Annotated in this window: 79 protein-coding genes and 29 pseudogenes; 52 read left to right on the forward strand and 56 right to left on the reverse strand. The window is 31.6% G+C overall.

Annotation, left to right across the window (positions count from 1 at the left end; all coding sequences use genetic code 11):
- The 7 genes from bhDAH_RS05165 (at position 1) to bhDAH_RS07455 (ending at position 4,000) form a co-directional block, all read left to right on the forward strand.
- On the forward strand, positions 1-1,104 hold the full coding sequence (locus bhDAH_RS05165; protein ID WP_062706076.1) for a plasmid maintenance protein: 1,104 nt from the start codon (positions 1-3) through the stop codon (positions 1,102-1,104).
- A 9-nt stretch (positions 1,105-1,113) separates the two neighbouring features.
- Positions 1,114-1,674, forward strand: coding sequence for a DUF226 domain-containing protein (locus bhDAH_RS05170; RefSeq protein WP_062706079.1), 561 nt, complete (start codon positions 1,114-1,116; stop codon positions 1,672-1,674).
- On the forward strand, positions 1,650-2,408 hold the full coding sequence (locus bhDAH_RS05175; protein WP_062706082.1) for a ParA family protein: 759 nt from the start codon (positions 1,650-1,652) through the stop codon (positions 2,406-2,408). The genes bhDAH_RS05170 and bhDAH_RS05175 overlap by 25 nt, the downstream gene beginning before the upstream one ends.
- Before the next feature lie 74 nt (positions 2,409-2,482).
- Positions 2,483-3,016: a chromosome replication/partitioning protein gene (locus tag bhDAH_RS05180; RefSeq protein WP_062706085.1), complete on the forward strand. Its 534-nt coding sequence runs from the start codon at positions 2,483-2,485 to the stop codon at positions 3,014-3,016.
- A 9-nt stretch (positions 3,017-3,025) separates the two neighbouring features.
- Positions 3,026-3,205, forward strand: coding sequence for a Bdr family repetitive protein (bdr, locus tag bhDAH_RS05185; protein WP_062706088.1), 180 nt, complete (start codon positions 3,026-3,028; stop codon positions 3,203-3,205).
- Positions 3,206-3,408: 203 nt separating this feature from the next.
- Positions 3,409-3,576 (forward strand): hypothetical protein, encoded by a 168-nt coding sequence (locus tag bhDAH_RS05190; RefSeq protein ID WP_155719681.1) that lies wholly within the window; start codon positions 3,409-3,411, stop codon positions 3,574-3,576.
- 292 nt (positions 3,577-3,868) lie between these two features.
- Positions 3,869-4,000: a hypothetical protein gene (locus bhDAH_RS07455; RefSeq protein ID WP_276519535.1), complete on the forward strand. Its 132-nt coding sequence runs from the start codon at positions 3,869-3,871 to the stop codon at positions 3,998-4,000.
- A 584-nt stretch (positions 4,001-4,584) separates the two neighbouring features.
- Here the strand turns inward: bhDAH_RS07455 and bhDAH_RS07460 are convergent.
- The 11 genes and pseudogenes from bhDAH_RS07460 to bhDAH_RS07645 all read right to left on the reverse strand — a co-directional run bounded on the left by bhDAH_RS07460 (position 4,585) and on the right by bhDAH_RS07645 (position 10,034).
- On the reverse strand, positions 4,585-4,830 hold the full coding sequence (locus tag bhDAH_RS07460; RefSeq protein WP_062706091.1) for a variable large family protein: 246 nt from the start codon (positions 4,828-4,830) through the stop codon (positions 4,585-4,587).
- 71 nt (positions 4,831-4,901) lie between these two features.
- Positions 4,902-5,207, reverse strand: a complete 306-nt coding sequence (locus tag bhDAH_RS07465) for a variable large family protein (RefSeq protein ID WP_062706094.1) — start codon at positions 5,205-5,207, stop codon at positions 4,902-4,904.
- 283 nt (positions 5,208-5,490) lie between these two features.
- The gene (locus tag bhDAH_RS05200; protein ID WP_015633354.1) at positions 5,491-6,135 is read right to left on the reverse strand and encodes a Vsp/OspC family lipoprotein; all 645 of its coding nucleotides are present in this window, start codon (positions 6,133-6,135) and stop codon (positions 5,491-5,493) included.
- A 470-nt stretch (positions 6,136-6,605) separates the two neighbouring features.
- Complete coding sequence (locus tag bhDAH_RS07470; RefSeq protein WP_257722537.1) at positions 6,606-6,731, reverse strand: hypothetical protein; 126 nt, start codon at positions 6,729-6,731, stop codon at positions 6,606-6,608.
- A gap of 190 nt (positions 6,732-6,921) precedes the next feature.
- Positions 6,922-7,089 carry a Vsp/OspC family lipoprotein gene (locus tag bhDAH_RS05205; protein WP_155719682.1) on the reverse strand — a complete coding sequence of 56 codons (168 nt, stop codon included), beginning with the start codon at positions 7,087-7,089 and terminating at the stop codon, positions 6,922-6,924.
- A 356-nt stretch (positions 7,090-7,445) separates the two neighbouring features.
- Positions 7,446-7,589: a hypothetical protein gene (locus tag bhDAH_RS05210; RefSeq protein ID WP_154645714.1), complete on the reverse strand. Its 144-nt coding sequence runs from the start codon at positions 7,587-7,589 to the stop codon at positions 7,446-7,448.
- Between the two features lie 90 nt (positions 7,590-7,679).
- A pseudogene (locus bhDAH_RS07720) lies at positions 7,680-7,870 on the reverse strand (hypothetical protein).
- A gap of 46 nt (positions 7,871-7,916) precedes the next feature.
- Complete coding sequence (locus bhDAH_RS07725; protein WP_470281045.1) at positions 7,917-8,045, reverse strand: plasmid partition family protein; 129 nt, start codon at positions 8,043-8,045, stop codon at positions 7,917-7,919.
- Positions 8,046-8,188: 143 nt separating this feature from the next.
- Positions 8,189-8,972, reverse strand: a pseudogene (locus bhDAH_RS07640) (ParA family protein).
- 105 nt (positions 8,973-9,077) lie between these two features.
- Positions 9,078-9,242 (reverse strand): annotated as a pseudogene (locus bhDAH_RS05225) (DUF226 domain-containing protein); the annotation flags it as partial.
- Positions 9,243-9,461: 219 nt separating this feature from the next.
- Positions 9,462-10,034: pseudogene (locus tag bhDAH_RS07645) on the reverse strand (plasmid maintenance protein).
- On the opposite strand from bhDAH_RS07645, the gene bhDAH_RS05235 reads away from it, so the two are divergent.
- Together bhDAH_RS05235 and bhDAH_RS05240 are read left to right on the forward strand one after the other, a co-directional pair.
- Positions 10,022-11,023 carry a variable large family protein gene (locus bhDAH_RS05235; RefSeq protein WP_043924583.1) on the forward strand — a complete coding sequence of 334 codons (1,002 nt, stop codon included), beginning with the start codon at positions 10,022-10,024 and terminating at the stop codon, positions 11,021-11,023. The pseudogene bhDAH_RS07645 and the gene bhDAH_RS05235 sit on opposite strands and share 13 nt — an antisense overlap.
- A 127-nt stretch (positions 11,024-11,150) precedes the next feature.
- Positions 11,151-12,188, forward strand: coding sequence for a variable large family protein (locus bhDAH_RS05240; protein WP_015633353.1), 1,038 nt, complete (start codon positions 11,151-11,153; stop codon positions 12,186-12,188).
- A gap of 110 nt (positions 12,189-12,298) precedes the next feature.
- On the opposite strand, the gene bhDAH_RS05245 is transcribed toward bhDAH_RS05240, so the two are convergent.
- The 8 genes and pseudogenes from bhDAH_RS05245 to bhDAH_RS07475 all read right to left on the reverse strand — a co-directional run bounded on the left by bhDAH_RS05245 (position 12,299) and on the right by bhDAH_RS07475 (position 19,688).
- Entirely contained in the window at positions 12,299-13,330 is a 1,032-nt protein-coding gene (locus tag bhDAH_RS05245; RefSeq protein WP_015633352.1) for a variable large family protein, read from the reverse strand.
- A 126-nt stretch (positions 13,331-13,456) separates the two neighbouring features.
- A pseudogene (locus bhDAH_RS05250) lies at positions 13,457-14,513 on the reverse strand (variable large family protein).
- Between the two features lie 170 nt (positions 14,514-14,683).
- Positions 14,684-15,627 (reverse strand): annotated as a pseudogene (locus tag bhDAH_RS05255) (variable large family protein); the annotation flags it as partial.
- 145 nt (positions 15,628-15,772) lie between these two features.
- The gene (locus tag bhDAH_RS05260) at positions 15,773-16,213 is read right to left on the reverse strand and encodes a Vsp/OspC family lipoprotein (protein ID WP_236842435.1); all 441 of its coding nucleotides are present in this window, start codon (positions 16,211-16,213) and stop codon (positions 15,773-15,775) included.
- A pseudogene (locus bhDAH_RS05265) lies at positions 16,205-17,244 on the reverse strand (variable large family protein); the annotation flags it as partial. The gene bhDAH_RS05260 and the pseudogene bhDAH_RS05265, both read right to left, overlap by 9 nt.
- Before the next feature lie 136 nt (positions 17,245-17,380).
- Positions 17,381-18,226 (reverse strand): annotated as a pseudogene (locus tag bhDAH_RS05270) (variable large family protein); the annotation flags it as partial.
- A gap of 68 nt (positions 18,227-18,294) precedes the next feature.
- Entirely contained in the window at positions 18,295-19,419 is a 1,125-nt protein-coding gene (locus bhDAH_RS05275; protein ID WP_144033226.1) for a variable large family protein, read from the reverse strand.
- 134 nt (positions 19,420-19,553) lie between these two features.
- Positions 19,554-19,688, reverse strand: coding sequence for a hypothetical protein (locus tag bhDAH_RS07475; protein WP_257722538.1), 135 nt, complete (start codon positions 19,686-19,688; stop codon positions 19,554-19,556).
- Positions 19,689-20,198: 510 nt separating this feature from the next.
- Between bhDAH_RS07475 and bhDAH_RS05280 the strand changes: the two genes are divergently transcribed.
- Together bhDAH_RS05280 and bhDAH_RS05285 are read left to right on the forward strand one after the other, a co-directional pair.
- Positions 20,199-21,203 (forward strand): variable large family protein, encoded by a 1,005-nt coding sequence (locus bhDAH_RS05280; protein ID WP_043924580.1) that lies wholly within the window; start codon positions 20,199-20,201, stop codon positions 21,201-21,203.
- Positions 21,204-21,637: 434 nt separating this feature from the next.
- Positions 21,638-22,698, forward strand: a pseudogene (locus bhDAH_RS05285) (variable large family protein).
- 136 nt (positions 22,699-22,834) lie between these two features.
- On the opposite strand, the gene bhDAH_RS05290 reads toward bhDAH_RS05285, so the two are convergent.
- The 4 genes and pseudogenes from bhDAH_RS05290 to bhDAH_RS07730 all read right to left on the reverse strand — a co-directional run.
- Positions 22,835-23,467 carry a Vsp/OspC family lipoprotein gene (locus tag bhDAH_RS05290; RefSeq protein ID WP_043924585.1) on the reverse strand — a complete coding sequence of 211 codons (633 nt, stop codon included), beginning with the start codon at positions 23,465-23,467 and terminating at the stop codon, positions 22,835-22,837.
- Positions 23,468-23,542: 75 nt separating this feature from the next.
- Positions 23,543-24,594, reverse strand: a pseudogene (locus bhDAH_RS05295) (variable large family protein).
- Between the two features lie 433 nt (positions 24,595-25,027).
- Complete coding sequence (locus tag bhDAH_RS05300) at positions 25,028-26,110, reverse strand: variable large family protein (RefSeq protein ID WP_015633351.1); 1,083 nt, start codon at positions 26,108-26,110, stop codon at positions 25,028-25,030.
- Between the two features lie 120 nt (positions 26,111-26,230).
- Positions 26,231-26,358: pseudogene (locus bhDAH_RS07730) on the reverse strand (variable large family protein); the annotation flags it as partial.
- A 19-nt stretch (positions 26,359-26,377) separates the two neighbouring features.
- Here bhDAH_RS07730 and bhDAH_RS05305 point away from each other — a divergent pair.
- Positions 26,378-26,892 (forward strand): annotated as a pseudogene (locus tag bhDAH_RS05305) (ParA family protein); the annotation flags it as partial.
- An 80-nt stretch (positions 26,893-26,972) separates the two neighbouring features.
- Positions 26,973-27,531: pseudogene (locus bhDAH_RS05310) on the forward strand (chromosome replication/partitioning protein).
- A gap of 359 nt (positions 27,532-27,890) precedes the next feature.
- Here bhDAH_RS05310 and bhDAH_RS07480 read toward each other — a convergent pair.
- The 4 genes from bhDAH_RS07480 to bhDAH_RS05325 all read right to left on the reverse strand — a co-directional run bounded on the left by bhDAH_RS07480 (position 27,891) and on the right by bhDAH_RS05325 (position 30,003).
- Positions 27,891-28,013 (reverse strand): hypothetical protein, encoded by a 123-nt coding sequence (locus tag bhDAH_RS07480; RefSeq protein ID WP_276326102.1) that lies wholly within the window; start codon positions 28,011-28,013, stop codon positions 27,891-27,893.
- A 221-nt stretch (positions 28,014-28,234) separates the two neighbouring features.
- Entirely contained in the window at positions 28,235-28,435 is a 201-nt protein-coding gene (locus bhDAH_RS05315; protein WP_052306540.1) for a hypothetical protein, read from the reverse strand.
- Between the two features lie 488 nt (positions 28,436-28,923).
- On the reverse strand, positions 28,924-29,349 hold the full coding sequence (locus tag bhDAH_RS05320; RefSeq protein WP_015633326.1) for an Mlp family lipoprotein: 426 nt from the start codon (positions 29,347-29,349) through the stop codon (positions 28,924-28,926).
- 30 nt (positions 29,350-29,379) lie between these two features.
- Positions 29,380-30,003, reverse strand: a complete 624-nt coding sequence (locus bhDAH_RS05325) for an Mlp family lipoprotein (protein ID WP_015633327.1) — start codon at positions 30,001-30,003, stop codon at positions 29,380-29,382.
- Positions 30,004-30,293: 290 nt separating this feature from the next.
- Here bhDAH_RS05325 and bhDAH_RS05330 point away from each other — a divergent pair, with 290 nt between their 5' ends.
- The 7 genes and pseudogenes from bhDAH_RS05330 (at position 30,294) to bhDAH_RS05355 (ending at position 35,236) form a co-directional block, all read left to right on the forward strand.
- Positions 30,294-30,461, forward strand: a complete 168-nt coding sequence (locus bhDAH_RS05330) for a DUF603 domain-containing protein (RefSeq protein WP_247098899.1) — start codon at positions 30,294-30,296, stop codon at positions 30,459-30,461.
- A 2-nt stretch (positions 30,462-30,463) separates the two neighbouring features.
- Entirely contained in the window at positions 30,464-30,619 is a 156-nt protein-coding gene (locus tag bhDAH_RS05335; RefSeq protein ID WP_154645712.1) for a hypothetical protein, read from the forward strand.
- Positions 30,606-30,737, forward strand: coding sequence for a hypothetical protein (locus bhDAH_RS07485; protein ID WP_257722539.1), 132 nt, complete (start codon positions 30,606-30,608; stop codon positions 30,735-30,737). Before bhDAH_RS05335 ends, bhDAH_RS07485 begins: the two co-directional genes overlap by 14 nt.
- A 516-nt stretch (positions 30,738-31,253) precedes the next feature.
- Positions 31,254-31,430 carry a hypothetical protein gene (locus bhDAH_RS05340; RefSeq protein ID WP_155719684.1) on the forward strand — a complete coding sequence of 59 codons (177 nt, stop codon included), beginning with the start codon at positions 31,254-31,256 and terminating at the stop codon, positions 31,428-31,430.
- Positions 31,431-31,590: 160 nt separating this feature from the next.
- On the forward strand, positions 31,591-32,679 hold the full coding sequence (locus tag bhDAH_RS05345) for a variable large family protein (protein ID WP_015633328.1): 1,089 nt from the start codon (positions 31,591-31,593) through the stop codon (positions 32,677-32,679).
- A gap of 291 nt (positions 32,680-32,970) precedes the next feature.
- Positions 32,971-33,197, forward strand: a pseudogene (locus tag bhDAH_RS05350) (variable large family protein); the annotation flags it as partial.
- Positions 33,198-34,321: 1,124 nt separating this feature from the next.
- On the forward strand, positions 34,322-35,236 hold the full coding sequence (locus bhDAH_RS05355; RefSeq protein ID WP_015633329.1) for a P12 family lipoprotein: 915 nt from the start codon (positions 34,322-34,324) through the stop codon (positions 35,234-35,236).
- A 394-nt stretch (positions 35,237-35,630) separates the two neighbouring features.
- On the opposite strand, the gene bhDAH_RS05360 is transcribed toward bhDAH_RS05355, so the two are convergent.
- Positions 35,631-36,719, reverse strand: coding sequence for a hypothetical protein (locus tag bhDAH_RS05360; protein ID WP_064536681.1), 1,089 nt, complete (start codon positions 36,717-36,719; stop codon positions 35,631-35,633).
- A gap of 357 nt (positions 36,720-37,076) precedes the next feature.
- On the opposite strand from bhDAH_RS05360, the gene bhDAH_RS05365 reads away from it, so the two are divergent.
- The 6 genes from bhDAH_RS05365 to bhDAH_RS05390 all read left to right on the forward strand — a co-directional run bounded on the left by bhDAH_RS05365 (position 37,077) and on the right by bhDAH_RS05390 (position 44,208).
- A complete protein-coding gene (locus tag bhDAH_RS05365) occupies positions 37,077-37,502 on the forward strand; it encodes a hypothetical protein (RefSeq protein WP_064536688.1) in 426 nt (141 codons plus the stop codon).
- Positions 37,495-38,334, forward strand: a complete 840-nt coding sequence (locus tag bhDAH_RS05370; protein WP_247098901.1) for a hypothetical protein — start codon at positions 37,495-37,497, stop codon at positions 38,332-38,334. The genes bhDAH_RS05365 and bhDAH_RS05370 overlap by 8 nt, the downstream gene beginning before the upstream one ends.
- A 53-nt stretch (positions 38,335-38,387) precedes the next feature.
- The gene (locus tag bhDAH_RS05375) at positions 38,388-38,537 is read left to right on the forward strand and encodes a hypothetical protein (protein WP_247098900.1); all 150 of its coding nucleotides are present in this window, start codon (positions 38,388-38,390) and stop codon (positions 38,535-38,537) included.
- Positions 38,538-38,704: 167 nt separating this feature from the next.
- Positions 38,705-38,965, forward strand: coding sequence for a hypothetical protein (locus tag bhDAH_RS05380; protein WP_043924565.1), 261 nt, complete (start codon positions 38,705-38,707; stop codon positions 38,963-38,965).
- A 267-nt stretch (positions 38,966-39,232) separates the two neighbouring features.
- Positions 39,233-42,379 (forward strand): type ISP restriction/modification enzyme, encoded by a 3,147-nt coding sequence (locus bhDAH_RS05385; protein ID WP_062706358.1) that lies wholly within the window; start codon positions 39,233-39,235, stop codon positions 42,377-42,379.
- 713 nt (positions 42,380-43,092) lie between these two features.
- On the forward strand, positions 43,093-44,208 hold the full coding sequence (locus tag bhDAH_RS05390) for a PTS sugar transporter subunit IIC (protein ID WP_064536684.1): 1,116 nt from the start codon (positions 43,093-43,095) through the stop codon (positions 44,206-44,208).
- A gap of 11 nt (positions 44,209-44,219) precedes the next feature.
- Here the strand turns inward: bhDAH_RS05390 and bhDAH_RS07650 are convergent.
- A pseudogene (locus bhDAH_RS07650) lies at positions 44,220-44,800 on the reverse strand (plasmid maintenance protein); the annotation flags it as partial.
- 57 nt (positions 44,801-44,857) lie between these two features.
- Between bhDAH_RS07650 and bhDAH_RS05400 the strand changes: the two are divergent.
- From bhDAH_RS05400 to bhDAH_RS07615, 4 genes and pseudogenes are all read left to right on the forward strand, one after another.
- A complete protein-coding gene (locus bhDAH_RS05400) occupies positions 44,858-44,995 on the forward strand; it encodes a hypothetical protein (protein ID WP_247098895.1) in 138 nt (45 codons plus the stop codon).
- The gene (locus tag bhDAH_RS05405; RefSeq protein ID WP_062706069.1) at positions 44,995-45,207 is read left to right on the forward strand and encodes a hypothetical protein; all 213 of its coding nucleotides are present in this window, start codon (positions 44,995-44,997) and stop codon (positions 45,205-45,207) included. Before bhDAH_RS05400 ends, bhDAH_RS05405 begins: the two co-directional genes overlap by 1 nt.
- A 69-nt stretch (positions 45,208-45,276) precedes the next feature.
- The gene (locus tag bhDAH_RS07490) at positions 45,277-45,408 is read left to right on the forward strand and encodes a hypothetical protein (protein WP_257722536.1); all 132 of its coding nucleotides are present in this window, start codon (positions 45,277-45,279) and stop codon (positions 45,406-45,408) included.
- A 98-nt stretch (positions 45,409-45,506) separates the two neighbouring features.
- Positions 45,507-45,914: pseudogene (locus bhDAH_RS07615) on the forward strand (DUF261 family protein).
- Positions 45,915-46,864: 950 nt separating this feature from the next.
- Here the strand turns inward: bhDAH_RS07615 and bhDAH_RS05415 are convergent.
- Both bhDAH_RS05415 and bhDAH_RS05420 read right to left on the reverse strand, forming a co-directional pair.
- Positions 46,865-47,056: an Mlp family lipoprotein gene (locus tag bhDAH_RS05415; RefSeq protein WP_161484603.1), complete on the reverse strand. Its 192-nt coding sequence runs from the start codon at positions 47,054-47,056 to the stop codon at positions 46,865-46,867.
- A complete protein-coding gene (locus bhDAH_RS05420; protein WP_025400417.1) occupies positions 47,053-47,328 on the reverse strand; it encodes a hypothetical protein in 276 nt (91 codons plus the stop codon). Before bhDAH_RS05420 ends, bhDAH_RS05415 begins: the two co-directional genes overlap by 4 nt.
- A gap of 749 nt (positions 47,329-48,077) precedes the next feature.
- Between bhDAH_RS05420 and bhDAH_RS05425 the strand changes: the two genes are divergently transcribed.
- Together bhDAH_RS05425 and bhDAH_RS05430 are read left to right on the forward strand one after the other, a co-directional pair.
- Positions 48,078-48,326, forward strand: a complete 249-nt coding sequence (locus bhDAH_RS05425) for a hypothetical protein (protein ID WP_062706066.1) — start codon at positions 48,078-48,080, stop codon at positions 48,324-48,326.
- Positions 48,323-49,504: an MFS transporter gene (locus bhDAH_RS05430; protein ID WP_062706063.1), complete on the forward strand. Its 1,182-nt coding sequence runs from the start codon at positions 48,323-48,325 to the stop codon at positions 49,502-49,504. The genes bhDAH_RS05425 and bhDAH_RS05430 overlap by 4 nt, the downstream gene beginning before the upstream one ends.
- A gap of 343 nt (positions 49,505-49,847) precedes the next feature.
- Here the strand turns inward: bhDAH_RS05430 and bhDAH_RS05435 are convergent, their stop codons facing one another.
- Genes bhDAH_RS05435 through bhDAH_RS05445 form a run of 4 tightly spaced genes read right to left on the reverse strand, consistent with a single transcriptional unit; the run spans position 49,848 to position 50,869 of the window.
- Positions 49,848-50,201, reverse strand: coding sequence for an Mlp family lipoprotein (locus tag bhDAH_RS05435; RefSeq protein ID WP_335340393.1), 354 nt, complete (start codon positions 50,199-50,201; stop codon positions 49,848-49,850).
- Positions 50,171-50,416, reverse strand: coding sequence for a hypothetical protein (locus tag bhDAH_RS07620; protein WP_335340392.1), 246 nt, complete (start codon positions 50,414-50,416; stop codon positions 50,171-50,173). Before bhDAH_RS07620 ends, bhDAH_RS05435 begins: the two co-directional genes overlap by 31 nt.
- Positions 50,370-50,522 (reverse strand): Mlp family lipoprotein, encoded by a 153-nt coding sequence (locus tag bhDAH_RS05440; protein ID WP_338069939.1) that lies wholly within the window; start codon positions 50,520-50,522, stop codon positions 50,370-50,372. The genes bhDAH_RS07620 and bhDAH_RS05440 overlap by 47 nt, the downstream gene beginning before the upstream one ends.
- Positions 50,519-50,869 carry an Mlp family lipoprotein gene (locus bhDAH_RS05445; RefSeq protein ID WP_338069940.1) on the reverse strand — a complete coding sequence of 117 codons (351 nt, stop codon included), beginning with the start codon at positions 50,867-50,869 and terminating at the stop codon, positions 50,519-50,521. The genes bhDAH_RS05440 and bhDAH_RS05445 overlap by 4 nt, the downstream gene beginning before the upstream one ends.
- A gap of 289 nt (positions 50,870-51,158) precedes the next feature.
- On the opposite strand from bhDAH_RS05445, the pseudogene bhDAH_RS05450 reads away from it, so the two are divergent.
- The 18 genes and pseudogenes from bhDAH_RS05450 (at position 51,159) to bhDAH_RS05530 (ending at position 65,880) form a co-directional block, all read left to right on the forward strand.
- A pseudogene (locus tag bhDAH_RS05450) lies at positions 51,159-51,704 on the forward strand (Vsp/OspC family lipoprotein).
- A 425-nt stretch (positions 51,705-52,129) separates the two neighbouring features.
- Positions 52,130-52,471 carry a hypothetical protein gene (locus tag bhDAH_RS05455; protein WP_043924573.1) on the forward strand — a complete coding sequence of 114 codons (342 nt, stop codon included), beginning with the start codon at positions 52,130-52,132 and terminating at the stop codon, positions 52,469-52,471.
- Positions 52,472-52,510: 39 nt separating this feature from the next.
- Positions 52,511-53,032, forward strand: coding sequence for a Bdr family repetitive protein (gene bdr / locus bhDAH_RS05460; protein ID WP_015633312.1), 522 nt, complete (start codon positions 52,511-52,513; stop codon positions 53,030-53,032).
- Positions 53,033-53,264: 232 nt separating this feature from the next.
- Positions 53,265-54,347 (forward strand): variable large family protein, encoded by a 1,083-nt coding sequence (locus bhDAH_RS05465; RefSeq protein WP_015633313.1) that lies wholly within the window; start codon positions 53,265-53,267, stop codon positions 54,345-54,347.
- A 505-nt stretch (positions 54,348-54,852) separates the two neighbouring features.
- Positions 54,853-55,359: a Vsp/OspC family lipoprotein gene (locus bhDAH_RS05470; RefSeq protein ID WP_236842432.1), complete on the forward strand. Its 507-nt coding sequence runs from the start codon at positions 54,853-54,855 to the stop codon at positions 55,357-55,359.
- Positions 55,360-55,547: 188 nt separating this feature from the next.
- Positions 55,548-56,657, forward strand: a complete 1,110-nt coding sequence (locus bhDAH_RS05475; RefSeq protein ID WP_043924574.1) for a variable large family protein — start codon at positions 55,548-55,550, stop codon at positions 56,655-56,657.
- A gap of 113 nt (positions 56,658-56,770) precedes the next feature.
- Positions 56,771-57,827, forward strand: a pseudogene (locus bhDAH_RS05480) (variable large family protein).
- Between the two features lie 131 nt (positions 57,828-57,958).
- Positions 57,959-59,047, forward strand: coding sequence for a variable large family protein (locus bhDAH_RS05485; protein ID WP_417852131.1), 1,089 nt, complete (start codon positions 57,959-57,961; stop codon positions 59,045-59,047).
- Between the two features lie 104 nt (positions 59,048-59,151).
- Positions 59,152-60,159: pseudogene (locus tag bhDAH_RS05490) on the forward strand (variable large family protein); the annotation flags it as partial.
- 118 nt (positions 60,160-60,277) lie between these two features.
- Positions 60,278-61,168, forward strand: coding sequence for a variable large family protein (locus tag bhDAH_RS05495; RefSeq protein ID WP_015633315.1), 891 nt, complete (start codon positions 60,278-60,280; stop codon positions 61,166-61,168).
- A gap of 273 nt (positions 61,169-61,441) precedes the next feature.
- A pseudogene (locus bhDAH_RS05500) lies at positions 61,442-62,401 on the forward strand (variable large family protein); the annotation flags it as partial.
- 165 nt (positions 62,402-62,566) lie between these two features.
- Positions 62,567-62,663, forward strand: a pseudogene (locus bhDAH_RS07735) (Vsp/OspC family lipoprotein); the annotation flags it as partial.
- The gene (locus tag bhDAH_RS05505; protein ID WP_144033223.1) at positions 62,652-63,176 is read left to right on the forward strand and encodes a Vsp/OspC family lipoprotein; all 525 of its coding nucleotides are present in this window, start codon (positions 62,652-62,654) and stop codon (positions 63,174-63,176) included. The pseudogene bhDAH_RS07735 and the gene bhDAH_RS05505, both read left to right, overlap by 12 nt.
- 265 nt (positions 63,177-63,441) lie before the next feature.
- Positions 63,442-64,248, forward strand: a pseudogene (locus tag bhDAH_RS05510) (variable large family protein); the annotation flags it as partial.
- A gap of 106 nt (positions 64,249-64,354) precedes the next feature.
- A complete protein-coding gene (locus tag bhDAH_RS05515; protein WP_154645713.1) occupies positions 64,355-64,501 on the forward strand; it encodes a hypothetical protein in 147 nt (48 codons plus the stop codon).
- 74 nt (positions 64,502-64,575) lie between these two features.
- Positions 64,576-64,761, forward strand: a complete 186-nt coding sequence (locus tag bhDAH_RS05520; RefSeq protein WP_043924578.1) for a hypothetical protein — start codon at positions 64,576-64,578, stop codon at positions 64,759-64,761.
- A 38-nt stretch (positions 64,762-64,799) separates the two neighbouring features.
- Entirely contained in the window at positions 64,800-65,480 is a 681-nt protein-coding gene (locus bhDAH_RS05525) for a hypothetical protein (protein ID WP_236842431.1), read from the forward strand.
- Between the two features lies 1 nt (position 65,481).
- Positions 65,482-65,880 (forward strand): hypothetical protein, encoded by a 399-nt coding sequence (locus bhDAH_RS05530; protein ID WP_015633317.1) that lies wholly within the window; start codon positions 65,482-65,484, stop codon positions 65,878-65,880.
- A gap of 159 nt (positions 65,881-66,039) precedes the next feature.
- Here bhDAH_RS05530 and bdr (bhDAH_RS05535) read toward each other — a convergent pair whose 3' ends face one another.
- From bdr (bhDAH_RS05535) to bhDAH_RS07495, 11 genes are all read right to left on the reverse strand, one after another.
- Entirely contained in the window at positions 66,040-66,756 is a 717-nt protein-coding gene (bdr, locus tag bhDAH_RS05535) for a Bdr family repetitive protein (RefSeq protein WP_064536687.1), read from the reverse strand.
- Positions 66,757-66,786: 30 nt separating this feature from the next.
- On the reverse strand, positions 66,787-67,545 hold the full coding sequence (locus tag bhDAH_RS05540; RefSeq protein ID WP_062706056.1) for a hypothetical protein: 759 nt from the start codon (positions 67,543-67,545) through the stop codon (positions 66,787-66,789).
- 389 nt (positions 67,546-67,934) lie between these two features.
- Entirely contained in the window at positions 67,935-69,074 is a 1,140-nt protein-coding gene (locus tag bhDAH_RS05545) for a hypothetical protein (protein WP_062706048.1), read from the reverse strand.
- Positions 69,075-69,671: 597 nt separating this feature from the next.
- Positions 69,672-69,821 carry a hypothetical protein gene (locus bhDAH_RS05550; RefSeq protein ID WP_155719677.1) on the reverse strand — a complete coding sequence of 50 codons (150 nt, stop codon included), beginning with the start codon at positions 69,819-69,821 and terminating at the stop codon, positions 69,672-69,674.
- A 53-nt stretch (positions 69,822-69,874) separates the two neighbouring features.
- Positions 69,875-70,714 carry a hypothetical protein gene (locus tag bhDAH_RS05555; RefSeq protein WP_015633336.1) on the reverse strand — a complete coding sequence of 280 codons (840 nt, stop codon included), beginning with the start codon at positions 70,712-70,714 and terminating at the stop codon, positions 69,875-69,877.
- Positions 70,707-71,132: a hypothetical protein gene (locus tag bhDAH_RS05560; protein ID WP_015633335.1), complete on the reverse strand. Its 426-nt coding sequence runs from the start codon at positions 71,130-71,132 to the stop codon at positions 70,707-70,709. The genes bhDAH_RS05555 and bhDAH_RS05560 overlap by 8 nt, the downstream gene beginning before the upstream one ends.
- Positions 71,133-71,243: 111 nt before the next feature.
- Entirely contained in the window at positions 71,244-71,753 is a 510-nt protein-coding gene (locus bhDAH_RS05565) for a coiled-coil domain-containing protein (protein WP_064536689.1), read from the reverse strand.
- 115 nt (positions 71,754-71,868) lie between these two features.
- A complete protein-coding gene (locus tag bhDAH_RS05570; protein ID WP_241762549.1) occupies positions 71,869-73,584 on the reverse strand; it encodes a hypothetical protein in 1,716 nt (571 codons plus the stop codon).
- A 120-nt stretch (positions 73,585-73,704) separates the two neighbouring features.
- Complete coding sequence (locus tag bhDAH_RS05575; RefSeq protein ID WP_015633333.1) at positions 73,705-74,472, reverse strand: hypothetical protein; 768 nt, start codon at positions 74,470-74,472, stop codon at positions 73,705-73,707.
- Positions 74,473-74,915: 443 nt separating this feature from the next.
- Positions 74,916-75,110 carry a hypothetical protein gene (locus bhDAH_RS05580; RefSeq protein ID WP_043924564.1) on the reverse strand — a complete coding sequence of 65 codons (195 nt, stop codon included), beginning with the start codon at positions 75,108-75,110 and terminating at the stop codon, positions 74,916-74,918.
- A gap of 6 nt (positions 75,111-75,116) precedes the next feature.
- Positions 75,117-75,242 (reverse strand): hypothetical protein, encoded by a 126-nt coding sequence (locus tag bhDAH_RS07495; RefSeq protein WP_257722535.1) that lies wholly within the window; start codon positions 75,240-75,242, stop codon positions 75,117-75,119.
- Positions 75,243-76,661: 1,419 nt separating this feature from the next.
- Between bhDAH_RS07495 and bhDAH_RS05585 the strand changes: the two genes are divergently transcribed.
- Positions 76,662-77,096 carry a hypothetical protein gene (locus bhDAH_RS05585; RefSeq protein WP_043924561.1) on the forward strand — a complete coding sequence of 145 codons (435 nt, stop codon included), beginning with the start codon at positions 76,662-76,664 and terminating at the stop codon, positions 77,094-77,096.
- Here the strand turns inward: bhDAH_RS05585 and bhDAH_RS05590 are convergent.
- The 6 genes and pseudogenes from bhDAH_RS05590 to bhDAH_RS05620 all read right to left on the reverse strand — a co-directional run.
- Positions 77,092-77,651, reverse strand: a pseudogene (locus bhDAH_RS05590) (variable large family protein); the annotation flags it as partial. The gene bhDAH_RS05585 and the pseudogene bhDAH_RS05590 sit on opposite strands and share 5 nt — an antisense overlap.
- 163 nt (positions 77,652-77,814) lie before the next feature.
- Positions 77,815-78,795 (reverse strand): annotated as a pseudogene (locus bhDAH_RS05595) (variable large family protein); the annotation flags it as partial.
- Between the two features lie 260 nt (positions 78,796-79,055).
- A pseudogene (locus tag bhDAH_RS05605) lies at positions 79,056-79,696 on the reverse strand (Vsp/OspC family lipoprotein).
- A 279-nt stretch (positions 79,697-79,975) separates the two neighbouring features.
- A pseudogene (locus tag bhDAH_RS05610) lies at positions 79,976-81,001 on the reverse strand (variable large family protein); the annotation flags it as partial.
- A gap of 104 nt (positions 81,002-81,105) precedes the next feature.
- Complete coding sequence (locus bhDAH_RS05615; RefSeq protein WP_015633331.1) at positions 81,106-82,188, reverse strand: variable large family protein; 1,083 nt, start codon at positions 82,186-82,188, stop codon at positions 81,106-81,108.
- Positions 82,189-82,356: 168 nt separating this feature from the next.
- Positions 82,357-83,416 (reverse strand): annotated as a pseudogene (locus bhDAH_RS05620) (variable large family protein).
- A 232-nt stretch (positions 83,417-83,648) separates the two neighbouring features.
- Between bhDAH_RS05620 and bhDAH_RS05625 the strand changes: the two are divergent.
- Positions 83,649-84,737, forward strand: a complete 1,089-nt coding sequence (locus tag bhDAH_RS05625) for a hypothetical protein (protein ID WP_015633330.1) — start codon at positions 83,649-83,651, stop codon at positions 84,735-84,737.
- Positions 84,738-85,131: 394 nt separating this feature from the next.
- Here the strand turns inward: bhDAH_RS05625 and bhDAH_RS05630 are convergent, their stop codons facing one another.
- The 4 genes and pseudogenes from bhDAH_RS05630 to bhDAH_RS05645 all read right to left on the reverse strand — a co-directional run.
- Positions 85,132-86,046, reverse strand: coding sequence for a P12 family lipoprotein (locus bhDAH_RS05630; RefSeq protein ID WP_015633329.1), 915 nt, complete (start codon positions 86,044-86,046; stop codon positions 85,132-85,134).
- Positions 86,047-87,170: 1,124 nt separating this feature from the next.
- Positions 87,171-87,397 (reverse strand): annotated as a pseudogene (locus bhDAH_RS05635) (variable large family protein); the annotation flags it as partial.
- Positions 87,398-87,727: 330 nt separating this feature from the next.
- Positions 87,728-88,789, reverse strand: coding sequence for a variable large family protein (locus tag bhDAH_RS05640; RefSeq protein WP_015633355.1), 1,062 nt, complete (start codon positions 88,787-88,789; stop codon positions 87,728-87,730).
- Between the two features lie 136 nt (positions 88,790-88,925).
- Positions 88,926-89,345 (reverse strand): annotated as a pseudogene (locus bhDAH_RS05645) (variable large family protein); the annotation flags it as partial.
- Positions 89,346-89,551 lie beyond the last annotated feature (206 nt).

Raw genomic sequence — 89,551 nt, forward strand, 5'->3', positions numbered from 1 at the left:
ATGAAGGGTACAAAAAAACCTACCAACAAGCACCAACACAAGTTAATCGTTTTAATATCTACACTAAACTACATGAACTTAAAGTTTAAAAAATACACTCAAAGCAACATACTTTACTATTTTAATAACAATATGAAAAAAAATGGACAAAAGCCTGCTAAACTTAAAACACTACAAAGCTATCTTTATAAATTAGATAAAGAACTTAAAGTAACAATTAATTATCACAGACATTTGGGTGTTAACATGGGAACTGAAATTCATTACGAACTTAAATACTCCAAGAAAGAATGTTACCGCATAATCAATAAACTCTTTAGAGAGAAAAAAGAGGAAAGACACAAAAAGCGTTTTAATGCATATCTCGAAAAGACTTGCATTAAAAATAGGAATGTAGAAAAATGGGAGTGTTATAATAATAGATCTAATAAGAAAGAAGATAGAAATAAAAAATCAATAGAAAGACTACAAGCAAAAAAGTATGCTAAAAAATGTAACTTTAAATCAAATGCATTTTACTCTATTTTGAATCTACAAATAGAAAAAGATACTATGATTGAAGTATTTAAAGTTCTTAAAAGAACTGAAAACTTTCTTGAAAAGAGCATATACAGGAGACTCAATGGTATCAAGTTAATAAGAAGCAAACTTAAAAGTAAGCAACAAAAATTAAGCAAGATATTGGATGAAACAAAGATTAGCTTAAGAAATGAAGGATATGACAGTAAACAGTTAGAGGCCCAAATAAAAAATGTATACGAACAATATAAACACAAGCCGCACTTTATCATAGAGAACAATAAGTATGTTGACTTAAAGAAAATAATAGAAAAGCTTAAAAAATCAGTTGAACATATTAAAGCAACGACAAAAAAATATGACAAAGATATTAAAAACAACATATTTAGCATACTTCTTGATCAGTTAAAGCATAAAGTGGACACATCGGTTTTAGTACCAACACTGAAAGGTTACTTGGGCAGACAGGACAAATTAGAATATAATAAGGTATTTGATAACCATTATTACTACGATTTTTTGGAATTAGTGAAAGACAATAAAGATTATTTAAAATCAAGGGAATTTGAGAAAATTACCAGTTAAGGATTAATTATGGAAAGTGTATTAGAACGTCTTAAAGAAAAGGGATTAGAAATTAGAGGAAAAAGGAATAAGCCTATTTTCATAAAAATAGAAAGTAAAAATGACAGAACTTTATATCATACAAAGATAATGAGTGATTTGTATATATTTGGGATCAATAAAAATCAAAAGAATAAATTTTTTATTTCATTTAGAGGATTATTTAATCAAGAGAAAATAGAATCTTTTCATTTATTTTCTTTAAAAGGAAATGATAAATTTTTAGGTGTTTTTTATGGGTATAGGAAACCAATCAAGAATGTCGTAACAAGATATGAGGAAAATGGTATCATAAAAGCGTCTACATTTTCAAAAGCCTATTACATAGAATTTAGGTTTAAGAAGGGTAGCGTGTTTTGCTATCTTGTAGGAATTGCCTATTTGCTTAGAGAAGAAAAGTCTCATAAAAAGTATTACGATTCTTTAACGAAAACATTTTTAAGCTTAGAAGCACAAGTATATGAATTTTATGGTAAAAAGTTGCCAGATGGGGGTCTTATAAACAAATGGATAGAAAAAAACCTAAAATAATAACAATTGCATCAATTAAAGGAGGTGTTGGAAAAAGTACAAGTTCAATCATATTTGCAACACTATTATCCCAAAAACATAAAGTGCTTTTAATTGATATGGATACGCAGGCTTCTACTACTAGTTATTTCTATGGAATTTTTGAACAAAATAATTTTAACATAGTTTCCAAAAATATATATAGAGTTCTTAAAGGAACCGTAAGTATTAATAAAGCCATTGCAACAATAGACAAAAATTTAGATTTAATACCTAGTTATCTAAGTCTGCACTTATTTAATAAAGAAGCTATTAGTTTCAAGGAATTGAAATTGAATGAAGCTCTAACTTTTTTGAAAGTGAGGTATGATTTCATAGTATTGGATACTAATCCGAGCTTAGATTTTACTTTAGTCAATGCTTTAGTTGTTAGTGATTATATACTAATTCCAATGACAGCTGAGAAATGGGCTGTTGAAAGTCTACAGATATTAGAATTTTATATAAGAGAATTAAAATTAAAAGTTCCAACTTTTATTTTTATTACGAAATTTAAAAAAAATAATTCACATAAGTTTTTATTAGAAAATTTACAGTCAAAGAACAATTTTTTAGGCATTGTATCTGAAAGAGAAGATTTAAACAAAAAAATAGCAGAAAATAATATTTTTGATTTAAAGAAAGATTATATAAAAGAATATCAAGGTGTGTTGGAGCTTCTTTTAGAAAGGACTGGATTTAAAAATGAAATTTAATAGAGTCTAATTCTATATGCATAAAGGAGTAAGTGCATATTGTTCAGAATCCGAACGGTGTGTGAGTATTATATATGAATATAAAGATAAATAATAGAGTTTTAGCAAATGAAGAAGAACAGGAGAATGTAGTAAGTTATTATAATTCTTTGAAAGATAGGTTGAAAGAGAGTTTTAAAAGAGAAATTCATTATAAAGTAGAGGCTATTAAAATTTTAAAAGAAATAAAAGATAATGAATATTATAAATTGGATAATTACAATAGCTTTGAAAGTTTTGTTAAGGAATATAAAGTAGCTAAAACGCAGGCATATGCATACTTGAAGTTAGCTAGTGCATTACAAGATGGTATCCTTCAAGAGGATTATATCATAGAGCATGGCATTCATAATTCATTGGTTTTGATAGGAAATGAAAGAAATAAAACAATAAGGAAATTAAGACAAAATCCAATAAAACCTTTGCGTTTTCAACTTAAAAGTCACGATAGTTATGATTTTTATAAGAAAAATGCAAAGTTCACAAGTTTCTTAATGGATGAATTATTTAGAGATAAAAAAGATTTACTCGAAGAATTTATGAAAAAATTTAAAAGTTTAAAAGGCTAAGCGTAAGAAATGCTTATAAATAACTTAGCATATAAAACATATAGAGCAGAAGATTTAAAATGGAGTTCTAAAACTAAGGGGTTTACTGAGGAATCAGTGGGTTTCATTTTACTTCATAATGACAATTCTAATTTTGAAGTCTTAAGAGAAAAGATGAATTCATTAGAACAACAAGTGATTAATGTGTAACAAAACCTAATCAAAGATAGTGCATTTATTAAAGTAGAATTGAAACGAGATATATCTAATTTAGATATTAAAATAGAAACTGTAAAAATGAACTTAATATCAAGATATAAAATGTAAGCAATGAACTTAATGTTAAGATAAATCATGTAGAGCAAAATTTACTTAAGGAAATGCAAAATAACAATGCGATCTTTTGATAAGAAATGAAAAGAGATAGTGCAGTTTTAAGAGAAGAGTTAAAGAATAATCATGCAATATTATTAGAAAATCTTAAGATAGGGAATAGGGGGTTAAACCTTATTTTATTAATAGGAATACCAATAATCGTATATATTATTATGTCTATAATAAGTAAATTTTTTACAAACTAAAAGAGTTATAATGAATAAGGATTGATTTTATTTTAGATTTGGTGTATATTATGCATTAGTAGTGCTCTCATTTTAGTACTACCTTGTTTATGATCACATTCATAAGCCTTTAGAGCTTAATTAAGTATTCTTTTAAGAGTTTTTAATTAAGCTCTAAATTTTTTATCTTTAAGTTTAATAAGTCAATATTTAATAAAATTCTTTTTGATTGAAAACATTTTGTTAAAAATTTAACCAAAACTAATTTTTGATACTATTTGTTTTGAGTAATACATTATAGAAGTGTTAAAAAATGCATAATGCAAGTCATATAACAAGAAATGAAATGCAAAATACGAGCAGTATAACAAAAAGTGAGGTAACAAATACAAGTAATATAATAATAAGTAAAACGAATTTAAATAATATTGCAGAAGTATGGTAAGCATATAAGAATATAAATGGACTTTAAAGAAAAGATTTCTGATTTTAAGCAATTTTATGATGCTAAAGAGCGTTTGTTAATGGGGCTCTTATTTCTGAAGGGTATGTAATATTGCTTTCATTTGATCCTTTTCCCTAAAATTTTTGCTATTAATGCTTCATTCTGTAAAAAGTTAGCCATTTCTGTTAAGTTAAGCCTCACCAACTTCAATTCTGTGAACTTTTATGTTAAATGGTGTGGCTATTTTGCGATGTTTAGTGAAGTTTCATCATTAACTACGACAGCCAAATGTGTGTGTATGATGGAGATAGCTAAGTTTTAATACTGCTGGGAGTGCAATAGAGCCTTGTGCCTCCTTTTAATTTATGCATTAGCCTCAGCATCAAAACTATTGTTAGCAAATAGCTCTGATGCCTTACAAAGAACAAGAAAAGCGTTCCCCTTAAATGACTTTACATTTTTTGTATTTATTTCTTATTAATTATCAGTTACTAACAGTAAATTTAGGGGTGATCTGATCATGACTTATAGGAGTATCATTAGCATTAATTTTTATATCTTCTTTAACCGTTTTAAGTCCTCCATTAATTGTTTTCCTTATTGCAATAGTGTGTATCTGATGATTTAGTAGCTGCACTTACTGTTATTCCTTTAATTTCAGTAGCAATAATCTCTTGATCATCGGTACTATCATTAACATTGCTGCCTTTAGCCATAGCCTTTAATGCTATACCTCCTGTTATAGTTGCATCTTTAGGTCTACCAGTAGCGTTAAAAGCCCCATTATTATTCTTGGCAAATTTAACAGCATCGCCATTATCCTTAATCATAGCTTGCAGAATATCAGCAACCAGTTACTTCTCCAACAGCCTTTGCTGTGCCATTATTATTATCTCTTGCGCTACCCACCTCCCATCTTCAGCCTTTTATCGGTACCATTATCAGCGCTTTCTACATCTTTAAGTACTACATTTACAATATTTCCAATTCCTTCGCTAAGGAACTTAACCGAAGCTTCTTCAGCAGCAGTGCCAGTTGTTGATTGATCGGGAATATTACCAATTGGAGCATTAACATTACCAATAGCTTCATTTACTGTCTTTGCTACGTCAATTATCTTATCAAGTGTTTCAGCAACTAGTTTGTTAATATCGGTCTCTGTTTCAGCTGCATTAGGATTACCTCCACTCTTTATGTCTGATGCCATTTTTGAAGGGATTCCTTAGTAGATGTTACAGTGTCCTGAATCTTTTTAAAGTAACTTAACTTACAATAAAAACATACTTTTAATATCATACTTACAATTATTTATATTCAATCTTTACTCATATAAACAATTTTATATACAAAGAAACATTCCCTAAATAATATTAAAAGCTAAAAGCATTACGCTCCTAGCTTCCTATTTCTTTTTAACTTTATTTTTCCCTGCTCTTACCTTTTACTTAATAACTTATCTATAATAACTATTTAAATTATTTATTTCCTAGTTAGTTATTTTGAGAAGGTTTTTCTCCCTTAACAGGAGTTGTAAGCTCTGCTATTGCAGCTTCTACCGTCTCATTAGCAGCTTTTAACAATCCATCTATTGCTGTGTTTAAAGCAATAAGATCTTTTGCGCCTTTATCTCCATTAGCATCACTTTTAAGTAGGGCTTTTTTTGCATTCTCATCAGAAGCATCTTTTTTGCCAAGATCACCACTTGCTCCTTTCACTGTATCTGTAAACTTTTTACTTGCAGTTTTAGCAGCAGTAACCCTTGCTTTCAATTCAGTAGAAACCCCATCTTGTTTCTCTAATTTTTCCAATTTAGTGCTTACAGCAGATACTATACTATATGCTCCTGAAATTAAAGAACCATTTTGACCGCCATCATCACCAAGACTACCCGAACCCTCAACTTTCTTTCCAATAGCTTTAACAAGCCCATCTATTGACTTAACTAGAGTCTCTACTTCTTTAGCACTTGTTGCAAAAGCACTAGCCTCTTTTATCTTTTTACTTATTTTTGCCAAATCAAGTACTGTTCCGTCAGACTTAGCTACTTCGTCATTTTTAAGCTCTGGGCCTCCATTATTACATGACATAAACACCATAAATAAAGTCATTATTATTGCACTTATTCTTTTTCTCATTTTCATTATTTCATGCCTTCCTATATCATAAAAAAATAAAACCCCACAATAACTTTTCGATGTTGACATAAAATAAGACTTATTATTATCCGGTTTTTTCTATTTTTGTTTTACTTAAACAAATTAGACTTACTTTTAAAATATTTGATTACAATAAAAATATACTCTTAATCTAACACTTGAAATCAATTTTATTCAATCTAAACGCTATAAACAATTTTAAATAAAGTAAAGATTGCCTAAATAATATCAGAATCTAAGAGCATAGCGATCCTAGATTTATATTTGTTGACTTTATTTTTCCTGTTGCTTACCTTTTACTTAACTTTTAATCTTATAATAATCATTTAAATTTATTTATACCTATTAAGAACTTAGCAGGAATTTTTGGCTTAGCAGGGTTGTAAATTCCTTAATCGCAGTTTCTACCATCTTATTATCAGCCTTTAACAATGTAACAATTGCTGTGTTTAGGGGCAAACAATCTCTTTTTCTCCTTTATCGCCAGAAACATAACTTTTGTCGATAGCTTTCTTGACATTAGTATGAGTAGTGGTGATGTTAGCAAGTCCCAAATCATCCTTCGAATTTTTCAACTAGCCTGTATATGCTTTAGACTCACGCACAACACCCTGAACTTTATCACTTAAATCTTTAGAATTAATAGATTCTTCAATTTTCAACTTTGCTGATTTTATTTTATAGTTTCAGCTAAATTATATGCCTCTGCTAACAACGGAGTATATTGAGCCGTAGCACCAGCATTGGCGTCCAACCCAGCTGAACCTATTTTTTCTCAATATCTTTAGCAAGATTGTCTACTGATTTAACTAAAGTATGAACTTCTTTAACACTTACTGCAAAAGTACTAGCCTCTTTTATCTTTGCACTTATTTTTGCCAAATCAAGTACTGTTCCGTCAGACTTTGCCACTTTGAAGCCCTGGGCCTGCATTATTACAAGGAATAACATAAGAACATAAAATTTGAGAGCTTAATAAAAATTCTTAAAAAAATAATTAACCAAGCCTTAAAGGCTATTAAAAACCGATCATCTAAAGGTAATCCTAAAATGGCTAGCACTACTGATAAGTAATATACGTTGAATTTAAAATAAAATTAATCCTTATTTACAACAATTTTTCGGTTTATAAAGAATTTACTTATTATCGACATGATTATAGATATAATAATTGGTATTCCTATAAGGGATATAAGGTTCAACATTCTATTCCCCACCTTAAGCTTTTCTAATAATATTGCATGGCCATTTTTCATTTATTCTCTTAAGATTAAATTGTTATTTTGTATTTATTTAAGTAAATTGTTATCTAAATTAGATATGTATTTTTGTAAAGTCTTCTCTACATTAATGATTTGTTGTTCTAATGAATTCATCTTTTCTCTTAAGACTTCAAAATTAGAATTATCATTATGAGGTAAAATGGAATCCAATATTTCTTCAGCAAACCCTCTTATTTAAGAACTCCATTTTAAATTTTCTGTTTTATATGTTCTATATGTTGAATTTTTCATAAACACTCCTTACCCTTCACCCTTTAAACTTCTAAATTCATTTACAAACTTCTCCAATATTTTCTTTTCACTTGAAAAAAGCTTATCTAATATAAATCCTGTAAGTTTTGCATTTTTTTATAAAAATCATAACTAGATTGATTTTTAAGCTGAAATTTTAATGGTTTTATTGGATTTTGTCTTGAAGATTTGCTTCTCATTGATAAATTAACCACATTTCTATAAATACTCTTAGATTTCTTTTGCCTAATGTTTTCTATATTTATACTTTCTATTTACCACTTTTTTATAAATCTTTAAGTATAGGAAAGCTTGACTTCTAGATATTATAAATTTTGATAAAAAATCTTCAAATTTTTTGTAACCATCAATAATATAAAGTTTTTTTCTCTTATCTGATGAAGAATTTGCATTGTTTTGATTTCATTATCAATATCATTTATCACAATTCTATGAGTTGATCCTTATAACTCCTATATTCAGGTTCTTCATTCCCAAATTCTTGAATATTGCTATTTCTAGTATTTAAAATAATTTCTTTTTTCCTTGAACCTGCCATTCAAAACTCCTAAATTCTTATTATCCTTAAAAAGTTTGCCGGCAGACTTTTTAAGGATGCGCTCTAATGTGCTTTTTGTCCCTTTATAGTACATTTCTTGACTATTAGGCCTTAATTCGTTAATAAAGATTTTTAATACTATTAGAAAAATGCATCCTTCCTTTAATAAAATTGTTGTATTTTATATGCAAAATCTCTTCAATATCTCTAAAAGTATTTCTATTTTTGATAAACTGATTTTCTACTATTGACACATCAATCTTTTTTTCCTTATCATTTCAACTTTTCTTATTTTCTCCATCAATATAGGAAAAGCTTCAACGGCCGGCCCATCTCTCAGTTTGAATAGGAATTATAACTTTATTTGTAATATTTAAAGCATTATATATAAAGAGCTTAGACTAGGCAGTGTATCAATTATTACATAATCAAAATTATAATTGGGCAAAGTTTTATTAAAATAAAACTTTAGTATGAGCTCCTTATAAGAGGATATATTCCTTCTCAAATTTGCATAAAATTGGATGAGATGGAATTATCTGCATATTATCATTAATCCGGTTTAAAAACTTTTCAAATATAACTTTTTATTCTTTCTTTAAGAGATAATAAATATTATTATCATTAATGTCTTTTATATATCTTAAAAAATAACTTGCTAGACTATTTTGTGGATCTAGAGCAAATAATAATATTTTCTTATTCATATCTCTTAAGATATAGCTAAATACAATGGCTACCATACTTTTGCCAACACCACCCTTAATTGATGTGATTGTTATTATTTCTGTTTTTTCAATCCATCTGGTTATAATTCCCCCATCTGGCAATATTTTATTGTAAAATTCATATACTTTCTTTTCTAGCTTTAAAAGCTTCTCAGCTAAAGATTTGTAATATTTTATATTAATCTTTTCTCTTTTGAGTAAACTAGAAATCCCTTTAATGTAACAACAAACACTTTCCTTTTTAAATCTAAATTCTATGTTATCTCTTTTGACCTTAATTTCCAATTCTTTTTTTGAGGCGTTCTAATATGCTCCCATAACTAGTTCTTAACTGGTAATTTTTTCAAATTCCCCTGATCTTAAATAATCCCTATTATCTTTTACTATCCCCAAAATCTCGTAGTAATAATGTTTACTAAACATCTTGCCATACTTCAATTTGTTCTGTTTATTTAAATGATCTTTTAATATTGGAACTAATACCGATGTATCCTACTTTATGTTTTAACTGATCAAGAAGTATACTAAATACGTTGTTTTTAATGTCCTTCTCATCTTCTTTTGTGTTATTTTTAATGTGTTCGATTGATTTTTAAGTTTTCCTATTATTTTTTCTAAGGCACTGTACTTATTGTTCTTTATGATAAAGCGTGGTTTTTCTTTATATTGTTTGTATACGTTTTGTATTTCTAACTGTTTACCGTCATATCCTTCATTTTCTAATTGAATTCTTGTTTCATTTAGTATCTTACTTAATTATTTTTACTTACTTTTAAGTTTACTTTTTCTTGACTTGATACCATTAATTCTCTTATATATACTTTTTTCAAGAAAATTTTCTGTTCTTTTAAGTACTTTAAGTACTTCAATTGTAGCATCTTTTTCTAGTTTTAAATTCAAAATAGAGAAGAATGTATTTGATTTGAAGTTGCACTTTTTAGCATGCTTTTCTACTTGCAGTTTCTCTATTTCTTTTATGTCTTTCTTCTCTCCTTTATTATAAGCATTATAATAAAGCTCCTCTTTTTCTACACTGCTATTTTTAATGCAGATCTTTCCAATATATGGTATTAGCAAGTTGTAGTAGTGGTGGGGTTGCGGAAGATCCTCAGAGTAAATTTTTAAAGTCAGTAATAGACTTAGGTAATGATTTTTTAAATGTGTTTACATCATTTGGAGATATAGTTTCCAAGGTATTAGGTTTTAGTACAGAGACAAAAAAGTCTGATGTTGGGGCTTATTTTAAGACAATACAAGATACTATACAAGGCACTAAGGACAAGCTTAATAAAATTGTTACTGACATGAAGAGAGAAGGAAATCCTAATGCTTCTGCAACTGAGACTGCGGTAAAAACACTAATTGATAATACTCTTGATAAGATAATAGAAGGAGCAAAGACTGCTAGTGATGCTATTGGTACCGCTAGTGACCCAATTGGTAATGTTGCTAGTCAGGGTTCTGGTGGTGTTGCAGGCATTGAAGTTGATAAGCTAGTAAAGGGAATTAAAGATATAGTAGATATAGTACTTAAGAGCGAAGGGAAACATGATGCTGGTACTGATAAAAAAGCTAGTGATGGTTCTACTTCAAGAACTGCCAATGGCGGTACTGATGAAGCAGGGAAGTTATTTGGCGCTACTTCTAATAGTGGAGTTGGTGCTGCTGCTGGTGACGCAAAGAAGGTAGCGGCTGATTCAGCTAAAGCAGTTGGAGCTGTAACTGGTGCTGATATTTTAAAAGCTGTAGTTAAGAATGGTGATGCCGCTGCAGCCAATGCTAAAGATGCAACTATAGCAGGAGCTATAGCATTAAGAGCTATTGCTAAAGATGGTAAATTCCCTGGCGTTACTGTTACTGCGGCTGCTGATAATCCTGATTATGCTACTGCAGTTAAAGGGGCAGCAGTAAGTGCAGTTACTAAAGCACTAGACACACTAACTATTGCAATAAGGAAAACAATTGACGCAGGACTTAAGGCTGTTAAAGAAGCGATGAAAATTAATGCTAATGATATTCCTATAAGCCCTGAACAGAACACCCCTAAAGCTACTACTAATAACTAGTTAAGGATAAATATAAAGGATAAAGTCATTGTAAGGGAAACGCTTCTCTTGTCTTTTGTGAAGCAGGGAAATTATTTGCTATAAGGATAAAAGGCAATGAATAAGATAAAAGGGGCACGGAAAAAAAATGAGGAAAAGAATAAGTGCAATAATAATGACTTTATTTATGGTATTAGCAAGTTGTAGTAGCGGTGGGGTTGTGGAAGATCCTAAACATGTGTATTTAACATCTATAGCTAATTTAGGGAAAGGATTTTTAGATGTTTTTGTGACTTTTGGAGATATGGTTACTGGAGCTTTTGGTATTAAAGCAGATATTAAGAAAAGTGATATTGGTAAGTATTTCACTGATATTGAAAAAACTATGACATCTGTTAAAGAGAAGTTGCAAGCAGAAGTTGCAAAGAATGGTAATTACATAAAAATTAAGGAAGTAGTTGATAAGTTTATTGCTGACACATTAGATAATATTGCTGTTGGTGCAAAAGAAGCAGCAAAAGGTGCAACAGGTAGTGATGCTATTGGTGGCGCTACTAATGCAGGACAAGATGCTATACCTGCAGATGCTGCAAGTGTTAACTTGCTTGTTAAAGGAATTAAAGAAATAGTTGGAGTGGTTTTAAAGCAAGGTGAAGGAAATGCAAAAGCTACTAAGACAGCAGAGAATGAGCAAAAATCAATTGGCAAATTGTTTGGTAGTGCCAAAGATAATAGTACTGATGCCATAGCAGGAGCAGCAAGTGCATCAATTGGATCTGTAAGTGGTGCTGATATCTTGAAAGCTATTGCTAAGTCTGATGATGCTAAAGATGTTGCGATTGATACAGCCAAAGATGCTGCAAGTATTGCTATTGCCAAGAAAGAGGATAAGAATGATCTTGATGCTGTGGCAAAGAAAGATGCAGTTATTGCAGCTGGCATTGCACTCAGAGCAATGGCTAAAGGTGGTAAGTTTGCTGTTAAGAATGAAGAGAAATCTGCTCATGCAGTAAACGGAGTAGCAGCAAGTGCAGTAGGCAAGACGCTAAGTACTCTAATAATAGCAATAAGAAATACACTTGATAGTGGTTTAAGAACAATAAATGAGGCTCTTGCTACAGTTAAACAAGAAGATAAATCTGTAGAAGCTACTAATCCTACAGAAGCAACAACTAGTGGGCAGTAAATAAAGAACTAGTTAAGGGTAAATATTAAAGGATAAAGTCATTGTAAGGGAAACTTTTCTTTTGTTTTTGATGAGAAGGGTAGTTTACCTTACAATAATTTTATTATTTATCAGTTATTAGCAATAGCTTTAGGGGTGCTATGTTCAGGGCTTATAGGAGTATCATTAGCATTAATTTTCATCGCTTCTTTGACAGTCTTAAGTCCTGCGTCAATTGTTTTCCTTATTGCAATAGTTAGTGTGTCTAGTGCTTTAGTTACCGCACTTACTGCTGCTCCTTTAACTGCAGGAACAGCATCATTAGCATTATTTCCATTAGCAAACTTACCATTCTTAGCCATGGCTCTTAATGCTATAGCTCCTGCTATAGTCCCATCTTTTGCATTAGCAACACCAGCATTAGCAATAGCAACAGTATTCTTAGCTAATTTAGCAGAATCCCCCTCATTTTTAACCATAGCTTGTAATATGTCAGCACCAGTTACAGCTCCAACAGCTTTTGCTGCATCAGCTGCCGCTTTTTTATCATCCCCAGCAGCACCAGTAGTACCATCAAACAATTTTCCTGCTCCATCATTATTTCTTACATTAAGCTCCTCAGCCTTTTTATTATCCCCCGCCTCAGGATTTCCTTCTTTCAGTACCACATTTACAATTGACTTAATTCCTTTTACTAGGTTTGTAACTTCACCTGCAGTTCCAGCAGCATTCTGAGTAGCAACATTACCAATTGGGTCACTAGCGGTACCAATAGCATCACTAGCAGTCTTTGCTCCTTCTATTATCTTATCAAGAGTATTATCAATTAGTGTTTTTACCGCAGTCTCAGTTGCAGAAGCATTAGGATTTCCTTCTCTCTTCATGTCAGTAACAATTTTATTAAGCTTGTCCTTAGTGCCTTGTATAGTATCTTGTATTGTCTTAAAATAAGCCCCAACATCAGACTTTTTTGTCTCTGTACTAAAACCTAATACCTTGGAAACTATATCTCCAAATGATGTAAACACATTTAAAAAATCATTACCTAAGTCTATTACTGACTTTAAAAATTTACTCTGAGGGTCTTCCGCAACCCCACCGCTATTACAGCTTACTAATACCATAAATAAAGTCATTATTATTGCACTTATTCTTTTTCTCATTTTTTTTCCGTGCCCCTTTTATCTTATTCATTGCCTTTTATCCTTATAGCAAATAATTTCCCTGCTTCACAAAAGACAAGAGAAGCGTTTCCCTTACAATGACTTTATCCTTTATATTTTGACGATTTATTTAGTAGTAGGTTGAGCATCCCCAGATTCAGTAGCATCAGTTTCAGTAATCTCAGAATATTTTATTCCCTTTACTGCTTCTTTAATTTTACCAAGTTCTAGATTTACTGCTTTTCTAATTATTACGTCCAGTATCCCTAATACCTTATTTACTGCACTTGCTGCTGCTGCTTTAACTGCACCATCTTCATTAGCAGCAGGTTGAGTAAATTTACCACCTTTAGTCATTGCCTTTAACGCTACTGCTGCTGCTAGGTCAGCATTAGTAGCTGCTGTACCATTATTATTTGCAGCGTTAGTAGCAGTAGCTAGTTGTCCAGCGTCATCATTAGCCGCAGCAATTCCGTTTTTAGTTTTAGCATTTTTAATTTTATCAATCATTGCCCATGGATCGGCTTTAGCCACTTCATCAGCTAGTTTAGTAGCATCACCCGCAGCAGCTTGAGCATTATGAATTATTGCTTTAGGTCCATTAGCATTAGCAACAGCAGTCCCAGCATTTCCTTTTTCAATTTTTACACCGGAGTTAGTAGCGACATCAATTATTTCTTTAACCCCTTCAATAACAGTTTTAACGCTAGCTTCTTCAGCGGGCGCTGCCCCATTAGCAATAGATACACCATCAGCAATATCAGTATTGCCAACCGCCCCAGCTAGCTTAGTTATAGAATCAATTAGTTTTGTAAGTACTGCACTAGCACTATTAATAACAGATTTAACCCCTGTAGTATCAGCATGTGGCGCTGCGGTTACTTCTTTTAACAACTCATCTAACTTAATCTTAGTGTCTTTAAGTCCCTTTCCTACACCTTCAAAGTGTTCTCCCACTTTACTTATCTTTATCATCGGATTTAACAGCATTAAATCCTAATGCATCACCTATTGCATTTCCAAAAATTCCAAATATATCTTGAAATCCTTGCCCTATCTTTACTAATGAATCAAAAAATGTATTCTTACTTTCTGCTGCTAGTTTCTCAGCCTCAAGTTGATTACTACAGCTTGCTAATACCATAAATAAAGTCATTATTATTGCACTTATTCTTTTCCTCATTTTTTTTCCGTGCCCCTTTTATCTTATTCATTAGCTTCATCATTAGAATTATCGTTAGCGAATAGTTTTTCTACCTTACAAAAGGCAAGAGAAAAGTTTTCTTTAAATAACTTTATATTTTTAGTAGTATAACTTCTTAGTTATCAGCAGTAGCTTTAGGGGCATTCTGTTTAGGGCTTGTAGGAAGTATAATTAGCATTAATTTTTATAGCTTCTTTAACAGTTTTAAGTCCTGCGTCAATTGTTTTTCTTATTGCAATAGTTAGTGTGTCTAGTGCTTTAGTTACTGCACTTACTGCTGCCCCCTTAACTGCAGTAGCATAATCAATATCGGCAGCAGAAGCATTAGCAAACTTACCATTTTTAGCCATGGCTCTTAATGCTATACCTCCTGCTACAGTTCCATCCTTAGGAGAATTGACATCAGTATTAGCGGTAGGATTATTAGTAGCTAATTTAGCGGCATCACCATCTTTAATAATAGCTTGCAAGATAGCAGTACCTGTTACTGCTCCTACTGCTTTAGATGCATCAGCACCTGCCTTCTTTGCAGAGCCAGCAGTAACAGCACCATTGTCAGCAGCATTACCAAATAACTTTCCTACATCGCCAGCATTAGCTCCACGTTCAGTAAGCCCATCGGCTTTTTTATCAGTACCAACATCAGCATTTCTTATATCTTTAAGCACTACATTTATAATCTTTCCAATCCCTTCACTAAGAGACTTAACCGAAGTCTCCTCAGCCTTAGCACCGACACCATTAACAGCAATATTAGCAATTGGGTCACCAGCATCACCAATAGCCTCACTTGCGGTCTTTGCTCCTTCTATTATCTTATCAAGTGTTTCACTAATTAGCTTGTTAACAGCGGTCTCTGTTCCAGCTGCATTAGGATTTCCTTTTCTCTTCATGTCAGTAACAATTTATTAAGCTTGTCCTTAGTGCCTTGTATAGTATCTTGTACTGTCTTAAAATAAGTCCCAACATCAGATTTGGTCTCAGCATTAAAACTTAATACACTAACAACCATATCCCCAAAAGATGTAAACACATTTAAAAAATTATTACTTAAGTCTATTGCTGACTTTAAAAATTTACTCTGACTGTCCTTTCCTCAGCAACTGCTCCTAAATAACAGCATAAGCTAAGAGCATAGCCATTCCTAGCTCTCTTTTGATCGACTTTATTTTTCTAGTTACTTATCTTTTAATTGAATACTAACTTTATAATAATACTTAAAATTATTTATACCTTAGTTAAGATTGACCAGGGATTGCTGGCTTAGCAGGGGTTGTAAGCTCTGTAATTGCGGCTTCTACTGCATAGTTAGCATCCTTTAACAATCCATCAATTACTGTGCTGAGATCACCAGTTTCCTTAGTCCCTTTACTGTTATCAGCATTACCTTTCTTTATAGCCTTTATAGCTTTAGCATTTTGCTCAAGGTTAGCATTCTGTCCTTTTACTTTAGTTAAGAAATCATCACTTTCCTTTTTAGCAGCAGTAACCTTCCCCTTCAATTCATCAGAAACATTATCTGCTTGGGTTTCTAACTCTGCCAATTTAGTCTTTACATTAGTTATTGCCTGAAATACCCCCGCAACTAAAGACTCATTTTTATCTGCTTCAGCAGTAAGCCCATTTGAATCAATTTTCTTTCCAATAGCTTTAGCAAGCTTATTTATTGTACTAGTAATCTTTGCAGATTTATCTTCTTGTTTAACTGTAGCTAATGCTTCATTTATTGTTCTTAAGCCACTATCAACCGTATTTCTTATTGCTATTATTAGAGCACTTAAAGTCTTACCTACTGCACTTGCTGCTACACCTTTAGCGGCTTTAGCTTCAGTCTTATTGTCACCAATATCCTTAACAATAAATTTACCATCTTTAGCTATTGCTATCAGAACTATTTCTGCTGCTATTGCTGCATCTTTTTTTGCTGCATCCCCAAGTTTTTCATAATTAGCAGTATTAGTACCTTTAGCTAAAGCCAGACCTGCTGTATCTTTCGCATCCTTAACCGCACCATCTTTCGTAGCATTAGAATCCGCAGCAGCAATAGCTTGCAATATGTCAGCGCCAGTTACTGCTCCTATTGATGCACTTGCTGCTGCTACATGTTTATCTTCAGCACCATTATTAGCCGCAGTCTGGGCCCCAAATAGCCTACCAATATCCTTTTTATCATCATTAACAGGTTTAGTCTTATCCGCTTGTCCATTTCCTTTTTTTATTACCAAATCAACTATTTCTTTTATTCCCACAATCAGATTCTTTACACTTCCTGCATTAGGACTATTCCCAGCCGCATCAGATTTTACAACCTCACTAATTGATGCTCCACCAGTAGCACCACTAGCTGCTTTCTTTGCTCCTGCTGCGATCTTGTCTAATACTTCTGCGATAAACTTATCAACGACTTCCTTCACTTTTACGTAATTATCATTCTTTGCAACTTCATCTTGCAATTTCTTTTAACTGATGTCATAGTGTTTTCAATATCAGTGAAATACTTACCAATATCACTTTTCTTAGTATCTGCTTTAATACCAAAAGCCCCAGTAACCATCTCTCCAAAAGCCACAAAAACATCTAAAAATCCCTTTCCTAAATTAGCTATAGATGTTAAATACACAGTTTTAGGATCTTCCGCAACCCCACCGCTATTACAGCTTACTAATACTATAAATAAAGTCATTATTATTGCACTTATTCTTTTTCTCATTTTTTTACGTGCCTCCTTTTTGACTTTATTTTTCCCTGCTCTTGCAGCTTACTTAATCAGAGAAACTACACTCCTGCATTAAACGCAAGAAAAGTGTTTCCCTTACAATGACTTTATCCTTTATATTTATCCTTAACTAGTTATTAGTAGTAGCTTTAGGGGTGTTCTGTTCAGGACTTATAGGAATATCATTAGCATTAATTTTCATTGCTTCTTTAACAGTTTTAAGTCCTGCGTCAATTGTTTTCCTTATTGCAATAGTTAGTGTATCTAGTGCCTTAGTGACTGCACTTACTGCTGCGCCTTTAACCGCAGCAGTAACATCATTATTAGCAGCAGTGCTATCATTAGCAAATTTGCCGCCTTTAGCCATCGCTCTTAACGCTATACCCCCTGATATAGTTCCATCCTTAGGGACAGCAATAGCAGTGCCGGTTGTTTCTTTAGCTAATTTAGCAGCATCACCATTATCTTTAATCATAGCTTGTAATATGTCAGCACCAGTTACAGCTCCAACAGCTTTTGATGCATCAGATGCAACTTTTTTGGAATTGGCTTGATCACCAGCCGCATTGGCGAATAATTTCCCTGCTTCACCATCAGCAGCAACAGCAGTTCTTATGGTAAGGCCATCGGCTTTTTTATCGGTACCAGCATCATGTTTACCTTCATCTTCAAGCACTACATCTACAATTGACTTAATTCCTTTTACTAGACTATCAATATCAGTCCCAGCAGCTCCAGCAGCATTACCAGCACCACCAGCAGCAACATTACCAATTGGGTCACTAGCGGTACCAATAGCATCACTAGCAGTCTTTGCTCCTTTTATTATCTTACTAAGAGTATTGTCAATTAGTGTTTTTACCGCAGTCTCAGTTGCAGAAGCATTAGGATTTCCTTCTCTCTTCATGTCAGTAACAATTTTATTAAGCTTGTCCTTAGTAGATATTGCAGCATCTTGTATTTTCTTAAAGTGGTTTTCCTGCTTTACAGAAAGCAAGAAAAGATTTTTCATTAAATGACTTTATCCTTTATACTTACCCTTAACTAGTTTTTCGCTTGCTGACCACCAGTTGTTGCTTCTGTTGTATTAGTAGCTTCTGCTGACTTATCTGCTTGTTTAACCGTAGCAAGAGCCTCATTTATTGTTCTTAAACCACTATCAACTGTATTTCTTATTGCTATTATAAGTGTACTTAAGGTCTTACCTACCGCACTTGCTGCTGCTCCATTTACTGCATTAGCAGATTTCTCTTCATTTTGCTTAGCAGTAAATTTACCATCCTTTGCCATTGCTCGCAGTGCAATGCCAGCTGCTATAACTGCATCTTTTTGATCTGCTTTAAACTCTTTAGCCTCTTTCTTAGCCGCAGCAATCCTCGCTGCATTCTCTGCTTGATCAATCCCAATCTCATTATTAGCAGCTTCAACGGACTCAGCAATAGCTTGAAGTATGTCAGCACCACTTACTGCTCTTATTGATGCGCTTGTTGCTGCTGCTTGTGCCTCTGTGCCATCAGCAGCGTTAGTACCAAGCAACTTACCAGTAGCTTCTGCATTTCCTTCATTTTCTTTTAAAACTATTCCAACAATAATCTTAATTCCTTTAACAAGAGCGTTGACACTTGCTGCTTCTGCAGGTGCCGCATCCTGACCGGCAGTAGCACCACCAATAGCAATAGCGCCAGTAGCCCCTTTAGCTGCTTCCTTTGCTCCTGCTGCAATTTTATCTAATGTCCCTGTAATAAACTTGTCAACAACTGTTTTAACTTTTGCGCAATTACCATCAGTAGCGCCTTCTTTACCAAGCGTATCACTCTTTGACTTCGGTTTTTCCAAGAATGTCTTACTTTCAGTCTTAGTTGCAGTAACCTTTGCCTTGAGATCACCAGAAATTTTAGCTACTTCCCTTTCTAACGCTTCCAATTTAGTACTTACAGTCAATATTACTTGAAATACCCCCGTAATTAACAATCCATTATGATTTTTGGCATTATCAGTACTAAGTTGATCGGACTCTTGTTGAGTTTTCTTTCCAATAGCTTTAGCAAGAGCATCTATTGACTTAACTAGGGTTGCTATTTCTTTAACACCCGTTGCAAAACTATTATAACGATAACCATCATCTGATTTAAATAGGGCCGTATGCTGTAAATTTTCTCTTTCTATTATATTGCTCCCAAAGTCAAACTGACGTGTTTAACCAGCTATTCCTTAAACTCAAGAGTATGTTTACTATACCCAAGCCTTATATGCCCTTTGATATGATGCTACAACTTTATAACGTTCATTGGAATTACATATGCTTATTTTTTAAATGGATTTAGATTATTTATCTGAAGTAATGTTAAGATTTTCCTTTCTGAGATAGCATCTATTCTCTTAAATCTATGCATACTCTTATATGCTTTCCATACTTCTGAGATATTATTTGAATTCATTTTACTTATTATATCATTTGTATTTGTTACTTCACTTTTTGTTATACTATTTGAATTTAAGACATAAGAATACAAAATTTTAGAGCTTAATTAAGAACTCTTAAATTGAATATTAATCAAGTTCTAAAAGATAGTTAAATGATATCAATTAAGGTAGTATCAACGAAAATGTTACTAACACGTAATGTACCAAATCTAAAATAAAATCAACTCTTATTCACAATAATTTTTTCGGTTTATAAAGAATTTACTTATTATAGACATGATTATAGATATAATGATTGGCATCCCTATAAGTGAGATAAAGTGCAACATCCTATTCCCTACCTTAAGTTTTTTTAATATTATTATAAGATTAAATTTTAATTAATCAGTAAATAACCGAACAATAAAGTCAATAAAATAAAAGCTAACATCACCATGTTCTTATCTTTTGTTTTTATTTATATTTATCTTGTCCCTTCACTTAATAAGGGCACATAACAAATAAAAAGAATAAGTGCAATAATAATGACTTTATTTATGGTATTAGTAAGCTGTAATAGCGGTGGGGTTGCGGAAGACCCTCAGAGTAAATTTTTAAAGTCAGCAATAGACTTAGGTAATGATTTTTTAAATGTGTTTACATCATTTGGAGATATAGTTTCCAAGGTATTAGGTTTTAGTACAGAGACAAAAAAGTCTGATGTTGGGGCTTATTTTAAGACAATACAAGATACTATACAAGGCACTAAGGACAAGCTTAATAAAATTGTTACTGACATGAAGAGAGAAGGAAATCCTAATGCTTCTGCAACTGAGACTGCGGTAAAAACACTAATTGATAATACTCTTGATAAGATAATAGAAGGAGCAAAGACTGCTAGTGATGCTATTGGTACCGCTAGTGACCCAATTGGTAATGTTGCTACTCAGAATGCTGCTGGAACTGCAGGTGAAGTTACAAACCTAGTAAAAGGAATTAAGTCAATTGTAAATGTGGTACTGAAAGAAGGAAATCCTGAGGCGGGGGATAATAAAAAGGCTGAGGAGCTTAATGTAAGAAATAATGATGGAGCAGGAAAATTGTTTGATGGTACTACTGGTGCTGCTGGGGATGATAAAAAAGCGGCAGCTGATGCAGCAAAAGCTGTTGGAGCAGTAACAGGTGCTGACATATTACAAGCTATGGTTAAAAATGAGGGGGATTCTGCTAAATTAGCTAAGAATACTGTTGCTATTGCTAATGCTGGTGTTGCTAATGCAAAAGATGGGACTATAGCAGGAGCTATAGCATTAAGAGCCATGGCTAAGAATGGTAAGTTTGCTAATGGAAATAATGCTAATGATGCTGTTCCTGCAGTTAAAGGAGCAGCAGTAAGTGCGGTAACTAAAGCACTAGACACACTAACTATTGCAATAAGGAAAACTATTGACGCAGGACTTAAGACTGTCAAAGAAGCGATGAAAATTAATGCGAATGATACTCCTATAAGTCCTGAACAGGACACCCCTAAAGCTACTACTAATAACTAGTTAAGGATAAATATAAAGGATAAAGTCATTGTAAGGGAAAAGCTTTTCTTGTTTTTAATGCAGGAGTGTAGTTTCTCTGATTAAGTAAGCTGTAAGAGCAGGGAAAAATAAAGTCAAAAAGGAATAGGAAGCTAGGAGCGTAATGCTCTTAGCTTCTAATGTTATTTAGGGAGTGTTTCTTTGTATATAAAATTGTTTATATGAGTAAAGATTGAATATAAATAATTGCAAGTATGATATTAAGAGTATGTTTTTATTGTAATCAAATAATTAATACTTTAAAAGTAAGCTAAATGTGTATAAGTAAACCAAAAGCATAAAAACCAGTATAATAATAAGTTTTATTTTATTTCAAAGCCAAAAAGTCATTGTGGTTTTTATTTTTTATAATATAGGAAGGCACAAAATAATGAAGAAGAATAAGTGCAATAATAATGACTTTATTTATGGTATTAGTGAGTTGTAATGCTGGTGGAACGCAGAAGCAGAGAAAGAAGAGAGTAAATTTTTAAAGTCAATAATAGGCTTAGGTAGTAATTTTTTAAATGTGTTTACATCATTTGGAGATATAGTTTCCAAGGTATTAGGTTTTAGTACAGAGACAAAAAAGTCTGATGTTGGAGCTTATTTTAAGACAGTACAAAATACTATACAAGGCACTAAGGACAAGCTTAATAAAATTGTTGCTAACATGAAGAGAGAAGGAAATCCTAATGCTTCTGCAACTGAGACTGCGGTAAAAACACTAATTGATAATACTCTTGATAAGATAATAGAAGGTGCTAAGACCGCAAGTGAGGCTATTGGTATTGCAGGTGATGAACTAATTGGTAATGTTGCTGCTGTTGGCGCAGGTGCCGCAGGTGCTAAAGGTGAAACTGAGAACTTAATAAAAGGAATTAAAGATATAGTAGATATAGTGCTTAAAAATGAGGGTAATGCTGAAGCTGGGGATGATAAAAAGGCTGAAGATGGTAATAGTTCAAGGGGTGCTAACGCTGGTGAAGCAGGAAAGTTATTTGGCAATACTGGTAATAATGGTGCTATTACTGATGCTGATGCAAAGAAAGCAGCAGTTGATGCAACTAAAGCAGTTGGAGCAGTAACAGGTGCTGATATTCTGCAAGCTATTTTTAAAGGCAACGAAGGTAAAGCTGCCAAGTTGGCTAATACTAATCCTACTGCGGCTGCTGGTGGAGCTGATGCCAATAATGCAAAGGATGCAACCATAGCAGGAGGTATAGCGTTAAGAGCAATGGCTAAAGGTGGTAAGTTTGCTAATGGAAATAGCAATACTAATGTTACTGCTGCAATTAAAGGAGCAGCTGTAAGTGCAGTTACTAAGGCATTAGATACATTAACTATTGCAATAAGGAAAACAATTGACGCAGGACTTAAGACTGTTAAAGAAGCGATGAAAATTGCTCCTGATGATACTCCTGTGACTTCTGATAAGATGACCTCTAAAGCTACTACTAATAAAAGATTTTTTTAATTAAAAGGTAAGAAATTGAAAAACAAAGCTATTTTAGGAAAACTTCTTTCTTGTTCTCTGTGAAGCATGAAAGTTGTTTTCCTTTTATTGAAAAGACTTGGCTAGCATTTAGTAGCTAGATATAGCAGGGTCTGCCTTAAGTAGTAACTGTAAGCTCCTTCATTGCAGCTTCTACTGCATCCTCAGCTGCCTTTAACAACTCGCCAACTAATTGGTTGAGAGCCTTAAGTTCATTCCCTCCTTTACTGCCATCGCCCTTAATTATATCTATAGCTTTTGCTGCATCAGCCTGATCTTTTGACTCCTCTAACTTATTTAAAAATTCATTACTTTTAGCCTTAGCTTCACCAACCTTTTTCTTAAGTGTATCAAAGATTCCAACTTCTGTTTCTAATGCTATTAATGCAACTTGTACGGTTGATATTACTTGAAATGCTCCCGCAATTAAAGATCCATTATGATTTTTTTCACCAGCACCATCCGCAAGTTGATGAGTTGAGTTATCAACTTTTTGGTCAATAGCTTTAGCAAGCTCACTTACTGATTTAACTAAAGTCTCTATTTTTTTAACCTTTATCATAGTAGCAATAGCTTCTTTTATCTTTACACTTACCTTTGCTAAATCAATAACTGTGCCATCAGGCTTAGCTACTTCGTCACTTTTAAGCTCTGATTTTCCATTATTACATGATATAAATACCATAAATAAAGTCATTATTATTGTACTTATTGTTTTCTCATTTTTCCGTCCCCCTTTTATCTTATTCATTACCTTCAGCATCAAAACTATCGTTAGTAAATAATTTTCCTTAAATAACTTTATATTTTTAGTATTTGCCCTTAACTAGTTATTAGTAGTAGCTTTAGAGGTCATCTTATCAGAAGTCACAGGAGTATCATCAGGAGCAATTTTCATAGAGTCTTCAACTGTTTTAAGCCCTGCGTCAATTGTTTTCCTTATTGCAATAGTTAATGTATCTAATGCCTTAGCAACTGCACTTACAGCTGCTCCTTTAATTGCAGCAGTAACATTAGTATTGCTATTTCCATTAGCAAACTTACCACCTTTAGCCATTGCTCTTAACGCTATACCTCCTGCTATGGTTGCATCCTTTGCATTATTGGCATCAGCTCCACCAGCAGCCGCAGTAGGATTAGTATTAGCCAACTTGGCAGCTTTACCTTCGTTGCCTTTAAAAATAGCTTGCAGAATATCAGCACTTGTTACTGCTCCAACTGCTTTAGTTGCATCAACTGCTGCTTTCTTTGCATCAGCATCAGTAATAGCACCATTATTACCAGTATTACCAAATAACTTTCCTGCTTCACCAGCGTTAGCACCCCTTGAACTATTACCATCTTCAGCCTTTTTATCATCCCCAGCTTCAGCATTACCCTCATTTTTAAGCACTATATCTACTATATCTTTAATTCCTTTTATTAAGTTCTCAGTTTCACCTTTAGCACCTGCGGCACCTGCGCCAACAGCAGCAACATTACCAATTAGTTCATCACCTGCAATACCAATAGCCTCACTTGCGGTCTTAGCACCTTCTATTATCTTATCAAGAGTATTATCAATTAGTGTTTTTACCGCAGTCTCAGTTGCAGAAGCATTAGGATTTCCTTCTCTCTTCATGTTAGCAACAATTTTATTAAGCTTGTCCTTAGTGCCTTGTATAGTATTTTGTACTGTCTTAAAATAAGCTCCAACATCAGACTTTTTTGTCTCTGTACTAAAACCTAATACCTTGGAAACTATATCTCCAAATGATGTAAACACATTTAAAAAATTACTACCTAAGCCTATTATTGACTTTAAAAATTTACTCTCTTCTTTCTCTGCTTCTGCGTTCCACCAGCATTACAACTCACTAATACCATAAATAAAGTCATTATTATTGCACTTATTCTTCTTCATTATTTTGTGCCTTCCTATATTATAAAAAATAAAAACCACAATGACTTTTTGGCTTTGAAATAAAATAAAACTTATTATTATACTGGTTTTTATGCTTTTGGTTTACTTATACACATTTAGCTTACTTTTAAAGTATTAATTATTTGATTACAATAAAAACATACTCTTAATATCATACTTGCAATTATTTATATTCAATCTTTACTCATATAAACAATTTTATATACAAAGAAACACTCCCTAAATAACATTAGAAGCTAAGAGCATTACGCTCCTAGCTTCCTATTCCTTTTTGACTTTATTTTTCCCTGCTCTTACAGCTTACTTAATCAGAGAAACTACATTCCTGCATTAAAAACAAGAAAAGCTTTTCCCTTACAATGACTTTATCCTTTATATTTTGACGATTTATTTAGTAGTTGGTTGAGCATCCCCAGATTCAGTAGCATCAGTTTCAGTAATCTCAGAATATTTTATTCCCTTTACTGCTTCTCTTATCTTATCTAGATTGCTACTTACTGTTTTCCTAATTATAAAATCAAGTACTCCTAATACCTTATTTACAGCACTTACAGCTGCTGCTTTAACTGCTCCATCTTCATTAGCAGCATGACTAAATTTACCACCTTTAGCCATTGCCTTAAGAGCAACAGCTGCTGCCAAGTCAGCATTAGTAGCCGCTTTAGAACCATTAGCTTGATTAGGAGTACCAGTTGCCAATTCTCCAGCACCATAATTGGTATTAGCATCAAGTTGAACACCAACAGCGGCCTTGGCACTATTAATCTTATCAATCATTGCCCATGGATCGGCTTTAGTTACTTCAGCTGCTAGTTTTGCAGTAGAATTAGCACCAGCAGCAGCATTGGCAGCAAGTGCAGCAGGAGCATCAGTATTAGCAGCAGCATTTACTGGTCCACCTGCATTTCCTTTTTCAATATTTACTCCGGACTTATCTGCTACATCAATAATAGCTTTAATCCCTGCAATAATAGCTTCAACCCCATCTTTATCAGCAGCAACTGCTGCCGCACTAGCAGTATCACCAATATCAGTACTACCAGCTTCTTTAGCAACACCAGCAAGTTTAGTTAGGGCAGTAATTAGTTGTTCAAAGACATCACTAGCACTGTTAATTGCACTCTTAACAGCTTCAATGCTACTTCCATTAGCATTCTTTGCTTCAGATATTTCACCTGATAGCTCATTTAACTTATCCTTAGTAGTTGTAAGTCCATCTCCTATTTTCTTAAAGTGTTCACCTATTTTACTTTTCTTGTCACCAGATTTAACTGCATTAAATCCTAATGCATCACCTATTGCATTTCCAAAAATTCCAAATATATCTTGAAATCCTTGCCCTATCTTTACTAATGAATCAAAAAATGTATTCTTACTTTCTGCTGCTAGTTTCTCAGCCTCAAGTTGATTACTACAGCTTGCTAATACCATAAATAAAGTCATTATTATTGCACTTATTCTTTTTCTCATTTTTTTACGTGCCTCCTTTTAACTTATGCATTACCTTCATAATAAAAACATAGTTTCCTTGCTTTATAGAGAACAAGAGAAGAGTTTCCCTTAAATGACTTTATATTTTAGTATTTATTTCTAGTTATTAGTAATAGCTTTAGGGGTGCTATGTTCAGGACTTATAGGAGTATCATTAGCGTTAATTTTCATTGTTTCTTTAACTGTTTAAAGCCCACATCAATAGTTAATGTATCTAAAGCCTTATATAAATTATTTAAAGCAAAAATATATAGGGCCTTAAAAGAAAGATTAGATATTAATGACTCCGTTGTAGATCTTAATAACGATTTAGATTAATACCTAGTTACTTAAATTTACATAAATTTACTAGTGAATCTATATCCCTTAAAGAGTTGATATTAAGAGATAATTTACTTTTTTTTAAAACAGAATATGATTACATAATAATTGATGCGAATCCTAGTTTGGAATTTACATTGGCGAATACATTACTGTCCAGTGATTATGTAATGTTTCCTATGACAGCTGAAAAATGGTCAATTGAAAGTTTGGATTTGTTGGAATTTTATATGAAAAAGTTAAGGATAAAGCTTCCGATTTTCATTCTTATAACAATATTTAAGAAAAATAATACTCATAAACAGTTATTAAAATATGCCCAGTCAAAAAAGGGCTTTCTAGGGTTTATCCACTAAAGAGAAGACTTAAATAAGAAAATCGCAAAAAATGAAAACTTTGATTTTAGCAAGGATTATATTAAGGAATACGAAGATGTGTGATTAAGACTTTTAAAATAAATAAGAATACATTAAGTATGATTATCGGGAATCCGGACGATTGTGTTAACGGAGGAGTTTATGTGAAAATTGAACTAAAGAAAAGGGTTCTAGTAAATGAAGAAGATCCTGATGAGCAAAAATTATTGTCTACTAATGAAGAGAAGCTCTTGCATTATAATACCTTGAAAGCAAGATTAAAAGCCAATTTTAGAAAAGAAATTTTTCATAAAATAGATAGCATTAGAATTTTAAAGGAAATAAAAGATAATGAATATTATAAGTTAAAGGGATATAAAAGTTTTGATAGTTTTATAAAAAGTTATAGACTCGCAAAAAGTCAAGTCTATGTTTATTTAAAAATAGCAAATGCTATGGAAGAAGGATTAGTCTAAGAACAATATATAATTGAGAATGGCATCCATGATTCTTTTCGCTATATACAAACTAAGGAAAATATAAAAATAAAAAACTTGGGCAAAATTTAATAAAGCCATTAAGGTTTCGACTTAAAAGTCAAGAAAGTTATGCTTTTTATAAGAAAAATGCAAAACTTACTGGTTTTATATTAGGCAAACTGTTTTTGCATAAAAAAATTTACTAAAGGAATTTATGAATGAATTTAGAAATTTCGAAAAGTAGAAAAGCTTAAGATAGGAAATAGGATGTTAAATCTTTTTTTATTAATAGGAATACCAATGATTATAGCCATTATTATATGTCTATAATAAGCAAATTCTTTATAAACAGAAAGAGCTATTGATAAGTGTTAAAAATCATTTAATTTAAAATAATGTAAATTATAAAAACAATAGTTAATATTATTTTAAATTTGATGTAATTTATTATTAATGGCATGTGTTCATTTTAGACACATCCTTTATGGATCTTCTATGAAGATTTTAGCTCTTTATTAGTAACTTTTTTTAAGAGTTATTAATAAGGATTTAAATGCTTATATTAAATCCCATTACTTTAATGCTTTATTAGCCTAATTTCAATTATTTTGAAATCTCACTTATATTAATTTTGTCATCTTTAAATCTAATCTTACTCTTTTGAAAAAGATAAGTACGCCTTTTGTCTTTTCCTTTGCTTGCAAAATATTCTTGATGTGCTTGCATAATAGCATCAAATTCAGACTTACTAATAACTACTTCTTTTATGCATATATTGCTTCTCTTTTTTGCTTAACACGCAAGGAGTAGAATACTTCAACTATTACTGCTTGTTTCTTTTGACACGTCAGCAATTTTTATATTTTATATCTCAACACCTCTGCAACCAGTAATACTTAAGATATATACAAACCATCCTGAGATTGGATTGATTTGTATAAGCTCTTTTATACATTTTTTACTAGTCTGGTTGTTTTGTCATTTAGATAGAATCTAACAGTAGTGTTTTTTGATTGTTTTGAAGCTTTATTTTTACTCTTAAGCGTACTTTTAAGTTGTGACAATTCTTCATTGAGGCGTTCATTTTGATTTATTGGTTCATTTATAAAGTTAAGATTACTGTTAGTTAAGAGTTCCTTTTCATGCATTTTATTGATAACTAAAGATTTTAAAAATCCTTAAAATTAGTTATAAAAATGTTAGCAAATACTTGTATTGTAAGTCAATTTTAACGTAGCTTCATTGCATATAAAATACCCCTCTAAGGTGCTTTATGTAGGAGTAAAAGGTGTTTTTAGAGACTGTAGCACAAGATATCTAGTGTACTTTAACCAATTCTTTACAAATACTTGAAAATATCCCCTACATATATTCTCTTCCTTATTTTAATAGCTTTGCACTTTAAAATGAAACGCATTGCCCTTTAAAATTTAACCTCTTTTTCTTTGTTAACCAATTGTTTACTTTTATAGTTGCTCTTACCATTTTTGTAACCAGTTTAATTTGTTTATCTTTACTACTTTTTCTAACAATTTCTATTCGTTTATTTTACTTCTTTGTTTGCTTTATATTTGTTTGCAGCTTTACTCTCTTAAATCTTCCTTTCTTAAATATTATTTCTTAACTTATTATTTGCTTACCCCCCTGCTCCACAAGTACTTGATGCTTGGTTTTTAAATGTTTCTAAATTGTCACTATTACCTTTAAATGAACCTTGTAATACTGTTTTAAAAGTGTTTTTTTGCTCATTAGCATTATCACCTGTGCACTTTTCAAGTTCACTCTTTATATGTTCAAGTACAGATTTAATTTTATATTCATCATGGCTTAAAAGCTTGTTGAAATCACTTTCATTACCCAAAGCCTCTTTTAAGAAGTCTAAATTTGTTTTTTCAGTATCATTTAACTTTTCTTTTAACATTTCTTCAGGTGTTTTTTGCACTTCTTGAGTTGCTTCTAAATCCCTTTTATTTTTACTTTTAATTTCTTTATCCTTATTGTTATTTTGATTGCAACTACTAATTAGTAGTAATAAAATCAAAATAAAATTAATTTTATTCATAACAAATCTCCTTATCTTTGTGATTTATTTTCATTGCCAATTTGCTGTAAGTCCAGCTACATGATTAGTTGAATCAAGTAATTCTTTTTTAAGACATTCAAACATTTCTTCATTATGATTTTTAGTAGATATATCGTTTAAAACCCCCCTAAAAAATTGCTCTATGTCATTATTGCCAGTGCCATACTTATTATCTGCATTATTACATTGATTATTGACTTTACAATCAATAGCATCACTTATATAAGAATCAAAAGTCTTATTATTTTCATGCTTTTTTCTTTTGTCTTCTAAGAATTCATAGACTTTAGTAAAAGCATTAGCTAATTCTTTTTGTTTTTGTATGTGACCATCAAGCCAAGTCCAAAAATTATTGCATTTACTCTTGTTACCGTTTTGACATCCTTGAATTTGGTCTTGTAATTTTTCAATTACTTTTTCAAACGCATGCTTTAAAGAGTCAAACTTCTTTTGCTCATCAGCAGTTAGAGTAATCTTTTCTTGTGTTTTATCATTTTCCTTTTGTAAATTATCCAAAGCTTTCTTAGCTCTACTGTGTGTCTGAGCTTCAGTAGGCACTATACTTACTTGATATCCTTTGCAACAGCATAAGAGTAATGTGCCACAAAGTATTAACCTTATAGGCTTACTCATGTAAATCTCCTTATCTTTGATATTTGTGATTTAAACAATATATAGCAGTTTTTATCATGATGTATGAGCCTCTTGTAAGTATTAATTGTTTTTGTAAAGTTGATTATTTTGTTATAGAGTTTATGTTAGTTTTTGTTAAGTTTTGTTAACTTAGACTAGGGCTAAAGAGATATGAGAAGAGTAAAGAAGTCATTTTATGATTTATATTGTGTATTTTAGAGAAGGGAGGCTTAATGACCTATCAATAGCAAAAGAGATGGGAGTCTAAGCGGGGTGTTGATGCAGGAAAGATGCGACACAAGTGGGAAGAGGTTAAGGGTGATCCTGAGTACGTTAAAGAAACTGCTAAGTTTACTATTCGTGAGGATGTTTTCAATAATATGCTTGCATATAGTTTAAAGGCCGAAGATGAGGCTAATAGACTTAAGAATCAAGTAGAGATTGAGAAGAAAAAATAGCATTGAGTTTTCTTAGCTCATTTGATAAGTATTGTCAGTTAGAATTACAAAAAGATGTTAAGAAAACTTTAAAACCCCATGATGAGATATTGAAATATAAGGAAGATATTACAAATGCAGATTTTGTTAAGTTTTGCAAGCCTAATGAACAAACTTGAGTTGAAGATGAGTGAACTTGATGAGTTTGAGAAGAATATTGCAAGTAAAAGATGTCTTTATGTTATTAAGAGCTGCTTTAAGCTTAAGTCTGTTCTAGATCTTGGTAGATATAAATAGTAAGTGAATGGATATATAAAAGAAGTTTTTTCCTTAAATGGCAAAAAAAATATAAAAATAAGTATGGCATTGATATAGCAGAGTATATTAGGCCCCAAACACTAGAGATTTATTTTAAAGGATTTGAGAAGACGCATTTAACTATGAAGCAATGTGAGGTGTTTAACTGTATTGAGAGAAATGGGCAAACTAAAATCATTCTTTGTAGTGGTATTGTATCTGGCAAGACATTTTTAGCATGTTATCTATTCTTAAAACCCTTACTTATAAATAGGAATTTGTACTGTGGGGGGGACAAATAACTTTATTTTGGATAATTCATAAGAAGTTTTAGAGATTAATGTTTAGGGCAGTTTGGAGAGATTACTAGTATATTAAAAGCGAAAATACAAGCAGTATAACAAAAAGTTAAGTAGCAAATACAGGTCATATAATAATAGGTAAAATGAATTCAAGTAATATTGCAGAAGTATGGGCAGCATATAAGAGTATGCATGGACTTAAGAGAAAAGATTTTTGATTTTAAGTAATTTTATGATGCTAGAGAGTGCTGTTAGTAGGGCTCTTATTTTTGAGGGGTATGTAATATTGCCTCCATTTGATCTTTCTCTTAAAATTTTTGCTATTAATGCTTCATTCCGTAAAAATTCAGCCATTTTTGTTAAGTTGGCACCACCAACTTCAATTTTGTGAACTTTTGTATTAAATGGTGTAGTTATTTTGCAATGTTTAGTGAGGTTGCATCATTAACGGCAACATCCAAATTGTTTTTAATGCTCGTATGATAGGAATAACTAAGCTTGAAGAGCATTGGGAAGTGTATTAGAGACTTGTAAAAGGGGCACGTAAAAAAATGAGAAAAAGAATAAGTGCAATAATAATGACTTTATTTATGGTATTAGTAAGCTGTAATAGCGGTGGGGTTGCGGAAGATCCTAAACATGTGTATTTAACATCTATAGCTAATTTAGGGAAAGGATTTTTAGATGTTTTTGTGACTTTTGGGGATATGGTTGCTGGTGCGTTTGGTATTAAGGCAGATACTAAGAAAAGTGATATAGGGAAGTATTTTACTGATATTGAGAGCACTATGACAACAGTTAAAAAGAAGTTGCAAGATGAAGTTGCAAAGAATGGTAATTACGAAAAAGTTAAAACAGTCGTTGACAAGTTTATTAAAGAAGTCTTAGATAAGATTGCATCAGGAGCAAAGAAAGCAGCTAGTGGTGTTACTGATGGAGCATCAATTGGTGAGGTTGTAAAATCTGATGGTGCTGCCGGGGCTACTCCTGATTCAGATAGTATAAAGAACCTTGTTGAAGGGATCAAAGAAATTGTTGATTTGGTAATAAAAGAAGGAAATGCAGTTGCAGATAAAACAGATCCTGTTGCTAATGATAAAAGGGATATTGGCAAGTTATTTGGGGGTAAGAATAGTGATGCTAATGGTGGTGCTGAAGATAAACATACAGCGGCAGCTAATGCGTCAATAGGAGCAGTAAGTGGTGCTGACATCCTGAAAGCTATTGCTGCTGCTGATCCTAGTGCTAAGAGAGATGGTAAAGTTAATGAGGCTAGGGATGCAGCTTCTCTGGCTTTAGCTAAGGGGACTAATACTGATAATGATGATCAACTTGATGCTTCAGCACAAAAGGACGCAGTTATTGCTGCAGGCATTGCACTGCGAGCAATGGCAAAGGATGGTAAATTTATTGTAAAGGATACTGCTGCGAAGAAGACTGAAGCTGAAGCCGCTAAAGGTGCAGCAGCAAGTGCAGTAGGTAAGACATTAAGCACTCTAATAATAGCAATAAGGAATACAGTTGATAGTGGATTAAGAACAATAAATGAAGCACTAGCTACAGTTAAACAAGAAGATAAGTCAGCAGAAGCTACTAATCCTGCAGAAGCAACAACTAGTGGTCATCAAGCGAATAACTAGTTAAGGGTAAGTATAAAGGAAGTTATTGTAAGATAAGTTAATTAAGTAAGCTGTAAGAGCAGGTAAAAATAAAGTCAAAAAGGAATAGGAAGCTAGGAGCGTAATGCTTTTAGCTTCTAATGTTATTTAGGGAATGTTTATTTGTATATAAAATTGTTTATATGAGTAAGGATTGAATATAAATAATTGCAAGTATGATATTAAGAGTATGTTTTTATTGTAATCAAATAATTAATACTTTAAAAGTAAGCTAAATGTGTGGTAAGGGCAGCAAAAGGGAAATTGGGATAGATGTTGGAAGGAAATAAATTAAGTGCGATAATAATGACTTTATTTATGGTATTAGTAAGCTGTAATAGCGGTGGGGTTGCGGAAGACCCCCAGAGTAAATTTTTAAAGTCAGTAATAGACTTGGGGGGAATGATTTTTTAAATGTGTTCACATCATTTGGGGATATGGTTGCTGGTGCATTTGGTTTTAACACCAATACTAAAAAGTCTGATATTGGAGTTTACTTCAAGACAACAAGATACCGTTCAAGTTACTCAAACAGCCCTTAAAAAATGGATGATAAGTGTGCTATGAAGATTAATTAATGATACGTCTATAAGTCCTGTTCAGAGCACCTTTAAAGCTACTATTAGCAATTAGTTAAATAAATACTAGATACTAAAATATGAAGTCATTGCAAGGAAAACGCTTCTTTTATCTTTGCATAAGGGAAGGGAAGTAAGCTTTCCTTTTATTTTAAAAAAACTTGTAATAAGATAGCTGAAAGACAACAAATGCTACTTTTAGTGGCTCTATTTTAGCTACAATAAGTTCGAAAATAAAAAACCCTATCACCTTTATGACAGATACTAAAGGGGACAAGGGTTATTGATGTTAAGCTAAAAATCAAGCGTTATCGACTAAATTTAAATCCGATGCTGAACTATCCAGAACACTTTATTAAACTCGATTTGAGTTAATTGATAGACTTTATCACTTAATTTAAGAAGAGCTTTACGAATACCATCCAACATATGATTCAAAATTAAACCATACTTACTAACCTTAATTTGAATATACTTTATGTTGAAGATAATGTATTTGGACAGAGTAGTTTTGCTAAGATATTTCTTACACTTAAAATAAATATGCAGTATTATTGCAGCGTGTTTACTCTTGGCTTTGGGTATACGTTTTCTTAAAGCACATTTTACTAAGATAAAGTTTTTATGGCATGTAAAATATTATATTACAATTACATAAGGAGTTTTTTTATGGGATATGCACAACCAGTAATTACATAGCAAATAGTTTTAAGTGAGCTTGTTAAAGGTTAAAAGAGCCAATGAGCTTAGAATTCAAAATTAATACAAAAGATTTATACAGGTGTTCGGTATTTTTTAGAAATTATATCAAAAATGTAGCAGAAGATCTTAGCTTCTGTTTTTATTTTTAACTTTTTTTTATTTGATTTATAAATTTACTTAGTAAAATAATTTTATATGGCTTTTAATTGACATAGATTAAAATAATTGCAATTTTATAAAATTATTTTTGCCATTTAAATTAAATGGTATATATTGATAAATAATTATTTTATTTCAATATTAAGACCCAATAATTGAGTAATTTAATATCCCAGGAGGCAAATATGAAGAAAAGTATTTTAACAGTATGTATGTTCATGTTATTGTGTTTGTTATCATGTGATATAAATGCCCTTAATGATTTGCTAGGTGAAGCAAGGGAAAAATTTTTAGATGGAAACAAAAAAAATAAAGATTTACACTATATACAAGGAAATCAAGACATTCAAGAAGAACAGGAAGAGATTGTCAATGGTCTCGAAGAGCGTGAAATAATACAACAAGACATTGAAGTAGAACCTGTAGTGCCTGTTAATGTGGGGATTTCAGTATCTCAACAAGGGTATCCATATTATATTCAAGAAGAAAAGATAGAGATAAAAGAAGAGGATTTAATTCCAAATACTAAAGAAGAAAAGGAAGCAGAAGCAGAAATTGAAAAGGTAAAAAGTGTTCTTGAGAAATCTGGATTCCAGCAATTAATTGAGAATGCACATGAGCTTAAAGATAGATATGAGCGAGTAAGAGCTGATTTTTATGATATAATGGAAAAAATTCAGAGTGAAAGAACATCACTAAGCAAAAAGCATAAGGAAAATATAGAAAAGATAAGAAAGTTAACTCAATTGCAAAATAGGTTAAATGAGGAGAGGTCTAATCTTGATATGCTTATGACTCAAGTTGATAGTGGACTTAATGAGCGAATATCTGCAAAATGCTTGTTTGAAGAAGCACAAAAAACTTTAAAAGAAGCTATTACCAAGAGATTAGAGAGTGCGTCACGTGTAGGTTACTCCTTTAGAAGAGTAAACAGTAATTTGCCAAAACAATTATCCAGAGAAGCACGACGATATGCAGAAAATTCTTTAGAGCAGTTAGAATCTTCTTCTATGAGAATAATTGAAACAGCGGGAGCAATGAAGGGTATAGAAAACCTCATTAAAGAGGCTACATTTTTTTTAGCAAATCTTGTAAGATAGAGATAGCAAAGGTTTAAATATTTTAAACATTAGTATTTGCAAGAAGAGTTCCTTTTACAAGGGACTCTCTTAAATTTTATTTAAATAAATTTCTAAAAATAATTATATTCAAAATTTGATTATGCATTTATTTTTTTATTACATTTTAAGCGTAAGGATTATTATCCTAAGCTGTTTTTGAAATATTTTAAAGATTTTTATTATTATTGAATAATAAACAGATTTTGAAGATTTATGAAGATTGAATGCTGAGAGTTTAAAAAAGAGAGATTTGTTAAATCAGGAATATAAGGTTTTATACAATAATTAAATGAGTATATATAAAAGTAAAGATAGGCTTATTTATAGACTATCTTTACTTTTAATTTAAAGTACTTAATTGTTAAATACAAATTTATCTAGCACCAGTAGTGCCGTCAAGTAATCTTAGTACTTTCTTCAACTCATATTTAGTCTGTGGAGGTATTCTTTTGGGTGATTCTATTTCTTTGTATGCTTGATAATTAGTTTTATGACTTACTTGCACCTTTGCAAGCAAAGAGCTTATTTCTGTTTTAAGTTTCTCTAATTTTGTCTTTGAATCTAGATCGCTTTGGAAGCTACCAGGGTATTCAGGAATATTAGTAAGAGCTATAGCGTCATTTAGACTTTCTTCAATTGCACTTAAAAGTTTTGTGAGATCTTCTGTTAACTTGTTTTTATTAAACTTAGATAATTTTTCTTGATACTCTTGTTTTTCCTCTTTTGTAGATCTTATTCCATAATTAGGGTCTAATTTCATTGTAAGGAATTCAACTGTCCCCCAATCATATCTTATTTGTCTAGCTATTTCAAGTGCTTTCTTCACGCTATTTTTGGTTTTTCTTGAACGTGATTTGTATTCCTTGTCTAATCTTGCCTCTTCTTTATCGTCTTCGTCTTCATATTCCCCGTAGTTGTCATCGTCCTCTTCATCCTCATCTTCCTGATCATAGTTGTTGTAATTGTAATCGTCTTCATCTTCCTCATAGTAATCTTGACTAAAACTGTTTTGTCCACTTAGGCTATATGCAGAGTCATAAGAGAAGTCAAGGCTATTTGAATCGATGATTTCATTGCCTTGAAGATAATTGCTACTTGAGGTGTTTTTAAAATTGTCTGGGCGTGCATTGTAATTAATGCCAACAGGGGATATTCCACTAAGACTTGGAAAATTTGTTTCCCCTTCTGTGCTTTGAAGAGTACCTTTTTTAGTAAAGCCACTTATTCTTTGTGGTAACTGATCTTTTTTTGTATGTCTTTTATTTTTTCTTGACTTTTTAGGAATACTATTTTGATGAGCATTATCAGAAGGATTAACAGTTTCTTTGCTAGTATCTAATACAGAATAAATTTTACCGAGTAAATCAACGGATTTATCTTTAAGTTCACCATTAAATAGTAAGTCACAACTAATAAAACTTAAAAGCAAGCTTAAGCTTAAATACTTTGTCTTTGATTTCATATATTTAACATCTCTCCTTTTAATTTAGATTGATGCATTAAATATAAATCGGTTATCAAAGAATTCTAGAAAGAGTTAAAAAATAATGATTTAGGACAAGATTAATTCTCGATTGACTTTGATTGAGGCAGGTTAGGATTTAAGGGGCAGTTAATTTCATCTTTGACAGTTGTTGCTGCGCTTGCTGCGTCATATTTTGTAGCACAATTATTTGTGGCTTTAGGAAAATATTTAGGAATTTCTTAGTAGAGACAGCAATTTGTATTTCAACATACAGTTTGAGTGTTTCATCACAAGTAGTCAAGGGTATGTAAAATTGTTAGTTGTATAGAAATATAATTAAGAGAGGGGTCTTTGATGATAAGTAAAAAATGTAATATAACAAAAAATTGTGGTGTGAAATTTAGTATTCTAGATTCCCTGGGACTTAATGTTGAATTTTTTATTCGTAACATTTGGTTGATAATGTTTGCTCTCTTTTTATTTTTCTCCAATGTGGTGCATTCTCATAGAGGATTTGCAAGTTATACTGTTGGCAGTAATGCTAAACTATATCACACGCTGTCATTTACAATAGTCATTATAATGGTACCATCTTCAATATTATTGTATTTTCTGTCCTTACTAAGGAAGCGTGTAGTGGAGGATATTGTTAAGGCTTCAGTGTTTGCGCGCTTAGAGAGAGTAGCAATATTTGTATTACTAGTGATAGGGCTTGTAACACAGTCTGTAAGTTCATGGATGAGTTTTGAGAGTTTCTTTAGCTTGATGCTTGATGTTTGAAGGTGCTATTAGGGATGCTGTTTTGAGCGTTAAAAAAAGTCAAAGTGAAAAAGAGGAAGGTATGCGCAGGCTACTTTCTGATAAAGAGCGGATAATTGAGGGTGAAATAGTTAGTATTGATGTTAAGATTAAGAATAATAATGATCGTATAGAATTTGCCAAGAATAAGCACTTGAATTTGGACTTTACATGTAAAACTATGAAGCAAGATTACATGAGAGAAATTGAAAATGCGAGCAGAGAAAATAAGGTTTTATTTAATCAAAGGGATAAATATTTACAATCTTTGAAAGATTTGCATTTCAAGCTTGGTAATTTGATTGAAACAACAGCTGTAAATAATAAGCGCATTAAAGCGGCTAATGTTTTAAATGGAACATCAGTTGTTATTGCTAGAGATGATTATCTTAATATAATTTTTGTTTATTCATTATTATTGTTGTCTGTCTGTCCAGATATATTTTTAGCAATGGCATTCTGTATAATACATAATGCTTATCACAAGTTTTATGAACAAAAGTTATTACACTCTATCCCATTGCCTACAAGAAGTAAGGCTAAAAAGATACAAGGTAGTCGAATCCCTAGTTTGGAAAAGAATAAAAAACCGCCTAAAAGAGTTGATGAATCACTTGAGTTTATTGCATCTAATTTAGAAGATGATAAGCGTACTATAAAGTCTTTGAGGGAAATTAAGAAAGATACGAATTTATCTTATTATAGAATAAGGAATTATTTATCGGACTTAATGAATAGAGGTTTGGTTATAAGAGATAGGAAAAGATTGGTACTTAATGTTGATGATATGTCAAATTACTGGTCTAGAATTTAGTAAAAATCCAAAACAATCTTGAAAAACATAAAATAGTATCCATATTTATATAAATGAATAAAAATACTGTTGGAAAGATTAAAAGTGTTGAAAAGTTAGCTAGTATACTAAAGTATTTTGTTTTTTTACGTTTAGATATAAATCCAAATATTTTTTTATTAAATCCTTCAAGATTCTTGTTCTTTTTGCAAGTAGAAACTTAAATAATAAGACTCACTACTATTAATCCATTTGGATTCATCAAACATTGTTTTGTAGTAACACCACCAGAAACAACAAAATTATGTTTAAAATTGTTTGTTGACAGGAATTTATTGTAACTAAACCTAGTTTATTAAAAGATACGAGTAAATTAAATAAGAGTATTGGTATGCATATTGCAAATGCCAATGAAAAACGTATTGTACAAAAAATCGAATATTTTCAAGAAACAAAGGGACTTTTCTATAATAGCACATTTACAAATGTATCTTGTAAAGTATATGAGTTTGCTATTGGTACTTATCAATTACTTAAAAAGTATCTTAAATATATAAACGGAAGGGAGCTTAGTATTCATGAGATTGAACATCTCGAAAAGGTTATTAAAGTAATTCAGTATACATTGATGTTCAAAAACAGAATGATTTGATAATAATTTTACATTATTAAATGTAGCAAGCAAGTTAGGTATATCAATCTAATGAATTCTAATGTAATGATGATTTATACTTTTTAGTTATTATTTTTTTAGTGGTGAATTTTTGAAATTCATATTTTTTGATGTAAATATATACATATATTAAAAAACTAGTAAATATTATATCAATGATAAAATCATTGATATCTCTGTTTTGTGCTTGTGATTTTGATGAAAACCTTAAAGTGCTTAAAAAGCATAAAATAAGATGTTATATGAATGGATAAAAATATATTTCAAGAATACATAAATAATTTAAAAAGTACTGTAATAGAAGATAAAACGGAACTTACTGATAGAGTACATTTAGAAAAGCTTCTTGACAAGCTTAAACCAAGCTCAAAAATTCAAATTCAACACGAGCCCAAGCGCCATAAAGAAGGCTTGGGTGCTCCCGATTTTATTATTAGAAATAACGGAAATATAATAGGTTATATTGAAGTAAAAAAAATTGAACAAAATTTGGACGACACATTAAAGAGTCCTCAAATTGAGAAATACAAACAACTATCAAATAATATTTTACTAACAAATTATATTGAGTTTATATGGATAAAAAATGGAAATCTTAACTTAAGAGAAGTTTTGGTATTTAAAACTGATTTAGAAAAAAATAATACAAAAATTGATAATGCCAAATCAAATAAAATTGTAAGTATTTTAAATGAATTTTTTAAAACCCCTGATGAAAAGATTGAAAGTACTGAAAAATTAGCTAGCTTACTTGCAAGAAGAACGAAAATTTTAAAGGATTTAGTAGAACAACACCTGGATTTATATCTAAGCTTAAAAAAACAAAATACCTTAGTAGGAACTTATAGTATCATTAAGGGAAATATATATAACAATGAGCTTAAAGTTAGTGAGTTTGCAGACTCAATTGCACAAACTATTACATACGGATTTTTTCTTGCAAAACTTAATAATACAAGTAATTCAAGAATTGATTTTGATAATATTAAAAAATTCATACCTAATAATTTTGCATTAATACAAGATATACTAAAACTAATTGATAATATTGCAAGCAGTAGGGAATATGATAGTATAAGATGGGTATTAGAAGAGCTTATTGATATTGTTAATAATATTGATTCCAATACGATTTTTGAACAATTTTCATTTACTCAAAATGTAAAATCAAGTGACAATAATGTAAAAGACCCTTATCTCTACTTTTATGAAGACTTCTTGGCTAAATATGACAAAAGTTTAAGAAAAAATAAGGGGGTGTATTACACACCTCATTCTGTTGTTAATTTTATTGTTAGTAGTTTGAATAAGATTTTAAAATATAATTTTGGTCTAGAGAATGGTTTTGCAAATAGGGAAGAAGTAACTGTACTAGATTTTGCTACTGGTACTGGCACATTTCTACTTGAAGTCATTAAATGCATTTTAAAAGAAATCCCAAAGCAAACTGGAAAACAAAAAGACTACATTAATGATCATATACTTAAAAATATATATGGTTTTGAATATTTAATGGCCCCATATGCAGTTGCTCATTTAAAATTATGTCAATTCTTAAAGAAAGTTTGTGATTTCAAGTTTGGAAATGAACACTTAAGACCACAAATATTTTTAACAAATACTCTTGATGTAACATTAATCTCAAATCAGGAAAGTTTTAAAGCATTTTTTCCTGCAATCAGTGAAGAGAATAAACTCGTTAATGAGATTAAAAATAAACCAATTTTGGTAATTCTTGGTAATCCTCCTTACAATGCAGAATCAAAGAATAATAATAATTATATCTTAAACTTAATTAAAAGTTATAAAACAGTAGATAATACACCACTTAATGAAAAAAACATTGTATCATTAAATGATGATTATGTGAAGTTTATCAGATTTTCAGAGCACAAAATTGAAATTGCTGATGAAGGACTTCTTGGAATTATTACTAATAATGGATACCTTGATAACATAACATTTAGAGGTATGAGGTATCATTTACTTAAAACTTTTGATGAAATTTATATCCTCAATTTGCATGGCAACTTAAGGAAAAAAGAAAAAACTGACACTGGAAAAGTAGATGAAAATGTATTTGATATTCAAACTGGAGTTGCTATTGCTATTTTTATTAAATATAAAGAAAAATCAAAGCAAAATAAACTAGCTAATGTTTACTACAAAGGTATAAAGGGTAGTAGAGAAGAGAAATATAGTTTTTTAGATAAAAATACTATATTTAGCATTGATGCAGAAAAACTTAAATGTAAACCCCCTAATTATTTATTTATTAAAAAAGACTTAAAAACTGAGGATGTTTATAGTAAAGGAGTTTCTTTGGAAGATATTTTTATAGAATATATTGTTGGGATAGAAACTCAAAAAGATAAAATTGCAATTGATTTTACAGAGGAAGAACTTTTAAGCAAACTCAATGATCTAGCTTATCTTGATGAACAAATCGCAAGATATAAGTATGATTTAAAGACAGACTCTACGGATTGGAAATTGCCAATAGTTCAGCGATTTTTAAAATCTACAAACATCGATGCAAAATATGTTAAGAAAATAGCTTACAGACCATTTGATAATAGATTCATTTACTACACTGAAAACAAAGGTGTTATAGCAAGGCCAAGATATAAAGTAATGAGACATATTTTAGAAATTGAGAATAATATAAGTTTTTTTTCAATAAGAACTTTGTCATTAAATGATTTTCATCATGCATTAGTTTCTTGCAATATTATGGATAAAAATTTTTTTTCAGGATGTAGCTATGTTTTTCCACTTTATATAAAAGAAGATCAAGGGATGCTTGGAAGCATAATAAAAGAGAACTTTAAAACTACTTTTAAAGACTTTATTAATTTTAAGTATAGTAAAGAATTTGATGCAAAAGAGATACTTGGATATATTTATGCAGTACTTTATTCAAATATTTATAGAACTAAGTTTATTGAATTCTTAAAAATTGACTTTCCAAAAATCATTTTTGTAGATTCGGTTGAAACCTTTGAAAAACTTAGCAAGTTAGGAATTAAACTTATTAATGTTCATTTGATGAAAAATGATTCAGAACTTGATAGCAATATCGGAATACATATTGGAGATAATAATCATATAATAGAAAAAATTTTCTACAATAAAGATACAAAAGAACTTTATTATAATTCATTGTGTAAATTTATTAACACTCCTTATGAAGTATACGAATATTTTATTGGTGCTTATCAAGTACTTAGAAGTTATCTAAAGTATAGAAAAGGTAGAGAATTAAGTATTGAAGATATTGAATACCTTGAAAAGGTTATTAAAATACTGGATTATACAATTAATATTCAAAAACAGATTGACTTAATAACTTGCAAACTTAAAGAATTTGATAGTCAAAATTGCAATCTATAAACCAAATTATTTGCTTATCACAAAGCATTAGTATCATTGCTTTATGATAAAGAAACTTGCAAGTAAGAGGTACTTAAATCAACAAAAGTTGCTTTAGCTCCGATTAAATAGGTAATCGAATTGTATATCTAGAATTAAAACTATAAGCAAATTTACCTTCTTAAGCTCTTCAAACAATTTGGGCAATAAACATATTCAATTGACAATCTCAAATGGAAAATCCTTTAAATCCCATTTGAATATTTTAGATAAGTTGCCATAATAGTAAATCTTACCTTGCTTAACTTATTTAATTTAAAATTAGTCTCTAATCTACTACCTTTAATTTTAAATTACTGATAATTATCTCATAAAGATAAAGTGTATTTACATTAATACTTTTAACACTAAAAGAATATTTAAACCTACGTCTATAATAGAAATTACAATAGAAACTACGTTAATATTAACGTTTTATTTTTAAATAAAAAGATAATAATAAATCAATAATATATTTTATGAAGGTAATTGCGACCCATGCTTGAACGTACTATAAGTGTAAAGTATAAACAAAATGTCATTTTTAAAAAAAAACACATAGGACAATATCTTTAAAACAAACTCCCTATTTTTGACTTAAAAAGCTTTTAAGCATTGAGTAATTTTTTCGAATTAGCCTTAGCATTCAAACCTTGAAAACAACTTACATAACATTATTAAATGAGGAGATTTTTATGAACTTTCAAGAATTTATTGAAAATAAATTAATGCCTATTGCAAGCAAAACCGCTTCAAATAAATACTTAAGTGCCATCAAAGATGGATTTATAGCATCAATGCCGTTTTTAATAGTAGGGTCTTTCGTACTCCTTTTAGTTAATTTACCGTTAGTTGATCCTAATAATTTTTTATACCAACAGTGGTATGTTGATTTGATGAGCAAATATAAAGCAAATCTTATTCAACCATTTTATGTAAGTATGGGAATTATGACTATCTTTGTGTCCTTTGGCATTGGATATAGTCTGTCAAACGCCTATAAGATAAATGGTATTACGGGCGGTCTTTTATCTCTCTTCACATTTCTCATTTTATGCGGTCAATCAGATCAGATACCTTATGGAGGAGATGTACCTAAATGGGCCATTTTGCCTGGAGCATCGTTTCCCATTATTGATGCTAGATATCTTGGTGCACAAGGAATATTTACAGGTATTATTGTTGCCATTTTATCAGTTGAACTTTATAGGTTTTTAGTGAGCAGAAAAATAATAATTAAGCTCCCAGAAAGCGTTCCTCCTGCGGTTGCAAGATCATTTGAAGCTTTAATTCCTGTCATTTTACTTACAATTATTGCTCAAACTATAAATATTGCGGTTCAAAGCACAACTGGTACTCTACTCCCAGAAATAATGATGAATATATTCAGACCAATGCTAAATATTAGTGATTCTTTATTTGGCTCTTTAATGATTGTCTTCATAATTCACATATTTTGGTTTTGTGGTATTCATGGGGGTGCTCTGGTTTCGGTCTTTTTAAGTCCAGTAAGTTTAACTAATCTTGAAATTAATGCAAGAGCTTTGTCAAATAATCTCCCACTTCCTCATATTTTATCTGGAGGATTTCTTGATGTGTTTGTACATATCGGTGGAAGTGGAACAACTCTTGGACTTACTATTGCCATGATAATGAGCAAGGTTCCACACCTAAGGAATATTGGTAAAATTGCACTAGCTCCTGGTATTTTTAATATCAATGAACCTATAATCTTTGGTGCTCCAATTGTTTTAAATCCTATCTTAGGTATCCCTTTTATATTCATATTTTGTTTTTTTTGCCCCATTTGATCGTCATAAATTTTAATGGTGAATTCTTTAATATTTAGACACTCTAACCATTCTTTTGTTACTATTGCGCTATTTTTATATCTTTTTTGTTTGCGTTCCCTTTTACTTTGTCTAGATATCTCATTGTTTTCCATTTAGACACATTCCTTGTCAGATAATCTGATTGTTTATTACTTCAATTTTTGCTTCTTTTCCTCTTTTTTTATTGTTTATATATTTATTATTAGTTATATTGTGACTAACATTTTTGTTGCGTTTTTAGATTTAAAAATTTTAACCCCTTTATTTTTGAAGTATCTTTTTTGTGTTTCTTTTGTAAATGTGGATATTTTATTTGCATCGTATTCGATAATTTCTTGTTTGGCTTTAAGGAGTCTTTTTAAATTGTTAACACTATATTTGATTATTTATGAACAATTTCCTTCGCCTAGTCTTAATAAAGTTTTTTTAATAATGCTTTTATTGCATAGAAAGGTTAAATCTTTTCTTAAAGTTCTAAGTGTAATTTGTTTAAGGCCATCTTTAGATAAAAAAAGGTTAATGTATTTAAAATTATTGTTTGATTGTATTTAATTGATTCTTTCTGAAAGTATCAAAGTCAAGAAAGGGTTAAAAACAAACAAGTAAGATAAGCAGGATAGGGCGTAAGTTGCCAAATATTGGTAAGGATGAATGTTTGAAGTTTAATAGTAAGGTTGATTTTAGTATGCAAAGAGAAGCATTAAAGCGTATGGATGCAAGTGAGATTGGAAGCATGTTTATTGGCGCTGATTCTTTAGAAAATTAATGAGTGAAAGAATACTTAAGGCCATAGTAAGAGAAATTCCATTTGAAGGTAACTTAAGCATGAGGAAAGGTAAGATACTCGAAACTCTAGGATTTGATGAATTTGCACGTATGCATTCAAGTAATATCGAAGTGTTACATAAAAATAAATATGCAAGTGGTGCTGACAAATATAATTATTTCAAAAAGTTTAAGGACCGAGATATATTTTAAGGGCAAATAGTGATATTAATATTAAAAATATTGAGTTAGATGAATTAAGTGTTATTATTAGAGATTTTTTTGAAGAATAGTGAAGTATATAAAGATTTGTGTGGCGTAGATTTCAAATTTGACTTTTTAGAATTTGTAAAATCTACTGATCTTGAGATTGATGGAGATGGGAAGCAGGGTTTAAAGGGATGTTTTAGCTAGATTAGTTTTGTGATTATGTTTTTTTGGTAAAAAAACTGAGGGTTTTATTATTTTTGTTATGAAAGGCAACTAAATTGCAGTTAGTAGGTCTTTAAGATATGAGAATTGTACAGATACAGCAATGGGGATGTCATTTTTTATGTCTTCATTATTACATAGAAACCTTTAAAAAGATACAATTTAATATTGGTGATATTAACAATAATTGTTACAAATTTATTTGGTTAGGATATATGAAGAATAATTGTTATATTCTAAACTCATGCAGTATACTTCAAAGTTTTGGTATTAATACAAGTATGCTGTAGGAAAGTCATATTTATAGATGCACAGATAATGAATTTGAGATAAGTGAAGTTAAGATCAAAGGTGTTCCGGGATATCATTTTATAGCATCGGATTTATCTTCACTAATAACTATTTCTATTATGCAAATACTACTTCTTTTCTTTGCTACATTAACACGTAAGGAATATAAAATTAAAATCACTATTCATTTATTTTGACGTGTCAGTAAGTTTTACATTTTGTATCTCATCGTCTCTACAGCCATTAATTGATAACAAGTATACAGTCCCATTCTGCTATTGGCTTAGTGAGTTTAAGCTCTTTTATATACCGCTTAAACATATGATTTTTCTTATTTTTAAAGTAAAATCCTTACAGAAGTGTTTTTTGATTGTTTAGTCTTATCTTTTTAAGTGTGCTTTTAAGTCGAGACAATTCTTTATTTAATTTTATTAACTCTGTAATTTTAAAATTAAGGTTATCAGTAGTTAGGTGTTCTTTTTTCGTGCAATTTTGTCTTTAACTAAAAGCTATCAAAATACTTAAATGCAAAATCAATTTTGCAGTCATTTTATTGTATGTAAATATTGCTTGTAGAGTATCTATTGTTAATAGTAAGAAGCCTTTTCAAGGCAAGGGCCCGGGGGGCGGAGCCCTGGGGACCCTTTAACAAATCCTTGCTATTTTACTTTACAATTACTCTATTTATCATTTTAGTAATTTTGTACTTTGTAATGATACTTGTTTACTTTTAAAATTTAATTTCTTCTACTCTGTCAACTACGAATTAATTTTTTCTCTTCTTTGAGCATTTTTGTAATCAGTTTAGCTTGACTTAGTTGTGTTCCTCTTAAATCTCTCTTTTTAATTACCTTTCTTAAATTTTACTTTTATTCTTATTTATTTGTTGGCATAAGAATAACTATCTAGTATTTTACACATGCTTTGTGTTTTTTATTATTTAAATTACCAGATTTCTTTATCATTATTCCTTTATTTAAAGGCATATCCGATTAATTTTTCTATTGTAAAAGTTGGAACAGATTTACTGAACCATGGTATGAAAGATCGCTTTTAAGATGTTCAAGCATTGTTTCATTGCTATATTCTAAAAATGTGCTCTAGAGTAGATTTGGAATATATGTATATGGCATTACTTCCATTATGATCATTTGCCACCATCATCACCTTGACAACTGCCGGTTTTATTGACTTGATAGTTAATACCATCGCTTATATAAATATCAAAATCTTTATTACTTGCTTTTAATTTTCTTTTATCATTTAAGAAATTATAAGCAATAGTAAAAGCATTAGCTAATTCTTTTTGTTTTGGTATTTTACCATAAAGCCAATTCAAAAATTTAAGCATTTATGCAGTCGATTTTTGTTAAGTTGATGTTGTGGTGCTAAAAGTACCTTATTAAATGCATGTTTTAATGAATTAAATTTTCTTTTTTCATCATCGGTAAGAGTGATAACCGTTTCTATGTTTCTAGGATTTCTTTTTTGTAAACCGTTCCTAGTCTCTTTAGAGCTACTTAGTGATTGTACTTTAGCTGCTTCATTATTTTTGCAACAATACAAAGATAATGTACCGCAAAATATTAATAGCTTTATAAATTTAACCATATTATTCTTTCTCTTTTTTTAATCTTTAGGCAATAGTATAAACTAGTTATTTTAATAATGTATAGATATTTGTGTGGGTGTAAGTGGTTATTGATTGTGTAAAGTTTACTTCTCGTTATAGGGTTTATGCTTACTTAAACTGTGGTCAAAGAAGTATGAATAGGTTAAAGAAATCATTTGATGAGTATGTTGCATATTGCAGTGAAGGTTGGCTGAACTGATACTCAAATTGCGCTTACTTATAAAGACCCTGAGTATATTTGAATTGTTTTATGGGTTTATTTTTATATATCTTATCTTAGATCGTAGTCTTGTAGCGATTACGATTTTTTCAAATCGGGATATTTTTTTGTTTTGCTTGGCAATTTATAGTACATTTCCTTAAAAGGGTGAGCATTACAAATGTTTTTTAAATGTTCTGTATAGTTTGTTTTTTCATATTTGAATATTTATTGTAAGCGTGTCTTTTATTGGATCCAGTGTAAATTGCAAGGAGCCTTGTCCGCTACTTTTTTTGCATTTAATGTTCATATAATGTTTAAATAGGATTGCTTTGAGTCCATTAATATTTAATATCTTGAAAATAAATTCATTTTTTTATATAATTTATTAAAAATATTAAAAAATAAGTTTAATGGAGGTTGGCGATTATGCGTGGAAAAACACTTAACTGAGACTTAAAATCGAGTGTGTCAAATTGTTTATAAGCATTTGGTATACTCAATTTTAAATATTTAAAGGTTATAAAAATGCCATCATCTTCTATGATAGAAGACAAAATAATACTTGCAAATAAGGATTATCAAGCCCCTTCTTTTTTTACTAATAATGCAATTGCCTCAAGTATGGCTATTATTGATATAATGTTTTATTTTGGAGGTGAATATGAAAGGATTAATTCTTTAAATAGGCGAATTGGTATTAGCAATCATGATTTTTCATATCATTTTATTTTTATTAAAAAAAATAAATTTTGTAATTGTAATAAAAATTTATGATAGAGTGTAAGCATCAAAGATATTATTTTTATTCATTATTTTTATCGGAATTTGCAAGGACATTGCCACATGCTGTTTTAACTATTATTTTAATAAATAAAGGTTTGCAATTGAGAGATATTGCTATAGTTCAAATGTTTTATATGTTAGCAATTATTTTTTTTGAACTTCCTTCAGGTGTAATATCAGATATTTTTGATAGAAAAATTGTTTATTTATCATCGATTTTTTTATCAATGATTGCTTATTTTATTATTTTTCAAACGTCATCATTTATAATTCTTTGTATTGCTTGGTTTATATATGGTATGTCATCTGCAGTTAATACTGGTACAATTGATGTTAGTTTTACTCGTGTATATCAAAGTAATTCGAAAAAGTTAAAAGCATTTATATCATCTATGAAAATAATTTTAGGTATTGGTGCTATTTCAGGTGGATATGCAGGAAGTGTATTATTTTTATATGTTGATGAAAAAATTTATCTTATTTCACTATTTCTGTATCTAGCCTCATCTTTAATTACAATTTTTTTTATATCAAGTGATAAAAATACGGATCATAAGAAGAAATGTTTAAAATTATATATTAATCAATTTAAAAATAATGTGATCACTTTATTAAAGTCTAAAATACTCATAGAGTTATTTATTTTAATTAGTTCTATTCAGTTTTTTTTTCAACCTTTTTATTTGTACTGGCAAGCAATTTTTATTGATAAAAATGTTCCTATTAGTATATTTGGAATTATATATATATTATTTCGTTTATCAAATATTATAGGAGCATGGGTATTTAAAAAAATTAGACATTCAAGCTATGATTCTTATGTTATTTTAGGTATCATATTTTTATTATCAATTTTAATAAAAATAGTTTCACATATTTACGTATTTATTACTATAATGACATTTCTCGTAATGTTAGTTTCTCTTTATTCTAATAATTTAGAATATTTTTTACGAAAAAATATAGATTCAAAAATCTTAGGGACTATAACTTCTATTAATAGTACAATATCTCGTTTATTTTCATTTTTAGTATTGACAGCATGTTCAGTTTTAGCTAGCTTTATAAGCATTATAAATACATTTATTTTATTAATACTTATTTTTTGTATTTTATCTATCCTTGTGATATATAAATTTACGGATAATAAAAGAGAAGACATGAAGTAAATTTGAATTCATGTTTAATATTTTAAAAGTAAATAATAAATTACTTTCATCAAGTAGTTATATGATTTTGATATTTTGGCACAAAATTATAGTTTCTTATTGCTTCCCTCTACAGGGTTAATCCCCCCTTTCCTTTTGACCATGACTTAACTTTTTTCTCTTCTTCTAACATTTTTGTAATCAGTTTAATTTATTTCTTTATCTAATTCTTTTGTGAGAATTTCTATTTATTTGCTTTGTTCTTGTTTTTGCTTGCTTCACTCTCTCTTAAATCTTTATTTTTTAAATACGCTTTCTTAATTTTTTCCAAAACAGCAGCTGAATTTTGTGTTATGGATCTTATTTATCCACCTGTTCCACAAGTGCTTGATGCTTGTTCTTTAAATTTATCTAAATCATTACTATTACCTTCAAATGAACCTTTTACTATTTGTTTAAAAGTTTCCTTTTGCTGGCTAGCATTGTCACCTGTACATTTTGCAAGCTCACTCTGCATATGATCTAGTGCAAACTTTATCTTAGATTCATCAAAACTTAAAAATTTTTCAAAATCATTATCATCACCCAAAGCCCCTTTTAAGAAGTTTAATCCTTGTTTTTGGTTATCACTTAACTTGTCTCTTAATGCTTCCTCAGGTGTTTTTGGTTTTTCTTGTGCTTGTTCCCTTAAGTCGTCTCTTTTAAATCTGCTTTTAATTCCTTTGTTCTTATTGTTATCTTGACCGCAACTACTAAATTAGTAGTAATAAAATTATTAAAACAAAATTTATTTTTTTCATAACAAATCCCCTTATATTTATATTGATTTTTGATTATCTTGTTTTTATTGCCAATTTTAAGTCCATATAAATGTTGGCTGTTGTCATCAGTACATAGAGGCTCTTTTTTTAAGACATTCAAACATCTCTTCACTATTGTCTTTAGTAAATATGTCGTTTAGAATACCTCTAAAGAACTGCTTTATTTCGTTAGTACCATTGCCATTTTTATTGACTTTACAATCAATAGTATCACTTATATAAGTATTAAAAGTCTTATTACTTGCTTTTTTTGTTTTTTATCTTCTAAGAAATTATAGGCAGTAGTAAAAGCATTAGCCAATTCTTTTTGTTTTTGTGTATCTTTTGAAAGCCAGTTAAAAAAACCTGTGCACTTATTTTTATTGTCTTTACATTTACCAACTTGAGAAAGTAGTTTATCAATTACTTTCTCAAATGCGTTCCTAAGTGAATCAAACTTTTGTTGCTCATCAATAGTTAGAGTAATAACCTTCTTTTTTATTGCTTTATCGGTTTTCTTTTGTAAATTATCCAGAGCTCCCTTAGAGCTACTATGTAGCTGAGTTTCAGTAGGTAATATGCTTATTTATATCCTTTGCAATAATACAAGAATAATGTGCTACAAAATATGAATCTTATAAGTTTACTCATGTAAATTTTCTTATCTTTATGATTGAAATAATATATAGCATTTCTTCTAGTGCTGTGTGAGTTCTTATGAGTACTCATTGTTTTTGTAAAAATTATTATTTTTTGCACTTTAGTAGATTAAAAAAGCTTTTTGGCTATTTAGTCCCTTCTTCACTTATAGAGAAGGATAATAAGGAGGCACGGAAATGAGAAAAAGAATAAGTGCAATAATAATGACTTTATTGATGGTATTAATATCATGTAATAATGGAGGTCCAGAGCTTAAAAGTGAGGAAGTAGCTAAGCCTGATGGAACAGCACTTAATTTGGCAAAAATAAGTACAAAAATAAAAGATGTTGTCGCTTTTGCAAAAGATGTTAAAGAAGTTCATGCTTTAGTTAAGTCCATTGATGAGCTGGCTAAAGCTATTGGTAAGAAAATTCAACAAAATTCTGATCAATTTGGTGCTGATGGTGTTCATAATGGTTCTTTAATTTCAGGGGTGTTTCAAGTAATATTGACTGTAGAAATTAAATTGAAGTCTTTATAAGATACAGTTGAACTTTCTGATGCACTTAAGGCAAAGGTTATTAGTTCTAAGACCGCAAGTAGGGAATTCTTAGATAAAGTGAAATCAAAGCATACTGAAGCTTGGTAAAGAAGGTGCGACTGATGATGCAAAAAAGCCATAGATAAGAGTGATGCTAGTGGAGATAAAGGGGTTGCTGAGCTTATTAAGTTTAACACAGCAATTGATGCATTATTAAAGGCCGCTAAAACTCAGCAGTAGACGCTGCAATTACTGAGCTTACAACCCCTGCTAAGCCTTAACTAAGGATAAATAAGTTAAGTAGTTATTATAAGATTAGTTTTTAATTCTTAGGTCAGTAACTGGAAAAAATAAAGTCTATAAATAATAAGCTAGGAGTTTGTTCTCTTAGCTTATTATGTTGTTTAATTCTATTTTTACTTGTTTTACTACATTATTATATTTTGTGGATTACTTTAATTACTTTCATCTTTGAGATTACATTTATGGCTTGCTTTTAACTTATTTTATGACTTAATGAGAACTTAAATTGCTTATTTGTAACTTTATTTTTACTTATATCTTGTAATAATTCAGATCTTAAGAGTACTGATAGAATCTTTTAATAACAGATTGGTGTTAAGATCGCATTTGAGATTTTTTATAAACTAAAGGAAATCGGTCTAATGCTATATGTTGAAGATAGGGATAACATTTCTGGGCATGGGAATGTGACTAAAACCTTTTTTAAACTTAGAGAAGGTATGAGTCATAAGTTTAGAATTGCGTCAATTAAACCTATAAGTAATAAATTTGCTAGAATTGTTACGTTAATAGAGCCATTTGCGACATCTAAACTTAGTATTATGGACTATTCAAGCAAGTCAGCTATTGCTGATATTTATAAGTACAAAGGAGATGGAAAGAGTGCTGATGATTCATTAGATAGCCTATCAGCAGCATATTTACTCTTAACTTCAGGTATACGTTCTCTTAAAGCACGTTTTACCAAAATAAGGTTCCTATAACATGTAAAATATTATATAATAATCAAATAAGGAGATTTTATGGGACTTGCACAACCAGTAATTACACAACAAATGGTTATAGCAGAACTTACTAAAGCTGGTATTGATAGAGATATTGCTACTGATCTGTCTTACAGATATTATCGTAATGAGCTTACTTACAAAGATATTGAGTATTTAGAGAATAATTTTAATGTTAAATTTGATAGGTTAGAAGATAGGATAAGTGGTATTGAGAAGCGATTAGAAGATAAGATTAATTCTGCAGAGAATAACTTTCATCTTAAGCTTGAAAAGGTAGAGTCAAGCTTGCAAGCTGAGATTAAAGCAGTCAAAATTGAACTAGATAACAAGATTGATACTAAATTTACTGAACTAGATAACAAGATTGATAACGTTAGAAATGAATTAAAATCTGATATTAAAGACCTTGATAACAAAATAGACACTAACACAATGGAACTTAAAAGTACATCAAGATTACATAATTGGATGTTTGGAACTCTTATCACGCTTAATATAGGAATATTCTTAGCATTAATGTCATTATTAGTAAAGTAAATTTATTTAATTAGCCATTATTTAATTGATTTTCTGTCAATTATTTTTTTTCTTCATTTTTTTACAAAAATAATTTAATTATTTGTTAGATACAATTAGTAGATTAGTTGTTTTATTATGTTTAATCTCTGAAATGTTAAAGTATATAATGCTTTTAGTTTTTGTTTTTATGCTTATCAAAGGTTTTTAACTATCTAATCCTTTCTGAGAAAAAAAGGAGGCACGTAAAAAAATGAGAAAAAGAATAAGTGCAATAATTAATAAGTTAAATATAAGTATAATGATGATGATAGTTGTTCTAATGATAGGATGTGGACAACAGGCAGTAGAAGCAGGGAAGGATGGCGCAGCAGCAGCTACAGGGGGAAGAAGTTTAAGTGAAGTACTAATGGAAGTGGGAAAAAGTGCTGAGAATGCTTTTTATTCATTTATGGCTTTAGTCTCAGATACATTAGGCTTAAGAGTGACTAAAGATACAAAGAAGAATGAAGTGGGAGGTTATTTTAACAGCCTAGGTGGTAAGCTTGGAAAAGCATCAGATGAATTAGAAGAAGTAGCAAAAAAGTCAGAAGTAGAAGGAGCTAAAGATGGACCAATAGCTGTAGCAATTAGAGCCGCAGTTGATACAGCTAAGACTACTTTAAGTACATTAAAAGGGCATTTAGAATCCTTAAAAGGGATAGGTGATGACAAAGTAGTAGGTTGGGCAGAAAATGATCAACAAGGAATCAAACCAGCTGATGATGGATTGAATAAATTCCTTAATGCATTGCAGTCAATAGTAAAGGCAGCAACAGATGCAGGTGTTTTAGCACCAAAAGCAGGGAATACAACATTGACAGTAAATGGGGTAGATAATAAGGATGGTGCTAAGGTATTAGCTATAGATAAACCAGGGGCAGCAGTAGGAGAAAAAGCATCATTAATAGTATCGGCAGTAAGTGGAGAGGAAATACTAGCATCAATAGTTGCGTCAAAAGAAGGTGATCAAGCACTAGGAGCAGCTGCAGATGGAACTACAACTGCGATGAGTTTTGCAAAAGGAGGAACAAAGGACAACCTATCAAATGCAAATACACCAAAAGCAGCAGCAGTAGCAGGAGGAATAGCACTACGTTCCTTAGTTAAAGATGGTAAATTAGCTTCACATAATGATAATAGTGAAAAAGCAGTACAAGCAGCAGGAGTAATTGCAGCAAATAAGTTATTAGTATCAGTAGAAGATCTAATTAAGAAGACAGTAAAGAATGTTCTTGAGAAAGCAAAAGAAAAAATAGATAAAGCAAGAGCTCCAAAAGCAACAGGTCAGCAATAAGATAGATAGTTAGATTAATTACTTAAAAGTAAGAGTAGAAGGCAATCTTAGAGATGCGTCTCAGATGCCTTCTATATTGTTGTAATGAAAAATAAGAAGTTATTATAAGATAAGTTATTAAGTAAGCTGTAAGAGCAGGGAAAAATAAAGTCAAAAAGAAATAGGAAGCTAGGAGCGTAATGCTCTTAGCTTCTAATGTTATTTAGGGAATGTTTATTTGTATATAAAATTGTTTATATGAGTAAAGATTGAATATAAATAATTGCAAGTGTGATATTAAGAGTATGTTTTTATTGTAATCAAATAATTAATACTTTAAAAGTAAGCTAAATGTGTGGTAAGGGCAGCAAAAGGGAAATTGGGATAGATGTTGGAAAGAAATAAATTAAGTACAATAATAATGATTTATTTTTTTATATCTTATGGTAGTGCAGGACCAGCAGAGCAAGGTCAAGCAACTAAATCTGATGGGATAGTAATTGATTAAGCAAAAGTAAGTAAAAAAATAAAAGATGCTAGTACTTTTGTAGCAAGTGTTAAAGAAGTTCATACTTTAGTTAAATCAATAGATGAGCTTGCTAAAGCTATTGGTAAGAAAATTAAGCAAAATTCCGAAGACCTTGAAGTGGATAATGGTAAAAATAATAAGAATGGAGAGTTAGTTGCAGGAGCATTTCAAGTAATGTTGACTGTGAAAGTTAAATTGGAAAAATTAGGGAACACGCCTGAAATTTCTGAAGAGCTAAAAGGAAAGATTGCTGATTCTAAGAGTAGATGTAAAGAATTTGTGGATAAAGTAAAAGCAGATTCTAATATTTCTAAAGCAGAGGCTACAGATGAGCATGTAAAAAAGGCTATAGATCAAGTAAATACTCCTGCTGGAGAAAAAGGTGGTGCTGAACTTGTTAAACTTAACAAATCAATAGGTGAGTTGTTAAAGGTTGCTAATGAGGCGGTAGAAGCTGTAATCGCAGAGCTTACAACCCTTGCTAAGCCAACAAGCTCCCGTTAAGTATTAACTAAGGGAATAAATAATTTAAGTAGTTATTACAAGATAAGTTATTAAGTAAAAGGTAAGAGTCAGGAAAAATAAAGTCACTTAAGGGAAATTCTTTTCTTGTTTTATGCACAGGAAACTATTAGCCAACGATAGTGCTTATGCTGAAGGTAATGCATAAGTTAAAAGGAAGCACGGAAAAAATGAGGAAAAGAATAAGTGCAATAATTAATAAGTTAAATATAAGTATGCTTATGATTTTATTTTTACTTCTTAGCTGTGGGAGTGGACAACTTCAAGCTGAGAAACTTGTTGCTGAATCTAAAATTTCTTTCTTTGATTCATTAGTTAAGATAGGACATGGGTTTCAAGATATATTTGGAATTTTTGGAAATGCAATAGGTGATGCATTAGGATTTAATGCAGTTAAATCTGGTGACAAGAAAAGTAAAGTAGGTGAACACTTTAAGAAAATAGGAGATGGACTTACAACTACTAAGGATAAGTTAAAAGAGCTATCAAATAAAATATCTGAAGCAAAAAATGCTAATAGCAGCACAATTGAAGCTGTTAAGAGTGCAATTAACAGTGCTAGTGATGTCTTTGAACAACTAATTACTGCCCTAACTAAACTTGCTGATACTGCTAAAGAAGCTGGTGATACTAATATTGGTGATAATGCTGATGCTGTTCCTGGTGCTGCTGAAAAGACTGGGGTTGAAGCTATTATTGCAGGAGTTAAAGATATTATTGGAGCAGCAGAAAAGTCTGGTGTAAAGATTGAATATGGAAATGCTGGCGATCCAATAGCTACTGCAGCTAATACTACCGATGCTCTTGCTGTTCTTGGAGGTAATACTGCCAAGGCTACTCAAGGAGCTGGTGATAAGCTAGCATTTGAAGTATCTAAAGCTGATCCATGGGCAATAATTGATAAAATTAAAAATGCTAAGGCTGCTGATGGTATTCAACTTGATGCTGGTGAGAAAGATGCTGGGACATTAGCCGCTTCTAATAATAATGCTTCTGCTAATGCTGGTGCTAAAAGTAATGCTGCCCTAGTAGCAGCTGTTGTTCTTAAGTCAATTACTAAAGGTGGTAAATTTAGTGCTGCTGTTGCAGATGCAGGAGCAGTTAAAGCAGCAGCAGTAAGTGCAGTAAATAAGGTATTAGGAGTACTTGATTTTATAATTAGGAAACCAGTAGCAATCAATTTAGATAAGATAAGAGAAGCTGTTAAGGGAATACAGTACTCTGAAACTACTACTGAATCAACTGAAGCTAGTGCTACTCAACCTACTGTTACTAAATAAGTTATCTAATTAAATAATCTAAATAATAAAGTCATTTTAGGCAAACTCTTCTCTTTATGAGAACTGTTTTCCTTTTATGTTTTATATAGCTCTCCTGAGTAATAAGGAATAAAATGAGAAAAAGAATAAGTGTAATAATAATGATTTTATTTATGGTATTAGTAAGCTGTAATAGCGGTGGGGTTGCAGAGGAGCCTAAAACTGTGTATTTAACATCTATAGCTAATTTAGGGAAAGGATTTTTAGATGTTTTTGTGACTTTTGGAGATATGGTTACTGGAGCTTTTGGCATTAAGGCTGATACTAAGAAAAGTGATATTGGTAAGTATTTCGCTGATATTGAAAAAACTATGACATCAGTTAAAAAGAAATTACAAGGTGAAGTTGCTACGAATGGTAATTATGTAAAAGTGAAAACAGTTGTTGACAAGTTTATTACTGATACATTAGATAAGATTGCAGCAGGAGCAAAGGAAGCAGCCAAAGGTGCTACAGGAGAAGATAAGATTGGTAATGCTACTTCTGCTGGGCATGGAGCCAGCCCTGCTGACAAGGACTCTGTGATCTCATTAGTTAAAGGAATTAAGACTATTGTTGGTGTGGTATTAAAAGATAAGGGTGATGCAGGTGCTACTAAAACAGCAGAAGATGATAAAAAAGATATTGGCAAGTTGTTTGATGGGAAAAAAGATGATTCTAAAGAAGAAAATATTGCAAAGGCAGCGGCTAGCATTGGTGTAGTGACCGGAGCTGATATTCTTAAAGCTATAACTACATCTAAGGAAAATCCTGTTGAAAATGCTACTGAGGGTATTAATGCAGCCAAAGATGCAGCAGAGATTGCTGTTGCTAAGGCTGTTAATGACAAGAAAGAGATTAAAGAATTAGCAAAGAAGGATGCGGTTATAGCAGCTGGCATTGCACTGCGAGCAATGGCTAAAGATGGTAAATTCGCTGTTAAGGATGAAGAGAAATCTGCTAATGCAGTAAATGGAGTAGCAGTAAGTGCAGTAGGTAAGACACTCGGTACACTTATAATAGCAATAAGCAATACAGTTGATAGTGGATTAAAAACAATAAATGAAGTACTAGCAGCTGTTAAACAAGAAATATAAATCTTTAGAAGTTACTACCCCTACAGGCGCAACAGCTAGTGGACAGCAACAATAAAAAATTATTAATAAACATAACTAAATAAAGTCATTTGAGGAAAACTCTTCTCTTCATAAGAATTGTTCTCCTTTTGTTTTACCTGCCCTCTGATTGTACATGGGCCTAATAGTATAAAGAATTCTTTAAAAATCACAAATCAAGTCTTAATAAGTATTGTTATATTTGTAGTTTTCTATTTATTTGTTGTGGTCAGCAATCAGATGCAGGGAAGGATGACGCAGCAGGCAGGTACAGGAGGAAGAAGTTTAAGTGAAGTTCTAATGGATGTAGGTAGAAGTGCTGAGAATGCTTTTTATTCATTTTTAGAGTTAGTTTCAGATGCTTTAGGTTTTACTGTAACTAAAGATACAAAGAAACAAGATGTAGGGAACTATTATAAGAAATTAGCAGAAGGAATAGAGAAAGCTATAGGAGAATTGTCAGCAATTTCAGGCCAAACTGATCAGTCTGATAAACAATCAGGGAAAGAAGGAAATGAATCAGAATTAAATAAGTCGATTGATAGTGCTAAGGGTGTATTGGAGTCATTAAAGATAAACGTAGAGTCTTTAAAAGGAATAGGTGATGTCAATGTAGTAGGTCATGCACATAATGCTCAAGGTGTAGGAACAGCAGCAGCTGATGTTGAATTAAAGAAATCCCTTAAAGCATTGCAAGAAATAGTAAAAGCAGCAAAGGGAGCAGGTGTTCCAGAGCCAAAAGGAGGAAATACAACATTAAAAGTAGGTGATGCAGATAATAAGGAAGGAGCTAAAATATTATCTACAAGTGGTAATAATCCAGGCGCAGGGGATGCAGGAAAAGCAGCAGCAATACTAGCAACAGTAAGTGGAAATGAAATGCTAGACTCAATAGTTAAATCAAAAGAAGGTGATGCGGATACAGGAGTAGGAGGTAATGCAGATGGAGATACAAGTGCGGTGTCATTTGCAAAAGGAGGATCAAGTAATAACCTATCAAATGCTGATACACCAAAAGCAGCAGCAGTATCAGGAGGGATAGCATTACGTTCATTAGTTAAAGGTGGTAAACTAGCATCAGGAGCAGGAGATAATGCTACAGGAGGGGGGAAAGAAGTACAAGGAGTAGGGATCACAGCGGCAAATAAATTATTAGTAGCAGTAGAAGATATAATTAAAAAGACAATAAAGAATGTTCTTGAAAAAGTAAAGCAGGAAGTAGATAAAGCAAGAGCCCCAAAAGCAACAGGTCAGTAATAAGATAGATAGTTAGATTAATTACTTAAAAGTAAGAGTAGAAGGCAATCTTAGAGATGCGTCTCAGATGCCTTCTATATTGTTGTAATGAAAAATGAGAAGCTAAATTGGCTGCTGAATCTAGAAATTCTTTCTTTGATTCATTAGTGAAGATAGGCCAAGGATTTCAAGATATATTTGGAATTTTTGGAAATGCAATAGGTGATGCATTAGGATTTAATGCAGTTAAATCTGGTGACAAGAAAAGTAAGGTAGGTGAACACTTTAAGAAAATAGGAGATGGACTTACAACTATTAAGGATAAGTTAAAAGAGCTATCAAGTAAAATATCTGAAGCAAAGAATGCTAATAGCAGCACAATTGAAGCTGTTAAGAGTGCAATTAAAGGTGCAAATGATGTCTTTGAACAACTAATTGCTGCTCTAACTAAACTTGCTGATGCAACTAAAGATGATAACTCAATTGGTCATAATGATAATAATGCTGCTGCTGGTGCTGAAAAGGCTGGAGTTGAAGCCATTATTGGGGGAATTCAAACAATTATTGCAGAAGCAGGAAAGTCTGGCATATCAATCAAACCTGGAGATGCTGGTGGGCAGGTAACAGCTGCTGCTAATACCGCTGCCCCTGCTGTACTGGGTGGTCATAATAATGCAGCTGCAGGAGCTGGAGCTGGTGATAAGTTAGCAGCTGAAGTATCTAAAGCTGATCCATGGGCTATGATTGATAAGATTAAGAATGCTACCGCTACTGATCCTGCTACCCTTGCTCAAAGCAATAATAATGAAACCGGAACACTAGCTGCTGCTAATGCTAATGCTAATGATAATAACTATGGTGCAAAAACCAATGCTGACCTAGCAGCAGCTGTTGCTCTTAAGGCTATGACTAAGGGTGGTAAATTTAGAGCTGATAATGCAGATGCTGAAGCAGTTAAAGCAGCAGCTGTAAGTGCTGTAAATAAGGTATTAGGAGTACTTAATTTTATAATTAGGAAACCAGTAGCAATCAATTTAGATAAGATAAGAGAAGCTGTTAAGGGAATACAGTACTCTGAAACTACTACTGAATCGACTGAAGCTAGTACTACTCAACCTACTGTTACTAAATAAGTTATCTAATTAAATAATCTAAATAATAAAGTCATTTTAGGAAAACTATTTCTCTGTATTTAAGGGAGCGGTTTTCCTTTTATGTTTTATATATCTCTCCTGAGCAATAAGGAAAAAAATGAGAAAAAGAATAAGTGCAATAATAATGACTTTATTTATGGTATTAGTAGGCTGTAATAGCGGTGGGGTTGCGGAAGATCCTCAGAGTAAGTTTTTAAAGTCAGTAATAGACTTAGGTAATGATTTTTTAAATGTGTTTACATCATTTGGAGATATAGTTTCCAAGGTATTAGGTTTTAGTACAGAGACAAAAAAGTCTGATGTTGGAGCTTATTTTAAGACAGTACAAGATACTATACAAGGCACTAAGGACAAGCTTAATAAAATTGTTACTGACATGAAGAGTGAAGGAAATCCTAATGCAGCTGAAACAGAGACCGCTGTTAACAAACTAATTAGTGAAACACTTGATAAGATAATTGATGTGGCTAAAACCGTTAGTGAGGCTATTGGAGATGCTAGCGACCCAATTGGTAATGTTGCTGTTCAGAATAACGGTGGAGTTGTTGGAGATGTTGATAAACTAGTAAAAGGCATTAAAAGTATAGTAGATGTAGTACTTAAAGATGTAGGAAATCCTGAGGTGGGGGATGTGAATAAAGCCGAAGATGGTAGCGCAGGAAATAATGATGGTGTGGGGAAGTTGTTTGCTTCTGATAATGCTGTTGCTGCTGTCAATAATGCAAAAGATGCGGTTATAGCAGGAGGAATAGCCTTAAGATCAATGGCTAAAGGTGGTAAATTTGCTAATAGTAGCGATGCTGATGTTGCTGCTGCAGTTAAAGGTGCAGCTGTAAGTGCAGTTACTAAGGCATTAGATACATTAACTGTTGCGATAAGAAAAACAATTGACGCAGGCCTTAAAACAGTTAAAGAAGCTATGAAAATTAATGCTAATGATACTCCTATAACTCCTAAACAGAGCGCCCCTAAAGGTACTAATAACTAGTTAGGCAAGTATAAAGGAAGTTATTGTAAGATAAGTTAATTAAGTAAGCTGTAAGAGCAGGGAGAAATAAAGTCAAAAAGGAATAGGAAGCTAGGAGCGTAATACTCTTAGCTTCTGATATTATTTAGGGAATGTTTATTTGTATATAAATTGTTTACATGAGTAAAGATTGAATATAAATAATTGCAAGTGTGATATTAAGAGTATGTTTTTATTGTAGGTTAAGATTTTAAAAATTGGTTAAATAAAATGATAGCGATCCAAAGGAATGAGTTTTTAACATCTATAGCTAATTTAGGTAAAGGGTTTTTAGATGTTTTTGTGACTTTTGGAGATATGGTTGCGGGTGCGTTTGGCATTAAAGCTGATACTAAGAAAAGTGATATAGGAAAGTATTTCAATGATATTGAAAAAACTATGACAACAGTTAAAAAGAGGTTGCAAGATGAAGTTGCTAAGAATGGTAATTACGTAAAAGTGAAGGAAGTCGTTGACAAGTTTGTTGCAGATGTCTTAGACAAGATTGCAGCAGGTGCTAAAGAAGCAGCTAAAGGGGCTACTGGTGACGATAAAATTGGAAATGCTACTTCTGCTGGGCATGGAGCCAGTCCTGCTGACAAGGACTCTGTGATCTCATTAGTTAAAGGAATTAAGACTATTGTTGATGCGGTATTAAAAGATAAGGGGGATGCAGGAGCTACTAAAACAGGCGAGGATAAAAAGGATATTGGCAATCTTTTTATCAATGATGCTGGTAAAGATGGTTCAAAAGAAGAAAATATTGCAAAAGCAGCAGCAAGTATTGGTTCAGTGACTGGTGCTGATATATTGCAAGCTATAATTAAATCTAAAGAAAATCCTAATGCTGATAGTGTTAATGGAATTGAAAAAGCGACAGATGCAGCAGAGATTGCGATTGTTCCTGCTGTTAATAAAACAGAAATTAAGGAAGATACAGCAAAGAAAGATGCAGTAATAGCAGCAGGCATTGCACTGCGAGCAATGGCAAAGGATGGTAAATTTGCTGCTAAGAATGAAGAGAAATCTGCTAATGCAGTAAATGGAGCGGCAGCAAGTGCAGTAGGTAAGACTTTAAGTACACTTATAATAGCAATAAGGAATACAGTTGATAGTGGTTTAAAAACAATAAATGAGGCTCTTGCTACAGTTAAACAAGAAGATAAGTCAGCAGAAGCAACTAATCCTGCAGAAGCAACAACTAGTGGGCAGTAAATAAAGAACTAGTTAAGGATAAGTATAAAGGATATAAAGTCATTGCAATGGAAACTCTTTTTTTCTTTCTGTGAAACAGGGGGACTATTTGGCTAGCGGTGTAGCTAAGCATAAGTTAAAAGGGGAAAAGTAAAAAAATGAGAAAAAAGAATAAGTGCAATAACAATGACTTTATTTATGGTTATTAGTAAGCTGTAATAATGGAGGGCCAGAGCTTAAAAGTGACGAAGTAGCTAAGCCTGATGGAACAGTGCTTGATTTGGCAAAAATAAGTAAAAAGATAAAAGATGCTAGTGATTTTGCAGCAAGTGTTAAAGAAGTTCATACTTTAGTTAAGTCTATTGACGAGCTTGCTAAAGCTATTGGAAAGAAAATTAAAAATGATAATAGTAACTTTGAGGATGAGAATGACCATAATGGATCGTTAATTGCAGGGGTATTTCAAGTAATATTGACTGTAAAAGCTAAATTAACATCATTAGAGCAAATTATTGGAATTTCTGATGAATTAAAGACAAAGGTTGGCATGGTTAAGAAAGAAAGTGAAGCATTCGTAACCCAAGTAAAATCAAAGCATACTGATCTTGCTAAAGAAGGTGTTACTGATGCACATGCAAAGAGTGCCATACTTGTAACAGATGGCACTAAGGATAAAGGAGCCGCTGAACTTATTAAGCTCAACACAGCAATAGATGAGTTATTAAAGGCTGCTAATGATGCAGTAGAAACTGCGATTAAAGAGCTTACAACCCCTGCTAAACCTTCTAATAGTTAAGGTATAAATAAGTTAAATCTTATTACAAGATAAGTTATTAAGGTAAAAGGTAAGATCTGGGAAAAATAAAGTCTATAAATAATAATCTGGGAGTTTGTTCTCTTAGCTTATTTTGTTTTTTATTCCTATATTTACTTGTTTTACTGCATTATTATACTTCTTAGATTATTTTTATGACTTTTATCTTTTAGATTACATTTATGGCTTGATTTTAACTTATTTTATAATTTAATGAGAACTTAGATTTCTTTAATTGGCAGATCCTCAGAATAAATTTTTAAAGTCATTAATAGACTTAGGTAATGATTTTTTAAATGTGTTTACATCATTTGGAGATATAGTTTCCAAGGTATTAGGTTTTAGTACAGAGACAAAAAAGTCTGATGTTGGAGCTTATTTTAAGACAGTACAAGATACTATACAAGGCACTAAGGACAAGCTTAATAAAATTGTTACTGACATGAAGAGTGAAGGAAATCCTAATGCAGCTGAAACAGAGACCGCTGTTAACAAACTAATTAGTGAAACACTTGATAAGATAATTGATGTGGCTAAAACCGTTAGTGAGGCTATTGGAGATGCTAGCGACCCAATTGGTAATGTTGCTGTTCAGAATAACGGTGGAGTTGTTGGAGATGTTGATAAACTAGTAAAAGGCATTAAAAGTATAGTAGATGTAGTACTTAAAGATGTAGGAAATCCTGAGGTGGGGGATGTGAATAAAGCCGAAGATGGTAGCGCAGGAAATAATGATGGTGTGGGGAAGTTGTTTGCTTCTGATAATGCTGTTGCTGCTGTCAATAATGCAAAAGATGCGGTTATGGCAGGAGGAATAGCCTTAAGATCAATGGCTAAAGGTGGTAAATTTGCTAATAGTAGTGATGCTGATGTTGCTGCTGCAGTTAAAGGTGCAGCAGTAAGTGCTGTTATTAAGGCATTAGATACATTAACTATTGCAATAAGGAAAACAATTGACGCAGGCCTTAAAACAGTTAAAGAAGCAATGAAAATTAATGCTAATGATACTCCTATAACTCCTGAACAGAGCGCCCCTAAAGGTACTACTAACTAGTTAAGGGTAAATACTAAAAATATAAAGTCATTTAAGGCAAATTATTTGCTAACGATAGTTCTGACGTTGAGGGTAATGCATAAATTAAAAGGAGGCACGGAAAAAAATGAGGAAGAGAATAAGTGCAATGATAATGACTTTATTTTTGGTATTAAGCTATAATATTGGGCAGGTAAAGGATTTTAAACCAGGACTTTCAACCTGTAGATACCGAAATCGTAAACGGCACTTATTAAAGGAATCAAAGAAATAGTTGGGTAGTTCTAAAGAAAGGGGAAGAGGAATCACAGAAGTTACTGAGACCGCATAGAATGAGTAAAAATCAATTTGCAAGCTTTGTTTATTGTTGAGAAATCTAATGGTGCTGAAGAAGCGCAAACCGCAGCATCTAGTGCATCAATTGGGTCTGTAAGTGGTGTTGATATTTTTTTTCAAGTTATTGCTGAATCCGATAATGCTGTTAATAACGATATTTCGATTAATGCAGTAAAGAATGAAGTAATAATGATGTAACTTACATAAATGCATTAATCAATCTAGAGACAGCGATCATTGAGTATAAAGGTGAATACCATATTAAAGACATTTTAGAGCATTTCCTAAAGCAATTTAGCAATAGGTATAAATACAAAGTATGGATGATGATGAGGCGTAAAGATGGCGTGATTAGCGATTATGAGCTCATATGGGAGGGAAGATTTAGAGATTGGTACCCAAATAAGTATAAGTTTAATTGTGTTCCTAAAGAGACTTATGGCGGGCATATACGAGTTAGGAAAAAGGCTTCCGATATTAAAGCAAAAGAGATAACAAATCAATTGAAACCTGAAGAGGCAGAAAGAATAGAAAGGGAGAGAGAAGAAAAACGCAGGCTTGCAATAAAGAGAAGGGAAGAATATTTGAGTAAGTTGTTTGAACGTGAAGCTAAAGAAAGGGAAGAGCGTTTAAGAAAGGCTAGGGAAGATGAAGCTTATCTAAAAGACCGTGCTAGGGAAAGTATGCTTGCTACTTTAGAGAAAAGTAGGGTAGTGGATATGGGAGTTGATATAGAGAATAATAGGGATAATTCAGCACTCTATGAGAGTATGCATAATCCACCACGTCCGGTTGAGATTGTGCTTAAGAATAATTTTGAAGGATTTAAGACTACCAAGGGAATTTCTATAGCTAATTTAGGGATCATGCTTCCAAATGAAGAACAGAATCAAATTTTAGGTGAAAAGGAGATATGACATGAGGTTTAGTTTGAAATATCTAGCAAGAAGGCTATATATAAAGCGCCATAGGTTTTGGAATACCTATATGAGCGATGAAGTGCAGTCTAAGAGAGCAGACGATACAATAATTAATTTTCCAATACTTAGCCCTGCAGACATTGACTATGAATATGTATATGCATACGTTAAAGATTGGGTAACAAAGAAATATACAGATGATCTTGACATTATGATTAATAAAATAGGCAATGATGATTATTATTGTGAAACAAAGCGTGGTTCTTTGATGAATAATATTTTGGATAGGATTCATGAAGATTATAGGGAAATATTTCTTGGTAACTTAGAAAAAAGGGTTGTTGATAAGAATCCTGAGGTTTTGTTGTTAAGGGGTTTGGGGATGTTGGCTCCTTAGAGACAGAAGAAAAAGCTTCTGAAGGTAAATTATAAGCTAAGCAAGTTAAGACTGCTAAAAAGGTTAAGCTGACAAGTAATTGGGTTATATGCCATTCTGACTTGTGTGAATTACTGATTTTGTAGTCAAATACCATAGAATTAGTAATTCACATTTACTTTACTTGCCCAAGACTGAATAAATAATTGAAATTAATGTTAAAAAAATTCCTATATTAAGTGTAATAATAGTACCAAGCATCCAATTATGTAATCTTAATGTACTCTTAAGTTCCATTTTGTTAGCATCAATCTTGTTATCAAGTTTATTAAATTTAGTATCAATCTTGGTGTTAAGATTATTCTCAACAGTATCAATCTTGTTATCAAGGTCTTTAATGTCAGATTTTAACTCATTTCTAACGTTATCAATTTTGTTATCAAGGTCTTTAATATCAGATTTTAATTCATTTCTAACGTTATCAATTTTGTTATCAAGGTCTTTAATATCAGATTTTAATTCATTTCTAACGTTATCAATTTTGTTATCAAGGTCTTTAATATCAGATTTTAATTCATTTCTAACGTTATCAATCTTGTTATCAAGGTCTTTAATATCAGATTTTAATTCATTTCTAACGTTATCAATCTTGATGTTAAGATTATTCTCAACAGTATCAATCTTGTTATCAAGGTCTTTAATGTCAGATTTTAAGCTTGCTCCAACCTTTTCAAGCTTAAGGTTAAAAGTAGTCTCTAAATACTCAATATCTTTATAAGTAAGCTCATTACGATAATATCTGTAAGACAAATCAGTAGCAATATCTCTATCAATACCAGCTTTAACAAGTTCAGCGATAACCATTTGTTGAGTAACTATCGGTTGAGGAAGTCCCATAAAATCTCCTTATAAGTATTATACATTGTTTTATTGCAAAAGGATATGAGAGAATAGTTGTTTTTGAGTTCTATTAGTTAATTTATAATTAATACCAAGTTGTTTGAGGTGTAGATTAATATAAGATTTGAGCGTATGTAAGTTTTTATTTGATTTATTATCAAGGAAAAAGGATTCAATTAGGGTAGCAATATTAGAGTACAATTTATTATTGCTATTTTTATAGAAAATCAAATTAGAGGTATGTATGCGTAATGATTGAAAAGAATTAATAAACTTTAAGTTTTTATAGCTATTTAGAGGAGTAGCTTTGCTTACAAGTTTGATATGCTTATGTTTTAGATTTTGTGAAGAGGAGTGGTTATAAAAGCAAAAAGCATTTTTTCTATGGGAGGAATTAAGAATAGTATAGTAAATAGATTCTAGACGTTTAGTGATGACGTTTGATAAGAATAGTTTTTTAAGAATACGATTAATTTTCCAAGCAAGGATAGTAGAATTAAGCTTTTTTAAAGAATAAACGGCGTTTGTAATTAGTTTTGAATTAAGCAAAGTATGCTTTTTAATTTGTAGACCAGAAGAAGATAAAGTATAAGAAATAACATTATCTGTAAAGTTAGTGATAGTAAAATTTTTGTTATTTAGAGTGAACAGAGGGATACCGGAAGAGAGTATAATACCAATTGATTTAAGCTCTGTACTATTTGATAATAAGAAACATTCTTTAAGATTTATTTCAAATGAGTCAGTAGTAAATATTTTAGTAAAAATATTTTTTATACTAACCATTGTAGCTAATAGGAATCAAAAATAATATTAAAAAACTTGAAACAACTTCTCTCATATTTTAAAAATCAATTTTCATTATTTCGTCGCACACAAATCCTACATATATCAAAACAACTGATATAACACACTAATAAAACAGCAATAAATAAAGGGAAAAAACACACTGCCAATATAAACAAAATACCTATAACAATTGATATAAATCCTATCCTTCCTCCCTGTTATGCCATGTTGAATTTGCAATATATAGGTAATTAACAAGGGAACCATACCAAAAAAATGGCTCCAAACGTTATAGAAATAATATATAAACCCAAAAAGAAAAGAAATTTAAACATTCAAAGCCCAAATTTCTTATTCTTTTTATTATTATTTTTTCAACAACTATCTTAAGTTAATACCTGTTGCACCAATTCTTTTATTTTTTCCTTCTTATCTCTTACCAGATTTTCAAATTCTATGATGGTTTCTTCTTTGAAAAAACTATTCAATCGCCCTTTTATTTCTATTAAATCGGATATACCTTCCAAATTCTTTATTTCATTGATAGCTTGTTTTAAAAGCTCTTCCCTTCTTTCAAATACCTGTTTTAGCAAATTATCAATTTTAACAATAACATCTGCATCAAATTTTGGATTCTTGAAAAGTGAATTATTTACTATCTGGGAACTAAGATAATTTGTTAATCTTATTATACGATCCGACAAATCAAATAAAAGTGCAAACATATTATCAATAGGATCATATATATCCTTAGATTGCACACTTTTGCCATCAAAATTGCCTAATTTGGCATGCCTCAATAATGGCAATAAATAGCGCTCGAAAATCGATGTTTCTTTAAGATCTTTTGTTACGCTCATATAAACATAATTTCGACCTCCAGCAAAATTACTATGATCAACTCCCCTTACAGATAAACTCCTCATTTTTTTTGCTGTAAAAAAGAACTCTCCAGTATCCCTTTCAAGACCAGTGATTAACAATAATTTCCTAAGTTTTTGAAGATAGCCATCAAGTCTACCTGCCAAACTCTTATAAGAAGCTAGTTTTTTCTGTTTTTCTAGTCTTTGCTGTTCTTCCAGTTTTTTCTGTTTTTCTAGTCTTTGCTGTTCTTCTAGTCTTTTCTGTTCTTCCAGTTTTTTCTGTTTTTCTAGTCTTTGCTGTTCTTCTAGTCTTTGCTGTTCTTCCAGTTTTTTCTGTTTTTCTAGTCTTTGCTGTTCTTCTAGTCTTTTCTGTTCTTCCAGTTTTTTCTGTTCTTCTAGTCTTTGCTGTTTTCCTAGTTTTTTCTGTTCTTCTAGTTTTTTCTGTTCTTCCAGTTTTTTCTGTTCTTCTAGTTTTTTCTGTTCTTCTAGTTTTTTCTGTTCTTCTAGTTTTTTCTGTTTTCCTAGTTTTTTATCCGCCACTCCAAAAACATTTGAAATTTCACTCTCATGACTTGCAATCTTATCTAACTCTCTTTGAGTACTTTGGGAACAGCCTAGCATAAATACAAATAATGCATGAATTCCCACATAAAATATTTTCATACCTAAATATCTCCTTTTTTAAAATCATAATAAAACGTACTAAAAATCTTGGGTATTTGTTGTGGACTCAAGACAACCGTATGTTTTGCAACCGATAAACATAAATATTATTACAGTGGATTACAGAAAAGATAATAATGATATTACTAAAATGTTATTTATCATAAATATTCCCCTTTCTTGCTATCAAATAATAGTTATTCTTAAATAGAAGTTAACACTATTTCATTTAAAATATCAAGCTCATTTAATAAAAATAATTAAATTATTAATAAACCAATCAACATTGTATATGATAATATACTAAAAAAATCATTACTACTTTGCAAGATACATTTGTAAATGTGCTATTATAGAAAAGTCCTTTTGTTTCTTGAAAATATTCGATTTTTTGTACAATACGTTTTTCATTGACATTTGCAATATGCATACCAATACTCTTATTTAATTTACTCGTATCTTTTAATAAAATAGGTTTAGTTACAATAAATTCCCGTCAACAAACAATTTTAAACATAATTTTGTTGTTTCTGGTGGTGTTACTACAAAACAATGTTTGATGAATCCAAATGGATTAATAGTAGTGAGTCTTATTATTTAAGTTTCTACTTGCAAAAAGAACAAGAATCTTGAAGGATTTAATAAAAAAATATTTGGATTTATATCTAAACGTAAAAAAACAAAATACTTTAGTATACTAGCTAACTTTTCAACACTTTTAATCTTTCCAACAGTATTTTCATCCATTTATATAAATATGGATACTATTTTATGTTTTTCAAGATTGTTTTGGATTTTTACTAAATTCTAGACCAGTAATTTGACATATCATCAACATTAAGTACCAATCTTTTCCTATCTCTTATAACCAAACCTCTATTCATTAAGTCCGATAAATAATTCCTTATTCTATAATAAGATAAATTCGTATCTTTCTTAATTTCCCTCAAAGACTTTATAGTACGCTTATCATCTTCTAAATTAGATGCAATAAACTCAAGTGATTCATCAACTCTTTTAGGCGGTTTTTTATTCTTTTCCAAACTAGGGATTCGACTACCTTGTATCTTTTTAGCCTTACTTCTTGTAGGCAATGGGATAGAGTGTAATAACTTTTGTTCATAAAACTTGTGATAAGCATTATGTATTATACAGAATGCCATTGCTAAAAATATATCTGGACAGACAGACAACAATAATAATGAATAAACAAAAATTATATTAAGATAATCATCTCTAGCAATAACAACTGATGTTCCATTTAAAACATTAGCCGCTTTAATGCGCTTATTATTTACAGCTGTTGTTTCAATCAAATTACCAAGCTTGAAATGCAAATCTTTCAAAGATTGTAAATATTTATCCCTTTGATTAAATAAAGCCTTATTTTCTCTGCTCGCATTTTCAATTTCTCTCATGTAATCTTGCTTCATAGTTTTACATGTAAAGTCCAAATTCAAGTGCTTATTCTTGGCAAATTCTATACGATCATTATTATTCTTAATCTTAACATCAATACTAACTATTTCACCCTCAATTATCCGCTCTTTATCAGAAAGTAGCCTGCGCATACCTTCCTCTTTTTCACTTTGACTTTTTTTAACGCTCAAAACAGCATCCCTAATAGCACCTTCAAACATCAAGCATCAAGCTAAAGAAACTCTCAAAACTCATCCATGAACTTACAGACTGTGTTACAAGCCCTATCACTAGTAATACAAATATTGCTACTCTCTCTAAGCGCGCAAACACTGAAGCCTTAACAATATCCTCCACTACACGCTTCCTTAGTAAGGACAGAAAATACAATAATATTGAAGATGGTACCATTATAATGACTATTGTAAATGACAGCGTGTGATATAATTTAGCATTACTGCCAACATTATAACTTGCAAATCCTCTATGAGAATGCACCACATTGGAGAAAAATAAAAAGAGAGCAAACATTATCAACCAAATGTTACGAATAAAAAATTCAACATTAAGTCCCAGGGAATCTAGAATACTAAATTTCACACCACAATTTTTTGTTATATTACATTTTTTACTTATCATCAAAGACCCCTCTCTTAATTATATTTCTATACAACTAACAATTTTACATACCCTTGACTACTTGTGATGAAACACTCAAACTGTATGTTGAAATACAAATTGCTGTCTCTACTAAGAAATTCCTAAATATTTTCCTAAAGCCACAAATAATTGTGCTACAAAATATGACGCAGCAAGCGCAGCAACAACTGTCAAAGATGAAATTAACTGCCCCTTAAATCCTAACCTGCTCTCAATCAAAGTCAATCGAGAATTGATTTGTCCTAAATCAGTTTTAACAGCCTCTATCTTTTCATCAAGCTTATCTACCCTAGCATCAAGTTTATCTATCTTCGCATTCAAATCATTTTTAACAGTATCTATCTTCTCATTAAGTCTAGACTCTACTCCTTCTATCTTCTCATTTAAATCACTCCTGAATATATTTATCTTGTCATCTAAATAGTGAAAATTATCCAACATTCTATCTTGAAAAATATCAAACTTTTCTTCAAGAACATAATAACTAATAATCTGACCATCAAATGTCACACTATGATAATCTTTCTTAACTCTCTCAGGCCTAACTGCACTCTTAGCTATCTCTTCATCATTTACTTGTTTTTTTTCTGCAACACCCATATTTAACCTCGATTAATTCTTTACATTCTAACTAATTATAACATATCAAGCTTCAATTACTAATTGACTCTTTTCAAAAGAGTCAATTGATTTTCTCGATTGTTTAAATATTTTTCTATTCAGCCATCCTAAAACTCATTGAATGCTCCCGAGCTTTAAGCATACGCACAAGCTTATCGGCATCCAAAACATCACCATTGAAATTGTAATTATTAATAATTACTTGTCCCTTACCATTTCCTTCACTTTTTTGTATTTTATTAATTTCCTCTGCAATAATTCTTGCCTCAAGATTACGCAAATTTTCATCAATTGGCGCTGGAGTTACTCTTACAAGCTCGCTCTGGCCCATCTCACTAGTCATCAGTCCTGCACCAGGCATATATGTTGGTCTTGTAGTCTTAAACCGGGCACCTTTGCGTGCAAGTTTAATTTCCTGCACAGAGCCTGCAGATTTTACTTTTGCTATTCTCTTTAATATCTCGTCTAATACTCCTTGAGCACGCTCTAAATCACTAGCTTTGCTCCAGTACCAATTATATGAATTTACTTTATCAACTTCTGCCTGGGCCTTAATTCGCTCCCCTTCAAGATTTTCAAGTTTACGATGACGTTCCCCTTCAATCTTTTTAGAATCTTCTGCCTTAGTTATTGCTTCACTCTCTTGTTGTCTTTTAGTTTTATACTCACTCTCTACTTGTGCAATCCGTTTTTGAAACTCCTCACCAGATATTTGCCCCTTACTTTGTGCCTGCTTCAAAAATTCAATCTCTTTACTATATTGGTCATCAAGCTCTCCTAACTTCTCTTTTCTCATTGCAATCTCACGATCAAAACCTTCTTCAAGACGAACAAGTGCAACCTCGCTTTGTTTAGCTAGTTCCTCTAAATCCTTGTCACGACGCTCTTCAATCTCTTTAATTCTTTGCTCTTCAAGTCCCTTGAAAATACCCACAGCAAAACTTAAAGTAGCTGAAGCCATTGCTCCCCAAGGGCCCATACTTGCTATCATGTCTTTTGATACATCAAATAATGACTGAGTAAGGGTATCTGCACCCTTAATACCTGCTACAACATTTTTTCCCAAATCTTCAGTAACAACTTTATTTACAACACCCGAAAGACTTTCTAATAGTGAAACAAAATTATCACGTAAACCCCCTGCCACCTTTTCGGCTTGACTTGCAATTTGAAGCAAAGTATTTTTATTTGATTCATTAAGTTTTTCAAATTCTCCCTTATGCGACTCTGCAAAATCACGGTAAAGTTTATTAATCTCAGCTTGCATATCAGCACTAGCCTTTTCTCTCTCGGCTAAAGGACGCATCATGACTTCAAACTGCATTGAAATGACCCTTTGTTGCAAATCTTTGTGTGCCTCTACAAATCTTCGGTCAGTAGCAGTCTTACTAAATTCATTAACCCCCTTCTGCAGTGCCGTTAGCAAATTTTTATTTGATTCATTAAGAGACCGGAAACTTGATAAATACTTATCAACAAATGCTTTTTGCTTTTCATTAATAGTATTAGCAAGTTTTTTCATTGCTTCCTCTTGGGCTTCATATGAAAGCATCAAAATCTCTCTATTAAGTCTTGCTATTTCATCTTGCAAATCCTTGTATTCATTTACAAAACCGAAATTAGACTTTGCAAAATTATTTACATCTCTCTCAACATTGGCAAGTGTTTTTTGATTCTCAGCAGTTAGCGAGTCAAAACTTGCACCATACTTAGCAATAAATGCCTTATTTTTAGCATTAATTATAGATTCTAAGCAACGGGTGGCTTTTTCTTGCTCTTCCAAAGGTTTTAAAGCTACTTCTCTTTGCATTTTGCAAATCATCTATGGAAGTTAAGCTTATCGACATATTAAGAGTATCACTATCATTAATATCATTACGCTGACTCATATATTAGTAAATCTCTTTTAGAATATTGGTCAAAATTACTCTCAACTTGAAATAGTAATCTCAATAACTTCTTGTGGATAAAAATGAATAACCCCTGCTGATTGTATTGACGCATGAATATAATCACCATCAGGACCTGCAAATCTTCTAAAGAATATTTCAGGCATCATTGGCAGAAACATTGCTTCTGGATTTGGCTCATAAAGAACTGGATGCTCAAGTCCTTTAAACACTAAAGTTACTATATTATGGTCTTTTAGAAGCGCTTCTTTTACTGTTATGTATTGCGGTTCACTGTAGCGATCTAACAAAAGATGTGAAAACTTATAAGGTAAGAGTAGGTGGTAAAACCCATCAAGTTTTTTCTTATGCTCCTCAGATTCACGTTTAGCTTCCACAACTTTTTGATGCAAAACACTTCCACTAGTTAGTGATGAAGAAGATGTACTTGTTATTTTGCTTCTGCCCGTAAGTGTTGCAATACCTTCCATCTTAATATCAGGTTTTCCAAATACAATTGAATGATAAGCATCGTTCATAAGATCAAGTTCCAAATTAGCCTTAACTTCATCCTCACTCACATAACCATACATCAAATCTTTCAAAGATATGCGTTGCACTGTGTTAAATGCATCATGCATTTTATATTCCATCTCTTGCAATACTTTACGAACCACATAATGTCCTTGTCTAAGCTCACTTCTGCTTATAATCTTATAAGGTATGAGCTCTTCAAGGCCTTCTTTCACAAGTTGCACAATATCTCCACGATAAGTACCACTTGACTCTACAAAAATACTTGTACTCATTATCTACACTCCTCTAAATTATAAAAAATTTTCTACTACCACATCAGACTCTAAGTTTGCTAAAAGCTTTGAATCTTTAAATGCACACACTTCGGCATGCTTCTTTTTGACTAATAATTAGTGTATTTATGAAATATACTACATTACTGCTCAATATTAAGGTAAAATATGTCATAATTCCCAACACTCTAATTTCGCCCCTCTGTATCACCATTTGTAACTTGAGATAAGTACCATGTCATATACAAAATCATAAGATCCCTCTATCCAATACAAACTATCCTCATGATTCGGTTTGTAGCATTGGAAATGCTCAGAGTGATCCATTAAGATCGCACATTTACATTGGATAGAGTCCAAACATATGAACTAAACATCTCTCAATCAAATCTTTGATGTAAGTATACAAAGTATCATCCAAAACAGATGGCACATACCCTTATTTATCGGATAATACCTTCGATTCTCACCACCCTTCCAAATAATCCCCTATCTTCTACTACAATTGGCTCTCCAAGTTTACCAATGTAAGTCTTTGCTTGCTCCATATTCCCCCTCCCAACCCCAAATTGTATCTTCACATTATCAGCCTGCAAGCGTCTCTTAATCTCTTCAAAATTTTCATCACTGATAGCCAAATTACGCTACCTCCTCTCTTTGCCCTTAACGTTTTCTCTATAAACATTCAAATCAACAATACGAACACCAACAGCAAATTTTCTTGTCAAAGACATACCAAGATCATTTTTTACAAAAAAATCACGTATCAATAGAATTGTAGTTAACGGGAAATTGAATAGGTTTCTCAAAGACAACATTCAAAAGTTTAGAATAATCGTTCACATTAAAGCTAATACTCTTAGTTGAGTCTAAAACCTCACGATTGACAAACTTTTCTAAAATACCTTTGAATAACGGTTTACAGCCCTCGCTACCTTTACATATCATATTATCCTTTCTTTCCTAAAGAATAGAAAGTCCGAAAATTCATCAGAAAGGCCATTTACATCAAATTTAAAGATACTTGATGCGGTCTTTAGTGTAGGGTCTTACGATTTTAAGATCTAAAGACGCACTAGATACATCAGCGTAAGGAGTTAAATCAAAGAATTGACCCTCATCAATAAAAAAGACAATACTAAGACTAGAGCAACCACAATGCTCATTCTCTTCCTGATCATCTTCAATATCAACAGCATCAAGCGGATATCAATTCTCCATTAACAATCCTAAAAGAATCATCAACACTTAAAGGGGATAAGTCATCAGAAGGAAGTAGTATTTTCAAGATTAACTAAATCTACCGCCTTTCCCTCTTCTAAAGCATCTCCAACTTCAACTTCTTGTTATTGCAAGTTCACAAATCCTCCCCTTGCCTACCCTACTCCTGTAAGGACACACTTGAGTATACTTACGATATACATTAAGAGCAATGGGCTTGACTGATGCTATGTAAAAATACACAATCAATTGTGCAAGCGGTTATACAATTACAACGAGAAAGCACAAATCTTAATCAAAAAGCAATAGAAAGAGAAAAACAAGCTCAATAATTAACCAAACATTCAAGAAGTACTATACAAAACCCAAAAAAGAACAAAAAACTATTATAATATTTAATCTATCCTTATAGATTAAATATTATAAACATCCAATTTTGCTATTTTACAAAGATTGTCTCTAAGTTTTGCATAAAGAAGAGAATTATATATAAAATAATCCAAAGAACATACAAAAATTTAGCTTTGGATTAAAGGTAAACTATGAGTAGTTTAGCAAAAAAGAAAAAATTCAAATCACAAGACACAAAAGACCAAATAAAATCAACACTAAAAAACCTTTTATCCTTAAACAAGAATAAAACATCCCCTGATATTAAAAAAATCTTTGTATTGCAAGTTGAATCGCAAATAAGAAAAATGTTCAAACGATACAATAGAATACTTAAGGTTTATTGGACAATAGATACCAAAAATATAAATTATAAACAATCAGATGAAGCTGCAAGATACTCAGCAAGCAATATTCTACAGCATTGTAAATAAACCATTAAAGAATGATAGTCAGAAAAAGTATGCAAACGAACTATTGTGAAAGACATAAAAGCCTCTAAATGAAATAGGACTAGTGAAGTCCAAAATTAGAAGGTTTGACAAACACAAAGGAAGTATTGCCCACTATATACAAACATGGTCTTTGCACATATGCACAAAGACATAATTTTAAATCACCTCAAAGAACTCCCTAAAGAAAATCTAACGGACATAAGAATTATTGGGGATTTCGATAAAGACATAGAAAAAACAACATTTAATTGCACAGCTCTTGAAAAATTTGGAATACTACCTAAATTAAGTGAACATAATAAAATAACCGTAATGTCACATGTAATTAATAAAGCTAATATAAGCTATATAAATAATAAGAATTCTAGAAAAATGCTTTCAACAAAAACTTTTTCCAGTAACCCAAAAGCAAGACAATCCAAATTCAAAAGAGATGGTTTAGAGACAAGGCTTATCTCTAAACATAAAATCGGTAAAAGATATCTAAATCAAATAAAAGAATGCAGTAACAATAATGCACTTGCTGCTACGATTTGTGCTTCTTCACAGCACCATTAACTTTCGCAGCACTAAACAACTTGCCAATTGATTTTTTGCTCACTCTTTGAGGTCTTAGTAACTTCTGCGTTTCCTTCACCTTGCTTGAGAAACTATCCCAACTTTATTTTTTTGATTCCTTTAACAAGTGCCGTTTACGCTTTCGATATCTTCGGGTTGAGAGTCCTGGTCTTTAACAGCATTTTCAATAGCAACATAACCTCCAGCCCCTTTTTCTCCTTCTTTAGCTCCTGCCACAATCTTGTCTAATATATCAGTGATAAATTTATCAACGACTGTTTTAACTTTTGCGTAATTACCATTCTTAATAACTTCAAAAGTTAACTTCTCTTTAACTGATGTCATCATTTTCTTAATATCAATGAAATACTTTCCTATATCGCTTTTCTTAGTATCTACCTTAATACCCCAAACGCATCTGCAACCATTTCTACAAAAGAAATAATAAATTGATAAAAACTCTTTCTCTAAATTAGCTATTGAGGTTAAAAAAACGGTTTTAGGATCCTCTACCTACCCAATATTATAGCTTACTAATGCCAAAAATAAAGTCATTATTATTGCAATTATTCTTTTTTACACTTCAGGACTACTTTTAACTCATTCATTACCTTCAGCATCGGAACTATTGCTAGCAAATAATTATCATGCTTTACAGAGAATAAAAGAAGTATTTTGCTTACAATGACTTCTTATTTTTAGTATTTATTTAATAGGACTAGTTATTAATAGCTTTAGAGGTGCTCTGTTCAGGACTTATAGGAGTATCATTAGCATTAATTTTTATAGCTTCTTTAACAATCTTAAGGCCTGCGTCAATAGTTTTCCTTATTGCAATAGTTAGTGTGTCTAGTGCTTTAGTTACCGCACTTACTGCTGCTCCTTTAACTGCTTTCTCCGCATCAGCATCACCATTATTAACATTAGCAAATTTACCACCTTTAGCCATCGCTCTTAATACTATTCCACCTGCTATGGTCCCATCCTTAGCATTAACGCTAATAGCATTAGCAGCACCATTATTCTTAGCTAACTTAGCAGCATCACCATTTTTAACTATAGCTTGCAAGATATCTGCTCCGGTTACTGCTCCTACTGCTTTAACTGCATCAGCTGCTGATTTTTTTGCAGCAGCAGCACTAACAGCAGCAGCATTACCAAACAACTTACCTGCTTCACCAGCATCATTACCCCTTGCAGTAGAACCATCTTCAGCCTTTTTATCATCTCCAGCATCAGGACTCCCTTCTTTCCCAAGCACTACATCTACAATCTTTCCAATCCCTTCACTAAGAGGCTTAACTGAAGCTTCTTCAGCTTTGGTACCAACACCAGCAGCACCACCTTTAACAACATCACCAATTGAGTCACCAGCATCACCAATAGCCTCACTAACGGTCTTAGCCCCATCAATTATCTTGTCAAGAGTATTATCAATGAGTGTTTTTACCGCAGTCTCAGTTGCAGAGGCATTAGGATTTCCTTCTCTCTTCATGTCAGCAACAATTTTATTAAGCTTGTCCTTAGTGCCTTGTATAGTATCTTGCACTGTCTTAAAATAAGCTCCAACATCAGACTTTTTTGTCTCTGTACTAAAACCTAATACCTTGGAAACTATATCTCCAAATGATGTAAACACATTTAAAAAATTATTACCTAAGTCTATTACTGACTTTAAAAACTTACTCTGAGGATCTTCCAATTAAAAAAATCTAAGTTCTCATTAAGTTATAAAATAAGTTAAAATCAAGCCATAAATGTAATCTAAGAGATAAAAGTCATCAAAATAATCTAAAAAGTATAATAATGTATTAAAACAAGTAAATATAGGAATAAAAAACAAAATAAGCTAAGAGAACAAACTCCTAGCTTATTACTTATCGACTTTATTTTTTCAGTTATTTGCCTATGAATTAAAAACTAATCTTATAACAATTACCTAAATTATTCATTCCTTAGTTAAGGCTTAGCAGGAGCTGTAAGCTCATTAATTGCAGATTCTACTGCAGCATTGGCAGCCGTTAACAATACATCAACTGATGTGTTCAAGGCAACAAGCTCTTTTGCTCCGTTTTCCCCATCAGCTTTATTTACACGATCCATAGCTTTTGGGCATTATCTTTAGTAGCAGCTCCTTGATCAACCCCTAACTCAGCATGTTTGCTCTTGAGTTTATCCAGAAATGCCTTAGTTGCAGTTGTAAAATTAGTTACCTTTTCATCCAGATTTTGTTCCTTAAAAGATTCCAAAACGCTTAAAGCTTTTGATTTCTTATCTATATCTAATACAATACTATAAACTCCTGAAATCAATGAAGTATTTTTATCAGTACTACCATCATCAGTAAGAGTACCGTTATTTTGAAGTTTCTTACCAATAGCTTTAGCAAGCTCGTCAATAGACTTAACTAAAGTATGAACTTCTTTAACACTTGCTGCAAAATCACTAGCATCTTTTATTTTTGCACTTATTTTTGCCAAATTAAGTACTGTTCCATCAGGCTTAGCTATTTCCTCACTTTTAAGATCTGACCCTCCATTATTACATGATATTAATACCATAAATAAAGTCATTATTATTGCACTTATTCTTTTCCTCATTTCATTATTACACACATATTTTTAAATCTTAAATTACAATAAAAACATACTTTTAATATCATACTTGCAATTATTTATATTCAATCTTTACTCATATAAACAATTTTATATACAAATAAACATTCCCTAAATAACATTAGAAGCTAAGAGCATTACACTCCTAGCTTCCTATTCCTTTTTGACTTTATTTTTCCCTGCTCTTACAGCTTACTTAATCAGAGAAACTACACTCCTGCATTAAAAACAAGAAAAGCTTTTCCCTTAAATAACTTTATATTTTTAGTTTGATGATTTATTAGTAATTGGTTGAGCATCCCCAGATTCAGTAGCATCAGTTTCAGTAATCTCAGAATATTTTATTCCCTTTACTGCTTCTCTTATCTTATCTAGATTGCTACTTACTGTTTTCCTAATTATAAAATCAAGTACTCCTAATACCTTATTTACTGCGCTTACTGCTGCTGCTTTAACTACATCAGTATCTGCAGCATTAGCACTAAATTTACCTCCTTTAATCATAGCCTTAAGAGCTACTGCAGCTACTAGGTCTGCATTTGTTTTTGCACCGTTGTTAGCAGCAGCAGCATTAGCATTAGAAGCAGCCAGTGCACCAGCTTCATGATTATTGTTGTTGCCAGCAAGGGCAGCTGGCGCAGTAGCCTCAGCATTCTTAATTTTATCAATCATTGCCCATGGGTCTGCCTTAGCAACCTCAGATGCTAATTTATCACCAGCATTAGCAGCAGCATTCCCATTTGCACTACCAAGAACAGCAGAGGCATCAGTAGTAGCAGCAGCATTTACTGGTCCACCTGCATTTCCTTTTGCAATCTTTACTCCAGACTTATCTGCTACATCAATAATAGCTTTAATCCCTGCAATTATAGCTTCAACCCCATCTTTATCAGCAGCACCAGGAACAGCATCAGCATTATCACCAATATTAGTATCACCAGCTTCTTTAGCAACACCAGCAAGTTTAGTTAGGGCAGTAATTAGTTGTTCAAAGACATCACTAGCACTGTTAATTGCACTCTTAACAGCTTCAATTGTGCTGCTATTAGCATTTTTTGCTTCAGATATTTTATTTGATAGCTCTTTTAACTTATCCTTAGTAGTTGTAAGTCCATCTCCTATTTTCTTAAAGTGTTCACCTACTTTACTTTTCTTGTCACCAGATTTAACTGCATTAAATCCTAATGCATCACCTATTGCATTTCCAAAAATTCCAAATATATCTTGAAATCCTTGCCCTATTTTAATAAGTGAATCTAAGAAAGGATTTTTAGATCCAGCAGCCAATTTAACTTCTTATTTTTCATTACAACAATATAGAAGGCATCTGAGACGCATCTCTAAGATTGCCTTCTAATCTTACTTTTAAGTAATTAATCTAACTATCTATCTTATTACTGACCTGTTGCTTTTGGAGCTCTTGCTTTATCTATTTTTTCTTTTGCTTTCTCAAGAACATTCTTTACTGTCTTCTTAATTAGATCTTCTACTGCCCCTAATAGTTTATTTGTTGCATCTATACCTACTGCTTGTACTGCTTTGTCATTGTCATTATTATTTGAAGCCAATTTACCATCTTTAACTAAGGAACGTAATGCCATCCCTCCTGCTACTGCTGCTGCTTTAGCCGTTTCTTTTGCTAAATGATTTGCAGTCCCCCCTACTGCAAATTCCAATGGAGTTGTCTCTGCCTTTACATCTTCTGCTACTGCTTTAACATGTCCTTCTTGTGAATTAACTATTGATGCTAATATTTCTTCTCCACTTACCGCTGATACTATTAATGACGCTTTATCTGAATCTGTTGCTCCTGGCGTGTTATCTGTAGCTAATATTTTAACTCCATCCTTATTATCTAAATTATTTATTTTTACTGCTGTGGTTCCTGCTTTTGGCTCTGAAACACCCACTGCCTTTGCTATGTCTAATATTCCTTGTAATGCTTTAAGGGCTTTTTTTAACACATCCTCTTTTGCTTTTGCTCCTGCAGCATTACTTGCTGTCCAACTTACTGGATTAGTATCACCTATATCCTTCAAGGAATCTAAATGACCTTTTAATGTGCTTAAAGTAGTTTTAGCTGCATTAACTGCACTTCTAATTGCTACGGATATTGGTCCATCTTTAGCTCCTTCTACTTCTGACTTTTTTGCTACTTGTTCTAACTCTTCTGATGCTTTTCCAATCTTATCACCTAGACTGCTAAAATAGCCTCCTACATCCTCTTTCTTTGTAGTTGCTTTAGCAGTAAAGCCTAATGTATCTGAAACTAACTCTAAAAATGAATAAAAGACATTTTCAGCACTTCTACCTACATCCATTAAAACTTCACTTAAACTTCTTCCTCCTGTAGCTGCTGCTACGCCATCCTTCCCTGCTTCTACTGCCTGTTGTCCACATCCTATCATTAGAACAACTATCATCATCATTATACTTATATTTAACTTATTAATTATTGCACTTATTCTTTTTCTCATTTTTTTACGTGCCTCCTTTTAACTCAGAGGGCTAGATATAAATAAGAGAAACAAGTCTCATGCATAGAGAGCAATAGAAGAGTTCTCCTTAAATGACTTTATTTAGTTATGTTTATTAATAATTCTTTATTCTTATTTTTTCTTTTCAGTTTCTACGGGTCCAGTAGCCTATGCAGACTTATCTTCTTGTTTAACTGTAGCAAGAGTTTCATTTATTGTATTTAAACCACTATCAACAGTATTTCTAATAGTAATAATAATAGTACTTAATGTTTTGTTTACAGAACTTGCTGCCCCTTTGGCTGCCCTCTGCTTCAGTCTTATTGTCACCAATATCCTTAACAATAAATTTACCATCCTTAGCCATGGCTCTGAGCGCTATCCCTGCTGCAATAACCACATCTTTTTGGATTCCGAAGTAGTAAGTTTTTCATCATTTGCAGTACCAGTACCCTTGCTAAAGCCAGAGTAGCTGCATCTTTCGCATCCTTAACCGCACCATCTTTCCCAGCATTAGAATCCGCAGCAGCAATAGCTTGCAATATGTCAGCGCCAATTACTGCTCCTATTGATGCACTTGCTGCTGCTACATGTTTATCTTCAGCACCATTATTAGCCGCAGTCTGGGCCCCAAATAGCCTACCAATATCCTTTTTATCATCATTAACAGGTTTAGTCTTGTCTACTTGTCCATTTCCTTCTTTTATTACCAAATCAACTATTTCTTTTATTCCCACAATCAGATTCTTTACACTTCCTGCATTAGGACTATTCCCAGCCGCATCAGATTTTACAACCTCACTAATTGATGCTCCACCAGTAGCACCACTAACTGCTTTCTTTGCTCCTGCTGCGATCTTGTCTAATACTTCTGCGATAAACTTATCAACTACTTCCTTCACTTTTACATAATTACCATTCTTAGCAACTTCATCTTGCAACTTCTTTTTAACTGATGTCATTGTGTTTTCAATATCAGTGAAATACTTCCCTATATCACTCTTTTTGTATCTGCTTTAATACCAAAAGCCCCAGTAACCATATCTCCAAAAGTCACAAAAACATCTAAAAATCCTTTCCCTAAATTAGCTATAGATGTTAAATACACATGTTTAGGATCTTCCGCAACCCCACTGCTACTACAGCTTGCTAATACCACAAATAAAGTCATTATTATTGCACTTATTCTTTTCCTCTTTTTTTCCGTGCCTCCTTTTAACTTATACATTAGCTTCAGCATTAAAACTAAAGATTTGCAAAATATTTAGTTTTAATTATTAATGCAAGGAAAGAATTTATAGACAACTATGTACTATTTAATAGTAAAATAATTATTATCTTTATAAAAAGAAGTTAATAGCTTGCTTAAAACATTTTATTTTTAACTCTTTCTAGAATTCTTTGATAACCGATTTATATTTAATGCATCAATCTAAATTAAAAGGAGAGATGTTAAATATATGAAATCAAAGACAAAGTATTTAAGCTTAAGCTTGCTTTTAAATTTTATTAGTTGTGACTTACTATTTAATGGTGAACTTAAAGATAAATCCGTTGATTTACTCGGTAAAATTTATTCTGTATTAGATACTAGCAAAGAAACTGTTAATCCTTCTGATAATGCTCATCAAAATAGTATTCCTAAAAAGTCAAGAAAAAATAAAAGACATACAAAAAAAGATCAGTTACCACAAAGAATAAGTGGCTTTACTAAAAAAGGTACTCTTCAAAGCACAGAAGGGGAAACAAATTTTCCAAGTCTTAGTGGAATATCCCCTGTTGGCATTAATTACAATGCACGCCCAGACAATTTTAAAAACACCTCAAGTAGCAATTATCTTCAAGGCAATGAAATCATCGATTCAAATAGCCTTGACTTCTCTTATGACTCTGCATATAGCCTAAGTGGACAAAACAGTTTTAGTCAAGATTACTATGAGGAAGATGAAGACGATTACAATTACAACAACTATGATCAGGAAGATGAGGATGAAGAGGACGATGACAACTACGGGGAATATGAAGACGAAGACGATAAAGAAGAGGCAAGATTAGACAAGGAATACAAATCACGTTCAAGAAAAACCAAAAATAGCGTGAAGAAAGCACTTGAAATAGCTAGACAAATAAGATATGATTGGGGGACAGTTGAATTCCTTACAATGAAATTAGACCCTAATTATGGAATAAGATCTACAAAAGAGGAAAAACAAGAGTATCAAGAAAAATTATCTAAGTTTAATAAAAACAAGTTAACAGAAGATCTCACAAAACTTTTAAGTGCAATTGAAGAAAGTCTAAATGACGCTATAGCTCTTACTAATATTCCTGAATACCCTGGTAGCTTCCAAAGCGATCTAGATTCAAAGACAAAATTAGAGAAACTTAAAACAGAAATAAGCTCTTTGCTTGCAAAGGTGCAAGTAAGTCATAAAACTAATTATCAAGCATACAAAGAAATAGAATCACCCAAAAGAATACCTCCACAGACTAAATATGAGTTGAAGAAAGTACTAAGATTACTTGACGGCACTACTGGTGCTAGATAAATTTGTATTTAACAATTAAGTACTTTAAATTAAAAGTAAAGATAGTCTATAAATAAGCCTATCTTTACTTTTATATATACTCATTTAATTATTGTATAAAACCTTATATTCCTGATTTAACAAATCTCTCTTTTTTAAACTCTCAGCATTCAATCTTCATAAATCTTCAAAATCTGTTTATTATTCAATAATAATAAAAATCTTTAAAATATTTCAAAAACAGCTTAGGATAATAATCCTTACGCTTAAAATGTAATAAAAAAATAAATGCATAATCAAATTTTGAATATAATTATTTTTAGAAATTTATTTAAATAAAATTTAAGAGAGTCCCTTGTAAAAGGAACTCTTCTTGCAAATACTAATGTTTAAAATATTTAAACCTTTGCTATCTCTATCTTACAAGATTTGCTAAAAAAAATGTAGCCTCTTTAATGAGGTTTTCTATACCCTTCATTGCTCCCGCTGTTTCAATTATTCTCATAGAAGAAGATTCTAACTGCTCTAAAGAATTTTCTGCATATCGTCGTGCTTCTCTGGATAATTGTTTTGGCAAATTACTGTTTACTCTTCTAAAGGAGTAACCTACACGTGACGCACTCTCTAATCTCTTGGTAATAGCTTCTTTTAAAGTTTTTTGTGCTTCTTCAAACAAGCATTTTGCAGATATTCGCTCATTAAGTCCACTATCAACTTGAGTCATAAGCATATCAAGATTAGACCTCTCCTCATTTAACCTATTTTGCAATTGAGTTAACTTTCTTATCTTTTCTATATTTTCCTTATGCTTTTTGCTTAGTGATGTTCTTTCACTCTGAATTTTTTCCATTATATCATAAAAATCAGCTCTTACTCGCTCATATCTATCTTTAAGCTCATGTGCATTCTCAATTAATTGCTGGAATCCGGATTTCTCAAGAACACTTTTTACCTTTTCAATTTCTGCTTCTGCTTCCTTTTCTTCTTTAGTATTTGGAATTAAATCCTCTTCTTTTATCTCTATCTTTTCTTCTTGAATATAATATGGATACCCTTGTTGAGATACTGAAATCCCCACATTAACAGGCACTACAGGTTCTACTTCAATGTCTTGTTGTATTATTTCACGCTCTTCGAGACCATTGACAATCTCTTCCTGTTCTTCTTGAATGTCTTGATTTCCTTGTATATAGTGTAAATCTTTATTTTTTTTGTTTCCATCTAAAAATTTTTCCCTTGCTTCACCTAGCAAATCATTAAGGGCATTTATATCACATGATAACAAACACAATAACATGAACATACATACTGTTAAAATACTTTTCTTCATATTTGCCTCCTGGGATATTAAATTACTCAATTATTGGGTCTTAATATTGAAATAAAATAATTATTTATCAATATATACCATTTAATTTAAATGGCAAAAATAATTTTATAAAATTGCAATTATTTTAATCTATGTCAATTAAAAGCCATATAAAATTATTTTACTAAGTAAATTTATAAATCAAATAAAAAAAAGTTAAAAATAAAAACAGAAGCTAAGATCTTCTGCTACATTTTTGATATAATTTCTAAAAAATACCGAACACCTGTATAAATCTTTTGTATTAATTTTGAATTCTAAGCTCATTGGCTCTTTTAACCTTTAACAAGCTCACTTAAAACTATTTGCTATGTAATTACTGGTTGTGCATATCCCATAAAAAAACTCCTTATGTAATTGTAATATAATATTTTACATGCCATAAAAACTTTATCTTAGTAAAATGTGCTTTAAGAAAACGTATACCCAAAGCCAAGAGTAAACACGCTGCAATAATACTGCATATTTATTTTAAGTGTAAGAAATATCTTAGCAAAACTACTCTGTCCAAATACATTATCTTCAACATAAAGTATATTCAAATTAAGGTTAGTAAGTATGGTTTAATTTTGAATCATATGTTGGATGGTATTCGTAAAGCTCTTCTTAAATTAAGTGATAAAGTCTATCAATTAACTCAAATCGAGTTTAATAAAGTGTTCTGGATAGTTCAGCATCGGATTTAAATTTAGTCGATAACGCTTGATTTTTAGCTTAACATCAATAACCCTTGTCCCCTTTAGTATCTGTCATAAAGGTGATAGGGTTTTTTATTTTCGAACTTATTGTAGCTAAAATAGAGCCACTAAAAGTAGCATTTGTTGTCTTTCAGCTATCTTATTACAAGTTTTTTTAAAATAAAAGGAAAGCTTACTTCCCTTCCCTTATGCAAAGATAAAAGAAGCGTTTTCCTTGCAATGACTTCATATTTTAGTATCTAGTATTTATTTAACTAATTGCTAATAGTAGCTTTAAAGGTGCTCTGAACAGGACTTATAGACGTATCATTAATTAATCTTCATAGCACACTTATCATCCATTTTTTAAGGGCTGTTTGAGTAACTTGAACGGTATCTTGTTGTCTTGAAGTAAACTCCAATATCAGACTTTTTAGTATTGGTGTTAAAACCAAATGCACCAGCAACCATATCCCCAAATGATGTGAACACATTTAAAAAATCATTCCCCCCAAGTCTATTACTGACTTTAAAAATTTACTCTGGGGGTCTTCCGCAACCCCACCGCTATTACAGCTTACTAATACCATAAATAAAGTCATTATTATCGCACTTAATTTATTTCTTTCCAACATCTATCCCAATTTCCCTTTTGCTGCCCTTACCACACATTTAGCTTACTTTTAAAGTATTAATTATTTGATTACAATAAAAACATACTCTTAATATCATACTTGCAATTATTTATATTCAATCCTTACTCATATAAACAATTTTACATACAAAGAAACACTCCCTAAATAACATTAGAAGCTAAAAGCATTACACTCCTAGCTTCCTATTCCTTTTTGACTTTATTTTTACCTGCTCTTACAGCTTACTTAATCAGAGAAACTACATTCCTGCATTAAAAACAAGAAAAGCTTTTCCCTTACAATAACTTTATCCTTTATATTTACCCTTAACTAGTTTTTCGCTTGCTGACCACTAGTTGTTGCTTCTGCAGTATTAGTTGCTTCTACAGATTTATCTTCTTGTTTAACTGTAGCAAGAGCCTCATTTATTGTTTTTAAACCACTATCAACTGTATTCCTTATTGCTATTATTAGAGTGCTTAAAATCTTGTTCACTGCGCTTGCTGCTGCACTATTTATCGTCGTTACAGCCGCATCTTCATTGTTTTTAATAGAAAATGTACCATTCTTAGCCATTGCTCGCAGTGCAATGCCTGCAGCAATAACTGCGTCTTTTTTTGCTCCATCTTTAATCTCTTTTTTATTATCTTTAGCTGGAGCAACTGCAATCTCAGCTGCATCTGTTGCTTTTTCAATTCCATCAGTACTATTTGCAACAGGATTTTCCTTAGATTGTACTATAGCTTGCAAGATATCAGCACCTGTCACTGCTCCTATTGACGCTGCAGCTGCTTGAGCTGCCGCATTATCAGCTCTATTCGCATCAGTGGTTGCGGTAAATAATTTACCAATATCTTTCTTACTATCATCTTTAGTAGCATCAGCATCTGCCTTACCTTCCTTCAAGACTACCCCAACTATTTCTTTAATTCCTTTAACAAGAGAATTGACACTTGTTGCTTCTCCAGGTACAGCATCACCATTCTTAACAGTATTCCCAATAATAACATCACCAGTAGCCCCTTTAGATGCTTCTTTTGCTCCTTTCTCGATCTTTCCTAAGATTGCAACAAATTCGTCAACAGCTGTCTTTACCTTTGGATAGTTACCATTCTTAGCAACTTCATCTTGCAACTTCTTTTTAACTGATGTCATAGTGCTCTCAATATCAGTAAAATACTTCCCTATATCACTTTTCTTAGTATCTGCCTTAATACCAAAAGCTCCAGTAACCATATCTCCAAAAGTCACAAAAACATCTAAAAATCCTTTCCCTAAATTAGCTATAGATGTTAAATACACAGTTTTAGGATCTTCCGCAACCCCACCGCTATTACAGCTTACTAATACCATAAATAAAGTCATTATTATTGCACTTATTCTTTTTCTCATTTTTTTACGTGCCTCCTTTATTGCTCTATTTAAGTAAAAGAGCCGGATATAAATAAGGAAATACCTCTCATGCATCAAGAAAGATAGAGCATTCTACTTAAATGACTTTATTTGATTATGTATTTCTTATTAATTATCAGTTACTAACAGTAGATTTAGGGACACTCTGATAAGGCCTTATAGGGATATCATTAGCATTAATTTTTATAGCTTCTTTAACTGTTTTAAGTACTTCATCAAGAGTTTTCTTTATCGCAATAATTAGGGTATCTAATGCCTGAATCACTACACTTACTGCCGCTCCTTCAAATGCAAGCACAACATCATTAAATTCAGTATTAGCAACACCACCCTTAGCTCATTGAACGCTATAGCTCCTGCTACAACTGCATCTTTGGGAACAACACTAACAACAGCTTTTCCTTCTTTAAGTATTACGTCTACAATTGCCTTAATTCCCTTTATTGGGTTTGTAACATCGCCAGCAGCACCCCCCCACAGCAGAGTTAGCAACATTACCAATCGGGTCACTATCAGTACCAATAGCCTCACTTGCTTTGCTACGTCAATGATCTTATCAAGCATGTCATAACTAGTTTGTTTGCTGCGGTTTCTGATTTTTAGCTTGGTCTTAACCTGCCCTTGACTTTAAAATGCAAATGACTCAAATCCTTCAAACATTTTTTTATTAAAATGGGTTTACTTTTTAGTTACAATTGCGTTATTATAAATGACAGTAACTCATAAACAAGGGGATTAAAC

Origin of the sequence: Borrelia hermsii DAH, assembly GCF_023035675.1 — a bacterium.
In the GTDB taxonomy this organism is placed as follows: domain Bacteria; phylum Spirochaetota; class Spirochaetia; order Borreliales; family Borreliaceae; genus Borrelia; species Borrelia hermsii.

Excerpts from the sequence above, each read along its gene's own strand:
- bhDAH_RS05200 (WP_015633354.1), bottom strand. The coding sequence starts at position 6,135 with ATGAGAAAAAGAATAAGTGCAATAATAATGACTTTATTTATGGTGTTT.
- bhDAH_RS07485 (WP_257722539.1), top strand. The coding sequence starts at position 30,606 with ATGAACAAACTTGAGTTGAAGATGAGTGAACTTGATGAGTTTGAGAAG.
- bhDAH_RS05495 (WP_015633315.1), top strand. The coding sequence starts at position 60,278 with ATGAGAAAAAGAATAAGTGCAATAATAATGACTTTATTTATGGTATTA.
- bhDAH_RS05315 (WP_052306540.1), bottom strand. The coding sequence starts at position 28,435 with ATGCATGAAAAGGAACTCTTAACTAACAGTAATCTTAACTTTATAAAT.
- bhDAH_RS07480 (WP_276326102.1), bottom strand. The coding sequence starts at position 28,013 with ATGCAAGCACATCAAGAATATTTTGCAAGCAAAGGAAAAGACAAAAGG.
- bhDAH_RS05555 (WP_015633336.1), bottom strand. The coding sequence starts at position 70,714 with ATGTTTGAAGGTGCTATTAGGGATGCTGTTTTGAGCGTTAAAAAAAGT.
- bhDAH_RS05575 (WP_015633333.1), bottom strand. The coding sequence starts at position 74,472 with ATGAGTACAAGTATTTTTGTAGAGTCAAGTGGTACTTATCGTGGAGAT.
- bhDAH_RS05640 (WP_015633355.1), bottom strand. The coding sequence starts at position 88,789 with ATGAGAAAAAGAATAAGTGCAATAATAATGACTTTATTTATGGTATTA.
- bhDAH_RS07455 (WP_276519535.1), top strand. The coding sequence starts at position 3,869 with ATGCATAATGCAAGTCATATAACAAGAAATGAAATGCAAAATACGAGC.
- bhDAH_RS05290 (WP_043924585.1), bottom strand. The coding sequence starts at position 23,467 with ATGAATAAGATAAAAGGGGGACGGAAAAATGAGAAAACAATAAGTACA.
- bhDAH_RS05330 (WP_247098899.1), top strand. The coding sequence starts at position 30,294 with ATGCGACACAAGTGGGAAGAGGTTAAGGGTGATCCTGAGTACGTTAAA.
- bhDAH_RS07460 (WP_062706091.1), bottom strand. The coding sequence starts at position 4,830 with ATGATTAAGGATAATGGCGATGCTGTTAAATTTGCCAAGAATAATAAT.
- bhDAH_RS05405 (WP_062706069.1), top strand. The coding sequence starts at position 44,995 with ATGAGTGAAAGAATACTTAAGGCCATAGTAAGAGAAATTCCATTTGAA.
- bhDAH_RS05180 (WP_062706085.1), top strand. The coding sequence starts at position 2,483 with ATGAATATAAAGATAAATAATAGAGTTTTAGCAAATGAAGAAGAACAG.
- bhDAH_RS05205 (WP_155719682.1), bottom strand. The coding sequence starts at position 7,089 with ATGCAGGCCCAGGGCTTCAAAGTGGCAAAGTCTGACGGAACAGTACTT.
- bhDAH_RS05550 (WP_155719677.1), bottom strand. The coding sequence starts at position 69,821 with ATGGATGAAAATACTGTTGGAAAGATTAAAAGTGTTGAAAAGTTAGCT.
- bhDAH_RS05585 (WP_043924561.1), top strand. The coding sequence starts at position 76,662 with ATGGTCTTTGCACATATGCACAAAGACATAATTTTAAATCACCTCAAA.
- bhDAH_RS05390 (WP_064536684.1), top strand. The coding sequence starts at position 43,093 with ATGAACTTTCAAGAATTTATTGAAAATAAATTAATGCCTATTGCAAGC.
- bhDAH_RS05455 (WP_043924573.1), top strand. The coding sequence starts at position 52,130 with ATGCTATATGTTGAAGATAGGGATAACATTTCTGGGCATGGGAATGTG.
- bhDAH_RS05355 (WP_015633329.1), top strand. The coding sequence starts at position 34,322 with ATGAAGAAAAGTATTTTAACAGTATGTATGTTCATGTTATTGTGTTTG.
- bhDAH_RS05300 (WP_015633351.1), bottom strand. The coding sequence starts at position 26,110 with ATGAGAAAAAGAATAAGTGCAATAATAATGACTTTATTTATGGTATTA.
- bhDAH_RS05530 (WP_015633317.1), top strand. The coding sequence starts at position 65,482 with ATGAGGTTTAGTTTGAAATATCTAGCAAGAAGGCTATATATAAAGCGC.
- bhDAH_RS05560 (WP_015633335.1), bottom strand. The coding sequence starts at position 71,132 with ATGATAAGTAAAAAATGTAATATAACAAAAAATTGTGGTGTGAAATTT.
- bhDAH_RS05175 (WP_062706082.1), top strand. The coding sequence starts at position 1,650 with ATGGATAGAAAAAAACCTAAAATAATAACAATTGCATCAATTAAAGGA.
- bhDAH_RS05325 (WP_015633327.1), bottom strand. The coding sequence starts at position 30,003 with ATGAGTAAGCCTATAAGGTTAATACTTTGTGGCACATTACTCTTATGC.
- bhDAH_RS05360 (WP_064536681.1), bottom strand. The coding sequence starts at position 36,719 with ATGAAATCAAAGACAAAGTATTTAAGCTTAAGCTTGCTTTTAAGTTTT.
- bhDAH_RS05280 (WP_043924580.1), top strand. The coding sequence starts at position 20,199 with ATGACTTTATTTATGGTATTAGTAAGCTGTAATAGCGGTGGGGTTGCG.
- bhDAH_RS05565 (WP_064536689.1), bottom strand. The coding sequence starts at position 71,753 with ATGGGTGTTGCAGAAAAAAAACAAGTAAATGATGAAGAGATAGCTAAG.
- bhDAH_RS05370 (WP_247098901.1), top strand. The coding sequence starts at position 37,495 with ATGTTTGAAGGTGCTATTAGGGATGCTGTTTTGAGCGTTAAAAAAAGT.
- bhDAH_RS05420 (WP_025400417.1), bottom strand. The coding sequence starts at position 47,328 with ATGGTTAAATTTATAAAGCTATTAATATTTTGCGGTACATTATCTTTG.
- bhDAH_RS05240 (WP_015633353.1), top strand. The coding sequence starts at position 11,151 with ATGAGGAAAAGAATAAGTGCAATAATAATGACTTTATTTATGGTATTA.
- bhDAH_RS05475 (WP_043924574.1), top strand. The coding sequence starts at position 55,548 with ATGAGGAAAAGAATAAGTGCAATAATTAATAAGTTAAATATAAGTATG.
- bhDAH_RS05625 (WP_015633330.1), top strand. The coding sequence starts at position 83,649 with ATGAAATCAAAGACAAAGTATTTAAGCTTAAGCTTGCTTTTAAATTTT.
- bhDAH_RS05190 (WP_155719681.1), top strand. The coding sequence starts at position 3,409 with ATGAAAAGAGATAGTGCAGTTTTAAGAGAAGAGTTAAAGAATAATCAT.
- bhDAH_RS05540 (WP_062706056.1), bottom strand. The coding sequence starts at position 67,545 with ATGGTTAGTATAAAAAATATTTTTACTAAAATATTTACTACTGACTCA.
- bhDAH_RS07465 (WP_062706094.1), bottom strand. The coding sequence starts at position 5,207 with ATGGCATCAGACATAAAGAGTGGAGGTAATCCTAATGCAGCTGAAACA.
- bhDAH_RS05365 (WP_064536688.1), top strand. The coding sequence starts at position 37,077 with ATGATAAGTAAAAAATGTAATATAACAAAAAATTGTGGTGTGAAATTT.
- bdr (WP_062706088.1), top strand. The coding sequence starts at position 3,026 with ATGCTTATAAATAACTTAGCATATAAAACATATAGAGCAGAAGATTTA.
- bhDAH_RS07475 (WP_257722538.1), bottom strand. The coding sequence starts at position 19,688 with ATGAATTCAAATAATATCTCAGAAGTATGGAAAGCATATAAGAGTATG.
- bdr (WP_015633312.1), top strand. The coding sequence starts at position 52,511 with ATGGGACTTGCACAACCAGTAATTACACAACAAATGGTTATAGCAGAA.
- bhDAH_RS05465 (WP_015633313.1), top strand. The coding sequence starts at position 53,265 with ATGAGAAAAAGAATAAGTGCAATAATTAATAAGTTAAATATAAGTATA.
- bhDAH_RS05515 (WP_154645713.1), top strand. The coding sequence starts at position 64,355 with ATGAGGAAGAGAATAAGTGCAATGATAATGACTTTATTTTTGGTATTA.
- bhDAH_RS05245 (WP_015633352.1), bottom strand. The coding sequence starts at position 13,330 with ATGAGAAAAAGAATAAGTGCAATAATAATGACTTTATTTATGGTATTA.
- bhDAH_RS05430 (WP_062706063.1), top strand. The coding sequence starts at position 48,323 with ATGATAGAGTGTAAGCATCAAAGATATTATTTTTATTCATTATTTTTA.
- bhDAH_RS05385 (WP_062706358.1), top strand. The coding sequence starts at position 39,233 with ATGGATAAAAATATATTTCAAGAATACATAAATAATTTAAAAAGTACT.
- bhDAH_RS05165 (WP_062706076.1), top strand. The coding sequence starts at position 1 with ATGAAGGGTACAAAAAAACCTACCAACAAGCACCAACACAAGTTAATC.
- bhDAH_RS05545 (WP_062706048.1), bottom strand. The coding sequence starts at position 69,074 with ATGAAAATATTTTATGTGGGAATTCATGCATTATTTGTATTTATGCTA.
- bhDAH_RS05380 (WP_043924565.1), top strand. The coding sequence starts at position 38,705 with ATGCATATTGCAAATGCCAATGAAAAACGTATTGTACAAAAAATCGAA.
- bhDAH_RS05570 (WP_241762549.1), bottom strand. The coding sequence starts at position 73,584 with ATGCAAAGAGAAGTAGCTTTAAAACCTTTGGAAGAGCAAGAAAAAGCC.
- bhDAH_RS05425 (WP_062706066.1), top strand. The coding sequence starts at position 48,078 with ATGCCATCATCTTCTATGATAGAAGACAAAATAATACTTGCAAATAAG.
- bhDAH_RS05630 (WP_015633329.1), bottom strand. The coding sequence starts at position 86,046 with ATGAAGAAAAGTATTTTAACAGTATGTATGTTCATGTTATTGTGTTTG.
- bhDAH_RS05235 (WP_043924583.1), top strand. The coding sequence starts at position 10,022 with ATGGTATTAGCAAGTTGTAGTAGTGGTGGGGTTGCGGAAGATCCTCAG.
- bhDAH_RS05375 (WP_247098900.1), top strand. The coding sequence starts at position 38,388 with ATGAATAAAAATACTGTTGGAAAGATTAAAAGTGTTGAAAAGTTAGCT.
- bhDAH_RS05615 (WP_015633331.1), bottom strand. The coding sequence starts at position 82,188 with ATGAGAAAAAGAATAAGTGCAATAATTAATAAGTTAAATATAAGTATA.
- bdr (WP_064536687.1), bottom strand. The coding sequence starts at position 66,756 with ATGGGACTTCCTCAACCGATAGTTACTCAACAAATGGTTATCGCTGAA.
- bhDAH_RS05345 (WP_015633328.1), top strand. The coding sequence starts at position 31,591 with ATGAGAAAAAGAATAAGTGCAATAATAATGACTTTATTTATGGTATTA.
- bhDAH_RS05320 (WP_015633326.1), bottom strand. The coding sequence starts at position 29,349 with ATGAATAAAATTAATTTTATTTTGATTTTATTACTACTAATTAGTAGT.
- bhDAH_RS05170 (WP_062706079.1), top strand. The coding sequence starts at position 1,114 with ATGGAAAGTGTATTAGAACGTCTTAAAGAAAAGGGATTAGAAATTAGA.